Raw genomic sequence first — 112,759 nt, 5'->3', positions numbered from 1 at the left:
AAGACTGGTGCTGCCGGAAGTGTTTTGGATGTATTCTCTTCTAAACAAATTAATCATCAGACTACGGTCGAGGGTGGGGTTATGGGTGAAGAGTGTGGTCAACTGCTACGCAGCTTCTTTAAGGAGCGCAGATGAAATCCATTTATCTCATTGCCCCCTCGGGCGCTAATATCGACCCTAAAAGTCCTGAAGCAGGCATTGCCTATCTTCAAAGCCGAGGCATTGAGATTGCCAATGCTCAGTGTGTTCATCGCATTCAAGAGCGTTTTGCTGGCAGTGATGCTGAGCGTTTAAATGAATTAAATGGTTTAGCAAAAGTTGACCCAAAAAATCTAGTGATGGCGATGCGTGGTGGTTATGGCATTCATCGTTTATTGCCTGATATCGAGTGGGTCGCCATTGCTACAGCAGTGAAGAGTGGATTGCAAATTTGCGGACATAGTGACTTCACTGTTTTTGAGCTTGGTCTATTAGCAAAAACTGGTGCAGTTACGCTATCTGGCCCTATGCTCAATTATGACTTTGGTCGATTTGATGAGAATGGCAAGTTGATTGCGCCAGATTCATTTATGTGGAAGCATTTCGTATCAGCCGTACAAGACCGCAAGTTAGATTGTCAAATTCAGGCTCCACAATCATTCTTGGGTAATGCCGCCACATGTCAAATCTCGGGAATGCTTTGGGGCGGTAATTTGACTGTCATAGCCAGCCTTGTCGGAACGCCTTATTTGCCATCATCGGCACAAACGAAGAGCGGCATTTTGTTTTTAGAAGATGTTAATGAGCATCCTTACCGACTGGAAAGAATGTTAATGCAGCTTTTAGATGCCGGCATTCTACAAAATCAGTCTGCAATATTGTTGGGCGGTTTTTCTTCTTATCGTTTGTACGATAACGATAAGGGTTACAACCTTGAGCGCGCTATCGAAACCATTCGCAAGCGTTTGCCAGTACAAATTCCAATTCTGACGGACTTACCATTTGGGCATCAGGCTGATAAGCTCACTCTTCCGGTTGGGGCAAAAGCGACCCTAGAGTACAGTCCAGCCGGATTTAGTATTAAAGCTAGTTGGTAAGCGAGGCTCTTTAGGCCTCAAAACTCTTCAATATCAATTTTGCACCACCATCCAAGCCCAGTGCTTTAACTAGTACTGGCATTGCTTCGGCTAGATGCTTCTCTAGCGTCCAGGGTGGGTTAATAATGAACATGCCACTGGCTTGCAAACGACGTTCTCCCGGGGCATTTTCGACTCTTAACTCTGCGTGTAGCCAAGATCGTTTATTGGCATTTGCAATTCTCTTCATGCGCTCTGGAAGTTCTGCAGATTCTCTTCGAGAAATGGCGGGGTACCAAATTGCATAACAGCCAGTTGCAAAACGACGCAAAGCTTCTTCAATGGCGACCTCGAGATTTCGGTAATCTTGCTTATCTTCGTAAGATGGGTCAATGAGTACAAGACCGCGCCTACTAGGAGGAGGTAGCAGACCTTTTAGTCTGCTAAAACTATCTTCAGCATAGATGTCTATTTGCTTAGCTTGTTTCAGCTGGGCGACATTCTGACGCAGAATATCAATTTCTTTGGGGTGTAATTCAAATAACTTCAGACGATCTTGGGGTCGCAAGAAGCGCGCAAGAATAAATGGCGACCCTGGGTAGATCTTAATCTTGCCTGGAGCATTTTCTGCATAAACACACTCAAGGTATTGCTGAATACTTTCGGGGATGGTATTCCCGGATTCAATGAACTGCTGTAGACGAAAGATACCGCCCTCAGCCTCTTTACTAACGGTAGCAAAGCCATCTTCTAGGCTGTATATACCAGCACCAGCATGGGTATCAACAATCGTTAATGCGCTAGGCTTTTCTTGTAAATATTGAACTAGCTGAATGAGGGCGATGTGTTTCAGAATGTCAGCATGACTGCCTGCATGAAAAGCATGTCGGTAGCTAAACATCAGAATTACTCCGCTTTCTCTTGCGAGTTACCGGTCTGTGCCTTGATAAAAAATATTAGGGTGATCGACACTATCGCAATAGAAGCATATTGCAGGGGAAGATTCAATTCGAGGTCCATTACTTGGGTGTAATGGGCATAAATTGATACAAGCCCCCCAATTGCGATAAAGCGATTCCACATGGATTGGGGCTTGAGTTGTCCGTCAGGAATATAAGCGGCCAGATGGGCGCCAAGCATGCCACACCACATGCCTACCCCTGCACCTGCCAAAACATCTGTGAGCCAGTGAGCGCCAACGGCGTTGCGAGACAAACCCACAAGACTGGCGATTACAAAAAGCATCAGTAGGTGAGCGCGTTTATCTTTGGAACAAGAAAAATACAAAGCGCTTGCGATTGCAAAGGCAGTAAGGGTATGGCCTGACGGAAAGGCTTTATAGAGAAGGGGTTCGCCAATGCGGTGAAAGCTACCTTCCTCTAATAAGCCTGCTGGTCTTGGTAAGTCATAGATATTTTTAAGAATAGTGCTCGCAATTGCAGAAATGACGCCGCCCAAAATTCCAGCACTAAAGATCCGCGGCGCTAACAATAACAATGGGAATGACAGCGCAAATATTCCCCAGCCATTGCCTAAAAATGTGAGCCAAGCCCATGCAGTATCAGGTAAGGGTTGAGTAAAGCGATTGATGAATAAGAAACTGCTGCTTTGGAGTTCGCCAAAATAAATCGCCGAGGCAAGTGCAATTGGTAAAAGCGGGATAAACCAAGCTAGCGCAGGAATCGCTTTCTTGCTCATTTAGTTAGCGGCCTTTTGCCTGGTCTGCCGCTTGCAATTGAATGCTCACTTTTTCCAATACTTGAGCAACGCTAATCGCTTGCATGCAAACATTATCGTGACATGGTGTCTTGCGATGATTGGCTGCACTGACACAGGGAGAGCAAGCAAGGTTTGCGGTGATTGCAATCGAGTTGCCAACTGAACCATAGAGCGCAGGAGTTTCAGGTCCAAACAGCACTACAGTTCTGAGTGGCGTTACTGCAGAAAAGTGTCCTGGACCGGAATCATTGGTCACCATTACATCTGAGAGTGTATAGAGCGGAGGTAATTCGGCAAAGCTCACTTGGCCAGCAAAATTGAGAGCATTTTTTACATTGGCAACAAAGCGCACTTTATCAACATATACAAATTCAGCCGGTGAGCCAGTGATCAAAATCAGATCATCGGGATAGCGTTGATTGACGGCCTGAATAAGCTCAGAGAAGCGTTGTTGTGACCAGCGGCGTTGTGGCAAGAGGTCGCTAGCATTTGGATTAATCAAAATAATACGGTTTTTGCCGTAAGTAAAAGGAATGCCGGCTTCCGAAGCCTTCTTTTCAATACGAGACAGCACCTTCTTTAAAACATCAGGATTAATGACGGCTTGCTCAAGTTTTACTTCGTCGTCAGAAATATGAACCTTGCTAAAAGGAACTTCAATCTCTTTAGCAAATGCAGCATGAATAAGGGACAAAAAGTTTTTAGTAATGTGAATGTGCGGGTTGTAGTGCACTTTACGCGTCAACATAAAACCGCGCCATAAACCTTCACCATGAAAGATGTGATAGCCAACGCGTTTACGGGCACCACATAGACCTGTAAGAAGGGCGGTGAACCGTGAGAATAGCTCCAAATCGATGACGGTATCAATGCGGTGATAGCGAGCCAAAATCAAAAAGCGCAAAGTATCTTTGATGAGACCGCCGAGGCTAGAAGAGTCAATGGTGAAGATATTTTCTGGTTTGACTGTGTTGAGTAAGGTGAGACTCGCGCGATTGCTTTTAAAGATTAAGAAGAAGATCTCGGCGCCACGTGCTTGTGCATTCCGCATGGCCGGATCTACCAAAATCGCACTTCCCATTTCTGATAGCTCAATAAAGAGTAGTTTTTTAGGTGCATCAGACTCGCGACTAAAGATGCTTTTTACGCGGTCCATTAATGCCACCACAGGGCTCACAATTGCACATAGGGGTACTCCAACCCAATGATCAATTGCTCGCATAGTATTCACGCTAATAGCCATAGTTTTGCTTTAGATTATTTTCGTTTCAGTAAAAAGTATGCGCCTGGTAAAACAGATATCACAGTAAGTGCGCCATAACTCATTGAGGCGAGCACTGTGAGTGATGGACTAACTCCCCAAAGTGCCAAGACTGAAGATAGGGTTGCTTCACGCAGACCCCATCCAGAAATACTAATTGGTAGCATTAATAAAAGACTTAATGCAGGTAGCCCGATCATTAAGCTAGAGATTGGTGCTTCGGCACCATAAGCTCTTAAGCAAAAACCAAAGGCCAAAATAATAAATCCGTGAATTGCAATCGCGAAAATTGCTTGTGCAATATTCATTGGCCATGAGAAGGCGAGGCGTATGCCCGGCATAGCGTTGCCCATATTTAAACGAGTCAGTAACTTCTGTAATAGTTCGGTTGTGGGCTTCCAGGCTAAAACCAAGGCAATTATTAGTCCAGCCAGTATCATTACTGCTACTACGGCATAGCCAAGATTTTGTCCCCAGGCTGCAAGGGTGGCGCCGCCCAAAATAAGTCCAAGCCCACCTAATAAATTATTGCCTGCCAGTCCTAGTAGGCGATCCACGAGCACCATGGCAAAACTCAAACGCAATTTTGGAGTTGCATGCTCAAGGTCAACAGAATGATGTAACTCTTGGTCTAGCTCTTTTGTTTCACTAAGATTGCCAGCGCTATTAAGGTGTGTAGCAGTAATTGCGCGATAACTATCTCCGCCAAGAGTGCTTGGTAGACCTTGATTAATTAAGCCGCCCGCAAAGTACAGCGCAATGTATTTAAATAGGCTTCCCTGAAATCCCACACTGCGCATCAGAAAGCCCCAGCGTAAGCCGCCACAAATAAACGCGCAGCAAATCGCAAGCATTGCGGCAACTAGCCAGATAGGCTCCATCTTGATCTCTGAATCAAGGAGGGTGTGCCAATCAATTCCGCTGGTCGCTTTCCAAAGCAGGGCAACTGACAGCACGATTCGAATCGTTGGCCATGCACGTTTCAGAATAGATTTCCACCCAGCAGAGTCTTTAGGATTTGGGGTGGATGTAACTTGTGAACGCATAGGCGTAAGGATAATGCTTTGGGCGCCTAAGGTCTTGAATTTTGACGATTTACTTCGCTAACCCAGAGGCTTGCCAGTTGCTACAGAGGCTAAAGTCAAATTTAGACAAAATTTGCCCAAAACGCACAACCTCTAGACTGTCTAGGGGTTCACAACGCTCAAAAGAGTCTTGGGTTCCCACTGGAGCCGAAAAGGGCATCCCAGACCAGTTAATTAGCAGGATGTTTGCTCCTGGAGGTAGTTTGCCAAACCAAACATCAAATTGGTCTTGTCGTTGGTCCAATACAAAAACTGGGGTTGGCTTTGCATACCATGCGGCTCTGCTTCCCAATGTCCAGTTTTGTACGGCGATTCCTTGGGCTTTTGTTGCTTGTGTGAGTTGGGCCGCCTTTTGTCCTGCTAATTTCCAGCCATATAGATCTGCAACTGGGTTCGCTTTAATCGCACTTGAATTGATGCCGCCAGAAAGTACGTAGACAAACCCCATACAACAAAGCGCTACTTGAGAGATAAAAAGAATTTGTATGAGACGGCGATGTTGAGTTGTCCATGCCTTGGCTAAGCCAATGCCAGCAAAAGGAGCAAGACAAAACCATGCGGGTGATGTCCAATGTGGCAGACCGCCTCCTCCAGCGAGCGTCGCGAAGATGACAAATGGGATTGCAAAAAATCCCAGCAAAGCCCATATAGAAAGTTTGGCGCCATGAATGCAATGTTTAATAAATAAATATGCGCCAAGAAGTAATAGCGGACCGTAAACCAAGACCTGTACGCCAATATAAGCTAGCAATCTTCGCCATAGCCATGCACCGCCTGCACCATGAGCAATTTGATACTTAAATGAGATCCAGTCATTAGCCCAATTCCAATAAAGAATAGGGCTAATGAAGAAAAGGGCGATGATGGCAGCCAGCCAAAATCCCGCTGTATTGAGCCAAGATTTTCTGGGGCCGCTTAAGAATACAAACAGGAAGGCAAAAGCGCTAAAAATGGCCGTGTATTTGCTTAAGCCAGATAGACCTAATAGGATGCCAGTCAAAATCCAGTCGCGAGTACTAAAGCGATCTTTAGTGAGCCAGCGAATTGCCATCAACATTAATCCAAGACTTAGTGGCGCAAGTAAAGTATCGGGTAGTAAGCCGATTGCGAGAATGTGAGGAATGGGCGCGGCAATAATGGCAAGTACGGCCATTAATCCACAGGTATTTTGAGAAGGCAGAGCGCTGGTTAGGTAGCCGGCATTTCTACCTTGGATTAAATGGTGGATTTCTAATGTGACTTGGTAAACCAGATAACACGAAATTACCCAAAGGAGTTCTGGTACGAGTCGAATGATTCCTTCTGATGATGTAAGGACAACGAGTGGCCACTGTATCCAGCCAACTAATGGCGGATGATCAAAGTAGCTCCAAGCAAGATGTTGTGCATATAAGGCATAGTGAGCCTCATCTACTGAAAATTCAATTGCAAAGCCTAGGGCAAAGTGCATCAATGCCGCAATACAAATACTGATTGCAGCCCAGCTTGATGGTGAGTGTTGGCGCATATCGTAATTTTAGACTCAGTTGAGTAAAACTTTGGGACAATTCTGTTATGTACAAAATTGCCTTATCCATCATTTCACTCTTCATAATCGTTGCGCTATCAGGTTGCGCTGGATTTGGTGGCGGTTCGGTTCAGGATGAGTCTGGGCAAGCAATTCGTGTTGATCAGATTCCTGCTCAGGAAGACTTGCCAAAGTTCTCTGCAGAGGCGGCGCGTGAAGGTATGCCGCAGGGTTGGAGCTTTTATCGCATAGCCCCTTATAAAAAGAACACGGTCTATCGCCTAGAGAACTATCAGGGTAGAACCGTTTTAAGTGCAAGCTCCAAAACATCCGCATCGGGATTGGCTGTAAAGCTAAATCCAAAGAAAGCGACAAATTTGTGGTTGCAATGGGAGTGGAAGGCGCTGAGCGCTATGCCTGAGGCTGATAACAACGAAGGCTATCGCGATGATGCGCCTTTAAGGATCTTAGTTGCATTTGATGGCAACAAGTCCAAGCTGCCTTTAAAGGAAAAAATGAATTTTGAGATGGCGAATTTAATTAGCGGTCAAGAAATGCCTTATGCTACTCTGATGTATATCTGGTCTGGTAAATCCCCTGTTGATTCTGTCATCACCAATGCTCACACCTCGCGCATCAAAATGATTGTGGTGGATTCAGGTTGGGATAATTTGGGCCAATGGCACAAGCATCAGCGCGATTTATCGGCAGACTATAAACGTGCTTATGGTGAGACACCGGGTGATGTCATTGGGATTGCTTTGCTTACTGATACAGATAACACTAAATCAGAAACACGTGCGTTTTATGGCGATATCGAGTTAGTTCGCAAGCCCATCAAATAGCATTCTGCAATATAAAGCCTAACTAGAGATGCATGGGTCGCCAGCGTTTTAGTAAGAGGGCATTGCTTAGCACGCAGAAACTGGAGAGTGCCATGGCGCTACCTGCAAGCATGGGTGATAAATATCCGAGTGCCGCCAGAGGAATGCCTGTGGCGTTAAATGCAAAAGCCCAAAAAAGATTTTGTTGAATCTTCTGCCATGTTCTTTTAGAAATATCGATCGCATCCGCCACTAAGCTAGGGTCACCGCGCATGAGTGTGATGCCAGCCGCCTGCATTGCCACATCTGTACCCGTGGACATTGCCATGCCTACGTCTGCTGTTGCCAAAGCGGGCGCATCATTTACCCCATCGCCTACCATTGCAACATATTGCTTGGTTTGATTTTTTCCGGAAGTTTGCAATTGACGAATAATTTCTGCTTTGTTGCTTGGCAATACTTGCCCAAACACTTCATCAATACCAATAGATTGACCCACTCGTTTTGCAGCGGCTGCATTATCACCAGAGATCATCACAGTACGAATATGTAGCTGGTGCAAGGCAGAGATTGCTGCATTTGCAGAGCTCTTGAGTTCATCGCCAAAACCGATGATGGCTAAAGGTACTGATGGTGTTCCTGAATGCATCAGTACTGATACGGTTTGACCTTGATTGAGGCAATCTTGCGCCTTGGTCAAAATCTCTGAGTAGTGTGGGCTGCTCTCAAGTGAAGCAATGCTTTGAAGTAAGAGTTTTTGATTGGCCCAAGGTCCCGAGCTAGGGATACCGGCAATTCCAATGCCTGGTAAGGCTTCGCTTTGAGTTGGTGGGATAGGGATGGTACCGGCGGATTTAGCGGCGCCTATTAACGCTTTAGCTAATGGATGTTCGCTGCCCATTTGCAAGCCTGCGGCAGTTGCAAGAAGAGAGTTCTTATCGCTAGCGTTGCTGAGATCAATAAACTCCAGCACTTGTGGTTTACCAATGGTAAGGGTGCCTGTTTTATCAAAGGCAACGATATTGAGTCGATGCGCTAACTCTAAAACTTGGGGGTCTTTAATGAGGATGCCAAAGCGTGCTGCGACACCAGTGCCAGCCATGATTGCCGCGGGAGTGGCTAGGCCAAGCGCGCAAGGACAGGCGATTACGAGAACAGATACGGATCTTAAGATGGCAATAGATACAGAATCTAGATAGATCCAATTCGCTAATCCTGTAATCAAGGCAATGATGATGACGCTGGGAACAAAAATAGCGCTAACTCGGTCAACCAGTTTCTGAATAGGCGCTTTTTGTGTTTGCGCATCTTCAACCAAGGTGATGATTTTTGATAAGACGCTTTCCACACCAACTGCCGAAGCATCAATGATGAGAACGCCTTCACCATTTAGTGATCCGCCAATTACTTTTGCGCCAAGCGTCTTTTTCACGGGATCGCTTTCACCGGTCAGTAGAGATTCATCAATATGACTATTGCCTAAGAGAATCAGGCCATCTACCGGAATGCGTTCACCAGGCAATACTAGGACGCGATCGCCTGGAAACACTTGATCAAGTGGTAATTCTCGATATTGATCGAGGGCAACCCCATCTTTGATTTCAAGATTTGAGTTGAGTACTTTTGCATTTTCTGGCCACAACTTTTGAAGCGCACGAATCGCTTCGCTAGTTTGTCTTTTTGCTCTCGCCTCTAGCCATTTACCAAGTAAGACCATACAAATGATGACTGTGGAGCCTTCAAAGTAGAGTTCATGGTTAGCATGTGGTGAAGCAAGCATTTGATAAACGCTTAAGCCATATGCTGCACTTGTTCCAAGCGCGACTAGTAAATCCATATTGCCGGCACCAGCTAAAACAGATTTAAAGCCAGCCTTATAGAATCGCCAACCCAAAAAAAATTGCACAGGCGTTGCTAACAAAAATTGCCACTTTGAGCTAAGCGCCCAATGAATGCCAAATGGCATAAAAAACATGGGTAAGAAGAGTGGCGCAGATAAGGCGAAGCTCAGTAATACCCTTCCCAAACCATCTGAACCCCAAAACGCATGGGCGGGGTTTGGGGCAAGCTTGCCATGGGGCGAACTGATCTTGGCTCCATAACCTGTTTTTTGCACCAAATTGATGATTTCGTCTGCTGAGGTGGTGGAGCCTGGTTCTAGGCGGACTTTGGCTTGCTCCGTGGCCAGATTAACGCTGGCAGCCTCTACACCGGGGATGTGATCAAGCGCCTTTTCAACCCTTGCTACGCACGAGGCGCAGGTCATTCCATCAATATCTAGGGTAAAAATTGAGGGGTTTGTGTCTTTTTGCTGGCTCATATGGAAGATAATCTACCCCATAGAAGGCCAATTTACATAAAAAGGACGATATGTTGAGTCTAAAAGTGTCTGGAATGACCTGTGGAGGCTGTATTAATGCCGTGACTCGAGCCGTACAGGCTCAGGACCCCGCAGCTAAAGTGCAGGCCGATTTGGCAACCCAGATTGTGACCTTGGAAACAGCGCTTACTGCCGAAAAAGCGGCTCAGCTTATAACAGATGCTGGCTTTCCAGTTGTTCAATAAGCTTTTGTTTAGAATGACGCCAAACCTAACAAAACCCGTAGTTTTTGTTCCCAAAGGATCGTGATTTATGTTCTTCAGTAAGTTAATGCCTCACGATGGTAATTTCTTCGAATTGTTCAATGAGCATGCCGGGAATATCGTTGCAGCTTCAGAATCTTTCTTGAAGTTTGTTGAACATTACGGCGACGAAGGTTTACGCGCAAAATACACGCAAGATGTAGATAAGGCTGAGCATGCTTGTGATGATGTTGTGAAAGAAGTGCACCGCCGCCTACACAAAACATTTATCACCCCAATCGACCGCGATCAGATTTTTTCACTCATCAATACGATGGATGATGTTGCCGACTTATTGCAAAACGGCACAGAAGCAATGCACTTATATGATGTAAAGCAAATGACACCAGAGATGTTGCAAATGGCAGAGCTATGCAATCAGTGCTGCATCAGTATGCGAAATGCGGTGGGTACCCTCAAAGATATCTCTGACCCCGAGGTGGCTAAGGCAGCATTGAAGACTTGTGATGAAATCGATCACTTAGAGTCTGGCGCTGATCGCCTCCTATCCACTGCTATTACTAGATTATTCCGTGAAGATATCGAGGTACGTGAGCTCATTAAGTGCCAGCGTATCTATGAATTACTCGAGGAAGTTACAGACAAATGCGAAGACGTTGCCAATTTAGTTGAAGGCATTGTTCTTGAGAATTCTTAAGGCGAACTAAATTGCCAGCGATAGAAGTAGCTTTTTGGGTAGTAGCGCTATTGGTAGCGCTCGCATTGGTTTTCGATTTCATGAATGGTTTTCATGATGCGGCAAACTCCATTGCAACTGTAGTTTCTACTGGCGTTTTAAAACCACAGCAGGCAGTAGTTTTTGCAGCCTTCTTTAATTTCTTGGCAATCTTTATTTTTCATCTCAGTGTTGCCGCTACCGTAGGCAAAGGTATTGTTCATCCATCGGCAGTTGATTTGCATGTCATCTTCGGCGCTTTAGTTGGTGCAATCATATGGAACGTCGTGACATGGTTCTATGGCATTCCATCAAGCTCATCACATGCTTTGATCGGCGGTCTTCTTGGTGCGGCTTTACCAAAAGCGGGCATCTCCGGTTTAGTTTGGGCCGGGATCTTTAAGACAGTTGCCTTTATTTTTATCTCCCCTTTGGTGGGTTTCCTCTTAGGCTCTCTAACGATGTTGTTGGTGTCTTGGATTTGTCGTCATGCAACGCTATCCAAAACCGATCGTTGGTTCCGTCGTTTGCAATTAATCTCGGCGGGTGCATATAGCCTTGGACATGGCGGCAATGATTCACAAAAAACCATCGGCATCATTTGGCTGCTTTTAATTATTACCGGCTATACGGATGCTAGTGCAAGCATGCCGCCTCTATGGACTATTGTGTCTTGTTACGTTGCGATTGCGTTGGGTACGATGTTTGGTGGCTGGCGTATTGTGAAAACCATGGGGCAGAAGCTCACTAAGCTAAAACCTGTTGGTGGCTTTTGTGCTGAGACGGGTGGTGCGATTACCTTGTTTGCTGCAACAGCCTTGGGTGTGCCTGTCTCAACCACCCACACAATTACTGGGGCTATTGTTGGCGTCGGATCTACATTAAGAGCGAGCGCGGTTCGTTGGGGCGTGGCCGGAAACATCGTATGGGCTTGGATTTTCACGATTCCGGCAACTGCTTTGATGTCGATGCTGGTGTATTACCTCAGCTTAATCATCTTTTAATTTAGCTTCGCGAGATCACTCGCTCATATTTCAAGCAATTTTTTGCTGGTGCGGTTAATCTACCCCTTGTTGATTCAATATTATTTGCAACCCTGTGAGTTACTTCAGGAGTTGCTTGCTATGGGAGAAAGTTGTGTCAGTTACTGTTGAAGCGGTTCAAGGTGCGTTAAAAAGTGTGGTCGACCCCAATACAAACGTCGATTTCGTTACCGCTAAAAATATCAAGAATCTCAAAGTAGAGGACGGCGATGTTTCTCTGGATATCGTTTTGGGTTATCCAGCAAAAAGTCAGTTTGATGCTATTCGTAAAGCCGTAATTAATGCTTTACGTAACTTGCCGGGCGTTAAAAATGTCAGCGTGAATGTCGCTAGTCAAATCGTTGCGCATGCTGTGCAGCGGGGCGTCAAGTTATTGCCTGGCGTGAAAAATATTATTGCAGTAGCAAGCGGAAAAGGTGGTGTTGGTAAATCCACTACCGCTGTGAACTTAGCGCTCGCTTTAGCTGCGGAAGGCGCGCAAGTGGGCATATTGGATGCTGATATTTATGGACCAAGTCAGCCGATGATGTTGGGCATTACTGGTAGACCAGATTCTCTTGAGGAGAATACGATTGAACCAATGGAAGGCCATGGTTTGCAGGCCAGCTCGATTGGTTTCTTAATTGACGATGATGCCCCGATGGTTTGGCGTGGTCCGATGGTGACTTCAGCATTAGAACAATTACTGCGTCAAACGCGCTGGCGTGACTTGGATTATTTGGTGGTGGATATGCCACCAGGCACTGGCGATATTCAATTAACACTTTCTCAAAAAGTGCCCGTAACAGGCTCAGTGATTGTGACCACGCCACAAGACATTGCCTTGCTTGATGCCCGTAAGGGTCTCAAGATGTTTGAAAAGGTGGGCGTGCCAATTGTTGGCATTATTGAAAATATGAGCACTTATGTTTGCCCTAGCTGTGGACATGAGGAGCATGTATTTGGTACTGGTGGCGGCGAAAAAATGTGCAAAGACTATGGCGTTGAATTTTTAGGCGCCTTGCCACTCAATCTATCGATTCGTGAGCAAGCGGATGCGGGTAGACCTACCGTGGTGGCTGACCCGGATGGCGCTATTAGTGCCATTTACAAAAATATCGCTAGACGAGTTGCTATTAGAGTCGCTACGCTATCTAAAGATATGAGCAGTAAATTCCCCAACATCGTCGTTCAAAACACTTAAGAAGTTAAATCCTTATGCGCTTTGCTGTACTCATGCGTAAACAAAAAATGGATAACCCATGGGTTTCACATCGCTGGGTGCCTCAGGAGGTTTTGCCTGATTTTGAAAGTTTTGAAAATAATGCGCCTCTCGCCATTATTGGCAGACTTCATGAGCGTGATGCTGAAGGTGAAACATGGCTATTTTCTGGGTTTGAGTTAGATCTTTTTCAAGATGAGGCAGAAGGTTATTACCTCAATACTTCAGCTATCACACCTTGTTGGTTTGTGATGTGGCGCCTTGAGGAAGATATCGATCGGTATATTGATGCACAGTCTCTTCCGCTGGCTAGAGTTGATGCGACTATTGCCGTGCCTCATCGAATTTGCGTGAGCTATCACGAGGCAGCGCGCTTGCTTGATGGTGGTGAGTCAGTCGATACAGTGCCGATGAGTCAGGAACATACTGCATGGTTACAAGAGTATGTAGACGAACATTACCGACCTGAGCCCAAGAAACGACATAAGCCTGCATCCTTCAAAGGTGCAGAGCGGCCAGCGGAGTAGCGATGACAGAAGGTTTTTTCAGTCGCTGGTCGCGTCGCAAATCTGGTCAAGAAAAAGAGTTGGATTTGCCCGATGAGTTGGCTAAACAAGTTCCCGTTTCGCCTGCTTCTGATTCTAGTTCAGCGGTAAAAGTAGATGCAGTAGATCAAGCTGAACCTCCAGCAACATTTGAAGATGTGGAGAAAATTGATCGGTTTTCTCCAGACTTTTCTGCCTTCATGAAGCCCGGGGTGGATCCGGCCGTGCAGCAGGCCGCCTTAAAGAAGATGTTTACTGATCCGCACTTTAATGTGATGGATGGATTAGATATTTACATTGATGATTACTCGAAGCCAGATCCACTGATGCCAGGCATGTTAGAGCGCATGGTTCAAAGTGATATGTTGAACCTCTTTCGTAAGAAACCAGATGCAGCTACAGCAGAGGGGCACAAAGTTCAGTCGGCTGACTCACCATCTAACCCAGAAAATCAGGCTTTAGCGGCAGAATCTAAAACTGATTTAACATCCACACATATTCAGAGGTCTAACGAGTCGACAGACTCGAGCGACCCCTTATCAGAGTTAGAGCAGAAAAAAACCTAGAAGGTTGTTAATGGGTCAAAAATTCGTATGTAACTGCAATGGCACAATGCCCTTGGATGCTAAAGCTCTGGGCGTAACCATGCACCATTCTTTGTGCAGACAAGAGCTTAGCTCTTTCTTGAAGGGCTTAGACAGCCCTGAATCTATAGTGGTTGCCTGCACTCAAGAGGCTTCCTTATTTAGCGAGTTAGCAAGTCAATCTGAAAAACCGTTAGTTGCACCCTTAAAGTTCGTCAACATTCGAGAAGTTGCTGGATGGACTCAGGAAGCAAAAATATCCGGACCAAAGATCGCTGCATTATTGGCATTAAGTGAGATGCCAGAGGCGGAAGCCGTGCCCGTAGTTAATTATGAAAGCCAAGGTAGGTTATTAATTTTGGGCCCTGGTGCACAAGCGATCCCTTGGGCTGAAAAGCTTCAAACTTCTTTGGATGTATCTGTTCTTTGTACCGAGCCGAGCGAACTTCCATTGGCTCGCGATTACCCCATATACAGCGGTGTGATTACCAGCTTGGATGGATATCTTGGTCATTTCACAGTGACTTGGGAGGCGCAAAATCCTATTGATTTAGAAATGTGCACTCGTTGCGGAGCATGTCTAGAAGCCTGTCCAGAAAATGCAATTGATCTCTCGTTTCAAATTGATTTAAGTAAATGTAAAGCGCATCGTTCTTGTGTAACTGCTTGCGCAAGTATTGGGGCAATTTCATTTGATAGAGAGGAGCGTGAACGCAGCTCTGAATTTGATCTGATATTGGATTTGCGTCCAAGTCCCGCAATGCGCATGAGTCAAACGCCCCAAGGTTATTTTGCGCCAGGCAGCGATCCCCTTGAACAGGCCTTGATCATGAATCAATTGCTGGAGATGGTGGGGGAGTTTGAAAAGCCCAAATACTTCGTCTACAGCGACAAAGTTTGCGCGCATGGCCGCAATGGCAAAGTGGGCTGCAGTGCTTGCATTGATGTCTGTTCAACAGGAGCAATCAGTTCTCTTTTTAAGAATGGTCAAGGAACGGTAGAGGTTAATCCCAACCTTTGTATGGGTTGTGGTGCTTGCTCTACGGTTTGCCCATCTGGGGCGATGCGCTACAACTATCCAAGTGTGTCGCATCAAGGAAAAGAATTAAAGACGCTTGCTAGTGTGTTTGGCGCTGAAGCTACAAAACTTAATTTGGAGCTGACACCAAGTCTGTTATTGCATAACTACAAGGCAGGCTCACAATTAATTGATAGCCTGGGCCGTTCCGCCCATGTGTTGCCAAAACAATTCGAGGGGCTTCCTGCTTTTCTGGTGCCATACGGTATTGAGCATATTGCGTCAACAGGCCTAGAGTTATGGCTTAGTGCGCTTTCCTATGGATTCACTGAAGTTATTCTGCTTCTGAGTGGTGACGAAGATCCCGCCTATCGTGAGGCTTTGATTAACCAAGTCAAATTAGCCAATTCAATTTTGAATGCCTATGGTTTTGAGGATCGTGTTCATTTGTTAATGGTCGATTCGCAAGAAGACTTGCGTACAGTATCCAAAGCAATGGGGGATTTACGTCAACGCGGTTCATTGACACCCATTTGTTCACCAGCGAGTTTTGGCCTATCGAATCAAAAGAGGGAAACCCTAGAAGCGGTCTTAGAGCATCTGCAAAAACAAGCAAAGACTCGTTTGCCGGAGGTTGGCGCTCCTCTTCCAAAAAATTCTTTATTGGGCGGATTGGCAATCAATCGAGATGCGTGTACCTTATGCATGTCATGTGTCGGCAGTTGCCCAGAGGGTGCGCTTCTGGATAATGTTGATGAGCCCATACTGTCTTTTATTGAAAAGCAGTGCGTTCAATGCGGGATCTGTGTGCAAACTTGCCCAGAAAGTGCGCTGACCTTAAGCCCGCGCTTGCAAAGCGTTGAGCAACGTAAGCAAAAGCAAACGCTAAATGAGACTCAGGCTTTCCATTGCATCAGTTGTGGGAAGCCATTTGGGACTGCAAAAATGGTGGATCTCATGCTCGCTAAGTTGGGAGCGCATAGCGCATTCAGTGGCGCGGCGATGGATCGTTTAAAAATGTGTGGTGATTGCCGTGTCGTGGATATGGTGAAGAAAGAGATATGACAGATCAGAGTTCGCAAAAGATAAATAAATCCTCGGCTACTGAGGTTGGGGATGTAGGCTTGCCAGAAGATTTGGCACGAGCAGATCTCTATGGATTGATTGCACGCTTTTTTCATTTACCACCAGATCAAGAATTTCTAAATCAAATTGCCGCTACCGCTGATCAGCAGGGGGCCTCCGATGATGCGCCATTAGCTAAGGCATGGTTGGATGTAGTGGAGGTAGCAAAAAACAATCCTGCGAAGGCCTGGCACGATGAGTTTGATTTGAACTTTATTAGCGTTGGTAAGCCCAATATCGTTTTAAATGGCTCCTTTTATCTAGCTGGCCACCTCAATGAAAGACCCTTGGTCAATATTCGCAAAGCGCTTGAAGAGTTTGGTCTTGAAGCTGCCGAAGAGGTCACCGAAACCGAAGATCACATCTCCACACTGTGTGAAGTGATGCGCTACCTGATTGCTGGGGATGATGTGGAGATATCAAACCTTACAAATCAAAGAGTCTTTTTCAATGAACATATTCGCCCTTGGTATGGTGAATTATGTGATGCTATTCAAGACCTTCCGGAGATGCATCTTTACCATCCTATCGCCACGCTCACTAGAGAGTTTCTCGATATCGAAGGCCAAAGTTTTGACATGATTTAATGTTGCGCTGCAATATGGGGAATACCTTATCTCCTATTCGCCATATAGATATGTCAAAAGTGCAATAAGTGATTAAACTTGACTATAGTCAAGAAAAATTACAAAGGAGCATGCCGTGAGCACTAAAACTAAAGTAGCTTCAAGCAAAGAGACTAAGACTTCTCGTCGAATGTTCTTTATTGGTGCAAGCGCTGCAGTGGGTACTGTGGCCGTGGCCTCTAACACTTCAGTTGGCAAAGCAATCACTCAAGAAATTGCTGGTGTAACTAAGGATTCGGAGGAGACAAAATCCATGACTGAGCACATGCGTAAATATTACGCAAGCACCATGATTTAAGAGATTGATATTTTCAAGCTCGCTGTTCTTAAATAAATAAAAAAATTTCTTAGGGATAAAACATGAGTCTGACTCGTAAATCCACTACACCTCAAAGCAGTCGATCTACAACACGCTTGATTGGTAGCTTGTCTCGTGGCCTGAAGGCGGCAGTTCCAACAATGGACCGCCGAACCTTTTTGAAGCGCTCTGGAATCGGGGTTGGCGCAGGAATTGCTGCAAGCCAATTAAGCCTAGTGCAAAAGGCGGTTGCTGAGCCAAGCAAAGCCATGCTGGACGGCAAAGGCAAGATCGAGGTTAAGCGTTCTATTTGCACTCACTGCTCGGTGGGATGTGCGGTAGATGCAACCGTTGAGAATGGTGTTTGGGTTCGTCAGGATCCTGTATTTGATTCACCAATTAACATGGGTGCTCATTGCGCCAAAGGTGCAGCGTTACGTGAACATGGTCATGGCGACTATCGTTTACGTTATCCAATGAAGTTGGTGGATGGCAAGTATCAACGCATTTCTTGGGATCAAGCACTCACCGAAATTACCGCTCAGATGAAGAGCATTCGCGAGAAATATTCTCCAGATGCGATGTTCTTTATCGGATCTTCTAAGCACAACAATGAACAGGCCTACTTGCTGCGTAAGTGGGTCTCTTTCTTTGGAACAAACAATACAGACCACCAAGCTCGTATTTGTCACTCAACCACTGTTGCTGGTGTAGCGAATACATGGGGCTATGGCGCCATGACCAATAGCTACAACGACATGATGAATGCCAAAGCAGCTTTGTACATTGGTTCAAATGCGGCAGAAGCTCACCCAGTATCGATGTTGATGCTGCTGCATGCCAAAGAAAATGGCTGCAAAGTGATTGTGGTGGATCCACGCTATACCCGTACAGCAGCAAAGTCTGATCAGTATGTGCGTATTCGTTCAGGCACCGATATTCCTTTCTTGTTTGGCGTGCTGTATCACATCTTCAAAAATGGCTGGGAAGACAAAAAGTACATCAACGATCGTGTTTACGGAATGGAAGAAATTCGTAAAGAGGTCATGGAGAAATGGACGCCTGCAGCGGTCGAGGAGGCCTGCGGTGTTCCTGAGGCACAAATGTACAAAGTTGCCGAAACGATGGCAAAGAATCGTCCAAGTACCGTTGTGTGGTGCATGGGACAAACTCAACACACCATTGGTAACTCCATGGTGCGTGCTTCCTGCATTTTGCAGTTAGCTTTAGGTAACGTGGGTAAATCGGGCGGTGGTACCAACATCTTCCGTGGTCACGACAACGTTCAAGGCGCAACCGATGTAGGTCCTAACCCAGATTCCTTGCCTGGTTACTATGGCTTGGCAGCTGGCTCATGGAAGCACTTTGCAACTGTTTGGGGTGTTGATTACGACTGGATCAAAGGTCGTTATGCCCCAGACATGATGGAAAAATCAGGCACCACAGTCTCTCGTTGGGTCGATGCCGTTCTTGAGAAGAATGACATGATCGATCAACAGACTAACGTGAAGGGGCTCTTCTTCTGGGGTCATGCGCCTAACTCACAAACGCGTGGTTTGGATATGAAACGCGCGATGAATAAGTTGGATCTATTGGTAGTGGTTGACCCATATCCAAGCGCAACTGCAGCGATGGCAGCAATGCCTCCGGCAGAAGGTGATACGGTTAACAAGAATCGTAATGTTTATCTATTGCCAGCAGCAACTCAGTTTGAGACAGTAGGAACAGCAACTGCTTCAAATCGCTCTTTGCAGTGGCGCGAAAAAGTAATCGATCCATTATTCGAGTCCGTACCGGATCACGTGATCATGCAAGCTTTTGCTGATCGCTTAGGTTTTGGTGAGGAATTGTCTAAGAACTACAAGATTCTCAATTCTAAGTTCGCTGGCAAACAATGGAGAGAGCCACAGATCGAAGATATTCTGCGCGAGATTAACCGCTCTGTTTGGACTATCGGATATACCGGTCAGACACCAGAGCGTTTAAAAGCACATATGAGAATGGTTGCCACTTTCGATCCGAAGACTTTGAAGTCTCGTGGCGGTGTTGATCCAGTCACTGGATACGATACGACTGGCGATTACTATGGTTTGCCTTGGCCTTGTTATGGCACGGCGGCAATTAAACATCCGGGCTCACCAAACCTGTATGACACCAGTAAGAGTGTGATGGAGGGTGGTGGCAACTTCCGCGCTAACTTTGGTGTTGAGCGCGATGGTGTCAGCTTGCTGGCTGGTGATGGCTCTTGTTCTAAAGGTTCCGCAATTACTACTGGCTACCCAGAGTTTGACCACGTATTAGTGAAGAAACTAGGTTGGTGGGATCAGTTAACTGAAGATGAGAAGAAGTTGGCTGAAGGCAAGAATTGGAAGACTGACTTGTCTGGTGGTATCCAGCGTGTTGTGATGAAGAACGGTTGCCATCCGTTTGGGAATGCGAAAGCTCGCGCAGTGGTTTGGAATTTCCCAGACCCAGTCCCGATTCACCGTGAAGCGCTTTACAGTACCAATGCAGCAATGATGCGCAAGTATCCTACTTCTGCAGATAAGAAGAACTTCTGGCGTTTACCAACGTTGTATAAGACAGTTCAAGATCAAAACTTGAACAACAAGCTTTACGAGAAGTTCCCAATCATCCTGACTTCAGGTCGTTTGGTGGAGTACGAGGGTGGTGGTGATGAAACCCGATCTAATCCTTGGTTGGCTGAACTTCAACAAGAAAACTTTGTGGAGATCAATCCAAAGGCTGCGGCAGACCGCGGTATTAAAAACTGGGATTATGTTTGGGTTAAATCACCTACGGGCGCCAAGATCAAGGTGCGTGCATTAGTAACGGAGCGCGTTGATCAAGGAACCGCTTGGGTTCCATTCCACTTTGCCGGTTGGTGGCAAGGCGAGAACATTCGCAAGTACTACCCAGAAGGCGCCGCCCCAGTGGTTCAGGGCGAAGCTGTCAACACTGCTACAACATATGGTTATGACCAGGTCACGATGATGCAAGAGACCAAAACAACCATGTGCCAAATCGAAAAATTTGCCTAAGTAAAAAACAAAGAGATAAGGTCAGGAGAACACAATGGCAAGAATGAAATTTATCTGCGATACGGAGCGTTGCATTGAGTGCAATGGCTGTGTCACTGCTTGTAAGAATGACAACGAAGTGCCTTGGGGCGTCAATCGACGTCGTGTGGTCACAGTAAACGATGGCATTATTGGACAGGAAAAATCAGTATCTGTGGCTTGTATGCACTGTACCGATGCTCCTTGTATGGCGGTTTGTCCAGTAGATTGTTTTTACCGCACCGATGAAGGCGTCGTGCTTCATGACAAAGATATTTGTATCGGTTGCGGCTACTGTTCATTTGCCTGCCCATTTGGAGCCCCTCAGTTCTTGAGTAAAGGCGCCTTTGGTTCTCGTAGCAAGATGGATAAGTGCACATTCTGTAGCGGTGGACCAGAAGAGAATGGTAGCGTTGCAGAGTTTGAGAAGTATGGACGCAATCGCTTGGCAGAAGGTAAGTTGCCTTTGTGTGCTGAGATGTGTTCTACCAAGGCATTGATTGGTGGCGATAGTGATGTGATTACTGATATTTTCAACAATCGCGTTAAAACCCGCGAGAAAAATGGAAAGTATCCTGGCTCCAAGGCATTTGGTTGGACAACTGCTTATGGCGGTCCAGATACACCAGCACCAACGCCAACACCTGCTGCAAAAATTCCGGGGGCTAAATAATGAAAGTACTCTACAAGATCCTTGGTCTTAGCATTGTTGCTGGCTTGCTGACTGCTTGTTCTGAGCCTCCTGAGATTGCGGCAAAAGCAGCCAAACGGCCTGATGTCGCCCCTTATATGGGCGCTAATAATGGTTTTGTCACAAAAGTTTGGACGCCTGGCAATCAAGCCAGCTGGACTGAATCGATTGACAAGCGCAATCAAGGTCAAAACGAATACAGTCGTATTAAGTGATCATCTAAAAACAATAAATAAAACGATAACGTCGATAACGTTCAAGGACATTTTATGAAACGATCATTTTCTAAAGTACTAGGCACTTTGGTAGTGACTTTAGGCTTGTCACTCACGCTAGTCAGTGGCATGACTTTTGCAGAACGCGCGCCAATGGCGCCGCTACCCTCACCGAGTGGTGTAGATGTTCCACCATCATCAGTGCCTGCAAATCCAAATGCCTTGGCGAATGGAACGCAAGCGCAGTCACAGCCTGCAAACCCTTCCATTTTTACGACTCCTAATAGCGACCCACAAAACTATGTGAGCATTCCGGATAAGCAAGCGGGCGTATTGATCCAGCGCGCTGGTCAAGAATGGCGTGTGATTCGTAACGGGGTTATTACTGTTTATGGTGGCTGGTTGTTGGCAATTGCTTTCTTTGGTGTCATTGCGATGTACACCGTTAAGGGCTCTATAAAACTACATGAACCGCTGTCTGGGGTAAAGATCAAGCGCTTCAGTGGGCTTGATCGCTTCACGCACTGGATTATGGCATTTAGCTTTTTAGCTCTTGCCTTTACAGGATTGTTGATTCTGTATGGTAAGTATTTTGCAATGCCTTTGATGGGCGGAACGGCTTACGGTTCTTTCTTAATGGTCTGCAAAAATATTCATAACTTCACAGGCCCATTATTCACCCTCAGCATTGTGGTGTTCTTCCTCCTGTTTGTCGGTAAAAATACTCCTGAGAAGGGCGATCTTCAGTGGTTGCTCTCCTTTGGCGGAATATTTAGCGGTAAACATGTGCCATCAGGTTTCTTCAACATGGGTGAGAAATTCTGGTTCTGGTTCGGTATGACATTCTTGGGCTTAGTTATCTCGGGTTCTGGATTTGTGCTCGATATGATCGTTCCATTTATGGATATTCAGTATTTGCGTGGCACGATGCAAATTGCCAACATCATTCATAGCAGTGCCGCGATCTTGATGACCGCAATGGCGATGGGCCACATATATATTGGCACAATCGGTATGCAGGGTTCAATCGATGGTATGAAAACTGGCTATGTCGATGCTACATGGGCTAAAGAGCATCATGAGCTCTGGTACAACAAAGTTAATAAATAAGGACAAAGCCATGAAAAAAATCATCGCTTTCGTATTCGGTGTAGCAATTGGTGGAACTGTTCTAGCAGCATTGCCTCCGTTGAGTCCAGAAGCACAGGCAGCAGCAGATTTGGCTAAAGCTAAAGCGGCTTATGGCGATAAAGTAGCCGCATATCAGCTTTGTCAGGCGCAAAACAGGGTGGCTGATAAATATCGAGTATCTGGCACACCAGCTCCCGCAGCATGTGTTGCGCCACCGCCATTTGTTGCGCCTGTAGCTGCAGCTCCTGCTCCAGCACCAGCTGCAAAATAATTACTCAGAAATCAGTTCTTGATGTAAGTAGCGTTTCGCTGCTGCAGATTGTGGATTTAAAAAGAAGGGGCCTGCGGGTCCCTTTTCTTTTATCTCACCCTGATCAATAAAGACAATATGTTCGGCCAGTCTTTGTACTTGAGCGAGTTGGTGTGAAGAAAAAAGAAGGTCGGCGCCATTCTGATTGAATTGACGAATCATTTCTTCCACTTGCTCAGTAGTGTTGGGGTCAAGATTTGCGGTGGGTTCGTCCAATAAAACCAGATTGGGTTTTTGTAAGATTGCCCTAGCAAGGCAGAGTTTCTGACGCTCACCTGCCGAGAGTTTATGCGCAGGAGTCTGTGCTAATTCATTAAGACCTACTTGTTTAAGCGCAAGATCAATCTCTTGATTGCTAATAGAAGCATCTACCTCTCTCACCAAAGCCATATTGGTTCGCGCTGATGCCTTAATCATGGGGGTGTGGTGGAGTACTAAAGCAGTTTTGCTAGCAAATGAAAATTGAATGGTGCCCGTATCGGGTTGAATTAGTCCGGCCAGCAACTTGAGGAGTGTAGTTTTGCCTGCACCATTGGGTCCAATGCAGGCGGTAATCCGATCTGCTGGGATCAAAGCGTGAGGAATATTGAGAATCGTTCGATCATTTCTGATGACGGTAATATTGTTAAGTTCGATGAATCGTTCAAATTGCTCGTGTGTATTAGCCATAGCGACGCTCCACAATTTGTCGCATGGCAAAAGTAAATACATTTGCTAAGAGAACGATAGTTAACAAGATGATGCCTAGCGCTAGCGCTAAAGGTAAATCACCCTTGCTGGTTTCTAGGGCAATTGCTGTGGTCATCGTTCTAGTTGAGTGATCAATATTGCCGCCCACAATCATGACGGCGCCCACTTCGGAAATAGCCCTAGCAAGACCCGCCAAAATAGCAATCGTTAATGAAAAGCGGCAGTCCCAAATTAGCCATTTGTAGCGAGAGAATGGGGGCAGGCGCAGACTTAAAAAAGAGTCACGATGAATCTTCCAGGAATCCTCTAGGATTTGTCTGCTGAGGGCTGCAATCAAGGGGGTTGTTAGTAAAGTTTGGGCGAGCGTCATGCCCTTAGCGGTAAAAAGCCACCCCCAAGCCCCTAACGGTCCCGAGCGCGATAGCAATAAGTAGACAATAACCCCAATAATCACCGTGGGAACTCCCATTAAGGTGTTGAGCGCCACAATAATCGCCTTTTTCCCTTGAAATTCTTCGGTAGCCAGCAATGCCCCGATGGGAACCCCAAGGAGCGTCCCAAACAGGAGGGCGGTCAGGCTAACTTGTAGCGATACCAATACGATGCCCAGTACGCCACTATCTAGGTGAGCAAGTAGAGCAAAGGCATCATGAAAGGCGGTCAGCATGCGCTTGATTCTATCAAGGCAATGGCAAAATGACTGAAATGAGACCAATTTCCCTTGTTTTTGACTTATGGCCGAAATAGTTTGCCTCTGTAATGAGGTCCTTGATATTGATTTGCGTGAGTACCTAGATGCCCACCCAATCAGCTCTATAGATGAGTTGAGGGAGCAGGCATCAATTTGTAATAAATGCATGCAATGTCAAGATTTAGTTGAAAGTGAAATTTATATGGCGAGAATTCGACGCCAAAATACTGCGGGATAGTCTTAGTGACTCAAATGCAAACTACTCGCTTTACAGTAATGAGTATGAATGTGCACAAAGGGCTATCTCCTTTGCACCGTCATTCAACAATTTATCAATTGCGCCAAAAAATGCGTAGCCATCATCCAGACATTTTGTTCTTGCAAGAATTGCAGCAAGAACATCGTGGGCGTATTCGCCGTTTTGGGCAGTGGCCAATGACAGAGTTAACCGATTTTTTGTCTGAAGATTTTTGGCATGATTGGCATTACGGAAAAAATGTCGAGTACCCAGATGGTCATCATGGGAATGCGATTCTTTCAAAACGCCCTTTACTTAAGGGAAATAACTATGATATTTCTGCATATCGATTTGAAAAGCGCGGCTTGCTTCATAGCATGATTCAATTTGATGGGCTTGGGCCAGCTATCCATTGCTTTTGCGTTCACTTAGCCTTGTTCGAGCGCGGCAGAGAACGTCAAGTTGGGGAAATTATTCGCTATATCGAAGAATTGACCGATGGTGCACCTACGATTGTTGCTGGTGATTTCAATGATTGGCGTAATCGGGTAGGGGTGCCTATGCGTGATGCTGGTTTTAATGAGGTTTTTGAGCAACTCACGGGCGCTCCCGCGAGGACATTCCCAAGTGTGAGGCCGATTCTGCCCATGGATCGGATTTATGTGCGCGGGCTTAAAATTCATTCAGTGGAAATTTTGCATGAATGGCTCAAGCTATCGGATCATTTGGGTATTGCTGCTGAACTGGAATTGGAATGAACGTCATCTCTTATATCTTTGGATCTGTTTTTGGGTTTTCACTCATTTGGATCCCTGTCTTACATGCCAGCATCGTTCTTTTATTTGGTCTTTATCTCATATCGGCTAGAAGACCTGTGGGAGTGGCATTTGCTTGGTTCCTGATCGTCATTTTGGTGCCGCTAATTGGTATATCGCTTTATGTCTTAATTGGTGAACGCCCTGTGGGTCGTAAGCTCACTCGAAAAATTGTTCGCATGAATCATGAGTACGAAAAAGTCGCTCAAGAAATGCGTCAAGAATACATTGCAGACCGAAAAAAACTACCGCCGGAGGGTCAAGCGCTTAGCCTGCTTGCACAATCGCGCAATGGATCACCAGTTGTTGCCGGTAATAAGATTGACTTACATACAGAGTCATTGAAGATATTGCAGCTCTTTATTAAGGAGATTAATCAAGCTAAAAAGAGTTTGCATTTGGAGTTTTATATCTGGGCTTTGGGTGGAGATGCAGATAAAGTGGGCGAGGCTCTCATTGCTGCTGCCAAGCGTGGCGTTGCCTGCCGGGTGCTATTGGATTCGCTGGGTAGTAAAGATTGGTTTAAGTCGCAATGGCCAGCGCGTTTTCGTAGTGCTGGTATTCAAGTAACGGAAGCATTGCCAATTCAGTTTGGTCGCTTTCAGTTTCGGCGCGCAGATTTACGTTTGCATCGCAAGATATTTGTTATTGATGGCGCCGTTGTGTGGACTGGCAGCATGAATATGGTCGACCCACGCACGTTTAAGCAAGACTCCGGTGTTGGGGAATGGGTTGATGCCATGGTACGAATTGAAGGCCCCGTAGCAGCGCAATTTGAGCTCACCTTTGCTTTTGACTGGAGTGTTGATAATCCTAAAATCACGCATTTCAATGATCGCGAACCGCCTGCATCACCTCACGAGGGGGCAGCTTTAGCTCAAGAGTTCTCATCTGGTCCGGTGTATCGGGATGATATTTTGTATCAGGTGCTCCTTTCAGCAATCATGGATGCGCGCCAGGAGCTCACCATCACTACTCCCTATTTTGGTCCAGATGATGGCTTGATTCAGGCTTTAATGGCCGCTGCGGGTAGGGGGGTTAAGGTCACCTTGATTGTTCCAAAACTCAATGACTCCACATTGGTTGCGTGGAGCAGTAAGAGTTTTTATTCGGACCTCATGGGTGCTGGCGTTCAAATCGCGGAATTTCATGGGGGTTTATTGCATACCAAGAGTTTGCTAATCGACAAGCGTATTGCGATATTTGGATCGGTTAATTTTGATCAGCGTAGTTTGCGTTTAAATTTTGAGATTAGCCTCATTGTGTATAATGAAGCATTCTGCGCTAAGCTGGAGAAATTAATCGAAACCTATCTCCAGCAATCCGATTTTGTAGACCCTAAAGTATGGGCAAGACGTCCTCGTTGGCATCATTACTTTGAGAACGCGGCGCATCTTGCTTCACCCCTGCTTTAAATTGCTCCGCTAGCGCGCATTTGTGCAATATCTTCGGCGCTCATGCCGAGCTCTTTAAGAATGGATTCGGTGTGTTGGCCCACTGCAGGGATAGGATCCATCCGGAAGTCGTAGCTGTCGTTTAAGCCGGGTGGTAGAAGGGCGGCGATATTACCTGCTGGCGTACCAACTTCTGTCCAGCGTTGGCGTGCCTTTAATTGCTCATGCTTCCAGAGTCCTTCCATATCATTGAGTCTGGCATTTGCAATTTGAGCTTTATCTAATCTTACGATCACTTGTTCTGCAGTAAGCTTCGCAAAGCATGCATTAATTATTTCTAATAGTTCAGAGCGTTTTTCATTGCGCTTGTAGTTTTTGTCAAAGCGTTCATCTTTGGCTAGTGCGGAATTTTCTAAAACAATTTCACAAAATTGAACCCACTCTCGTTCGTTTTGTAGACCGAGCATGACTGTTTTGCCATCACCTGCTTTAAAAGGGCCGTATGGGTAGATGGTAGCGTGTGAAGCGCCATTTCTAGATGGAGGGTTAGCGCCCTTATAGGCGTAATACAAAGGAAAATTCATCCATTCACTTAATGCTTCCAACATCGAGATATCAATGACTGTGCCCTTGCCAGTTTTTCCTCTTTGCAAAAGGGCGGCCAAGATATTGGTATAGGCATACATGCCAGCAGCGATGTCCGCAATCGAATTTCCTGCCTTGCTTGGTGTATCTGGAGTGCCGGTAATGGATAGGAATCCTGCCTCACTCTGAATCAAAAGGTCGTATGCTTTTTTATCGCGATATGGGCCGTCATTGCCATAGCCAGAAATTGCGCACAGAATCAGACCAGGGTTATCTTTTTGTAGCGCTTCTGGGGTGAGCCCCATACGGGCTGCGGCACCCGGAGCTAGATTCTGAATAAATACGTCAGCTGTTTTGAGTAAATTCTTTAAAACATCTAAGGCAGCGTCTTGCTTGAGGTCGAGGGTAATACTTTCTTTTGACCGATTTACCCAAACAAAGTGAGAGGAGAGTCCTTCCACCTGAGTGTCATAACCTCTTGCAAAGTCACCATCACCAGGACGTTCAATCTTAATAATTCGGGCCCCAAGATCCGCTAGTTGCCTTGTGCAAAAAGGTGCGGCGATGACATGCTCTAAGGCAACAACAGTAATCCCGTCTAGTGGACGAACGCTCATAATTGATGCCTATTAGAAAGAACGTGGAAGGCCGAGAATATGCTCGGCAACGTAGGAGTAAATCAAGTTAGTAGAAATTGGAGCTACTTGATAAAGGCGAGTTTCCCTAAATTTGCGCTCTACATCATATTCATTAGCAAATCCAAAGCCGCCATGGGTCTGCAAGCAAACGTTGGCCGCCTCCCAGGAGGCTTTAGCTGCTAGGTACTTGGCCATATTGGCTTCAGCACCACAAGGCTCTTTCGCATCAAAGAGATTGCAGGCCTTAAAACGCATCAGGTTGGCCGCTTCAGTCTCAATATAAGAGTCCGAAATGGGGAACTGAATACCTTGATTCTTGCCGATAGGGCGGTCAAACACAACCCGTTCATTGGCATAGCGACGGGCCTTATCTACAAACCAGTAAGCATCACCAATACACTCTGCCGCAATCAGCGTGCGCTCAGCATTGAGACCATCGAGGATATATTTAAAACCTTTGCCTTCTTCGCCAATCAGGTTCTCAGCAGGAATTTCAAGATTGTCAAAGAACACTTCGTTGGTTTCATGATTGACCATATTGGCGATTGGCTGAATGTCCATACCCTTGCCAATCGCTTCTTTGAGATCAACGATAAATATCGACATGCCTTCGGATTTCTTGGTGACTTCTGCAAGTGGAGTAGTGCGTGCCAAGAGAATCATTAGATCGGAATGCTGAATACGTGAGATCCAAACCTTTTGGCCGTTCACCACATACTTGTCACCCTTTTTAATCGCTGTAGTTTTGAGTTTGGTTGTGTCAGTACCTGTGGTTGGCTCAGTAACCGCCATTGTTTGTAAGCGTAGTTCGCCAGTAGCAATCTTTGGGAGATATAGTTTCTTTTGAGTCTCAGACCCATGGCGCAATAAAGTGCCCATGTTGTACATCTGACCATGACATGAGCCTGCATTACCGCCAGAAAAATTAATCTCTTCCATGATGACGGAGGCTTCAGCTAAGCCTAGACCAGAGCCGCCATACCCCTCAGGAATCAAGGCTGCCAACCAACCCGCTTGGGCCATCGCATCCACAAATGCCTCTGGATAGTCGCGCTCATGGTCAATCTTTTGCCAATAAGCAGAGTCAAAGCTGCCACATAAATCTCGTAATGCTTCGCGCATGTCTTGGTATTGATCGGGCTTTGGAATGGGGTGGTTCATGATGGATTTCTATGGCTATTAGGTGCAAACCATTAGTTTAAGCAAGATTTGAAAATCGCGAGGAATGCTCAATCTTGCTTAAGCTTAAAATGAAGGGGTCTAATATGAAAGTAGTTCTATTTTGAAAAAATTCGGAGTTTTTGCTTGATAGAACAAGCACTTCAGCACTTTTTTGACTGGTTTGGCATGCCTTCGGTTGGTTTGCCTGCAGTTTTTATCAGTGCCTTCGTTTCGGCAACGCTATTACCCCTTGGATCTGAGCCAATCTTATTTGGTTATATCAGCCTAAATCAACAGTTATATTGGGTGGCTATTCTGGTGGCGACGGTTGGCAATACTTTGGGCGGTATGCTCGACTGGTGGCTTGGTTACCTTGCGCGTCAAGGAATGAAGTCTGTAGGCGAACCAAAAAACTCTCGACTGAAAGTTTGGCTTGAAGATTGGGGGCCGAAGATCCTATTGCTTTCCTGGCTTCCTGGTTTTGGTGATCCCCTATGCCTAGCGGCAGGGTGGCTCAAGCTGGCATGGCAGCCCTGCTTAATTTATATGTTTATTGGCAAGTTATTGCGCTACTTAACAATGACTTGGCTTCTTACTTTAGTGCCTGAAAGTTTCTGGCACCAGTTTGGTCATTGGCTGCATTTAATTTGAGATTAAACCGCGCAGTATTTCTGTTGTATCTCATCATTGTTGAGGAGATTCTGCGCAGTGTCATGAAAAACAATCTCACCTTGATCCAAAATATAAGCACGATCTGAAATTTTCAGCGCTTGTTGTACATTCTGCTCAACCAGCAAAATAGTCAGACCCTGTTGCTTGAGTTTGGCAAATAGTTCAAACATTTCATCTACGAGTACCGGCATGATGCCTTCGGAGGGCTCATCCAGCAGAATGACTTTGGGCTTCGCGATCATGGCACGGGCAATTGCCAGCATCTGTTGTTCTCCGCCTGACATGGACGTGCCATCTTGCTGGAGGCGTTCCTTAAGTCTTGGGAAGGTTTCAGCGATTTCATCGACGAGAGCGGCCATGTCCCCGCGATTTTTTTGAGCGATGACGCCCAACTCCAGATTTTCTTTCACGGTTAGACCTGGAACAATACGTCGATCTTCTGGAACATAAGCCAGTCCAAGATGAAAGCGTTCGTGCGCAGGTAAATCCAGAAAAGAGATGCCATCAATAGATGCTTTTCCTTGGCGCTTTGACAGTAGCCCCATGAGGGAACGTAGGGTAGTAGTTTTACCAGCGCCGTTGCGGCCCATTAGGGTAACGATTTCACCCTTATTCACTTGTAAAGAAATGCCTTGGAGTACATGACTGCGGTCATACCATGCATTTAAGTTTTCAATATGCAACATAGATAGCTTTCGAATTAACCTTGACCGAGATAAACGCGGCGCACTTCGGCATTGTTCTGAATTTCTTCGGGAGTGCCCTCAGCAAGAAACTCACCATGATGTAGGACGATGATGCGCTTGCATAAACCCATAATGAGTTTCATTTTGTGTTCAACCAAAATTACAGTACGTTCACTTGCAAGCGTACGAATAAGGTCCATCATCACGAGCGTTTCTTCTGGGGACATGCCGGCGGTGGGCTCATCCAGCAGTAGCAGGCTGGGATTGCAGGCTAGGGCCATAGCAATTTCTAAGGCGCGTTGCTGGCCATGGGCTAAATCTCCAGTCTTCTTGTTGCGAAGGTGCTCTAAATTAACCCGTTGCAATAATTGGTCGGCGATTTCAATGGGACTTGGGTAGGATTGTGCATTTCGTAGAAAGTTATAGCGAGCGGTTTCCATTTGAGCAGCAACTCGAACATTTTCATGAACACTCAATTGCTTGAACACATTAGTAATTTGAAAGCTCTTAGAAATACCAATCCGCGCAAATTCATGCTGCTGCATACCCGTAATGTCTTTGCCATTAAATAGGATCTGGCCGCTTGATGGGGGAAATGCGCCACTTAATACATTGAAGAAGGTGCTCTTTCCTGCGCCATTGGGACCAATAATGGCAGTCAGGGTGCCAGGCATGAAGCTGGTAGATACATTTTGTAATGCTTTGAATTTCCCAAAGCTCTTACTGATATTACGTGCCTCAAGGATAGGCGTTGTAGTTGTGCTGTTCATGATTTCGAATCCTGATTAATTTGTAGCTTGCTCAAAATAGTTCCCCAAATTCCTTTGGGGAAGAACAGTACAAAGAACATGAATACCAAACCAACTACTGCCATCCAATGTTTCGTAAAGGTGGTGACAACGTCCTCGAGATACAGCATGACTGCTGCGCCAACAAAAGGCCCAAAGAAGGTTCCCATGCCGCCTAAGATGCTCATCATGACTGCTTGCCCTGATTGCAAATAATGCAGGGAGTCAATTGGCACAATAGAGAGGTGAAGTCCGCGTAAAGAACCCGCTAAACCGCAAATTCCAGCAGAGAGAACAAATACCAAGAGCTTTGTCTTGGCTACATCAAAGCCGCAAGCTGCAGCTCGTTTTTCGTTCTCACGTATGGCTTCCATAACTGCCCCTAGTGGCGAGTTCAGAATGCGTGAAATCAGCCAGATGGCAATCACTACAAAAAATAAAATGATGTAATACTTCACCATAGGGTTGAGAAAATCTACGGGTACGCCAAGTACATTAAATGGATCTACGCGCACACCGCGCAAGCCATTCTCGCCACCAGTCAGACTTTCTGCTTTGTAGAAGATGTAATAAACGATTTGTCCTAGGGCTAGAGTCACCATCGAGAAATAGATACCTCGTGTCCGAATGGCTAAGAATCCCATGATGAGTCCGCCGATAGCAGCGCCAATGACGCCAGCAAGAATAGCGACACCCCAAGGTAAGCCATAGTGAACAATGCCGATGCCAGTGAGGTAGCTACCAATACCAAGAAATGCGGCATGACCAAATGAGAGGAGGCCCATATAACCAAACAAAAGGTTAAAGCCCATCGCAAACAATCCAAAGATGAGGATGTTAATTGCTAGCGCCTCATAAGGCATGATGAATGGAAAGATTGCCAAAAAAATCGTGCTTGCTAAAACACGGTGGCGAGCAATAAGTTGAAATAATGAATTCATAAATTGACGAGGCTCTTAGCCCATTGCCCCCGCTTTGCCAAACAGACCTTGTGGACGAATTAATAAAACTACGGCCATCAATACGAAAATAGAAAGCTCAGCAAGGTCTGGGAAAAATAGAGAGGTCATGCTGTATACAACACCGACTAACAAACCAGCAACAACCGCACCTACTGGTGAGCCCATTCCGCCGACGACAGTTACCACAAAAGATTCAGCCAAAATGGGAACACCCATTTCAGGATTGACTGAGCGAGTGGGTGAGGCAAGAATTCCTGAAAGTCCAGCAATCGCGCAACCTAAACCAAATACCAATAGCCAAACCTTGGCGATATCAACCCCAAGAACCTTGACGATCTCTTGGTCGGCGGCGCCTGCTTTGATAATGAGGCCGTAACGCGTTTTTTGAATAAGAAACCATACGCCCAAAATAATTAGTGCGGTTGCGCCAATTAAGAAGAGTCTATATTTCGGAAAGTATCCAATACCTACATTGATTGATCCGCCTAGCCCATCTGGAGTGATTGAAGGTAATCCTTCAATGCCAAAAGTAACCCGCATCACTTCAATCAATACATAAGAGAGACCAAATGTGAGCAGCAATGGATAGTCTAAACCTCGACCGTAGAGAGGTCTTACTAGAAAACGTTCGGTTAGTAAGCCAAGGCAACCAGTAAGAAGGGGTGTTAACACCAGGCTAAACCAGAAGTTTCCTGTAACGCCTAGAAAATAAACACCCAAAAATGCACCCACCATAAAGAAGGCGCCATGAGCAAAATTCACTACATTGAGCATGCCAAAGATGAGGCATAAGCCAAGCGCTAGAAGGGCATAGATACTACCTAGGGCAATACCTGTAAGTAGCTGCATGCATAAAAGTTCAAATGTCAGACCGGTCATAAATGTACTCAAAATTCTCCCCAATCAAAGCAAAGGAAAGGGGGCAGAGAAGGTCTCTCGACCTTCTCTGATTTAGGTATTAGGCTTTGTGGCCCAACTCTGCGCAGGTGCGCATGTTTTTCTCAGTAGTGGGTTCAATTGTCAGAATATTGAAGACATCATATTTGTCTTTCATATTCTTCGATTTAGACTCCACGATGATGACGGTCTGAACAGCCTGATGATCACACTTGCGATAGTACTCAGGACCTTTGTACCAGTCGTATTTGAGATTTTCCATCGCAGATACCACTTTCATGGTCTCAGTAGACTTTGCAATTTTGATTGAGGCAAGTACGCTCTTAATGCCGGCATATCCCAATGCGCCGTAGTCAGATGGAACAGAGCCGTTATACATTTTACGGAAGGCATCATTAAATGCTTTGGCCGTAGGAATGCGATCCTCTAAGCCCCAGTAGTATCCAGTTCCACCGAGGATGCCTTCAAATGCTTCAGGACCTCCTGCTAAACGGGCTGTGTACAACAACACTGGCGTCACAATCTTCATGCTGGACTTGAGACCAAAGTCAGTACACTGTTTGGCGGCATTCACCAAATCACGACCAAAGTTACAAAGCACCAAAATATCTGGGTTCAGCGCTTTAATGCGTGGCAAAAATGCAGAGTAGTCTGAGGCACCTAATGGATGGCGGATATCAGCGAGGGTAGTAGCACCTAATTCTTTGCCGGCGCGCTCAAATGCTCGCACCATTTCATGACCATAAGCATAGTCAGCCGTTAAGAAAACAATTTTTTTTCCATAGCGTGGAATAGAGTAACGTGCTACCGCGCCAGCTGTCATTGTTGGGTTTAAAGACTCATGGAATGTATACACGCTCCAGTCTTTTGCTTCGTTAATTGCATCGGATTGACTGATGGAGTTGAAAAGAACTTTGCGCTCTTTGCAGACTGCATTAATAGAGAGCTGAGTTGCAGCGGAGAGTGACCCCACTACATAATTCACCTTATCTTTTTCAATGAGCTCAAGAGTGCGAGTAGCTGCTTCGCCAGGGTTGAGTTTGTCATCGCGAACTAACAGTTCAGCCTTGCGGCCATTAAAGCCGCCAGCATCATTAAATTCTTTAATAGCTAATTCAGCGGCCTTCACCTGGTCTTGCGCTTCTGCTGAGAATGGACCTGTTAATGGTGTTGGAAAACCAATCTTGATAGTATCGGCTTGGGCGTTAGCAACATTGAGCCAAAGTGGCGTGCTTGCAGCAGCTGCGCCGCCAATTAACATCTTTCTTCTAGCTTGATTCGTTACTTTTTGTTTCATGGTTGTCTCCTCCAAAAACCGGTTTTAATAAACTACTTTTTTGTTATGCAAATCTTAACTGAATGCGCTCTTTTTAGTGAGCAGACTCAGGCACTGCCTTTCCTTGTGCTAATAAATCACTTATATCAATAGCCGTTTCTGCCATTACGGTGCTGGCATTTCGTTTTAGGTTGTCAGTGTCTCTTGTACCTTTGGTGCCTTGAGCTTGCATATAGCGGCCCAGATACTGCGCCCTAGCAACAACTTGTTGCCCTAGTTTGAGACGCTCATCGCTGTAGGCTTGTAATGCTTCTGGGCTCGCTCCTAATTTAGCAATATGTTTTCCGATCACCATGGCTTCATCACCAGCCTTGGTCACACCCATGCCCACATGAGGTCTGCCAACAAATGCGGCATCGCCCATCAGGGCAACCCTGCCAAACACAATTTGTTCAGAGCGCACATCGTAGATGGCTTGCAAAAATGGGGCGGCTGTTTTTTCAAGAATCTCGGCGTATTGAGGGGCCAATATTTCTCGGGCAGCTTGACGCATATGTGCAATATGCTTCCACGATACCTTGAGTGGCGGAATTCCTGTGGGGTAGTGGTGACCATCATCATCGGTGAGTAAGCTAACCAGCTCTTGATCTTCAGATGCAGGGCGATACCAGACAAAGTTATAGCGGCGCTTACCAGGGCGGGTGTCGTTTCCAGAGCCTGCCACAGGGTATCCCAGCATTTGTTCTCCGTCTGGAAGGCAAAAGCCAAAACGGTTAAATAAAGTATCTAAAGTGTGTTGCGATAAGCAGGCCTCATCGCAAACGCCACGCCACGCAATATAGCCTGCGTATTCCGGTTGGATCTGTGGCGCAACTTGAGCTCTTACTCCTGATCGGATTCCGTCTGAGGCAATCAAGAGTTCTGCTTCATATTGACTACCATCCTCACACTGAACTCGGACAGACTTCTCATCTTGAGTTAGTGCTTTAACAGCCTTGCCTTGCAGATAGCGTTCGGCTGGGAAGTTTTCCTTGAGCATGTGATAGAGCCTGCTCCAGGATGTCAATATTTGGGGTAACCCCATTTCGCCTAGATTCTTGCCGTCACCACCGAGAGTAACCCTCTGAGAGACGGGTACGCCAAGCGTATGGTCAACCGTAACACCAGCAGCCTTAAGTGCCTGCGCTAAAGCGTCATGGGTAACAATTCCTGCGCCACGGCCATCTAGTGATCCGGTCGCTTTTTCAAGCAAGGTGATGTCGTGACCTTGTCTAAGCAAGATATTTGCTACAAATAAACCCCCTAAGGAGCCACCGACGACGAGTATCTTTGCCATTGTTTGCTTAAGCAGTCTTTGCATCCAATGCGGCTTTTTCTGCCGCTGGGTAATTGAGTTCGATGACAACCCTATTAGGATCATCTAAAAAGATTTGATGCAGTTTTAATACGGGAACTGTCCGTTCGCGATAGGGAATGTGAAGTGACTTCAGTAAATCAATTTTTTCTTCTAAACCTTTTGCAAAAAAGGCAATGTGGTCTACGGCGCCAGATCCATGTAATGAACTAGGATCGCGATCGCCGAGATATTTCTTTAAACCATTAGGATCATTTTTATCAATTGCAATCAAATGCAGAACTGCGTTTGCCCAATCATTTTCATCGCCGTTGTATAACCAAACCCCCGGAAATGGAAATTCAGGTCGTGGCCCAACTGTTAAACCTAATACTTTGCTAAAGAACTCGGTAGTTTTATCGATCTCAAGACTGCGAATAGAGAAGTGGTTTAGGCTTAAATTGGACATGATTCCCTTATTGGTTAAGCAAAAATAGTTTTAGCTGACTGCAAATAGGATTGAACGCGATCGCGAATGATTTCTTCTTGGGTATCTGGGATATCGGCAGCATATATGGCCTGACCATAGATCCAGCGTCGCATGCCAATGTAGAAGATGCCGCCGTGTAGACCCATTAAAAACTCTAACTCTCGTTCACTTGGTTTCGAAGTCGAAGGACGTTTACAGAACTTTCGAGTTTCACGAATCAGTCTTGGCAGTAGACGTAAGCGAATTAACTCAAAGAAGCGGTCGCTAATTGAATGGTCACTTAAGCCAGAGAAAATTAAAATCCGTACAAAATCGTAAGTAAGAACCGTATTTGAGTAGTCGATGTAAAAGGCGATAAATTTTTCTTCTGGCGTCAGTTTTTCATCATCTAATAGTTGCTCCCACTCCGGCTTCCAACGGGATTCGAAAACTTCTTTATATACCTCTTGGATAAGCGCATCTTTTGTTGGGAAGTAGTGATAGAGGAGAGTGTGGGTTACGCCTAATTCTTTAGTGAGATTGCGGAGTTGCCCATCGATTCCGTAACGCGCAAAGAACTGAATTGCGCGATCTAGGATTTGGCGCTTGCGTTCAGCCGTGTTCATCCTGCGACGAGCTGGAGCCACCGATTCAGTGGAAATCTCCTCTGGATTTGGGCTAGAAACGCGATCTTCTGTAAAACGCATGGGCTCTCAGGGTTTATCCGAATTAAGACTTATTGACCAAAAGTTAAATAATGGTACATTGTTGAACAATTGGTAGATAAGACTCTATCCGTACAAACCCGAAGGAAGCTCAATGGAACTTAATGGCGAACAACTGATATCGGCCTCAATCCCTGATGTTTGGAGGGGTTTGAACGATATTGATGTTCTGGCCAAGTCCATTCCGGGTTGTGAGGAGATCAGCCGTGTCTCGCCTGAAGAGGTGCATGCGAAGGTCATGTTCAAGATTGGACCTGTCAGGGCGCGATTTTCAGGAAAGTTGCTCCTGAGTGATGTCATTCCGGATCAGTCTTGCTCAATGGCGTTTGAGGGCTCTGGTGGTGCAGCGGGTTTCGCAAAAGGGCGATCACGCGTTGAACTCAAGGCGACTGATGGGGGTACTTTGGTTTCGTATACGACTGAAGCTTCCATTGGTGGAAAGTTGGGGCAGATTGGCGGACGCTTAATCAGCGCTTCCGCAAAAAAGATTGCAGATGATTTTTTTCAGAAGTTTGCAAAAGAATTAGGCGGGGAGACAGTGGCACTAGATACAAGTGCTGGTAGTGAGTAGTAAAAAAATAAAAATAGTATTGAGTAGTAAGCATAAGAAAAAAGCCGCTAAGGCTTGCATTAACTGGTAGTGGAGGAGACAAAATGAAAGCAGCTGCATTTGATTATGTAAAGCCCAAGGCTTTGAGTGATGCCTTGTCTTTGCTGAAACAGGGTGGCGATGACGCTAGATTGATCGCTGGTGGTCAAACACTCTTGGCAACTTTAAACATGCGCCTATCAGAGCCAAGCGTCTTGATTGACATTACCGATGTTCAAGAGCTTAAGGGTATTTCTGTCATTGGCGACCAATTGCGAATTGGTGCTTTAGTTACCCATACTGAAATTGAAGATTCAGAATTAGTTGCGAAGCATGCGCCTCTTTTGAGGGCTGCTGCACCACACATTGCCCATAGAGCAATCCGAAATCTAGGCACTTGGGGCGGCTCCCTTGCGTATGGTGATCCTGCCGCTGAATGGCCGGCCTGTAGCCTTGCATTGCGGGCGACTATGGTTATTCATGGTCCTGCGGGAGAGCGCAAAGTTACGGCAAACGATTTTTTCGTTGATCTTTACACCACTGCATTAGAGCCTGATGAAATTTTGGTTGCTACAGAAATTCCATTAGCACCTAGTAATCAAGTTTTTTATTTTCATGAGCTTGCAAGACGACATGGAGATTACGCGGTTGCCGGATTAGCAGCAGTAGCACAAAAGGATGGGACTACTTTAAGTCATTGTGCATTTACTTTTTTCTCGGTGAGCTCCACCCCAGTGATGGCAACTGCCGCCCAAAATTTAGTGAATGGTAAGCCGCTAAATTCTGAATTGATTGCAGAAGCAGTCGATGTGGCTCGAGATGAAATCGATGCAATTGCCGATATCACCAATAGCGCTGAGGCAAAGAAGCATTTAATCGGTGTTTTGCTTGAGCGCGGACTCAAGCATTTGCTCGCATAGTTATCCAAATTAGTTGGAGAGTTGAAATGAGTTTGAAGAAAAAAATATCTATGACTGTCAATGGCACTTTGGTTAATGCTGAAGTTGAGCCACGTCGCCACCTAGTAGATTTCTTGCGGGAAGATTTGCATCTGAAGGGGCCACACTTAGGATGTGAGCAAGGCGCATGTGGGGCATGCACAGTTAAGGTTGATGGCCAAATTATTCGGGGGTGTTTATATCTCGCAGTGCAGGCCGATGGTTGCGTGGTTGAGACCGTAGAGGGTCTTACCAAAAGTGGTGTATTAGCGGATCTACAGGAATCATTTATGCGTCATAACGCAATGCAATGTGGCTTCTGTTCATCGGGCATGTTGCTGGCAGCTGCTGAGCTCGTCGAAAAGCAACCAAAGGCAAGCCGTGAAGAAGTCCGTGAGTGGATTTCTGGAAATTACTGCCGTTGCACGGGATATCACTCCATCGTTGATGCCATCGTGGATGTGCTGAATGCGCGTGCTAAGGGTCAAAAAATTAAACCAGTTACCGCTCACGCATAAGCAATCTAGGAAACGCATTATGAATAAGCCAGCAGATTTAAAAGGACTCGTTCTCGATCCTGTTACCAACGATCAACGCTATATCGGCAATAGGGAACCAAGGCATGGTGCTCGCCGTTTGCTAGAAGGTCAGGGAACTTACATTGACGACATTCAATTGCCGCGTATGGGCCATGTGGTTTTCTGGCGCTCTCCTGTTGCGCACATGAAAATCAACAAAATTCATACTGAACAAGCAAGCAAGATGCCGGGAGTTTTGGCGGTAGTCGATGGTGTGCAGATGGCAAAAATCTGCAAACCCTGGGTAGCTACCTTAGGTCATTTGGCTGGTATGAAGTCAGCCCCTCAACATGCATTGGCAGTCGATCGTGCATGTTGGCAGGGTGAGCCGGTAGTGGCAGTGGTTGCTGAAACAAGAGCGCAAGCCGAAGATGCTTTGCAGTTGGTTGATGTTGAGTGGGAAGAGCTGCCTGCCGTCATTTCGATGGAATCCGCTTTGGATCCAGAGACCCCATTAATTCATTCTGAGTTGGGCGATAACCTCTGTTTCACTCGTAGTTTGGATGTAGGTAATGTCGACGAGGTGTTTGCCTCAGCCGATGTTGTAGCAGAAGCAACCTTTGGCTTTGGCCGTCATACCGGGGTAACTTTAGAGCCTCGCTGTCAGATCGCTGATTACAACCCTGGTGAGCGCCGCTTAACGGTTTATCACTCGCAGCAGGCACCACACATGATGCAGGATCTGTATTGCCGTCAGTTTGGCCTTTCAGAATCCGATGTTCATGTGATTTGTAAAGATGTTGGCGGATCATTTGGTATCAAGGTGCATGCTTATCCCGATGACTTCGCAACAGTGGGCTTGGCAATGATGTTGGAACGCCCTGTGAAATTTGTGGCGGATCGACTTGAGTCTTTTACAAGCGATATACATGCTCGTGAACATCGCATTAAAGGACGTATTGCAGCAAATAAGGCTGGAGATATTTTGGCCTTTGAAATCGATGACTTAACTGGTATCGGTCCGTACTCGATGTTTCCAAGAACGAGTGCAATCGAGGGTAATCAAGTAGTGAATCTCGTTGGCGGTCCTTACAAGCACCAGAATTATCGTGCGCACTTGAATGTGGTGTTTCAAAATAAAGCCCCAACTTGCCAGTATCGTGGTGTAGGTCATCCAATTGCTTGTGCGGTTACGGAAGGTTTGGTCGATTTGGCTGCACAAAAACTGCAAATGGATCCGCTAGAGTTTCGTAAACGAAACGTTATTCCTGATGATGCTTATCCATGCTCCGGAATTTCCGGCATTAAATTAGAAGTGCTTTCTCATGAGCAGTGTTTGCGCACCATTGAAAAAATGATGGATTACTCAGCCTTGCGCAAAGAGCAGGCTGAGTTACGTAAGAAGGGAATTTACCGCGGTATTGGTTTTGCTACGCTGATTGAATTAACCAATCCAAGTCCGGCATTCTATGGTGTTGGTGGGGCGCGCATTGCCTCTCAAGATGGCGCCTCTGTTCGTCTCGATCCATCTGGAGTGGTCTCTGTGTTGGTGGGTGTTGGTGAGCAGGGCCAAGGTACCGAAGGTATCTATGCGCAAATTGCGGCTGATGCTGTTGGTGTATCCATCAATCAAGTGCGAATTGTGACCGGCGATACTGATGTGACTCCGTATGGTGGGGGCACTTGGGCTTCGCGTGGCGCGGGCGTCGGCGGTGAGGCGGTATTGCTTGCGTGCCAAGCCTTGCAGGAAAATATCTTGAAGTTAGCTGGCGCAATCTTGAATCGTCCTGTATCTGAATTGAGTGTGCATCGTAGCCATGTTTTAGATAAGGCAACAGGCGAGCAATTGTTGCCATTTAGCGAGATCGGGCGGATTGGATACTTCCGAACCGACACTTTACCTGCCGGCTTCTCAGCAGATTTGATGGTGACTCGCCACTATACACAGAAAGATTATCCATTCATCTTTACGAATGGTGTGCAGGCTTCTTATGTTGAGGTTGATCCTGATACTGGATTTGTAAAACTCCTAAAGCATTGGGCTGTAGAAGATTGCGGTCGTGTAATCAATCCAATGTTGGTAGACGAACAAGTGCGAGGTGCAATTGTTCAAGGGATTGGTGGAGCTCTCTTTGAAGAGTGCTTGTACGATGACAGTGGCTTGCTTCGCAATGGCAGCATGGCAGATTATTTGGTGCCGATGGCAAATGAAATGCCCGATATTGAAGTGGCTCACGTCGAAACGCCAACACAGTCTTCCAAGTTGGGAGCGAAAGGCGCAGGAGAGGCTGGAACTGCTGGTGCTCCTGGGGCGGTACAAAATGCGATCAACGATGCTCTAGCACCGTTTAATGCGAGCGTATTTGAACAGCCCATTACTTCTGAGAAGATCTTAAGAGCCCTTAAAAAGATCTAATTACTGGCGTTTCTCCTAGTCTTATGGTGCAAACCCCTCTAGCAGGGGTTTGCAGATCCTGTAACATCCAATTTTGACCACCTTTTATTAAAGGCCGGGTCTATTTTCAACTTCATACGGTAATGGATATGTCTTCTTTAAAAGGTAAAACAGCGCTAGTGACAGGTTCAACTAGTGGCATCGGTCTTGGTATGGCGATTGCATTAGCAAAGCAGGGCGCCAATATTATGGTGAATGGCTTTGGTGAAAAAGATGAGGCGATTGCTAAGATAAAAGCATGTGGTGTGGAGGTGGATTACCACGGTGCTGATATGAGCAAGCCAGCAGAAATTGAAGATCTTATTAAGCAAACAGAAAAACGCTTCGGCTCTCTAGATATTTTGGTAAATAACGCTGGCATTCAGCACACTGCGAGTATTGAGGAATTTCCGACAGATAAATGGGATGCCATTATCGCTATTAACTTAAGCTCAGCATTCCATACAACCCATCATGCTTTACCGGGCATGAAAAAACGTAACTGGGGCCGTATTATTAATATCGCTTCAGTGCATGGTCTGGTTGCTTCCACCCAGAAAGCTGCTTATGTTGCAGCTAAGCATGGCATTGTCGGCCTAACAAAGGTAACTGCGCTTGAAAATGCACGCACTGGTATTACCTGCAATGCTATTTGTCCTGGTTGGGTGTTAACGCCATTGGTGCAAAAGCAGGTAGATGCACGCGCTGAACGTGAGGGTATCTCAAATGAAGCGGCGAAGATAGCGCTGGTATCCGAGAAACAGCCGTCTGGTCAGTTCGTTACCCCAGAGCAGTTAGCTGCCCTGGCTGTATTCTTGTGTGGACCTGATGCATCAGAGGTACGAGGAGTGGCCTGGAATATGGATGGTGGCTGGACCGCTCAATAAAAGGTCCCCAATAAAAGGCAAAGCAATTTGGCCCTATCACCGCTGCGTGCTTACTCAGCGGTGATTTTTCTGTCAGCAATAATTTTTCCCCACATCGCAGACTGACTGGCAATATATTTTTGCAAGTCTTCTCTGCTGCCTGGATTGGGCGTTAAGCCATGTTCAGCTAGTTGTGCATTTGTAGTCTTGTCTTTTAGTGCGGCAACTAGGGCTTTATTCCATTTTTCTAAAATAATATCCGGTGTTTTTCCTGGTGCAACAAATGCATACCAGTTGCTAGCATCAAATCCAGGATAACCTGATTCTGCAATCGTAGGAACGTTTGGCAAAGTGGGCGCGCGTTTGAGTCCAGTTGTTGCAATTGGAATGAGTTTGCCATTTTTAATATATGGGTCAGCCGTTGCAAGCGCAGAGTAGTAAGAAGAAACTCGACCGCCTAAAAGATCTACCATAGCTGGACTGCCACCTTTATAAGGCACGTGAACAGTATCAATATCGGCGCGCACATTTAAAAGCTCTCCCTGCAGGTGAGAGGCAGAGCCACTCCCCGTTGAAGCGAAAGTGATTTTGCCGGGATTCTTTTTTGCTAAAGCAATATATTCTTTGAAATTCTTAACGCCAAGCTCTGGAATAACTACTAAGACATTCGGAAAGGTAACGCCCATTGTTAGGGGCGCAAGATCCTTTTGCGGATCATATGGCAGTTTCATCAGATGGGGTGCTATAGACAGTGGACCAATTGAGCCGAACAAAATAACAGATCCATCTGCTGGAGCAGTCGCAGTGTAAGCATGAGCAATGTTGCCGCCAGCACCTGGCCTATTGTCGACAATCACATTTTGTCCAAGATCTTCACTTAGCTTTTTAGCGATGACGCGTGCGGCACTATCGGCTGAGCCTCCAGCAGCAAAGCCAACCACAATCGTGATGGTCTTTTTTGGAGGAAATTCTTGAGCGTAGGCGCTGTGAGAAAGGCAGGTAAACCCAAGCAAGCTTAGGCTGCTCAGTAATCGCAAGAATCTAGATCGGGTCATAAGTCGTGTCTCATTGTTTTAATTAGCCAATTTTTAGAGATTTTGCCCTTGAATGAGGATCAAGTCACTATCCGGCTTGTTCTTTTGGGCTGGATTCTCAAAAATTTGCCCAATCAAACAAAATTAGGCAAATCGTTTATAGTTAGAACGCATTTTTATATATAGGAGATCCATTCATGGCTTCAATCTTGTCTTCATTGGGACGCACTGTATTTGCTGGTTTTGTGCTTCTCGTATTAATTATTCTCGCTTTGGGCGGTAACTTTAGCTCTGCTGAATTGCCATTTGTATTCCGTTGGTTGCACGTGATGTTTGGTGTAATGTGGATTGGTTTGCTTTGGTACTTCAACTTTGTGCAAATTCCATCTATGCCAAAGATTCCAGATGAGCAGAAACCAGCGATTGGTAAAGTGATTGCACCAGCTGCATTGTTTTGGTTCCGTTATGCAGCCTTGTTCACTGTGTTGACAGGTTTGATCGTAGCAACATTAGGTGGCTATGCTCACCAAGCATTTACATTGCAAGCGCCATTTCGTGCCATCGGTTTGGGCATGTGGATTGCATTAGTAATGGCATTCAATGTTTGGTTCATCATTTGGCCAAACCAGAAACGTGCCCTCGGCATCGTTACTGTTGATGCTGATACAAAAGCAAAGTCTGCTCGTGTAGCGATGTTGACTTCACGCTTGAACACATTGCTCTCGGTACCAATGTTGTTCTTGATGGTTGCTCAATCCCACAACACAACATGGTTTGTGATTGTTTCTTAATCAAGCAATTCATGATTAAAAAGGCCCGCATTGCGGGCCTTTTGCTTTTATGGAGCCCAGTCCATCAGGGTCGGGGTACTTAAGCCAGAATAGGGGGTAGCTCTTTGCTCAAGGCAGCGCGCTGAGCGGTTGCCGTACCCATCAACACGAATCCCAAGAGCTTTCCATCGTCGGATTCAAAACGTGCCGCTAGACCACCTTCAATATCTTGGCTTTTCCATTGGCCATTTGCACCTTTTGCGGGCGGAGAAACTACCGTGGCTAACGCTGGTGTTTTTACCATGACAGGCATTGCAGGATAGCTCAACGCAGTGCGTTGTCCAGTGAGCGTTTGTGCCAGCGCTCTAGCGGCTTGCATGATCGGCATTACATATGGAAGAACAAGGCCTTCTACTTCAGCGCAATCACCCAATGCATACACGTCAGGTAGATTAGTTTGCAATTCTCGATTCACCTGAATGCCGGCACCAGTATTAATGCCGCTAGCTTTAGCTAAATCCACTCTAGGTTTTAATCCAACCGCAGAGAGGAAAAAATCACAAGTGATGCTGGATCCATTGGCTAAAGCAACGCTCAACTCATTGCCGTTGCGATCTACGGATTGCACCGTAGTATTGAAGTGCCACTGAACTCCTGCTTCACTAAGTTTAGTTTGTAGCGCAGCCGCAGCCGGCTCTGGGATTAGGCGCCCTAAAGCCTGTGGAGCAAGATCAATCACATCAACCTCGTAGCCGCCCAGCGTTAAATCATTTGCAAACTCACATCCAATGAGGCCGGCACCAAGAATGGCGATTTTCTTTTTCTCGCTAATGGCTTCGCGAAATTGACCGTATTCCTCAAGATCATTCACTGTCATTACTTCATTAGCAGCATTACCTTGAAGCGGAATGCGTATTTGATCCGCGCCCAGTCCCAATACAAGTTTGCCAAAAGGGATTTCTCCCTTGTTGGTGACAATCACTTTTTTACTGCCATCAATTGCGCTCACCTCTGTTTGCGACAAGATAGTGATATCAAGTTGAGTAGCCATTCCCTCTGCGGGAGTTGAGATTAATTGTGCAGCCTCTTTCTTGCTAGCAAATGCTGTTGACAGCATAGGCTTGGAATAAAAGTAACCGGGCTCACGTGTAATGAGGGTAATTGGAGTCGCTTTATCTAGCTTTCGGATTTCGCGAATCAAGGTATACCCAGCCAGACCGCTACCAATAATGACGATAGCGGATGAAGATGGTGATGCGTATTGGTTCAAGGCTGGGCTCCCTATTAGTGCTGATGATGAGTAGATCAATATAAAACAGAATATGTTTTAGCTAATCTGAACCATTTCAAAGTCGGATTTGGCTACGCCACAATCAGGGCACTCCCATTCTTCTGGGATATCAGTCCAAGCTGTACCAGGCGCAATGCCTTCCTCTGGTAAGCCTTTTGCTTCATCATAGATAAAGCCACATACGATACATTGCCAAGATTTCATGTTGATTCCTTTAATAATAGAAGTAAGTTTAAATTCAGTTGATGATCTGCGCTTAATTTGCAGCAAATTCTTTTGCTTTTACTAAAGCCTGCTTATAGTGATTAGCATGGCGCTCTTCCACATTTGCTAAGGCAGCAAAGCGTTTAGCTGCTTTTGTCAATACAGCCTGAAATTGCTCAGCATGCTCTTTAGATTCTGCGATTTGCTCATCAATTTCTTTAATTGCTTCTGCATTGCCTTCTTCCACTGCTGTTTTTCGGAAAGAAGGGTACATTTCGGTGTACTCATAGGTCTCACCTTCAATCGCGATTTCTAATGCGCGAGCTGGGGTGATAGCGTTTGCGGGGTAGAGCAAATCCAAATGTCCGAAAGCGTGCATCACTTCCTGATCAGCAGTTGCTTCAAAGATCTTTGCAGTTTCTTCATCGCCAGCAGCTCGTGCTAATTTAGCGAAATAGCGATACTTAATATGAGCCATGGACTCACCTGCAAAAGCAGATTCTAAATTTTGGATGGTTTTAATTTCTGGGCGTGCCATTTTTTAATTCCTTTGCAATCATTGTTAAAAATTGTTGGGCTCGCACTGTTATTTATTGCTTGCTCAACCATGGAATGAATTCTGAGGCTTATTCGATAATCAGTCCAATAAATAATTATGGTAATATTTATCTAAATATTCGATAAGGAGGCAAGATGGCTTATTTACCGTCATTAAAGCAGTTAACCTACCTCGTTGCCTTGGCGAAAGAGCTCAATTTCACGCGAGCAGCTCAAGCTTGTTTCGTTGGTCAGTCCACCCTGAGCGCAGGCTTAAAAGAGCTGGAAGATGGGCTCGGTATTCAATTGGTGGAGCGTGATCGACAAAACGTTTCCATTACTCCTGCTGGCATGGAAGTGCTGGAAAGAGCAAAAATCATTTTGACTGCCTCTGAAGATTTAGTGGAATATGCGGGCGCCTCTGGTAAACCTATGACGGCAACGATACGTCTTGGCGTTATTCCCACCATCGCGCCATTTTTGCTCCCTACTGTATTGCCTGAAGTACGTAAGCGCTTCCCTAATCTAAAAATAACTTTGCGTGAAGATTTGACTGCTAACTTACTTTCTAGGATTGCTGATCATAAATTGGACTTCGCCTTAATTGCTTTGCCTTATGACGTGAATGGTCTGTTAGTTGAGGAATTATTTGATGATGGTTTTTGGTTGGTTGCAAAAGAAGGCGATCCTGCGCTCAAAGGAAAAGAGGTAACGCTTCCAGCCAAAATGGCAGAACGACTGTTGCTACTAGAGGAAGGGCACTGCTTGCGAGAGCACAGTTTGCAGGCCTGCAAGAAGGTAGATATTCGCAAAGATGAAAGCATGGAAGCTACAAGTCTGCTGACTTTATTGCAAATGGTTGAATCTGGTTTTGGTATTGCCTTGTTACCAGAGATGGCAGTCAAAAGCAGTCTTTTAAAAAATACAGATTTGCTGGCTAAAGAAATGAGTGCGCCAGCACCTAAAAGAGTGATTGCTCTAGTGGCAAGATCATCGACGGCTCATCTTGCTGAGTTTAGTGCTTTATCAAACTGTATTCGTGATCAGTTTGGTGCGGATTTGAAAAAAGCTAAGCAAGAAAAATAAAAATCTTCACCAACCCTAAAGGCCTATTATTTTTTATCTTCGGGATCTTTAAGTAGATCGTAGTGATTGGCAATCAGCAATAAGACTAGGGAGGCTAATCCCATGAAAAAAAATTGCCACTGATGCAGCATTGCTGTGCCGATGACAGTCATTAATACAGTCCAAGCTACAGCCATCTTGGCTTTTTTGGATAGCGGTTTCATTGCCTAATTTCCTATTCGGTTAATTGCTGACACGTTTCATTTTAGGCAGAATGCGGGTGAGAACATCATCTTTTCGGATGTAATGGTGCCATAGAGCAGCAAGCGCGTGAATTCCGATGAGGAAGTACAAACTGTTTCCGAGAAGCTCATGAAAATTCTCGACTGATTTTTTCATTGCAGGGTCGGGGGTAACCAACTGGGGCCATGTGAAGCCAAAGAAATGAATTTCTTTGCCTGCGTATTGGAAATACAGAATGCCAAAGATCGGCGCTATCAATAGTATTGCGTACAGCAGCCAATGCATTGCTTTGGAGAGAGTAGCTAATGCTTGGCTAGAGTTTTTGGGTTCTGGTGCCCCAAGTAGAACCCGCACAAACAAACGTAAAGCCATGATGACAAAGATAATTTGTCCAATGAAGCCATGAATCGTTTTGGTGAGTTCTCGCGCTTCACTTCCTTTTGGAAATTGCCCCTTGAGCTCAATCACTACAAACGCAGCAATCAGCAATACTACGACAAGCCAATGAAACAGGATCGAGATAGGGTGGTACTGGGTTTTTGTCATTTGCATTGCCATAAATCATGAAATACCACAAATGATAATCAATCTCATTAACACTATCAACATTAGGGAAAAATCCCTGATATCGAGCTCAGAGCCCTATTGAATATTACTAATTAAGAGAGGCACCCTTGGTTCTCAGACTGTTTTGGAGGGTGATAAGGTTTCGAGGTTCAATACGAATAACGCCGCCTCTTGGGCTGTCGATATCCGCAATTAAGAAGAAAGAAACTGATGTAACGAATGGGAAAATCATAAACAGCCCCACATTCTTTTTGAAATTTCGAGCGCCAAAGCCAACAAGCAAGTTGGCGCAAACAGCAATAGCAGCCATTAAGGACCATGCAGCATAAGGTATACGATTCCACCAGGCTGCCTGAACATACCCTTGGGAATTTAAAACGTCATTCATGCCGGAAATAATTAAGGCATTAGTAGGTGAAGTTTGGGTACGCGCGATTGGCATTACTTCTTTCCATAGGGCGTCTTGGAGCTCATCTGTTTTTTGACGAATCGCCTGAATCTTTTCCTTGTCCTGTTTTGAATAAAACAGGATGCGCTGTTCTAGATATTGTTGAAGTAGATCTTTCGTTCTTGCAGAGGCTTGTGGTGGCAATAGATCCGCTCTCAGATACTCGGTGCCAATAGCATTGGCTTCAGTCTCTTCTAGGGTTTCGCGAATATCATGGCGGTCGATCGCCATAGAGAAGGTGAAGCCGATAATCAGACCTAATAATGTCAGTGTTGCCGTCTGAATGACGCCCAGATCTTGTGATGTTTCAGTATCTTTGCTTCTAAAGCGGCTCAGTATTGCATTGCCAAACCAAACAGACAAAGAAAAGGTTAGAAGCGAAGCTCCAAAGACCAAGACGGGGTGGTTTAGTAAGTAAGAAATTTAGAAGGTTCCTGGATACAAAATATCTTTAGTGACATTCTGAATATCGCGATGACCTGTAAACGCCATGGTGATATCTAGTTCATTGTGAATGAGTTCAAGGCATTTTGTTACGCCTGCTTCGCCCATCGCACCTAAGCCATAAAGGAAGGGGCGACCAATCATAGTTCCGCGAGCACCAAGAGCCCAAGCTTTGAGTACATCTTGACCCGAACGAATGCCGCCATCCATCCATACTTCAATATCGTTGCCTACTGCATCCACAATTCCTGGAAGCGCCTGAATACTAGAAACGGCACCATCGAGTTGGCGACCGCCATGATTGGAAACAATCAATGCATCAGCGCCAGAGTTTGCGGCTAATCTTGCATCCTCTGCATCCAAGATGCCTTTGATAATCAGTTTTCCACCCCAGAGTTTTTTAATCCACTCCACGTCACCCCAATTGAGGCCTGGATCAAATTGCTCGGCAGTCCAGGAGGAGAGTGATGACATGTTGCCTACGCCAGTGGCATGGCCAACAATATTCCTGAAGGTTCTGCGAGGCGTCATCGCCATGCCTAAGCACCAGCGCGGCTTAGTGGCCATATTGATCATATTGGCGATAGTCAATTTTGGTGGCGCAGACAAACCATTTTTTAAATCCTTATGTCGTTGCCCGAGAATTTGCAGATCTAGCGTCAAAACAAGAGCGGAACATTTTGCGGCTTTAGCGCGTTCTATTAAGCGCTCAATAAAGCCACGGTCTTTCATGACATACAGTTGAAACCAAAAGGGTTTGCTTGTGCGTTCGGCAACATCTTCAATGGAGCAAATGCTCATGGTTGAAAGGCAAAATGGTACGCCAAACTTTTCAGCGGCTTTGGCCGCCAAAATTTCTCCATCGGCATGTTGCATGCCGGTGAGTCCAGTAGGTGCAAGCGCAACCGGCATTGCCACTTCTTGTCCCACCATTTTGGTTTTGGTGGTGCGGTTGGTCATGTCGACGGCTACACGCTGGCGTAATTTAATTTTCTGAAAATCAGATTCATTAGCGCGATAGGTGGACTCGGTCCAAGAACCAGAATCTGCGTAGTCGTAGAACATCTTGGGGGTGCGTTTTTTGTGAAGTACCCGCAAGTCTTCGATATTGGTAATTACTGGCACAATCAATCCTTCATCTGTATTTGTATGCGTCTAATTAAGCTCTATCTTAGCAATACCAGGCAATTGTTTCTACAATGCTAGGTAGCGCCTAATCCACTAAGCCTAAATACCTAAATGCCTAAGCTGACCCTTGCTACCGCCGCTTATTTGCTCATTGCCACAGCCCTCTGGGCGGGGAATGCGATTGCGGGGCGACTTTTGGTGGGAAGTGTTTCGCCAATCACACTCAGTGCGGTGCGTTGGGGATTGGCTGCTTTATTGTTATTACCGCTGGGTTGGCGCGTCTTTAAACCTCAAAGTGCTTTGTGGCAAAGCAAGCAACGTTTTATCTTGTTAGGGCTATTTGGGGTTGGCAGCTACAACGTATTGCTATATCTAGCTCTGCAGACTTCAACCGCAATTAATGTCACCCTGATTGGCGCCAGCATGCCAATTTGGATGCTCTTGATCGGTGCCATCTGGTATCAGGTGAAACCCAGTCTATTGCAGTTGTTTGGGGCAATCGTGTCACTGGTAGGCGTGGCAATAGTACTGACGAGAGGTGAGTTATCCGCATTACTTTCCATGCAAATGGTAGTGGGCGACTTGTTGATTATGTTGGCCACAATTTTGTGGGCTTTTTATAGTTGGATGCTGAGTCGTCCAGGCTCCAGCACTGAGCGACAGTGGCCATGGGCAGATTTCTTAATGGCGCAGGTATTGGTGGGCTTGCTATGGACCAGTATCTTTGATGGTTTTGAGATAGCTATGGGGCATGCCCATCTCGAGCTCAATGCATGGACTGGCTCTCTGATTTTGTTTGTGGCAGTAGGTCCCTCATTAATTGCCTATCGTTGCTGGGGGTTAGGGGTTAATGGCGCAGGCCCCACTGTTGCCGCATTCTTTGCAAACTTCATTCCTTTGTTTACTGCACTGTTATCGGCTGCTATGTTGGGTGAGCCCCCGCAGCTATTCCACGGCTTGGCATTTGCTCTGATCGTGCTGGGTATTTGGGTATCTTCAACCAAGAGCCGATCTGCTAATGCTTGATTTGGGTCTTGGTAAATAAATCAAAAAAACAGTAAAGTATTTTCTTTTCTTCTAAAAGCCTCATGGTTGATGTTCTAGTAATTGGTGGCGGCAATGCTGCTCTATGTGCTGCTCTGATGGCTAGAGAGGCAGGCGCTAGCGTGCTCCTTTTAGAGGCTGCACCAAAGGCGTGGCGTGGCGGCAATTCTTCTCATACGCGCAATATTCGCGCGATGCACAATCAACCCGAAGATGTGATGCTGGAATCCTATTCTGAAGAAGAGTATTGGCAGGACGTATTAAAAGTCACCAGTGGCCACACAGATGAAAAATTGGCACGTCATGTTATTCGATCTTCATCGCAATGTCGTCAGTGGATGCAACATCATGGCGTTCGTTTTCAGCCACCACTTTCTGGCACATTAAATCTTTCACGTACCAATGCGTTTTTTATGGGCGGCGGTAAAGCATTGGTGAATGCCTACTATCGCAGTGCAGAAAAGTTGGGGGTTCAGATTCGTTATGAGTCTCCTGTATCTTCTGTAGAAATTCAGGACGGTAAGTTTATTGCGGCATACGTTGGCAATGAGCGTATTGAAGCCAAGGCGTGTGTTATGGCTGCTGGTGGATTTGAGTCTAATCGCGAATGGCTTAAAGAAGCCTGGGGCATTAATGAGTTTGGTGAATCTCCCGCGGAAAATTTTCTGATTCGCGGCACACGCTATAACCAAGGTGTATTGATCAAGCAATTGATTGGCTTAGGGGCCGACTCAGTGAGCGACCCTACGCAGGCTCATATGGTTGCGATTGATGCTCGTGCACCCTTATATGACGGTGGCATCTGCACTCGCATTGATGCCGTCTCATTCGGAATCGTAGTGAATAAAAACGGCCAGCGCTTCTCTGATGAGGGCGAAGATTTTTGGCCAAAGCGCTATGCCTTCTGGGGAAGATTGGTGGCGCAACAGCCAGGGCAGATTGGCTATTCCATTATTGATTCAAAAGTTCTCGGACGTTTTATGCCCCCAGTATTTCCAGGTGAGAAAGCCGACACTCTAGAGGAGCTCGCAAACAAACTAGGTCTCGATCCTCAAGCCCTCTTAGAAACCGTAAAGACTTATAACGCAGCATGCAAAGTAGGTCGCTTTGATCACACCATTCTGGATGATTGCCATACAGAAGGTATTGAGCCTGCAAAAACACACTGGGCTTTGCCAATTGATCAAGGTCCTTTCTATGGATATGCAGTTCGTCCTGGCGTGACGTTTACTTACCTTGGTTTAAAGACTGATGAAACCGCTGCTGTTCGATTTAATGGAGTGCCTAGCTCAAATTTATTTGTTGCTGGCGAGATGATGGCGGGCAATGTTTTGGGTAAAGGTTATGCAGCTGGTATCGGCATGGCAATTGGCACCGTATTTGGGCGCGCCGCTGGAGTTCAGGCTGCGCAAGCCGCAAAAGTCGATGGAGTCTAAGTATGCAAGCGCTTAATACGTTGATCCAGGAGGCGAGAACTCTGGTCACAACTCCAGAGTCCGAGGCAGATCGCATGCTGCAGATCTGTAATGCTTGTCGTTATTGCGAGGGATTCTGTGCGGTATTTCCAGCAATGACAAGGCGCATTGAATTTACTCCGAGTGTCGTGAATTATTTAGCAAACCTTTGTCACAACTGCGGCGCCTGTCTACATGCTTGCCAATATGCTCCGCCACATGAATTTGGAGTCAATATTCCGCAAGTCATGGCGCAGGTTCGTAAAGAAACCTATATAGCTTATGCATGGCCAAAACCATTAGGAGGTTTATACAAAAAGAATGGCCTACTCTTGTCATTGGCAGTAGCCATCTCGATTACTTTTTTCCTATTATTGAGTGCTGCACTAAATGGTTCGCTTACATCCGCGCCTTTGAATGGAAATTTCTACGCAGTGTTTTCGCACAACACACTGGCCTTAATGTTCGGTGCAGTCTTTGGTTTCGCAGTATTAGCCTTGGCGATCGGCGTGGCCCGTTTTTGCCATGGCATTGACCCTGGAAGCATTTCGGGGGATGCGGTGACAGAGGCGACTCATGATGCATTGACCTTGAAATATCTCGGCGGTGGTCACGGAGACGGTTGCAATAACGAAGACGATGCTTTCTCTTTGTGGAGAAAACGTTTCCACCATTTGACTTTCTACGGCTTCTTGTTGTGCTTTGCTGCAACGAGTGTGGCGACGATTTATCACTACTTTTTCGATTTACATGCGCCTTATGATTTAACTAGTCTGCCGGTTGTGCTCGGCACATTGGGTGGTATAGGTCTAATCATTGGCCCAGCAGGTTTGTTGTATCTGAATGTACGCAGAAATGCTGCTCATGGTGATGCTACACAAAAGCCAATGGATAGGGCATTTATTGTGTTGCTATTTCTAATCAGCGCTTCTGGATTGGCGCTTCTAGCTTATCGAGATACTTCAGCAATGACTCTGCTATTAGCTGTTCATTTAGGTTTCGTAATGGCATTTTTCTTGACAATGCCCTACAGCAAGTTTGCTCATGGTTTCTATCGAATGGCTGCGTTGCTGAAGAATGCAATCGAGAAGCGCCAAAAGAACCATTTGCAGTTTGGCGCAGACTGATAGCCTATCCATTTTGTACAAGTAGCCAATAAGCATTTTCACAACATAAACACAAGAAGATCGCAATGAGACTAATTACTTTTATCCGGTCCGGATCCAGCCATCCTGAGATTGGTGCACGCCTACCCAATCCTGATGGAGATCAAATACTGCCATTTGCTGATGTAGCAAAGAAGTTGGGTACTCTTGATTTTCCGGGGGATATGAAATCCTTTCTACGCGCTGGCAATGTCGTGATGGACCAAGCCAAGTCTTGGGTTGCAGCATCTGGCGATCATAGCTCGCTATTGATTGACGCCAAAAATATTAGTTACTTGCCACCGATTACCGATGCCGAGAAGTTTCTTTGTGTTGGGAAAAATTACCGCACGCACTTGGAAGAGTTAAAGCGTACGAATTTGATTAAAGAAATCCCGCAAGAGCCGACCTCTTTCATCAAGTTGAATTCTTGCTTGTCGGGGCATGAGGCCAAAGTGGTGCGCCCCAAGGGGATTACTCGCTTAGATTACGAGCCAGAGTTGGTGTTTGTGATTGGTAAGCGTGCTTTGGGTGCCAAAAAATCTGAGGCAATGGATTATGTTGCGGGTGTCACCATCTTGAATGATTTAACTTGCCGCGACTTGCAGTTGCGTGAAGTGGCTTCAGGCTCGCGCTTTTGGACTGGAAAAAATATTCCCGGTTTTGGTCCGCTGGGTCCTGAGATCGTCACGATTGACGAGATTCCTGATGTTTATGATCTTTGGATGACATGCTCAGTCAATGGTCAAGAGCGTATGCGAGTGAATACTGTGGATCAGATTTGGAAGATCTCCGATATTTTGGAGCATTTTTCTCGCTTTATTCCCATTGAGGCTGGTGATATGTTCTCTACAGGAGCGCCAGGAGGTGTGGCGGTTGGCAAGGAAAATGCTGAGGACCTTTATTTAAAGCCTGGCGATGTTGTTGAATGCTCAATCGATGGCATTACTACTTTACGAACCACCATCATCGAGTAAAAACCATGAGGCACTTATTGCGTAGACTTGGCTTGTTGCTTTACTGCATGAGTATTGTTACCTGCGCTGTCAATGCTGCTGAGATTTATCCATCAAGGCCGATTAAAGTCATTGTGCCTTTTCCGCCTGGGGGTGGGGCCGATACCTTGATTCGGTTGATCTCCCCAACGCTGGGGGACTTATGGAAGCAGTCGATCATTATTGAAAACCGTCCAGGGGCTAGCGGTGCAATTGGAGCAGAGTTGGTTGCTCAGGCGCCTGCCGATGGCTACACCTTATTGATGGGTTCAACCGCTGCAGTGACTGAAAAAAATAGTGTGCAGTTTGCGCCGGTAGCTTTAGTGTCAGCCTCTCCATATGTAGTAACGGTTAGCCCTACATTAAATGTGAATTCAATTAAGTCCTTAATTGCTTACGCTAAGGCAAATCCAGGAAAGGTCCGGTATGGATCATCTGGGCCAGGCTCTGCATCCCATTTATCTGGTGAGCTTTTTGCTTCTATGGCTGGCATAGAATTACTGCATGTTCCTTATAAGGGCACAGGTCAAGCGTTAACAGATCTGCTGGCAGGGCATATTGATTTGATGTTTGCGCCTGCACAAACAGTGATGCCGCAAATTGAATCTGGAAAATTAATCGCTTTGGCGCAAACCGGCGCAAAACGTTCTGAAGCACTTCCCAATATTCCGACAGTGACTGAGGCAGGTTTGTCTGGATATAGCGCGGTAGGGTGGTTTGGGCTTTTTGCGCCAGCAAACACTCCAAAATCCGTTGTGCAAAAAATCAATCAAACGGTGATGTTTGTTCTTGCCCAAGAACGAATTCGTAAGGCGATGTTAGAGCGTGGAAGCGACCCCGCTAGCGGTAGCGCTGATGAATTTGCTGCTTTTTTGCGCCTAGATCAAGCTAAATGGGCCAAATTAATCAAAGAGAACAAGGTTGCGGTGCAATAACTGTGTAAATCAGTATCATTTAGGGCTATTCACAGATATTCCCAGGAAATCACTATGCCAGGCTTACTCCCAAATGTAGATCCAGATGGATTGCTAGAGTTCTCGGTGGTCTATACCGATCGCTCTTTGAATCACATGTCCGAAGAGTTCAAGCGTGTGATGGTCGACATCTCTAGCGTATTGAAAGATGCGTATAACGCGAGCTCGGCTGTCATCGTGCCGGGTAGCGGTACTTTTGGTATGGAAGCGGTTGCACGTCAGTTTGCCAACAATCAAAAGTGTTTGGTGTTGCGCAATGGATGGTTTAGTTATCGCTGGACTCAAATTTTTGAGTTAGACCACATCACCAATGACGTTTCCGTACTTAAGGGCCGTCAATTAGATAACTCAGCTCAAGGTGTATTTGCACCAGCTCCAATTGAAGAGGTTGTTGCTTTCATTAAGAAAGAAAAGCCAGCAGTAGTTTTTGCTCCTCATGTCGAAACCTCTGCAGGGATTATTCTGCCGGATGATTACATTAAGGCAGTTGGCGAAGCGGTGCGCTCTGTAAATGGATTGTTTGTACTAGATTGCATTGCTTCTGGCGCAATGTGGGTAGATATGAAAGCCTGCAATGTAGACATATTGATTACTGCGCCACAAAAAGGCTGGAGTAGCTCTCCTTGTTGCGCCTTAATTGCCCTGGGCGATCGGGCTCGTGAGCGTATTGATGCGACCCAAAGCAGCAGTTTCTCTATGGACTTGAAGAAGTGGCTACAAATCATGGAGGCTTATGAAAAGGGTGGTCACGTTTATCACACCACTATGCCTACCGATGCACTCAAGATTTTGCGTAATGTGATGAAAGAAACTCAATCACTTGGTTTTGCTAATCTAAAAGCAAAACAAGTTGAATTAGGTGAAAAAGTGCGCAAGCTCTTAGAGTCAAAAGGCTACCACTCAGTTTCAGCGAAGGGATTTCAGGCCCCAGGCGTAGTTGTTAGTTACACGACTGATCCTGATATTCAATCAGGCAAGAAGTTTATTGCGCTTGGTTTGCAGACTGCTGCAGGCGTGCCTTTGCAGTGTGATGAGCGTCCCGATTTCCGCACATTCCGACTTGGTCTATTTGGTCTAGAAAAATTAGGACATGTTGATCGCACGGTTGATCACCTTGCTGGTGCTCTAGAGAAAATTACGGAAGCTCAAGCACAGCCTGCATAAAGTATATGAAGCATCGTTGATGCAGGTGAATTCAAGGCCATCGATTGATGGCCTTTTTCTTTGCTTCTAAATAAGCCAGAATGATTTAACAAAAATATCAGATTTGGCATTTATCTGCAATTTTTGGGTATTATGGAAGCATCTACAAACCCTTTTGGAGAACCGCATGATTTCTCGTACCGCTCGTTTGACTTTGGCATCTTTGGTATCCGCTAGCCTTGCTTTGTCACCATTCTCTGTTTTGGCGGCAGATCCTGCTCCAGCGTCAGCCCCTGCGGTAACTCCAGCCCCAGCTCCTGCACCAGCTGCAGCCCCAACAGATAAAGCGGAGGCGAAGAAGGTAAAGAAACAAGCGAAGCAGCAAAAGAAAACAGAAAAGAAGGCGAAGAAGTCTAAGAAAAAAGCCAAGGCCGCTGAATCCGCAGCTCAGTAATCCTGCTTCTGTAATTGAGCTGCTTTAGTTCAGCGGCTCGACTTCATCTAGGTCGCCCGACTTCTGAGAGTTCGGCGACTTTTTTGTTGGTGGATCATTGCGTACCAATAGCCACATTGCAGCAATGACCAGAATCATGCCGCCGATTTGCATGCCTGTAATGGGCTCAGATAAAACAAAGTAGCCTAAAAAAATAGTTGATACTGGTCCAAGTATCCCGGCCTGGGCAACCAAGGGTGATCCAATACGATTAATCGCAATCATGATCAACAGCATGGGAATGACCGTGCAAAAGCTGGCATTCAGAAGGCTCAGCCAGTAAATCTCTGTAGCCTGTTCGAAGATTGCACTGGGGTTGTGAAGGGTGGATTGGATTACGCTAAACACCATCGATGCTGAACTGGCGTAGACCACTAAACGCACACTGCCAATGCGTTTGACCATTTCACCGGAACCAATCATGTATAGCGCATAGCTACAAGCACTACCAAAGACCAACAACATGCCCAACCATGCATGCAGTCCTGTAGAGCTGGCATCTTGAATGAAGACAACAAAGACGCCGAGATAACCAACAACCAATGCGTACCACTGCATGCGAGAAATGGGCTTACCCAAACCAAAATAAGAGATTAATAAAACGATAGTGGGTGTGAGATAGAGAACAATACGTTCTAGACCAACGGAGATATATTGAAGACCTAAAAAATCAACATAGCTCGAGAGAAAGTAACCCAGAAACCCAAGAAAAAATAACTTTCCACGGTCAAGCCAGGTAATGGGGTTCATGGGTTTTCTTCTGGCTTCCCACCAGAAGATGGCTAGAAACAGGGGTAGAGCCATGAGCATACGCAAGGCTAATAAAGTTTCCGCATATGCGCCATAGGTAAAAGCTAATTTCACTAATACCGCTTTGCCGGAGAACAGGATGGCACCAACAGAGGCCATCAAAATGCCATAGAGGTAACGTTGGTGATGATGTGCTGAGCTAGGCGATTGCATGCTGTTTTATAACAGGTTATTCAGTAGACTTCGCATTTCTAGAATAGTCTCAGATGGGGTAAGGCCAATGGGCCCGATTCCTCTTTGAACGAGTTTGTCTGCGGCAAGTGCATGCAATTGAGTGGCCACACAGCTAGCCTCCCAAAGACTGAGGTGATGGCGTAAACCTTGGGCCGCAATAGCACTAATGCTGCCAGTTAATGCATCCCCCATGCCACCAGTGCCCATGCCGGGATTGCCCTCCGCACATTGGAGCATATCTTTGCCTGGTGCGGAGATTAAGGTATGTTGCCCTTTCAGGATGACGATGGATTGGGTAATCGACACGAGTTTTTCAATAGCGCAAACTCGATCTGACTGAACGTCTGAAATTGTTTGGCCTAATAATCTTGCGGCTTCTCCGGGGTGCGGTGTTAAAACAGTTTGACCAGGATAACGTGCGTTACGATCTTGCAATGCGCTTAATAATTCTGGGGAGTTTGCGATGAGATTCAGGGCATCAGCATCAATGACCAACGGAATAGACTCGGAAGCAAGGCTAGCTTTAAGCCATTCAGTTGCAAGCTTAGAAGTTCCCAAGCCCGGACCAATTCCAAGTACATCAGCTTGATCCAGTCTTAATGACTCAGCCGGATTTGGATTTGCTAAACGAATCATGAGTTCTGGTTGCTCATGATCAGCATGCGCGGAAGCAGGATCAAGCATTTCCAGAATAGTCCAGCCCGCCCCAAGATGAAGGCACGCATTTCCGGCGAGCAAAAGAGCGCCAGCCATTCCTGCTGAGCCACCTACCAAAACAACTTTGCCTGCATGCCCTTTATGTTCTGCGGGATCGCGGCGTAGGTGCGAAATTAACCCCAATGCGTCGAGTGTATTTGGTTTGCTTGGCTTAGAGGTCATTTCAGCATTATGGTCTTGATTAAGTGCTTGAGCTAATTGTAAGAGAGAGTATTCTGAGAATATGAAGATTCAGTTTTTAGGCGCAGCAGGGGAAGTAACGGGCTCTCGGCATTTAGTTGAGGTTAATCTCGCTGGTAAAGCACATCATTTCATGGTGGACTACGGCATGTTTCAGGGTGGGCGCGAAGCAGGCAATAAGAACCTAGAGCCTATGCCCATATCACCTCGAGATCTCGACTTTGTTGTCCTCACACACGCACATATCGATCACAGTGGATTGTTGCCTCGCTTGTGCGCACAAGGATTTAAGGGTCCGATCTACTGCACTAAAGCAAGTTATGAATTGCTAAAGATACTGTTGCCTGATAGCGCACATTTGCAGTTGGCCGATTTGGAGCGCGCCGAACGAAAAATGAAGTTGGGTAAGTGGCGCGGAGAGCTACCAGTGACCCTATATTCTCGAGAAGAGGTTGACTTAGCTCTGACGCAATTTGAGGTTCTGGAATATGGCCAGGTTCGTGAATTGATTCCAGGGGTTCATCTGGAGTTTCAGAATGCGGGTCATATCTTAGGGTCTGCTATTGCCGTAATCGATATTCAAGAAGATAGCGCTCCAAAGAAACGATGCGTCTTTTCAGGTGATATTGGCATGAAAGGCAAAGTCCTCATGCCTGACCCAGACTTAATAGCAAAGGCTGATGTGGTGGTTGTTGAATCAACCTATGGTGATCGATTACACCGGGGCTTGAGTGAGACCGAGAAAGAATTGGTTGAAGTTATTCAATCAACCATGGCCAATCAAGGCAATGTCATTATTCCTGCATTTGCCGTAGGCAGAACGCAAGAAATATTATTTATCCTGATTGATTTGGTGAGAAGAGGGTTGTTGCCCCACCTCTCCATTTGGGTTGACTCGCCCATGGCAACGGCCGCAACACAGCTGACGGAACATTTCTTTTCGCAATTGGATTCACACTCACAGTCAACTTTGAGTTGGTATAAGAAAAATCCAAATGCAGTAGATCTTCGCTTCATTGCGGATGTCGAAGAGTCAAAAGCGCTGAATAAGATTAAGGGTGGTGCCATCATTATTTCTGCGAGCGGTATGTGCGATGCTGGACGAATAGTGCATCACTTGGCGAACAATTTACCCAGAGCGCAAAATGCGATTGTGATTACTGGCTTTCAAGCCTATGGAAGCTTGGGTAGGCGCTTGGTAGATAAGGCGCCTAAAGTCAAGTTGTTTGGTGAGGAGGTTGCAGTCAGAGCTTCAATACACACCATCGGAGGTCTCTCGGCGCATGCAGACCAAGCCGGTTTACTGGATTGGTTAAAAGGCTTTCAGTCACCACCTAAGACGGTCTTTGTAGTTCATGGCGAACCCGAATCTGCCTCGGTGCTAGCCCAATGTATTCGAGAGGAGTTGAACTGGAAGAACGTCATTATTCCAGAGCGACTCCACTCTTATGTTTGCTAGGTTCATTCAGCTACCTTAGCGCCTTCAATGTGGTGGTGTTGCATTGCCTGTGCTACAAACCCAGACTGCTTAAGCTGAGAAATAATTTCACTTAAGTAAACAGTAGTGCTCTCGTATTGAGGTCTTGCTTTCGGAATGCCAATCGCTTGATTGATCACCATAAAACGACCAGGAAGCATGCGCAATCCCGTGTACCGTTTTGCATCGCTCTCTAGTTGTTGCTTTACCCCTGCAGCAACATTGCCTTTGCCGGACATAAAGTCATCTACCACTGCTTGAGAGCTGGCCGCTCTTAAAAGACTCGCATGATTTATCTCGCGAGTAAGGTAAAGGTCATAAGCGCTTCCTTTGCCAACGACGATTTCATTGCCAGCAACATCGACCTGTTCATTAGCTTTCAGGGGGGAGTCCGATTTCACCATGTAAGCCCCTTCAATCTGGATATAGGGCGGGGTATAGCTAATATCAGCCCCCCGAATAGGATCAATTGCAACGAAGACAAGATCAATATTGCCTGTCTTAATCGCATCTACCGTATTGCCAGCCGTTTTGAATGGAGTTAACTCCACAGGCAAGCCAGTGCGTTTGCCAATTTCACGAGCAATGTCAATGGTGACACCTTGCAATTGATGGGTTGCAGGGTCTTCGCCCGCCAGAATTGGATTCCCAAGATTAATGCCTACACGCAAGGTGCCTGTTGGTGCAAATGAAGAAAGCATGGCTGCATTAGTTGTATTCATAGTCCGGGTACTTTGGCTGTAGCAAACAGAGAAAAAACAAAATAATAGAAAGGAAAAAAGAAATTTTTTCATACGATCAGGATAAAAAAACCGCGGCGAACCGCGGTTTTGGTGTGCCGATTAAATATTACTTCTTAGCATCAGCCGCAGGTGCTGCAGCTGGAGCTGCAGGAGCATCTGCTGGAGCGTCTTTTTTCGCTTCCTCAACATGAGTTGCTTCAGCGCCATGCTTTTCGCCGCTCATATCAACGTTGCCGTCGCCTTTCAAAAGCAGGTAGGCAGTGGCACCAATTAACACTAGTACCATAATGAGGATAGAACGATTACTCATGGGGATTTCCTTCGCTTTGGTTGAAATTGGGTCAATATTAACGCTAGTTCGCGACATGGTAAATCTTTGTAGGCTCCAGCCCAGAAATAACTTCGCTAAACTAGGTAGTAATACTGATTTTTGTGATTTAAATAGTAAGATGAGATCACGTTGATGACTTAAGGTTTCGCATATGAGCCCCAAGCTCCCAGTAAATAATGCTCAGACTATTACGGAGTTTCTCAATCTGCACAAAGCGCAGACAGCCGAGGAAGAGTCTGTCGATTCCTATAAATTTGCCTTTGATGATGAGGCATTTCTGTCTCGCAGGGAGACTATCGGTATTCGTTTCGAACTCGAGCTCTTAAAACCTGAAATTCTTCTAAAAGAACATGGGATTGAACACACCATCACCGTATTTGGCTCTACGCGCTTTATAAGTCGAGAATCAGCAGAAGCGCTCGTTCGGGATGCAAAGACTCCTGCTGAAATTGCGGAGGCAAAAAAAGCTTTACTTCATAGTCAATACTATGAATCTGCTAGAGAGTTTGGTTCGCTGGTTGCGGGCTATAACAAAATCCAAAAAGAGAACGCCAATAAGTTGCATATTTGTACTGGCGGCGGCCCTGGAATTATGGAGGCTGCTAATCGAGGCGCATATGAGTGTGGGGATGAGACGATTGGCTTCAATATTAGCTTGCCAAGAGAGCAGCATCCCAACCCCTATATCAGTCCAGGATTAAGTTTTCGCTTTCACTACTTTGCGCTGCGCAAGATGCATTTTATGTTGCGCGCGAGGGCAATCGTCGCTTACCCCGGAGGCTTTGGCTCTTTCGACGAGTTGTTTGAAGTGCTCACGCTGATTCAGACTAAAAAGGTGGTGAGCATTCCAGTGATATTGGTTGGTAAATCATTTTGGAATGAGATGGTGAACTTTAGGGAAATGGTGAACTTTGGTGTCATTGACGAAGATGATATGCAGATCATTCACTTTGTAGAAACCGCCCAAGAGGCATGGAAGTTAATTGAAGATTGGTATCAATTAGCTTGAAAGCCCTTGCGCTCAGTAAAATACCAAAAACACTCTTACCCTCAATATGAATTCTTCACACATCAGTCTCGCTACCGCAATGGATTTACCTGGATATATTGTGGGTGGAGCCATGCTATTGCTGGTGATGGTATTTCATGGGGCAATACTGTTACAGATTGCAAAGCGTTATGAAGTGAAAACATTTATTTACCTAGCCGAACATAAATACTCTGAGGTTGGAATTTGCTTTTACATCAGCGTACTGTATTTATTCTTGACGCATATCGCTGAGATATTGCTTTGGGGTTTTGCGCTCTACGGCTTAAAGTTATTGCCTGCTTTAGGACAGAGTATTCTCTTTGGTGGCAGCACCTATACGGCTATGGGTTTCATGGAAGACATCCTACCCGATGGTTGGAAAATGTTGGCTGTGATTATTGCTTTCTCTGGTATGTTTGCTTTTGCATGGACTGCATCTGTCATGATTTCGATGACGAAAAATTTTCGTCAGGCTTACACTAAGCTCCACATGAAAAAACTCAATGTGTCTCCCGAGATCATGGATCGTTTTGAGTAACGCTTATCGCAATGAGTAAAACATGGGATGCCATCATTATTGGTGGCGGGGCGGCAGGCTTATTTTGTGCAGGTGTGGCTGGACAGCTTGGGAAGAAGGTGCTGGTCATAGATCATGCATCTGTTCTCGGTGAAAAGATTCGGATTAGTGGTGGCGGTCGCTGTAATTTCACAAACTTACATAGCGGTCCAGCTAATTTCTTATCGCTTAACCCCCATTTCGTTAAAAGTGCCTTAGCAGGATATCCGACAGCAGAATTCATTAAGCTGATTCAATCTTATCGAATCGCTTATCACGAGAAACATCAAGGTCAACTGTTCTGTGATGACTCTGCTAAGCAGGTTGTTGAGATGCTGATGTCTGAGTGCTCACGCGGCAATGTCACGATTCGTCACCCGCTGGCTGTGGAGTCTATTTCCCAGGAGGGCAGCCAGTGGCTAGTGAAAACCCATAATGGGATTGAAAAATCCCATGCAGTGGTAATGGCAACGGGCGGTTTGCCTGTTCCCGCTATTGGAGCAACAGCCTATTCATTAGACATTGCCAAGCAATTTGGTTTGGATGTAGTTGAGCCTCGGCCTGCTTTAGTGCCGCTGTCATTTACTGCAGATACTTTTGGCAACCTAAGCGATCTTGCCGGATTAAGCGTGCCTATTGGAATTGCTTCAGGAGTAAAGGGTGCTCGATATGGCGCCTGCCGTTTTAATGAGGATGTGTTGATCACGCATAAAGGACTTTCGGGGCCTGCTATTTTGCAAGCGAGCAGTTATTGGATCGAGGGGGAACCAATACGAATTGATTGGCTTGCCAATGTCGGTCAATCTGGGTCAGCCCGTTGTGATGAGATATTTAATAATGATGAACATCGATTAAAACTCACTGAAACAGTATTGGCCTCTGTAATGCCACAGCGTTTAGCAAAAGCCTTCGCTGAACAAAGCAAGCTAAATGGGCGAAAGTGGGTTGAGGTATCCAAGAAAGATCGGCAAGCCTTAAAAGAACTTCTCACAAATTGGTCTGTTAAGCCGGCTGGGACTTTGGGTTGGAAAAAAGCAGAAGTGATGTTGGGCGGGGTAAGCACTAAAGACCTGGATGGTCAAACAATGATGTCGCGCAAGCACCCAGGATTGTATTTTATTGGTGAGTGTGTGGATGTCACTGGCCACTTAGGAGGGCACAATTTCCAGTGGGCATGGGCTAGCGGCTTTGCTTGTGCTAAATCTCTTTAGAAAAACTTCAATCTGTATTTCTATATTCAGGATTACGCTTTACCTTTTTTCTTTTCTCTCGAGCGAATATTTAATAGTTCAACCGCTAATGAAAAGCCCATGGCGACATACACATAGCCCTTAGGAATATGCATGCCCATACCTTCAGCGATTAGAACCACTCCAACTACTGTCAAAAATGACAAAGCCAGCACTTTAATGGAGGGATGACGATGTACAAAGTCGCCAATCGGTTTGGCGGCTATCAGCATAATTAAAATAGAGGCGATGACAGCAGCAATCATGATGCTAATTTGATCTACCATGCCTACAGCAGTAATAACGCTGTCTAGTGAGAAGATGATATCGAGTAGACCAATTTGCACAATAGATCCGATAAACAAACTGAACATGGATTTATTGACATGGTGTGCGTGCCCGCCAGAGACCTCATCATCATGCTCGCCTACCTCTACTTCAGCATAAATCTCCTTAGAGGCTTTCCAGATTAAGAAAAATCCTCCTAGCAACAAGATCAGATCTCTGCCGCTGATCGGATGGTCCGATACGGTAAGGAGCGGGGTAGTGAGGCTCATTACCCAAGAGAGGCTGAGTAGTAGCAGGATTCTGGTACCTAGCGCAAACAACAGGCCAAAACGGCGTACTTTTTCCCGTATTTCAATCGGCAGTCGATTGGCAATAACGCTGATAAAGATAATGTTGTCTATGCCAAGGATGATTTCGAGTGCGGAGAGTGTGAAAAATGCCACCCAGGCATTAGGGTCGCTTAATAAGAGTAGGGCGCTTTCCGTCATAGTCTCATTCATAAAAGTGGCATTAAGATAAAGTGTATCTAACTTAATTACATTTCATGATGATGCTTAAGCCCACACAAACTGTCAGGACATTATTTCTTGCGATTGCCCTTTTAATTCCCTGTTGCGGGGCTTGGGCTGTTTATCCAGAGAAGCCCATCAAAATTATTATTGGCTTTCCTGCGGGCGGTCCATTAGATGCCCACATTCGTTTGCTCAGCGATAAGTTGCAATCTATTTTGGGGCAACCAGTCATTGTGGATTACAAGGCGGGTGCGGGTGGTGCAGTTGGTGCGCAGTTTGTGATGCAGTCTCCAGCAGATGGTTATACGGTTTTGCTGGCTAATACGGGAACGATGGTGATCAACCCGGCGATCTATTCAAAATCTCCTTATGACACCCTAAGAGATTTTCAGCCTATTGCGAGAACTGCTCAACAACCTTTGGCGCTGATTGTGAACAAAGATGTCCCTGCAAATACTTTAAAAGAATTTGTTGCCTATGCGAAAGCCAACCCAGGAAAACTAAATTATGGCTCTGCTGGTAATGGCGGAATTTCTCATTTAGTTCCGGAGATGCTAAAAAATGAGACTGGTATTTTCATGGTGCACATTCCTTTTAAGGGAAGCGCGCCAGCATTTACGGATCTCATTGCGGGTCATGTGCAATTTATGGCGGAGTCTGTCCCGCAGGCTGCGAACTACGCCAAACAAGGCAAGGTAAAGGCTTTGGCTGTAACAAGTGCCAAACGGAATCCTGCCTTACCCAATACTCCAACAGTGATTGAGACCGGCGTTGCTAATCTGGAGGTTGTTGGCTTCTATGGAATTCTTGCGCCTAAAGGCACGCCACCAGAAGTTGCAAATCAACTAAGCCATGCATTTAAAGAAACTTTGGAATCCCCTGATATTCAGAAAAAGATGATTGATCAAGGTGCCGACCCAGCCTACTTAAATCCCGAGCAATTTACCAAGTATCTCAATACTGAAATGCCGAAATGGGCGAAGGCAGTAAAGCAAGCCGGAGCAAAACTAGATTAAGGCGCTTGATTGCGCATCCAATTAGCAGTGTTAAAGAAAGACTCTTCTAACTGTTTTGCAATATTGCCATCGATGCCGCAATCCTCTAAGGCGCGATACATACATCCTAGCCATTGATCGCGTTCACTAATGCCAATCTTGAATGGTAGATGTCTGGCGCGAAGCATGGGATGCCCGTACTTGGGTGAGTAAATATCGGGACCACCCATCCAGCCAGTCAGGAAAAACTTCAGCTTTTCTCTTGAAGTGGAAAGATCTTGCGGGTGCATCGATCGGATTCCCTGAAACTGGGGTTCTAGTGACATTAAATCGTAGAAACGGTCGACTAATTCATCGATTTTGTCGACACCCCCAATGGCCTCATAAATACTTTTTCTTGCAGTCATTCCGTCATTTTAATGCCTTAAATGAGTAGGATATTGGAGGCATTGGCAGTCGATTGATTTCGGTATAGAGTGGATAGAGAGACTTTTCATCAACCCCCCCTTAACGACAGGACGATAGGAGTTCAAAATGGATGCAAAAGATTTACAAAAATGGCAACGTGAAAAAGCTAAAGAGTTGTTTGATTATTCACATACTCTATTAGAGGCGGCAAAGAAGCTGAGCGATCACCACATGGCTGAAATTGAGTGGGGCATGAAAAATGCGCTGGATAGTGCCAAGTCTGCCGCAAAAAATGATTTAACAAAACTAAAGAGTTTGCAAGAGGAGGCTGCTAAAGAGGCTGCTAAGCGAGCAGGCGCTTATCAAAAGAAAGTAAAAGCGGTATTGAAGGAGTTGAGCGAGGGTGCTGCTGATGAAACTGAGAAGCATCTTGAAAAAGTTCGTAGCTCTCTAGTTAATTGGTTGGAGGATGCTGAAAGTAAGATTCCAACCCATGCTGATAAGTTATCCAAGGTAGTTAATGAGATGTCAGTAGCCGGCCAAAAGATGTTTAAAGAAGGGCGGCGCATTGTGAATGAAGTAGCAGAAGCTGCCGAGAAGAATATTGACGATGTGGTGAAGAAATCATCAGGCTCTAAGAAGAAAAGTAATGACTAGTTAGCCCATCCAATGAATACTAGCCGCCTCACTGCCTATGGTATTGATGCGGTTTTTTTATTTCCACCCCTGCAACCATTCTTCACTGTTCAATAGGTCGCGCCAGGCAATTTGACGAACCTTTTTGCTGTATACGGCTTCGATTTCCACGAACTCAATGATTGCCTCAGGGTCTTCAGGTGTAATAACTTTGCTGATCAAAAAATGTTTTTGTTTGGCGATCGGATGAACTGCGGTCCATTTGCTGAGCATTAACTTTTTGGGGTGGATTTTGTTGTTCGGCATCTTCATCAATAGCGGATGGTGAAGCTTATAGGGCTGCACATTGATACTCTTGACTCTGATGTATCAGTAAACCAGTTTTTGGAGAAAAGATAGTGCTGGATTTCTCGGTTTGATGTGTGCAGGTTTGATCAAGATAGCTTTGATTGCCTAGGCTACCGCAGTATTTTAGTGCCGACCCCTGAAATTCCATTTGCGCCTTTCTCAGCACCATCGGGATTTTGGCCTCAGTTCCTGATTGACAGTTCCAGCTTGTGTAGGCGTCGCGCTCACAGCCGAGGAGGGTAATTAACATAGCCGTACAACTTACGAAGCGGATCAGCGAAGGGATTTTTTCTTGGATCATGGTCTAAGAATAGCCAAGTTTTGCGTTTTATGCCCCAGGCTTGAATTTGGTATTAAGATTTACGGCAGATACTCTGTTTTATGGCAGATAGCATCTAGATAATTAAAAAGCAAAATAAAGGAGATCTTGTGGATACAAACCGTAGAGATGCACTGAAATTGAGTGCGACCGCTGCTTTAAGTGGCATGATTATGACAAATGCACTTGCAGCATCAGATGGTCAGCCACCTATTGTGGTTGAACCTTTGACAGGTAAAGCCGGTTTTCGGGTTGCCAACTATCTACCTCGAATGGGCGCTACTTCAAGATTGGGTTTGGTGACAAATGATGGCTTAGTAATCGACATTCCAGCAGAAGCGAAACGTCAAAAAGTGCAACTCTCTTTTGACCCAACGTCGATGATCTCATTGGCGGGCGCTGGCAATGCTGGCCTCTTAGAGCTTGCTGCGCTTTTCAAGAACCGCGGTTCAAATCTGCAGAATGTGAATCAAACCATCTTGCTGTCACCTATTCCAAAGCCACAAGCCAATATCTATTGCGTGGGGTGGAACTACCTTGATCATTTTGAAGAAGGCTTGAAGCATCGTGCCGATAGCGCGGTAAAAGAGTATCCAAAAGTGCCCGTATTCTTTTCAAAAGGCACTCAAACCATGAATGGTCCTTTTGACAATATTCCATACGATGCTGGTGTATCAACCATGATCGATTGGGAGGCTGAACTCGCTGTTGTGATTGGCAAGAAGGGTAAGAATATTTCTGAAGAGAACGCCATGGATTATGTTTTTGGTTATTCAGCCTATAACGATACGACTGCGCGTGATATTCAACAAAAGCGCCACTCTGGTCAGTGGTTCAAAGGAAAGAGTTTGGATGGACACGGGCCGATGGGGCCATGGGTGGTGACAGCAGGCGGCGTCAATTTAAATGATACGCGCGTCATTTGTCGTGTTAATGGCGTTGAAAAGCAGAATGCTAGCTATCAGCAAATGTATTTCAAAATTCCAACGATTATTGCCGAGCTATCACGTGGCCTAACGCTATTGCCGGGAGACATTATTGCTACTGGCACACCATCCGGTGTGGGTGCAGGCAGAACGCCTCAAGAGTTTATGAAGCCAGGTGACATTATGGAAACCAATATCACCGGCATTGGCATTTTGCGTAACAGGATTGGTTAATGCGCGACCGATAGAAGCGCATGCAAGGACTCAGAGAACCCAGAAGTGATGGGTTCCGTCCTTGCCCAGTTGTTCCACTAAGCCAAATTCCCAATCCAAGTAAGCCTGCATTGCTGCTGGATCTACGCTAGTGCCCTCATAAGGGCGCTTGTAACGATCAAGAGGAGGTGATGCAAGATGGCTGGGACCTTTCTCCAGTTCTAAGACAGCATTCATCCAAGCGGTATTACCACCATCCAGTACCAGCACTTCAGCATTGCTTAGTGCTTTCAATTCTTGGGCAACAAAAAGACTGAGTTCGCTCGGTGTACTCGTCAAAACATAGCGATCCACCTGAGGCAATTTATTCATGGCATCTTGCAACTGAGATCGTAGGGCATACCAACTGCCTGGAATATGTCCTTTGACATAATTAGCATGGGTGCTGAAATCCACCACAATCGTATTGCTATCCGATTTGAGCCAATTGGATAAAGTATTTGCATCTACTGTTGCGACTTTAGGTAGCTCTGGTAGGGGTGCTTTCCATAAGCCTTGTTCAGTAAGGTCAGATGTCTTGATATCGTCTAGTACATAAACTTCCCATGCCATTTGCGCCAACCATGAAGCAGGCATATTGGCACGAACACCTCCGCCACTGGGATCTACGAGTACGATACGTGCGCCTCTAACGGGTGCCACCATTTCGGTTTCTTGAACAAGTTGACCTCCTGGTACAGAGCGAAAGCCAGGAAGGTGGTTACGCTCATATTCTTCGGGGGTGCGGGTATCGAAAAAGTAAGTTGTCCTCTCCGATTGCTTCATCCACTCACGTGTATTGTCCAGACTCGCGCGCTTTACGCCGGCGCGATCAGCTACGCTGCGAGCACGTGTAGCCGCCTCATTAGTGGTGCTTTCGCTTACTTCCTTAAACTTGCGGCTCTGACCCTTGTCAAGCTCTTGACCTGCAAGCGTCCAGCCAATCGTGCCATTGCGTAGAGCATTAACTTCGTTTGGAATGCCGGCATTAATTAATGACTGAGTACCAATGATGCTGCGGGTTCTACCGGCGCAGTTGACGATTACTTTTGTCTTGGGATTGGGTGCCAATTCAGGTAAACGCAACACTAGTTCAGCACCAGGAACGCTGATGCCAGTCGGAATGCTCATGGTGTTGTATTCATCAAAGCGGCGTACATCAACGACAACCACATCTTCCTTATTGTCTATTAGCTGTTTTACTTCTTGGGCAGATAGTGAAGGGGTATGGCGCTTTGATTCCACAAGCTCACCAAAGGATTTGCTGGGCACATTGACGTCTTTAAATACTTCTCCACCTGCGGCTTTCCAGCCCTGAACACCGCCCTCAAATAGGGAGACGTCAGTAAAACCTAGATCAATCAGTCTCTTTGCGGCTAATTCAGCATAACCTTCGCCATCATCAAGCGTCACAATCGGTACATTCTTCTTAGGAAGTTTTCCGTAGGCGTCTATTTCGATACGAGAGAGTGGGAGATTGGCTGCGAATAGAGGGTGCTCGCGCGCATGTGGATCTTCCTCTCTGACGTCTAAGAAGGCAATTTCTTTTTTATTTAAAAGCTTGTTACGAACAAAGGAATAATTTTTGGTTGAAATGCTCATTGATGTCTTATGTCTCTAATTTTATTTAGTTGTTTTATTAAATGAATCTTCTTAATCTAGCTTGGCGCCAGATTTCTTAACCACATCATGCCAGCGAACGACTTCTTGATTGATAAAGGTATTCAACTCAGCACGCGTCATTTTAGGAACGGTTGCCCCCATGGCTGCCCACCGTTCTTTGATGTCTGGAGAGGCGAGGGCAGTTTGTACTTCAGCGCTCATTTTGTCGACGATCTCTTTGGGCGTGCCTTTGATGGCCCAAAGCGCATACCAGCTTGAGACAACAAAGTTGCTGATACCGAGCTCTTGTGCAGTTGGAACATTTGGAAAGGCTGGGCTACGCTGATTGCTGGCAACGGCGACTGCAACCAATTGACCGCTTTTAATAAAAGGCGCAGCGCCTGCAAGAGTGTCAAACATCATATCGACTTGCCCAGCGACAACATCTTGAAGTGCTGGTCCAGTGCCGCGATAGGGTATGTGTGTGATAAATAATTTATTTTGAATCTTAAAAAGCTCACCCGTCAGATGCTGTGAAGTGCCGTTACCAGTTGAAGCGTAGTTGTACTTACCAGGATGCTTCCGAATTTCTTCAATGATGGATTTCAAATCATTTTTTGGAAACTTCGTGGGGTTGACGACAATGACATGGGGAACGCTACCAATAATTGCAATCGGCTCAAAATCTTTTGTGATGTCATATGAAAGATTTTGATACATGCTTGGAGCGATGGAATGGTGAACTGCGCCTAGTAGCCAGGTATATCCATCTGCTGCCATTTTTGCTGCAGCTGCAGCTCCTACCGTACCGCCAGCACCGCCTCTGTTATCCACCACAATGGAGTCATTTAGTTGGACGGATAGTTGCTTAGCTAGAGGGCGCCCAAAAGCGTCTACCGCGCCACCAGGTGGAAAAGGGTTGATAAAGGTAATTGGACGATTGGGGGCGGGCCATGAGCTGCTTTGGGCGAATCCTAATTCAGAAAGAAGGCTGAGAGCGAGAAAAAGTAGGATATTTTTCATGATTTTTGAGGTTTTTTGATATTTCATCTAATTAAAGCATGTTGGTCAAAATGCTGCTTCTAAGAGTTATCCCTGATGAAAATGAGCATTTTTTACACTTTTTATGGGGATATACTGATTTCGCTGTAGGTATGACTAATTACTTGATTAATGGGAGACGAGATGTCACAACACGATACATTGTTAGCTGCTTTTGAAACTTATAAAGCTGAAAACGAGAAGTTCATTGAAAAAGGCATTAAGGCATCTGCTGCTCGCGCCCGTAAGGCCTTGCAAGAGATTGCAGGTGCTTGCAAAGAGCGTCGTAAAGAAATCACTGCTGCAAAAGAAGCAATGGAAGCTAAGAAATAATTCTTACCCCAATTGATCAAAAGGCCTAGCTCACAAAGCTGGGCTTTTTTATTCCTAGCTTTCCACCCCAAAGAGGGTAAGCTTCATGGCCTGACTGCGGGTTTTTAAAAGACTTTGGTATTCAGTACTATGTGCCCAAGCATGAGCATCTTCTTTGCTTGGAAAATGAAGCTCTACAAATGCACTAAAGGCATCGCAACCCAGTTCATTCCAAAAGGTCTCCGTGAGCATGCCACGATACTCGATGCTGCCTTTGTAATGCTCGACGGTCTTGCCAACTTGGCTGCGATATTGCTCAAAGGCGGAATGATCGGTAAGCTTAATTAAGCCGATAACTTTGACTGTCATAGTGATTCAAGCTCCCAAAGATAGTGGTTTCTGAAAAGAGTGTATATCCGCTATAGTTTCATTATGAATAAAGACCAATTTCTGCAACTTTTGTCGCAGTCTGGCTTTCCAGAGCCGGTTGAGGTGCTTCAGCCCCCAAATGGCCGCCTGGATAATCATACTCACCCGTTTGCAGTGCGAGCCCTTGTAGTTGATGGGTATATTGAAATTGAATCACAAAACGGATTAAACAAATATTGCGTAGGAGATGTATTTGAATTGGCATTTGAGCAACCCCATTCGGAAACCTATGGACCACTAGGGGTAAAGTATTTGGCATCACGCAAGCAGTGAGCGAGATAAGAAAAAGCACTTGAGATAACTGGAGCAATATGAAAATCGGATTTATTGGGTTAGGCAATATGGGTTTGCCAATGGCAATCAATTTATTGAAAGCAGGCCATGAAGTGAATGGCTTTGATTTGGTACAAGCACAGATTGATGCATTCGCAGCGGCAGGTGGCAATGTTACGAAGAGTGCCAATACCACTGCTGATGGTGCAGACATTGTGATTAGTATGTTGCCAGCTTCACGTCACGTGGAGGGCTTATACCTTGGTGAATCCGGATTATTAGCGCATGCCAATCCTAAAACCTTATTGATAGATTGCTCCACGATTTCACCAAAGGTTGCGCAAGCGGTTGCAGCGCAAGCAAAGGCCAAAGGTTTTGCCATGGTTGATGCGCCTGTCTCAGGTGGAACCGCAGGTGCTCAAGCGGGAACATTAACTTTCATGGTTGGTGGAGAAAATTCAGTAGTAGAGTGCATACGTCCAATCTTGGAAAAAATGGGCAAGAACATCTTCCATGCGGGTGGCAGTGGGGCTGGTCAGACAGTCAAAGTCTGCAACAACATGCTTTTAGGTATTCAGATGTTGGGAACGAGCGAGGCATTGCGCTTGGGAATTGCCAATGGCATGGACCCGAAAGTACTCTCGGACATTATGTCCAAGAGTTCTGGCCGCAATTGGGCGCTCGAGTTGTACAACCCTTGTCCCGGGGTAATGGAGAATGCGCCTTCATCTAAAGGCTACGCCGGTGGATTTGGTGTAGATCTGATGCTCAAAGATATGGGCTTGGCAATTGAGAATGCTCAAGACCTTGGTGCGAACGTTCCTCTAGGCGAGTTATCGCGACAGTTGTATGAGCTACACAGCAAAGCTGGTAATGGTCAGCTCGACTTCTCGAGCGTATTTAATCTAAAAGAATAATTAGCGCTTAACTTACGAAACAGCTAAGGGCTTGCCTTGCTGCTTACTCATTTGGCCAATGACGCGCGCGCCTAAGAAATGATGTTGATTAAAGATATCTAATACTTCTTTAACACTGTCAGGGCTACACGATACCAATAGGCCGCCGCTCGTTTGAGGATCAGTTAATAACGCGCGTTGTGCCACAGTGAAATCTGCGGGTATGCTCACTTCATCGCCATAGCTAAGCCAATTACGATCAGATGCTCCAGTAATGACACCCTCGTCGGCTAGATTCTGAACATTTGAGAGCAGAGGCACCTGACTCCAATCAATGTGGGCAGTGCAATTTGAAGCGCGTGCTAGTTCTAAGGTATGACCCGCTAGGCCAAAGCCAGTGACATCCGTTAACGCATGTACGCCAGCAACTTTTGCCAAGTCTGGCCCAGCAGAATTGAGTTTCGTAGTATTGTCAATCATTTCACGATAACCATCGGGGCCAAGTAAGTCTTTCTTGAGGGCCGCTGACAAAATACCGACACCCAATGGCTTGCCAAGAATTAATACATCTCCTGCTTGAGCGCTGGCGTTACTTTTGACATGCTTAGGATCAACGATGCCAATCGCAACTAATCCATAGATCGGTTCTACCGAATCAATTGTGTGACCGCCTGCAATCGGAATGCCTGCGCTACGGCAAGCTTCTGCGCCACCTTCTAAAATCCTAGCAATCGTTTTATTGGAAAGCACTTTAATAGGCATGCCAACTAATGCAAGAGCAAAGAGTGGGGTGCCGCCCATGGCATAGATGTCGCTAATTGCATTAGTGGCAGCAATTTTTCCAAAATCAAATGGATCATCCACGATCGGCATAAAGAAGTCGGTCGTAGCAACGATCGCCTGTGATTCATTGATTTGATATACAGCAGCATCATCTGAGGTTTCGATCCCAATCAAGAGCTCTTTAGGAAAGGGCAATTGCGGAACATTCTTCAGAATCTCAGAGAGAACTCCTGGAGCGATTTTGCAGCCACAGCCACCACCATGTGAGAGTGAGGTAAGGCGTGGTTCCATGGGTGTTGTTGCTGTAGTCATATTGCTAGAGTATCAGAAGATCCTAAATGTACTATTGGCGTAGTAAAGCTTCAATCTTGCCTTTTACTTCCGCGCTGTCTGCATTCTCGATTGCGCCAATCCATACCGCTTCTAGCTTGCCTGTTTTATTTACCAGGAAGGTGGTTGGTATTCCACGAGCTTTCCAGGATTTGTAGGCGGTACTATTGCGGTCGAGCAGTATTTCAATGCCATTCTCAGGAAGACCGTTCCCTTTAAGGAATTGGGTAATGCGAGGCTTCATCTCCGCAAGATTGACGGCTAATACGGTCAATCCTTTATTGCCATAGCTTTCTTGTAATTCAATCAACTCTTCAAATTCAGCGCGACAGGGTTCACACCAACTTGCCCAAAAGTTGACCAGCAGTACCTTGCCCTTGAAATGAGCGATGTCAACAGATTTGCCGGCTAGGTTATTGAGTTGAAGTGGAGGTGCCTGAGTTAGGCCAACCTTAGATGCCGGTTGCCATTGAGCGTTAGCACTTGTAGTAAGAAAGCTCAGAAAAACAAAAGCCAGTGCTAGAGCAATCTCTAGAACGGGCTTGGTGAGTCGCATGAAGTAGGATCTCTTCAGCAATTAAGAGATCTGACGACTGGTGATCTTGTATTTGAAATTATCTGGATCAAGAGAATCAAAGCGACCTTCTGTATTTTCTGCTTGGGGGTACATTAAGAATGGAATGTCACCCTTGCTACCTAATTTGGATCCAGGGAGTGCAATGTCATGACCATAGTTATATGCCATCCAATTCATTTCCCAGTTTCCAAAGAGATAGTCACGAATAGCGAGTACTTTAGGATCATTTGCAGGGAGACCACCGGTCTCTTCAAGAATGACTTTACGCACATCAGCGGGGTCAACAGGCATCCAGCCGTAGCCACTGGCATAGAACTCAGCTCGGCAATGTTGTGCTTTGGTGATATCGCCCGATTTACCCAAGCTCTTGTACCCACGAGCGGAGTCTGCAATACGAATACCGTAAACATCGCGGGCAGGTATACCAGCAGAGCGGGCAAGCGCTACGAATACTGCGTTGATATCGGCACACTTACCGCCGAGATTGTTGGTCTCAAGCATTAATTTCACGTCGCCTTGACCACAGCCGCGAGTCTTTGGATCGCGATGGGTGTTATCAACAACCCAGTTGTAGATTGCCTTAGCTTTCTCAACATCAGTTGCATTGGCTGGAACATTGGCGAGACATTCTTGTGCTTTAGTTTTCACGATGCCATCAGTCGGTAGATATTTTGTACCGCGAGTCCAGTAACTCTTCTCTGCTTTTGAAAGGGTTAATGCGGGATTGGCTGTGTTTAGTTCTAGGTTGCGATTGCACGCGCTTACCAGCATCGATACCTTGACGCTATGATTCGTCGCAGACTTATCCCATTTTGTCCAGAGCATGCGAGCTTGCTTATCTGCTGTTTCATAAATTTGGTTGATGGCTTTCGGATCGCTAGCCTCTGGTCTGATCGCTAGAGTACGGAAGTAATTTGTATCTAAAACCAGAGGCAATGGAATCCAGGTTTCCGCAGAGCCATTAGGCGATTCCAAATTAACTTCTGTAACGATTTCATAAGTTGACCAATTAGGGTTGGCTTGAGCAAATACAGAAGATATTGGAGTGAGTGTTGGTAGTGCAAATGCACCCGCAATAGTTTTAATGGCTGAGCGACGAGAAATAGACATAGTTTTCCGAGTGGTAAATAAAAAAGCGAGGGCATCAGATTGCATGCCACGATAACTTGTATATTTTAGCCAATCAGGCTACTGGTACTAAGGATTCCAAAGATTGGGAACTAGGGTGTTGGCATAGCCTGATACGAATGATTTCTCAGCACCAGAGATTGGATCAAAGACAGAGCGTTGAATTCTGCCGATATTGCCGCCGTAAACATGAATGCTGATCGAAGTCTGGTCTGAGAGATTGTTTTCTACTACATGAATATCATGTGTATTTGGCGAAACCGTATCAACATGGCCTGGTGGGCAGATGCAGGCTTGGCCCACTTTAAATCCACCATCTGCTTGGGGATAGTAGGGCGTACCTTTTTCCTCGCCGCGCAATTGCCCAACCATGCCCCAAACCGTATGGTTATGCACGGGCGTCTTTTGACCTGGACCCCATACAAAACTCACGATAGAGAATCGATCTAAAGGGTCGGCATACAAAAGGTATTGTTGGTAGTACTGGAGATGGGGCTTTGTAAATTCCATTGGAAGCCAGTCATCTTCTGCAATTAGATTCTCAAGCAGTTTTTTGCCTTTGGTGAAAATAATGTCTTCACCAGGATTTTGGTCAAGCAGTCGACTTAATTCTTTAACAAAAGTAAGAAGCTTGCCATCAGCCATCATTTTCTCCATCGTAGAATTAGCTCTAGCCTATTAGTCCTGAAACAGCCACTCAGGCCATGCCTTCGGTTTGAGGGTATTGGTATCAACGCAGACAATGTGGAGTGTAGCGCTGGCAATCACTTGCATTTCATCGCTATCTGGAAGCTTGCGTTGCGCAGTCTGCTTGACGCTAACTTGTGTACGGCCACGATGCTCAATCACTTGGTCAATATGCAAAAGATCATCGAGTCTGCCAGGTTTGTAGAAGTTCATAGTGAGCTCACGAACTGGCATCACAATATTGAACTCGTTCATGAGTTTTGTTGGGCTTTGACCACGTTGAGCCAGCCATTCTGCACGACTGCGCTCAAAGATTTCAAGATAGCGACCGTGATAAACAAAACCTGCCGCATCGGTATCGGAATAACAAACGCGATGAATATAGGTAAAGGCAGAAGAGTTTGGGTTGGTAGCGGCGGTCATAGAAGGCAAATCTAAGTTGGTAATACCATCATCATATTACGGTGGGGGATGCCCGCCTCTTCATAAGTTGGCCCCTCCACTTGAAAGCCTATCTTTTCATAGAAGGGGATTGCGCTCACCTGGGCATGCAGCACTAAGAAACTTAGTTCTTTTGATTGAGCTATTTTTAATAGCTTTTCCATGATTAGACGCCCCAATCCCTTCTTGCGAAATGGCGACAATATTGCCATGCGTCCAATTTGACCTGATCCATCACTATTGAGATGTAATCTAGCTGTACCTACGCAGACATTATTGGAGTAAGCGAGAGCATGCAGGGATTGTGGATCGAATTCGTCGATTTCCAGAGCTTCAGGTACGCCTTGTTCCAGGATAAATACTTCCCGCCTCACTTCAAAGGCCTCCTTTTGGGCTTCTTGCCATGGTTTGATCAGAATATCCACATCTATGCTTTTGGGTAAGAATCTGCTTAATTTATCAAAGAAATACCTGAAAGGATGGTTATTAATTATGGTTACAATAAAAATAGCGATTCGTTCTCGAATCCATAAACCCTTTATCCAATTAGGAGTTACTTTGAAGAAATCTTTGCTTGCTGGCTTATTCGCCGTTATTGGTGTTGCCTTTACCACTTCCGCTTTTGCTCAATTGCCTACAAAAATGTTGCCTTTAGCTGCTGATGTAGTTGTTCTTAGCGCAACTGTAGATTCAGTAGACGCAAAAAAGCGCATCGTCGTCTTGAAAGACGCGAGCGGAAATTTGGCGCAGATGAATGTTGCTAAGTCTGTAAATGATTTGGATAAGGTAAAGAAAGGCGATGTTTTCTTGGTTGAGCATGCTCAGGCGATTGCAGTTGGATTAACTGCTGCTGGTAAAGATGCTAAGCCAGGTGTTTCTGGCGTACGTTCAGTTGTAATCGCTGGTAAGGGTTCTGCAAAGCCATTTGAAGAAACAACAGATACGATTTATGCAACAGTAAAGATTGGCACAATCGATCAAAAGACTCGTATCGTAACCTTCACAATGCCAAATGGCGAGAAGCAAAAAGTGAAGGTTGATCCAGCCGTGCTAGGTCTTGAGAAATTCAAGGCTGGCGATGATGTGATGGTTGAGTTCGTGGACGATACCGCGATTGGCTTTGCAACACCTAAGAAGTAATTCTTAATATGTAATGCGCTGGATTAATCCAGTTAAAAGAAAAGCCCGCAAATGCGGGCTTTTTCTATGGATCAACCAAAATAACTATTTCTTGGCATTCGGAAAGAAGAGTTGCTCGCCACCAATTTGATAACTAGCAATGACGTCTTGACCGTTCTTGGAAACTAGCCAATCAATAAATGCTTGTCCTTCAGCTTTTTTGACGGAGGGAAATTTTGCAGGGTTCACTAACATCACGCCATATTGGTTAAAGAGCTTAGGGTCGCCTTGAACCAGAATGGTGAGGTCGCCACGATTCTTAAAGCTTAACCAGGTACCTCTATCGGCAAGGATGTAACCATTCATGGCGGAAGCAGTATTGAGGGCAGGGCCCATACCTGAGCCGGTTTCTTTGTACCAAGGCTGACTCGGCGAAACAGTAATCCCTGCACCTTTCCAGTAACGGAGCTCAGCAGCATGAGTGCCGCTTTTATCGCCACGAGAGATGAATGGTGCTTGGGCTGTTGCAATTTTCTGAAGAGCTGCCTGAATGTCTTTGCCGCCGCCTACTTTTGCAGGATCAGATTTGGGTCCAATCAAGATAAAATCGTTGTACATGACTTCATAGCGTTTTGTCGCATAGCCGTCTTGCACAAACTGCTCTTCAGCTGGCTTGTCATGCACAAAGACGACATCCGCATCACCACGACGACCAATATCTAATGCTTGACCAGTCCCAACTGCGACAACCTTGACGTCAATCCCCGATTTCATCTTAAAGATGGGAAGGATGTATCCAAATAAGCCGGACTGCTCAGTAGAGGTGGTGGAAGAGACGATGATGCTTTTTTCTTGTGCTTGAGCGTAGGGAGTCAAGCCCAAGGTCATAAGTGCAAAGCTCAATAAGAGTGAATTGAATAACTTTTTCATGTAATACCTCAAAGAATGCAATGGGGGTTGAGTAAATTTGTATGATCGCATACATTAATGCTTAATGAATATGCAAAAAATTACATATGCGAATAGAAGCTAGACCAACCCTCACTCTGAATGCCCAAGGCCATGAGAAAGATGCCATCGATCTTTGCTGGCTAGTAGGGTTATTAAAGGATATTCGTGGTGGGAGCTCTTTGGTATTGGCTAGTAAACATTCAGGAGTCTCGTACCGCGGAGTCTGGGGGAAGTTGAATCAGGTAGAGGCAAGTCTTGGTATACCCCTGATGATTCGTACCAAAGGTCACGGATCTAAGTTGACAGAGTTCGGTTCATTTCTATGTCAATTTATTGAAGAGATGCAGAGTGCATATGCACTGCATGGAGTTGACTACCAAGATACCTTACAAAAAGAAATCAAGAAGCATCAAAAACTAGAAAATGCTCGCTGGAACTTTTATTCCAGTAGCGATTCGATTATTCAAAGAGCCGCTGCTGAAGTGAAAGGATTTGGTTTAAAGATTGCAGGATCTGGAGAGTCTTTAGAGCAGCTATTGAGTAACAATGCCCACATTGCTGGGTACCACGTTTCCGATGAAAAAAGTTCTCAGGTAATTCATCAACGATTGCGCAAACACAATATTGAAATATTTCCAGTGATGAAGCGTACCCAAGGCTTCATTGTGAAGAAAGGTAATCCATTGCATATTCAAGCAATGGATGATTTGCTAAACCCTAAAATTCGTTTTATTAATCGCCAGATTAGTTCTGGTACGAGGCTATTGCTTGATACCTTGTTGTTGGAGCAGGGTATTGAGCCTGCAGACATTAATGGCTACCTTCATGAAGAATTTACCCATTCGGCAGTTGCCAATGCGATTTTGGCAGGCAAGGCTGACGTTGGCATTGGAGTTAAAAATGTCGCATTAGAAAATGGACTAGGTTTCGTGCCACTAAAAGATGAGATATTTTTTATCGCAATGCATAAAGAGATGCTCTCCCATCCTGAGTCGTCGAAACTGATTCGCAAGATTCGTAGTTATTCAGGGAATACCTCGGGCTATAAAGCGATTAGCCTGAACCGGCAAATTCAAAATTGGCTATAGAGCAGGCAATTGTCTAGAATGGCTTTGCCTATGTCTATTTTTCCTACTTCTCTGCTAGCCTCATTCTTGTTATGTGCAAACTTGGCATTTGCTCAAACTACAACGGTTGCTGTTGCCGCTAATATGAAAGATGCTTTTGCTGAGATTGCATTAGCATTTAAATCAACCGGCAAGCCGGATATGAGGGTGGTTTATGGCTCATCCGGAAATTTCACAGCTCAGATCATGAATGGCGCACCATTTAATTTGTTTATCGCTGCGGATGAGCATTTTCCAATCGAGTTATATAAGAACGGCAAGACGATTGATGAGGGTGCGGTTTATGCCATAGGTAAGTTGGCATTAATTGCGAAAAATAATTCAGGAATCGTTTTGGCTGATAACAAAGCGGAGCTGGCAAAAGCGATTGCCATGGCCAATAAGGTGGCAATCGCCAAGCCGGAGTTGGCGCCGTATGGAAAGGCGGCAGTTGAGTACCTAAAGGCTGAGGGGTTGTGGGATCCCGCCAAAGACAAGTTGGTCTATGGGGACAACATTGGAGTCACTACGACTTATGTTGTTGCCGGTGCGGCAGAGATTGGCTTTACTGCGCTTTCTTTGGCAAAGTCACCTGAGGTGGCTAAAGAGACAAACTTCATTTTGCTTAACCCAAAGCTCTACGCGCCTATTAGGCAAAGAATGGTTCTGATGAAGGGCGCGCCACCAGAGACCAAGGATTTATATCGATTTATGCAAGGCGCTCAGGCTAAAGCCATCTTGACCAAATATGGTTATGCAACACCTTAGTGATTGCCTTAGATTTTGAATGCCTTACGGCTTCATATATTTACGCATGGCCTGCAACATCTCTTGTGGGGATTGCTCTAGCTCTTCTACTACAGCGTCATAGTCTTGTGCGGGGCGATTTTGACTAAGCTTAAATTTGCCAACTAGACTTTGAACATCTATCTCAATGCCCACGATTGCCTTGAGCATGGTTTGTACATATTCTTCAGGGGCATCATCTAGCTTCCAGTTGGGTTGATAGGTGGGCTCATGGATATCAGTCATTTGAGCTACATGAGCTCTGAGCCATTGCGCATCCTCAATGAGTGTGATGTTGCCTTGAGCGTGCACAACAGCATAGTTCCAAGTGGGTACGACTTTGCCGGATTCTTTTTTAGATGGATACCATGCAGGCGTAACGTAAGCGTTAGGGCCATTAAAGATTGCTGTCACTGCTGTTTCTGAGCTTTGCGCAATCTTCATGAGCGGATTCATTCTGGCAATGTGACCATGCAATTTCTTTTTGTCAGCACTTAACATTAAGGGTAGGTGGTTTACTTCGAGTTGACCCTTAAGATTACCAACAAGAGTGGCGAGCGGATATTCTTGGATGAGTTGTGCTAGCAGGGCTTGATCATCTACAGCGAAGTGTTTTGGCAGGTACATGGCTTATCGTTCATAAAGAATTTTGTTCAGTATGCATTAGCGCCCATGCTTTTGTTTTGGATCAAGCCTCGATGACTAAAAATCCAGCATTATTGCCCTGAATTCCCAAGCTTTTACATGAATGATAGTCATTCTCATTTATCGCTATAATGAGCTATTAGTAAGCAAAATCCAGCAAAACCAAGCGTATTGAACACATTGCATGAATTTAGACCAAGTCAGTCTAGGCAGTCTTTATCGGGTGAGCGTAGTGAACGCACCCAAAGGTGCCCCTCAAATTAAGGGGCAGTTGGAAGATATTGGTTTTTTGCCGGGAGAACAGGTCACTCTATTGCGCAAGGGATTGTTAAAAAAGGGTCCTTATCTTGTGCGAGTGGGTGCCTCGACATTTGCCTTGCGTCACTCCGAAGCGCGCATGATTGAAGTGGAGTTGGTTAATGGCTGAGTCCACAGTTCATTTTTTCCCAAGTGAGCCCCTTGTTGCGCTATTGGGTAATCCCAATTGCGGGAAAACTGCGCTATTTAATTTATTAACTGGAAGTCGACAGAAGGTTGCCAATTATTCTGGCGTTACTGTTGAGCGTAAAGAGGGTCGCTTAACTTTAGCCTCCGGGAAAAACATTCGTATATTAGATTTGCCTGGTGCTTACAGTCTTTACCCTAGATCGCTCGATGAGCGCGTGACCTGTAATGTACTGATGGGTCGCGCAGAGGGTGAGAAGCGCCCTGATCTAGTGCTTTGTATTTTGAGTGCAATGAACTTACGCCGTAACCTACGCTTAGTGTTAGCAGCAAAGCGCCTAGGCTTACCTTGCGTGGTTGTGCTCAATATGCTTGATATTGCCCAGCGTCAAGGTGTGCAAATTGATACCGCAGCACTTTCAAAAGAATTGGGCTTACCAGTTGTCACTAGCGTGGGTATTCAGGCTAATGGCGCAGATGGGATTAAGTCATTCTTGGCGGAGTTAGATTGGCGTAATCTCAATACTCTACGTACAGGTACTACTGACGCTACCCTAGAAAACGTTGCCTCACATATTGCGCATGCTGAAGCAGACAACGTGCAAGTACAACGTATCCTGCAGAATTTAGGCTTGGATCAAATCATTCCTGATCGCTTGAGTGATCGTCTAGATTCCGTCTTGCTGCATCCCGTATTGGGCCCCATTATTTTGGTGGCCTTACTCTTCTTTATTTTTCAGGCTGTATTTAGTTGGGCTACGGTGCCGATGGAGATGATTAAATCTTCCGTTGAATACCTTGGCAGTCAAATCAGTGACATTCTTCCCGATAACTGGTTACGCAGCTTGCTCATCAACGGCGTTTTGGCAGGACTGGGTGGCGTGGTAATTTTCCTGCCCCAAATCTTGATTCTATTTTTCTTTATTTTGTTGCTCGAGGAGTCTGGCTATCTGCCAAGAGCGGCTTATCTCTTAGATAGGGTGATGGGTTCTGTAGGATTGTCTGGTCGCTCATTTATTCCTTTACTCTCCAGTTTTGCGTGTGCCATTCCAGGAATTATGGCGACGAGAAGTATTTCGAATGCGCGCGATCGTTTGGTAACCATTCTGATTGCGCCGATGATGACTTGTTCTGCGCGCCTGCCAGTGTATGCATTGTTGATATCAGCATTTATTCCTCAGAAAAAATTGTGGGCCAATATCGATCTGCAGGGCTTGGTGTTGTTCCTGCTTTACCTGGCTGGCATATTGGGAGCGATGGCAGTTGCTTGGGTCTTAAAGCGTTTTGCGAGTGAGCAGTTCCGTACCAATGTATTGATGATGGAGCTACCAAGCTATCACCTTCCCCGATTGGGTAATTTGGCTATCAGCCTGTGGCAACGTGCAGAAATATTCTTGCGTCGAGTAGGTGGCGTCATCTTGCTGATGACGATTGGTCTTTGGGTGCTCTCTAGTTTTCCATTGCCACCAGAGGGTGCAACGCTGCCACCGATTCAATACAGTTTTGCGGGCATGCTAGGAGAGGCACTTGCCCATGTCTTTTCACCTATTGGCTTTAATTGGCAAATCAGCATTGCTCTTGTTCCTGGAATGGCTGCGCGAGAAGTTGTTGTTAGCTCATTGGCCACGGTCTATGCTTTATCTAGCTCAAGCGCAGATGCGGCTGAAGCATTAATACCGCTCATTTCTGGTGACTGGTCATTGGCTACAGCACTTTCTTTATTGGCGTGGTTTGTGTTCGCTCCACAGTGCCTATCTACTATTGCTGCAGTTAAGCGCGAAACCGGCGGCTGGAAAATACCAGCTGTGATGTTGAGTTACTTGTTCGGACTAGCCTATATCGCCTCCTTCATTACCTATCGTGTTGCTATTCATTTTGGGTTGGGATGATTGGGATCAGCATGGATGCTTGATGCCTATTTAGTAAAACAAAAACCACCCTAGGGTGGTTTTCTTAATTAAGAAATCGAACTGCTTATTAAAAATTTATTCTGCAATAAACGTATTCTCAAGCTTACCAATGCCACCCATTTCAACCACAACAACATCACCATTAACCAAATATTTTGGCGGCTTAAATCCAATGCCAACACCAACCGGTGTACCAGTGGCAATTAAGTCACCAGGGTAGAGGGTGATACCCGCTGAAACAGTGGCGATCATATTCGGGATATCAAAGATAAAGTCTTTGGTATTCGAGTTCTGGCGCAACTCACCATTGACCCAGCATTTAACTGGGATATCATCATGTTTCACTTCATCAGCAGTAACTACCCATGGACCCATTGGGCAGAAGGTGTCAAAGCTTTTTCCTAAAAACCATTGTTTATGACGTTGTTGCCAATCACGCGCAGTAACATCATTAATCGCGGTGTAACCCCAGACGTGCTTCAATGCATCTGCCTCACTAATGCCTTTGCCGCCTTTGCCGATCACGATAGTTAATTCCGCTTCATAGTCGATGCAGGTTGATACGGCTGTCGGGATGATGACATTGGTGTTTGGACCTGTAACTGCTTCAGGTGGCTTGGTAAAGAAAATCGCATGAGATGGAATATCTTCACCTGGCTTAGCGCTTCCATCAAAACCACTATTCGAAAATTCTTTAGCATGCTCATGATAATTTTTGCCAACGCAGAAAATATTTCTACGTGGACGGGGTACGGGGGCTAGCAAGCGTATTTCACTCATTGCGTGTGTTGCTACAGGTTTAGGTGTTTTGCCTGCTAGGTCCGCTTTCAGAATAGCAACAATACCTTCTTCGCTGACATCTACCCCTAAATCTAATTCTTGAATGCTTTTCTCATCTTTGGAAACAATGCCAACGCGAGTTTTAGAAGGCTCTTTGGCTAAAGAAAATGCTGCGTATTTCATGATTGCTATCTCCAGTGGGGGTTATGTCTATGCCAACCCTTGATTATTGTGATCATTCTTGTAGTAGGATTAAGAGCATAAATAATAACTAAATTACGATTTAGAGACAAAAATGAGACAAATATTCCCACTTGGCCGTGCGCTAAGCTGCTTTGCGGCATCCATTATTTCTATCGCTGCATTTGCGCAAACACCTGAACCCTGGCCAACAAGACCCATCACCATGGTTGTTCCTTTTCCACCCGGTGGCGTTGCTGATGCCGTGGGTAGACCTGTGGCGGAAGCATTAAGCCGCATTCTGGGTCAACCAGTTGTTGTGGAAAACAAGGCGGGTGCTGGTGGCGGTATTGGTATGGCGGCAGTAGCTAAATCCAAGCCTGATGGCTACACCATTTTGATGGCTTTATCGTCGATCTCGATTATTCCTGAGGCTGACAAAGTAGTGGGGCGCGAACAATCCTTTCAGTTGAATCAACTTAAGCCAATCGCACGCTTTACTGCTGATCCAACAGTGTTAGTGGTCAGAGCAGATAGCCCATGGAAAGATTACAAATCGTTTGTAGCTGCGATGCGCGCTAATCCTGGCAAATATAACTTTGGCTCTTCAGGTAACTATGGAACGATGCATGTACCTATGGAGATGCTCAAGTCTTCTGAAAAGTTTTACATGGTGCATATTCCCTACACCGGTGCTGGCCCAGCAATTGTGGGGCTTCTGGGTGGGCAAGTAGATGCGATTGCGACGGGACCATCTTCGATTGTTCAGCAAATCAAAGCCGGCAAAGTGCGTGCTTTGGCGCACTGGGGTGATGGTAGGTTGGCGAGTATGCCTGAAGTGCCAAGTTTTAAAGAGATGGGCGTGAAGATTGAATTCTCACAATGGGCAGGTTTGTTTGTACCAAGCGCTACACCTGATTACATTACGAATAAGTTGCGCGAAGCTGCCAAGCAAGCGGCAAATGATGAGCGTGTACGTTCAGTGATTAATGGCGCAGGAAGTCCGATTCAGTATATGGATGCGCCAGAGTTTAAGGTCTACTGGGATAAAGAGTCCGCACAAATGGGCGAGGTCGTTCGGAAGATCGGAAAGGTTGAGTAATGAAAAAAATTCTACTTTCAGCCTTATTGTTTGGTGTGGCCAATGTATTTGCCGCTTCTGTGCAAGAGCAAATGGATCAAGATCCAAAAGTGAAGGCGACCATTGAAGAATTAGTAATTGCGAACCATATTTTGTATGACCAAAATGCTGTTGATGGCTATGGTCATATCAGTGTGCGTAACCCTGCTAATCCCAACACCTTCTTTTTAGCTAGAAGCGTTGCGCCATCTACCGTCAAAGTTGAAGACATTATTGAGTTTGACATGAATGGCAAGGCGCTTAATGGCGATACTAGAGTTGCTTATGGTGAGCGTTTTATTCATAGTGGCATTTTGAAGAATCGGCCAGACCTCAATTCTGTGATTCATGGCCATGCACCGCCGATCTTGCCTTATGGCTTAACTGGCACTACTCTGAAGCCGGTTTATCACATGAGCTCTTTCTTGGGCGAAGGCGCTCCCATTTTTGAGATTCGAAATTTTGCCAAACCCAATCCTGATACCGATATGTTTATTAGTAATGTCGATTTAGGAAATGCCTTATCGCAAACTATGGGCTTGCAATATTTTGTATTGATGCGGGGTCATGGATATGCAGCGGGTGGTGATTCCATTAAGAAAGCAGTATTTAGAGCGATCTACGCCATTCAAAATGCCAGTATTCAGTCGGAAGCTATGAAGATGGGGCAGGTGCAATACCTCACCCCCGGTGAGGCTTCGATTTCACAAGAGACCATTGAAAAGACAATTGGTAGGCCATGGCAGCTTTGGACTGAACGTGTTAAAAAATCACAACCTTAAATTGAAATTAAGTACATCATGAAATTGCACTATCCATTACAACTTATCGCGACAATATTTGCCTTGCTGTCTGTGTCTAGCTCAGCAAATGCACAGTCTGGCGAGAATACCTATAAACAAGTATGCGCAAATTGCCATGGTGCAGGCGTATTAAATGCGCCGAAGTTTGGCGACAAGGCAAAGTGGGCGCCTCTCATCGCAGAGGGTCAGGTGACTTTGACTGCCCATGCGTACTTTGGGGTACGAGGTATGCCACCTAAAGGGGGTAATCCCAATTTAAGTATTGAAGGATTCTCAGACGCGCTAGTCTATATGGTGAATAACTCAGGTGGAAACTGGAAGTCACCAGACGCTAAAACTATTGCAGCAATCAATAAAGAGATTGAGGCTCGTAAAGCGGGAATGAATAAGAAGTAATCGTTTTAACTACTCATTAACTACCGAGTTAGTTCATCAATATAAAAAAGACGGAGACAAGATGAATCAGCATGTATTTTGGCGTAAGAGGTGTGCAACTTTGGGTGCGGTGATATTTGCATCTGCATTAGCAGCCGCTTCGGCATTCGCGCAACCATTTCCAAATAAGCCGGTCAAAATTATTGTGACTGCAGCACCTGGTGGAACTACCGATATTGCCTCACGTGCTTTATCGGATGTATTGGGTAAAGAATTAGGTCAGCCTGTCATCGTAGAAAACAAGGCAGGTGGTGCCGGCATTATTGGTATTCAGGCTTTACTAGCAGCCCCAGCCGATGGCTACACCATGGCGATGGGCAATATTGGTCCAAATGCCATTAACTACAGCCTATATAAAAATCTTCCTTACAAAATGGAAGACATGGAGCCAGTCACGATTGTGATTGCCAATCCAAATGTACTTGTAGTGAATCCTGAGGTGCCTGCCAAGACCGTAGCCGAGTTAGTTGCTTTAGCTAAAGCAAATCCTGGTAAATATTCATTTGCATCTTCTGGTCGCGGTCAGTCGATTCACATGTCCGGTGAATTATTTAAGACTCAGGCTGGGATTGATATTATTCATGTGCCCTATAAGGGCGCTGGCCCAGCTTTAGCCGATCTATTGGCCGGCCAAACCAGCATGATGGTTGATAACCTACCAAGCTCCATGCAATACATTAAGTCTGGCAAATTGCGTGCTTTAGCAGTGACTAGTAAGAACCGCGTCGCTGAATTGCCAGATGTGCCAACGATGATTCAATCGGGTTATCCCAATTTTGACGTTACCGCCTGGTTCGGTTTATTTGTTCCAGCAGGAACACCGAAGCCGATTGTGGATAAGCTATATGTAGCTGTGAAGAAATCACTTGAAACGCCAGAAATCAAGCAGCGCTGGAAGGACCTTGGCGGCTGGGCAGTAGGTGATACACCAGCAAATACCAAGCTCTTTATTGCTGCAGAAAAGAAAAAGTGGGAGTTAGTGGCACAACAAGCAAAAATTGAAGCTGAGTAAATTTAAATCGAGTTCATACGAATACTTCAGCATAAAAATAAAGGGCCTCGATGAGGCCCTTTATTGCATCTATCACACTCAAAGTATTTGATGATTAGTCTGCTTTGATATTGGCATCCTTGATCACCTTAGCCCACATATTAAGCTCGCGGGTAATGCGTTTGCTAGATTCTGCAGGGGATAAATAGTTTACGTAGACGCCTGCAGCGAGCATACGCTCTTGAACGTCTGGACGTTGCAAGATAGTTTTAATTTCTGCGCTTAATTTATTGATGATGGTCTTCGGGGTTCCGGCTGGAGCCTCAATGCCAAACATGCTGACTACATCAAAGTTTGGCAAGCCAGTAGCTTCTGTAATGGTTGGCACATCAGGCAATTGGCTGATTCGTTTATTGGTGGTGACTGCTAGTGCTCTCAACTGACCTGCCTGAATAAACTGTAAAGAAGCTGGCACAGTTTCTGACATCGATAGAACTTGGCCACCAACCAGATCGGTCATGGCGGGGCCACTACCTTTATATGGCACATGCAATAAATCCAATCCCAATTGATAGCGGAACATTTCCATTGCGAGGCGTTGTGGCGCACCTGCGCCAGAGGATGCAAAAGTGAGCTTGCCAGGGTTAGCTTTAGCATAGGCAATGAATTCTTTCATGTTCTTTACAGGAACTGAGGGATTCACAACAAAGACCAGGGGCACCACTCCAACCACTGCTGCCGGTGTGAAATCCTTCTCTAAGTTGTACTTGATGCGATCTTTATCTAAATTGCTGTTAATGGAGTGCGAGGTAAGAGCGCCCATCAATAAGGTGTATCCATCAGGTGCAGACTTGGCCACCATATCGGCGCCAATATTGCCGCTATCTCCAGCGCGATTGTCGGGTACGACTTGCTGTCCAATGGTTTTGGAGAGTTCTTGCGCCATGATGCGACCGATCACATCGGTAGCGCCTCCTGGGGGAAAGGGAATGACGAGTCGGATTGGCTTATCCGGATAATTTTTGACTGCCAAATCACTTTGGGCGACTGCCGGTAGAGTAACAAAAGTAGCGCATAGGGCTGCGCCAAACCAACGGATTAATTGTTGTCTCATTTATCTTTTTAGTAATAGTTGAACTTCAGATGTCATTATCTACAAAAATAGCCTGAATGCGATAGATTCGTCAATTTACCTTGCCTGCCATCTCTAATTACAATCAAAACATGAGTCTTGAACCCCACCAAATTGACGTCATTGGCTATTGCGCTGCATTCTTGACTACTATTGCGTTTTTGCCTCAGGCCATTTGGTCATGGCGAACGCGTGACTTATCTGGAATATCGCTAGGGATGTATTCTCTATTTACGGCGGGGGTAGGTTTATGGCTGGTGTATGGTTTGATTATTGAGAAATGGCCATTGATTCTGGCTAATGCCATGACATTTGCATTGGCCTTAAGTATCTTGATGCTGAAATTGCGTCATACTGCTACAAAACAGAAGAAACAAAAATAATATTGAGAAAGGCTTTTATGAGTTCAGCATTTGTGATTGATCCTCCAGTACAGATTTCTTTGCCGGTGACAGGCGATACTCGTCGCTTCGCAGTGAACCGAATTTATTGTGTAGGTCGAAACTATGCCGATCATGCAAGAGAAATGGGCCATGATCCAGATCGCGAGCCACCATTCTTTTTCATGAAGCCAGCAAACTCCATCGTGACTGACGGTAAGAATATGTCTTATCCCAATCTATCAAACGATGTTCATCATGAAATTGAGATGGTGGTAGCAATTGGTAAAGGCGGTTCTAATATTTCTGCGGACAAAGCCTTAGATCATGTGTATGGCTACGGCGTAGGTCTTGATATGACAAGACGAGATCTACAGGGTGAAGCAAAGAAAATGGGACGCCCTTGGGATACCGGCAAAGCATTTGACCAATCTGCGCCTTGTGGCGAAATCACTCCCGTAACCCAATGTGGCCACCCAAGTAAAGGCGCTGTTCAGCTACTGGTAAATGGCGAAGTGCGTCAGTCTGGTGATTTGAATCAACTAATTTGGAATGTGCCTGACACGATTGCCTATCTTTCAACTTTATTTACGCTAGAGCCGGGTGATTTGATTTTCTCTGGCACGCCTGCAGGGGTTGGTCCCGTGATGAAGGGTGATGTGTTGGAAGGTAGTGTCGAGGGACTGAAAAGCCTCAAGACAACCATTGTGTAACCCTCTCCTAAAAACGGTATGAAACTAATTCACGTACTCGCTGTAGTTGCTATCTTGACAGGATTATTGGCTTCCTGCGCTAATCAATCGTCATCAAACGCAACTGCCAGCGCCCCAGCATCACTCTATGCTAATGCTGCCCCGCTTGATTTGCGTTTGAGTGCTTGGCCATATCCTTACCCAACTAAAGAATTCAAGACTAGCTTGCAGGGTACGCCAGCAAGTATGGTGTATATGGATGTTGCCGCCAAGGGAAAGCATAAGGGTGTGGTGTTACTGTTTCATGGAAAGAATTTTTCCAGTGACTACTGGGCGCCCACTATCGCTGGCTTGACGCAAGCAGGTTATCGCGTCATAGCACCTGACCAAATCGGCTTTGGTAAATCTTCAAAGCCAAACGTTCCATATCACTTTGATGACTTGGCGGCCAATACCAAAGCCTTGCTCAAATCTTTGGGGATTCATCAAGTCTCTGTGATTGCAAACTCCATGGGTGGCATGGTTGGTATTCGATTTGCACGCTTGTATCCACAAACAGTGCAAAAACTAGTGCTTGAAAATCCACTGGGTCTAGAGGATTACAGCAAAGACATACCACCACAGCAAAACGATAATCTCCTAAAGCTCGAAATGGCCCAAACAGAGACAAGTTATCGCCGTTTCTTGCAAAGCTATTTTCCAACTTGGCAACCTGCTTATGAAAAGTTTGTAGAGGTGTATGTTCGTGTACAGAAGGGGCCAGACTATCCTGCTTATGCAATGACATCAGTGTTAACTTATCAGATGATTGCCGAGAAACCGGTCGTGAATGATTTACCGGAACTCAAAATGCCGGTATTGCTGATCATTGGTCAAAAAGATCGCACAGTTTTTGGCAGACGCTTTGCCCCGCCTGAGGCAGTAAAGTCCTTGGGTAATTTTCCTGAGTTAGGTAAAAAGGCCCAAGCAACAATCCCTTATGCGAAGCTAGTGCCCATCGATAATGTTGGCCATGTACCGCACGTTGAAGTGCCTGACTTATTTGTTACTACGGTTGTGCAGTTCTTAAATCAAGCTAAGAACTAAAGCCAAGATTACTTGCCAGCCCACTTCGGTGGGCGGCCTTCTAAGAAAGCAGTAACACCTTCTTTAAAGTCCTGGCTGTTATAGGTCTCACGCATGAGGTCAGTGCATTCGGGAAGACTGCTTTGCAGTAAGCGCGCTAGAGTTAGCTTGCTTGCCTTTTGTGTAATGGGCGCTAGGGCGGCCAGTTTATTAGCAAGGGCATCAGCTGCTTGAGTAATCTGTTCCGCCTCTACTGTTTCATAGAGATAGCCAGATGCGAGCAACTCTGGCGCTTTAATCAATTCGCTAGTCAGCAACATTTTTTTGACCATGGGAACGCCCAAGTGCGCACTGATCCAGGAAAGATTGCTGGGGGATAAGCAGTTCCCTAAAGTCCGCGCTACAGGAATTCCAAAACGGGCGTCTGGGGTAGCAATTCGAAAATCACAAGCAGTCGCGATGAGTAAGCCGCTACCCACTGCCAAACCTTCAATCAGTGCAATAGTTGGCATTGGTAATTGTTGCAATGAATCGAAGATGTGATCTACGGCTACTTCATAAGCCTCATCTTTTTTAAGATCAACAAATTGCTGAATATCACTGCCCGATACAAATGCCTTATCACCAGCGCCTCTAAAAATTGCCACCCGAATCGATGGATTTATTGCCAAGGAATCACAGATAGTTTTGAGTTCTTCATACATAGGCCAAGTCATGGCATTACGTGCGGCTGGATTATTAAAAGTAATCCGAGCGATAGCTCCGTCTATTTGAAGATTCAGGCAAGGAGAAGGGGGTGCGGTATGGTTGTTGATGCTGTTATTCATGAAGTCATTCTAAACAATGACTCTTCTGAAAGACCATATTTAGGGTCTTGTTTTAGTGATTTACCCGACCACAAACTGTCCTGCGCTAGAATTCTCCTATGTATATGTTCCTGCCTTTTCTGACAGCATTTATTGGCCTCATCCTAGTTTGGTTTGAGAAGCGTCTTGCGGGTCTAACTGTTCTTGCAGTGACAGTCGCCATATTGATGGTGTGGTTCCGTTTTCATGCGAACAGCCACCTCAATATCAGCCTATAAGTCGGCATGAGTAAACATTCTTTTCCTTCGTTGGCAGCGCTTGGCAATCAACTGGCTTTATTGGCTATTGTTGGAACACTCTCCTATGCCTTTTTTGATCAGATCTATTTTGGTGAGTTGCCATGCCCTCTGTGCTTAATGCAGCGTATCGGATTTGTCATTATTGGATTTGCCTTGGTGCTCAATATACGTTGCGGTGCGCACTCAGCCCACTATGGCTGGGGCATCATTGGTGGCTTAGTGGGGATGACCGTATCTTTGCGCCAAGTGTTCCTTCATATCCTTCCTGGCGATAAAGGTTTCGGCAAGACATTTTTAGAGTTGCATTTTTATACCTGGGCTTTCGTTGCTTACCTAGGTTTATTGGCTGGAATAGCTATTCTATTAATGCTACCTAATAGAGATGTACGTTCGCGCTCTTGGTTTGCCAATGCTTTAATCATCGCTTTTATTTTGCTGGTCTTTGGCAATCTGGTTTCAACACTCCTGGAGTGTGGCATTGGATCATGCGCTGATGATCCAAGCAAGTATGAAGGTTGGCTCTGGTTACGTTCTCGATTCGGTTTTTAATGAAGTTTGCCTAGGGCAACCCTAGGTTTTGCAAGGATGCGATTTTCTCAAGTGGCTAAAGTAGCTAAACGCCCATTTTTCAAATATCTATTGATTTGCCTCGCTTTATTGTTAGGGGCAAATTCGTCCTGGGCGCAGTCCTCCCAGAAGACTGCTTGGCCAAAACAAGCCATCCGGATTGTGGTGAGCTTTACCCCAGGTGGTGCGCCTGATATTTTGGCTCGTGTTTTGGCAGAGAGCATGCAGCAAAATCTTGGCGTGCCAGTCTTGGTTGAGAATCGCCCAGGCTATGGCGGCAACATCGGCGCAGAAATTGTTGCGAAGAGTGATCCTGATGGCTATACCTTGTTGATTGGTACGGTGGGCATACATGCAATCAATGGCGCATTGTATGAAAAGATGTCATTTGATCCGATTAAGGATTTCACGCCCATTAGTTTTCTTGCAAGTACACCCAATGTATTGGTGGTCAATAAAAAACTGGGTGTCAATAATTTGCATGAGTTAATTGAGTTGGCAAAAGCCAAACCTAATCAACTTACATTTGGATCATCAGGTGTTGGAACCTCATTGCATATGTCGGGTGAGTTATTTAAAGAGATGGCAGGCATTCAAATTCGGCATATTCCCTATAAAGGTCGTGCGCAATCTTTGCCTGATTTAGTCAGTAGCCGCATCTCAATGTTGTTTGATAACTTATCATCTTCTTTACCTTTGATCAAAGCAGGTGAGGTGCAGGCTTTAGGAGTTACCACCTTAAAACGCTCGCATGCTACGCCAGAGATTCCCACATTTGCAGAGCAAGGTCTTCCTGGTTTTGAGGCGGTTTCTTGGTTCTCATTGATGGCACCTGCTAATTTACCGCCCTCTATTCAGAAGCGATTAAACCAATTAACGTATCGTGCCTTAAATGATCCAGAAGTGAAAAAACGCTTGCTAGCTGGTGGCTTAGATCCAGCCCCTAGTAGCGCTAAAGACCTATCTAAATTGATTGCCCAAGAGTCAGCCAAATGGAGCAGGATAGTGCAGCAATCAGGCGCGAAGTTGGATTAATAAGTTAGAGCAATAAGCTAGAACAATTCACCATCAGAAATAAGTGAATTTCCTGTCAGCTTAAATATTTATTGGGCGTTATTGATAGTAAGGCTAGTAAAAACTAGAATAAAGAAGTAGGCTGTACGAAGACCAAATAGATAAGGGGTCAACCATGAAACAAGTCAATAAATTCAGCATCTTAGGTCTTATTTTGGCTTCCGTCTTAGTGTGCGCAACAGCACAAGCGCAGGCCGGTAATGTCGCTTGGAATGTATCGGTTGGCGGTGGCTACGGCGGTTGGCGTCCTGCCGCATACGGTCCCGGTTGGGGTCATGGCTGGGGCCCAGGTTGGCGTGCTAACTGGGCTTATGCCGGTCCTTATTACGGCCCTTATGCTGGCTACTATGCTCCCCCAGTTGTGTATGCAGCGCCGCCGGTAGTGACTTACGCACCACCACCGCAGCCCATGGTTCTGGCTGCGCAACCACAACCTGCGGTTTGGTATTACTGCGCCGCAAGTGGCAAATATTATCCGTACGCACAAGAGTGCCCAAGCGGTTGGCAGACTCAAGCGGCAACACCGCCAACCAGTAGTGCGCCTCACGGCCGCCCGCAGTATTAATTGCGAGCAATAGCAATACATCAATACAAAAAATATTACCAATTTAGGATTTGCAAATGATAAGAATGACTCGCGTAGCTGTACTAGCTGCTGTTGCCACTAGTGCATTAAGTGCATGTGTATCTGCGCCAACAGGGCCAACAATTGCCATCATGCCGCGCGAAGGGAAGCCATTTGAAGTCTTCCAGCAAGAAGATCAAGTATGTCGTGAATTTGCAGCGAATGCCGTGAAAGATACTAGTAATGCCGCCTTAAAAGAGGGTGCTACTAGCGCTGCAATTGGCGCCGCTCTCGGAGCCGCCGCAGGTGCAGTGATTCAAGGGGGAAGTAGCCAAAATATTGGAACCGGTGCGGGCGTTGGTTTATTAGGCGGTGCCGCTATGGGCGCCATGAATTCTGCTGGTAAGCAAAATCAAGCGCAGACTCAGTACAACATTGCTTATCAACAGTGCATGTATTCCAAGGGCAATCAAGTGCCTAGTTACCCAGCGCCGATGTCAGGCCCTGGGTATCGCCAGTAAACACATTTAACTCAGACCTCAACAGGCGGATGTGTTTTTTCGTAACGCTCCGCCGTTTTTCTAAATAGGTATAGTAGTAAACAAGCAGCTAAACCTAGGCTGATACTGTTACCAGCCCAAAACCCATTTGCGCCTTGTAAAAACTCTGGTGTAAATCCTAAAACATTGAACCCCATGAGGTATCCGCCGCCAAGGCCAACACCCCATAGTGAGCCGGCATAAATCACCATTGGCCAAAATGCGATGCGATAAGCACGCAGGATAAATGCCGCAGTCACTTGCAATGCATCAAAGACTTGATAAAAAGCAATAAACAAAAAGAGTGGAATAGAAAATACTCTGACTGCTTCCGGCGGGTCATACAAATCTAGTAATTGGAGGCGGAAAAACCAAACGGCAACTCCAATCAAAATACACGCGCTAGTAGTAAAGAACACCGATGACCAGCCAATTTCTTCCGCACGTTCTGGTTTGTTAGCACCAATCGATTGGGAGACTAAAGTCATTGTCGCGATCGATAACGAGAGCGGAACCATATAAATCACCGTTCCCATATTGGCAACGATTTGATGTCCTGCTAATGCCGTAGTACCTAAGCGTGCAATAAACAGCGACATAAAGGTGAAGGAAGTGACTTCAATTAAGTAGCTAAATCCAATTGGAGTGCCCAGTTTTAGTAGAGTCCAAATACGGTGCCAGTCGGGCATGCTGAAACGTGCAAAGATATGGAAAGGGCGGTAGAAGCGATCAAAAAGAACAAACCCTAAAGTCATCAATAACCAAGTCCAGTTAATGATCACCGTTGCGACTGCGCACCCAGGTCCACCCATACCCTCGATACCCAAACCACCATAAATAAAGAGCAGGTTCAGTGGTAGCTTTAGCGCCAAGCCAATTAATTGCACCACCGTGATGACAGCTGGACGAGATACAGCATTGTGCAGGGCCATTAAGACACGCATGCCCATGCTGGCGGGTAAACCAATTGCCAAAATATTTAGATATAGCCTAGCTTTTGCTTCGATATCTGGTGCCACTCTGGAGATCGCCAATAAATGATCTGCGTTGAGCAAAATAAAACAACCTAATATGGTTAAACCGAAGGCAAGCCAAGTAGCTTGACGTACTTCCTCTCCAATTTCATCATGGCGCTTAGCGCCAAATAACTGCCCAGCAATTGGTGCAAGTGCGGAGACAACCCCTGTTAAGCCTACATAGATGCTGATAAAAATTGCCGAGGCCATAGCCAACGCTGCTAAATCATCAGCAGAGTAACGTGCAGTCATTGCCGTATCTAAAACACCAAAAGCAATGACGGCTAATTGACCGATGAGTAGTGGGCCAGCCAGTTTTAGTAAAGCGGGGATGTCCTCGCGAAGACGCGATACTTTAAAGTGCAACACCCATTACTCCGGAATAACTTCGTAAAGGCGTAGGCGCTCATCGCGGTCTGCTGCGCGACGGTCTTCCCAAATGAGTTGCAGTTTTTTATTGTTGAGCTGGGCGTATGCTTGTGCTTCAGATTGATTGTGGGTGAGCATCCATGGACAATTTGGATCATCACGCAAAGTGAGTTTGGTGAAGTAATCAAAAGAAGCAAGCTGTGCAGGACCAATGTTGCTGGTATTAATGCAGCTGCCACCGGGTGGTACAACTTGCGCTAGGCGTGCTGAAACAAAGCGATAAGTTTTTGCGTAATTAATCGTTGGTAACCATAAAGTCATCAATAAAACCCACATCAGCGTGGTGCCAGATGCGGAAATAATCAGGCAGCGCCAGATCTCTTTAGGTGCACGCGATGTTCTCCAGCGCACCACTGAGAGCCAAACCCCGGTAATAGCCAAGGCAACGATAAATGCGAGCCAATTAAATTGCCCCTCAAAGCCTGGAAGTAAGCGTGTAATGTTGGTAGCAGTAGTTTCTGGAAAACCCGTGACCTTTGCTAGCCAAATAATCCAAATAGCTAGGGCAATTAAGGTGAAACTAAACAATGCGAACCAGTCAATAAAGCTAATGACACTGCGTTTCAGAATTGGCAAGCTAAAGGCGGCGATGATCGATAGGCTAGGGATCATGATCATCAGATCATGTTCATTTGCCTCAAGACGAAACAGTACATAGATCAAGCTACCAATAAATAAGCTGAGTGGAATGCAGAGGTGCGGCGCGCGCCAAGCACCTGCTGCTTTGGTGCGACCCCAGTGCGCTAGGGAGATGGCCGCGAGAGGCCATACAGGCCACGCATACGCCCAGAAGTTCACGCTTAAGAAGCCTAGGGATTCAATGGAAGGTCTTGCACGCATTTCTGGAGCATTACGCCAACCTTCTTGCGCAATATGTCGCCACTCAGCAGGAAGATCGGCGAGATACCAAATGATCGGCCAAAGTGCAAAACCAATGAGGCCTAATATGGTGCTAGTCAGCGTCCAGCGAAAACGCAATTTAGCATTGCTGGCAATCACGGCGATGATAGTGGAAGTAACAACAATCAGACTTAAGGTGAGATTGCTGGAGAGTGCCACAATCGCAATGCCTAAACCGGTCCATAAACCGCCTTGCCATGGTTTATCAAGACCGCGTACTGTGCCATACAGCACAATACTGATGCCCATTAATTGCGCCATCATCGGCGTAGTTTCATGAGCGCGCTGTGCAAGTCCAACACAAGCCAAGAAGATCAGTAATGCGCCATCAGCTAGAGTCATGCCGTAGCTCTTCATGTCGGGTTGGCCGCCAACGGCTAAGGCCATCGGTTGCACTTCACGACGACGACCGAGCAAGTAAGTGGCGTACCAAATTGCGACAGCGGCTGCAAAAAAGCAAATTGCTGAATACAAGCGCGCCGCATTAGCAGCGCCAATAAATTGACTAAATAATTTGATGAGAGTGGCGCCCATCCAGTAGGGTAAAGGTGCGCCTAAGGCAACATCGCGACCCGCAAGATGCGGGACAATCCAATCGATGGAGTTGCCACGAAACAAAGTCCACATGCCACCAAAACCAATCGCATCTTCATTTTTCCAGGGATCGCGGAAAAATAGGCCAGCAAAACCATAGACCAATGTCAGCGCAAAAATAATAATGCGCGGAATTGATCTGGTAGCGGCAGCGGTTAGTTTGACCATGAACTCTAATTGGTTGAAACGGTATTAATAAAGCAAGCAACAGTAAAGCAAGAAACTTAAAAATAAAAAAGGCAGCAAACGCTGCCTTGATTATCTCGCAGAGAAGGGCATTGCCATACCCTGCGATAAGGAGGTGTATTAAGCCTTCTTCTTAGATGGCTTCTCAGCAGCTTTTGCTTCTGCAGCAGCAGCTTTTTTCTCTGCAGTTTTAGCGGCGCCATCACCAGAAGCTTTAGCAACTGCTTTGCTACCGAATTTCTGACGGAATTTCTCAACACGACCAGCGGTATCCATGATTTTTTGGGTGCCAGTGTAGAAAGGGTGTGATTCAGAAGAAGTCTCGATCTTGGCTAATGGATATTCATTGCCATCTTCCCACTTAATGGTCTCTTTGGTAGACATTGTGGAGCGAGTCTTAAAGCTGAAGTTATTGGAAACGTCCAAAAAGACGATTTCGCGATATTCGGGGTGGATGCCAGTTTTCATGTGAGGTCCTATCAGCGGGTAGCCGTTTAAGTTAACGTTTTAAGTGATTAACCTAAATACTTACCCAAGTTAAAAGCGGTTAAGGTGCAGCAAAAGCGAAATTATGCCATGAAATCAATAAGAAAGCGCTGTCTAGCCAAGTAAAAAGGGGCTAAAAAGCCCCTTTTTGCCTTAAAACCACCTTAGAGGGGGTCTAAATTAGCCTCCGCGACGCATTAGGTCGAAGAACTCACCATTGTTCTTGGTGGATTTGAGCTTATCAACAATAAAGTTCATTGCCTCGATATCGTCCATATCGGCGAGTAATTTGCGCAATACCCAGATCTTCTGGAGGTTTTCTGGTTTAACCAGTAATTCTTCACGACGAGTTCCAGACTTGTTGAGATTAATTGATGGGTAAACACGACGCTCAGCCAAGCGACGCTCAAGGTGAACTTCCATATTGCCGGTGCCTTTGAACTCTTCATAGATGAGGTCGTCCATACGGCTACCAGTTTCAATGAGAGCGGTAGCGATGATGGTTAAAGAGCCACCTTCTTCAATATTACGTGCGGCACCGAAGAAACGTTTAGGACGTTGCAATGCGTTTGCATCCACACCACCAGAGAGCACTTTCCCGGAAGAGGGAACTACAGTGTTGTATGCACGTGCAAGGCGCGTAATCGAGTCTAGCAAGATGATGACATCTTTGCCCATCTCTACTAAACGTTTTGCTTTTTCAATCACCATCTCGGCAACCTGCACGTGACGTACTGCAGGCTCATCAAAGGTAGAGGCAACGACTTCACCGCGAACGGAGCGCTGCATTTCAGTAACTTCTTCAGGACGCTCATCTACGAGCAATACGATCAAAATGGCATCGGGATTATTTGCAGAAATCGCATGTGCAATGTGCTGCATCATCACGGTCTTACCAGACTTTGGTGAAGCCACAATCAAACCACGTTGACCATAACCAATTGGAGAAATCATGTCGATAATGCGACCAGTCAAATTCTCTTCGGCCTTGATGTCACGCTCTAAACTAATAATGCGGTTAGGGTGGAGTGGTGTTAAGTTCTCGAACATGATGCGGTTCTTTAGGGCTTCAGGAGCCAAGCCGTTGATCTTGTCGACTTTTACCAATGCAAAGTAACGCTCACCGTCTTTTGGTGTTCTGACTTCACCTTCAACGCTGTCACCGGTGTGTAAGTTAAAGCGGCGAATCTGCGCTGGAGAAATATAAATATCATCAGGAGAAGCCATATAGGATGCTTCTGGAGAGCGCAAGAAACCAAAGCCATCTGGCAAAACTTCTAAGGTGCCATCACCATAAACAGTTTCACCGGCTTTAGCGCGTTTCTTCAGAATGGCAAACATCAATTCTTGTTTGCGCATCCGTTGTGTGTTTTCAATTTCCAATCCAGCAGCCATTTCAAGCAAAGCGGATACGTGGAGGCCTTTGAGTTCAGTTAATTGCATGTGGTTCTCGGGTGTTAAAAAAGGGAATTAAATAAATGGATTTTGAAATCATGCTGTGTCGATCGATATCGCACAGATGTGGAAAAACAGAATTGTGGTTTTGCTAAAAGAAGGGGGAATTAGGAGCGAATGGTAAAAAACAGATGGGGGAAAATTTTGGGGAAGCGGTGTGCTTTGAAAAAGGCGCTGAACTGCTATTACTGAAATACTACACTAAAACCACAGGCTCAGTTCCTGAACCTGTGGCATGGGACTATTTATAGATGACTATCGATAAATGCAGTCAATTGGGATTTGGCCAAAGCGCCTACTTTTTGAGCAGCCACTGTGCCATTTTTGAATAGGATCAAGGTCGGAATGCCGCGGATATTGAACTGGGCAGGCACGCCTTGGTTCTCATCAACGTTCATTTTGGCGATTTGCAACTTATCGCCGTACTCGCCAGAAAGCTCTTCCAGGATAGGGCCAATCATTTTGCAAGGACCGCACCATTCAGCCCAGAAGTCGAGCAGAACAGGTTTATCGGACTTGAGGACGTCTTGTTCGAAAGAGGCGTCAGTTACATATTTAATGCCGGCACTCATGAAAATTCCTTATTTGGGCGTATTTGTTTATGTGTTTAGTTATAGCGCTACAACGCTTATATTAGCAATAAGCGAAACATTCTGCTCAAAACCCAAAATTAGCCATAAAACTGAAACTCAAAATCCCGCTTAATGCCGCAGCCATTTCCATCAATTTCGAAGCAAAAACAAGTGCAAGCTTGGGCGATAACGCCTGATTCCACTGCGCTTGAGCAACTCGCCAAAGGGATTTGGGATTGTGCACTGCAAACTAAAGTACGCCCACTAGTAGTGCTCAGCACCGCGGGCCCATTGATTGGGATCAGAGCTGCGCTAGAGAAGCATCGACCCGAAGACCTGGATCCACAGATTGCCTTCTTGCCTCAGGTGATTAGCTTTGCCGATTGGCTAGAGTCAGCGCCGGGCGCGTGGAAGTTTCCTAAGAAGCAAACAGACTTAGAGCGTTGGTTATCGGTGTTCGTCAATTTGCGCAAACACAAAACATTACAAGCTTGGTTTAAGGCAGAGAGTGAAGCGGGGGCATGGGGTCTCGCGCAAGCAGTGATTCAGGCCTGTGATGCCTTGTCAGAATTAGTGGTTCCGCAACTGCAGGATGAGTTCAATGATTTGCTACAGACACATTCATTGGATACTCAGGCATGGCTTAAGAGGGTAGAGCAGGTTTTAGATCAAGCAATAGCCAAAGCCTATGTTGGCTTATCAAAAAATGTTGCCGATGAAGAGGCAGCAGTCTTGCTGGCTTTTTGGCGTTACCTTACTAACGCTGGTGATCCAGTTATTCGCAAGCATCTCGCCATGTCGGTTCACTTGCAATGCGCAAAAGAAATCGCAACAAATAACAGCAATGGTGTGCGCCCATTCATATGGGTTCAAACTGCAGATCCAAAGCCGATTGATCAGGAAGTTATCGATCATTACCTGGCGGAATATGCCCAGTGGGCGCCAGTGGTAGGCGTTTCTCTTGATTGGAAGAGCGTCGCTTTATGGTCTGAAGCTTTTGCCGGTCAGGATGCAAAAGGTGAGCTCATCAAGTTAGATGCAGAGCAAGAGCGGCAGATTCAACATAATGTTGACTCAAGCGTGCACGAAGGATGGCGTTTAATTTCTGCAAAGCGCTTTGAAGAGCTTGCATGGGCTGCTACAAAATCCGTTGAGTCTTATCTGATTGCGGGTAAGAAAAATATTGCTTTAGTGGCACAAGATCGTTTGGTGGCGCGTCGTGCAAGAGCATTATTGAGTCGTCTTGGCAATGCCTTGCGCATTCGTGATGAAACGGGATGGAAGTTGTCGACCACTAGAGCCGCTGCTGCATTGGATAGTCTTTTGGAGTTGATGCGTGCGCCTAAAGAGGGGCCTAGCGCTACTATCTTGCTCGAGTTTTTGCAAAACCCGTATTTAGATCTTGCACACAGTCTTGAGAAGACCCCTGAATCTTGCCTGGGCTTGCTTGCGCAGTTAGAAGATATTTTGGTTGCCAGTCAGGCGAAATCTGGCTGGGAAACTTTTATGGCTGCGATTGAAAAAGCCAATAGCTATGCAACAAGTCATGGTGGCTCACCCAATCAACAGCTCATCGAGTTAATTCGATTGGCAAATGGATTGCATGGAAAGTGGCAGACCGCTTCATTTACCTGTGCAGACGCTTACCAGAAGCTACAGATCCAGCTTGAGGCAACGGGCATGGCTGGCCGACTGGAAAAAGATGCTGCTGGTAAGCAATTATTAGAAGCCTTAAAGTGCTTTGATCTTGGCTCAGGACCCTATGGTGACCTAAAGATGCGTTTGCCTGAGTGGCTGAGCCTTCTAAAAACTGTCATTGAAGAAGCTTCATACGAAGAAGCAGGGAAAGATTCGCAAGCGACATTGAGCATCTTGCCGCTCAGCTCAACAAGGCTGCGTGAGTTTGACGCTGTAGTGATTGTGGGGTGTGATGAGCAACAGTTGCCTGCGTTTGCACAACCACCATTATTCTTTTCTGATGCGCTTAATCGTTATCTCAAGTCTTCAACGATTACTGCGCAATATGTTCAGCAAGCAAGAGATCTTTCTCAGCTTTTGGTTTCTTGTCCGAACGTAGACTTATTGTGGCAGAGCAAAAGTAAAAGTGGCGAACCCTTAAGGCCTTCGGCATGGATTGCACGTTTGCAAATAGCGCTCAATCAAAATGCGTTACAGGTATCTGATCCAAACTTGAAGCTATATGAAGGACAGTCTCAACCCATTCAGATGGCAATCGGTAAGCCAGATCCAGATTTGGCCATTCCGACGACTATTTCACCTAGTGCCTATAAGGCTTTGCGGGACTGCCCTTATCGCTACTATGTCAGTAGCTTATTGGGTCTGCGTAAGGCAAAAGAATTTGAAGAGGGCTTTGATGCCTCGTTAGCAGGGCAGACGCTGCATGCACTACTCAAAAACTTTTTCCAAGCACTCAAAACTGAAGAGAAGAAACCCCATTCACCCACTCATGATGGTGATGATGTAAGACGTCAATGGATGATTGAGCATCTCATGCGTTTCTCTGAAAAAGAATTTGAAAGATTAATTGCTGGCGATGCAAGAGTCCTTGGGACATTGCGAGACTGGCAAAAACAAATTCCGAGTTTTATCGATTGGCAAATCAAGCGTGAAAACGAAGGATGGCGTTATCACGATGCTGAATTGCCAGTAGGCTTTACAGTCACCTTAAAGGATTCTGACGGGGTGCAAAGGCAGATGCGCATTGCAGGGCGCGCTGATCGCTTCGATATTCATGAATCGGATAAATCCATTGCTGCTGTCATTGACTATAAAAATCAAAACATGAAGAAGATTTCCAGCCGCGCTGAAAACGTGCTGGATGATCCGCAATTATTAATTTACGCACGCGGGGCAAACGAGGATCCTGTTGGCGCACACCTTCCGGGCCGTACTGTAGAACAGGCTGAATGGATCAGCCTTAAAGCCAAAGTCAGCGACGATGAGGAAAAGCAGGTGCGGGCTCATTCAGTTCAAGATATGCCCGAACTAATGCAGCAATTTTCTGAGCAAATTGTTCAAGACTTAAATGATTTGTGGGCGCGTAAATCCATGCAAGCATTTGCGCCGGATAGCGTATGCCAATACTGCGATGCTCGCGGTATTTGTAGGAAGGGGATGTGGTGAGCGATCAGTTTGATAACGCGATTGCCTGCGACCCTACAAAATCGGTGATTGTTTCTGCCTGTGCAGGTAGCGGCAAAACATGGCTATTAGTTTCTCGTATGATTCGTTTGCTTTTGGCGGGGGCTAAGCCACAGGAAATTCTTGCGCTGACATTTACTCGCAAGGCCGCCCAAGAAATGCGCGATCGCTTGTACCAATTGCTAGAAGAGTTTTCAACTGCGGATGACGCTGCTTTGACTGAGCAGCTAGTTGATAGGGGTGTAGCTCGTGGCCAAGTCATAGATTTGTTGCCGCAAGCTCGGGCTCTGTACCTCAATATTTTGGCAAGCCCTCAGGCGGTAGTAATCGATACTTTTCATGGTTGGTTTGGACGACTCTTGGACGCTGCTCCTGTATCTGCTGAGGTTCAGCCAGGCTTTCGCTTGCGAGAAGATGCCAAGCGTTTACAAGAAGAGTGCATGTCGGATTGGTGGGGTAATTTGCCAAAAGACCTGCAAGCGCACTATGACGTTTTGCTAGAAGAGTTCGGTGCGTTTGAAACGCAAAAATTCTTGATGGGTATCTACAGTTTATTTAAGCAAAGAGGCGCCTGGTCATTTTTTCAAGACACCTGCAATGCTCAAGGTGTTAAGCCAATTGCATGTTTAGAAAAAATCCTGCCATGCTTGGGCGGCTTAAATCCATTAGAAGTGTTTTGGAGTCAGCCACAAACTAAAGCCAATTTAGAAATCATGTACAGGTGCTTTAGTAATGGCACCAATACTCAAAAAGACAAAGCTCCATTTATTCTGGATGTGATCGCACATCATGCGGCTGGTGGTGCTGTGATGGAGATTACCGGTAAATGGGAAAGTTATTTCTTTACTCAAAAACGAACTCCCTTAAAAGACATTGAGGATGTTAGCGCCCCAATGAAGAAGTATCTTGAAGGTTTGGGTCAAGATCCTGCCGAGATTACTGCTATTCGCACTGATTGGTTAAAAGCCTACGAAGCCCTATTTGTATGGCAGAGCGAGCATTTAATACATCAATTAAATGATGCCTGGTTTGCTATGAGCGAGGCTATGCTCGCGCATATGGAAAGAAGCAAAGAGGCCATGCGTGTGCGCGATTTTGATGATTTAGAGATTGGCGTAAGTCAATTGATGGCGAGCTCAGATAACGCCGCCTATTTACAAGCCAGGCTAGATGCCAAATACAAACATATTCTGATCGATGAATTTCAGGATACCAATCCATTGCAGTGGCAGATATTGCGTTCATGGCTCGCTGGGTATAGCGATGATGGATTGATGCCAAGCGTGTTTATTGTGGGCGATCCTAAGCAGTCTATTTATCGTTTCCGCCGTGCTGACCCTAGATTATTTGATAGCGCCCGTGATTTCTTAGAAGAGAAGCTTGGAGCGATCTCTCTATATCAAAATACGACGCGTCGTAATGCGCCAGAAATTAATGATGCAGTTAATCAGATTTTTCTAGCCGGATCATTGCCTGAAAGTTATCGCTACGCAAAGCAGGCTACAGCCTGGAAGCCTTTGCTAGAAAGGCTTCCTGAGCAAGATTATGCCGCTAAGGGTGAGGCCTATTTATTGCCACTAATTCCACGCGAAGAGCCTGTTGTCGCCTCACGTGTTGGCACTGCACTGGAAGGTCCGATAGAAGATGCTGGGCAAACTACACCAGTTCAGCAACGCTATGAAGAGGGCAAAGTTATTAGTCGCTTAATTCATCATTTATTGGCTACTCGTCAAGTGATGGATAAAAAAGATGGCAAATCCATTTGGCGTCCTGCAAGAGGCAGTGATTTTATTTTGCTAGTGAAGCGCCGCGAATTTTTGCCCCAATATGAAAAAGCACTGCGTGAAGCGGGTCTGGCTTATGACAGCTCTCGTTTAGGGGGCTTGCTCAACACCCTTGAGATTGATGATTTGATTGCCTTGCTAACGGTATTGGTTTCACCAAGACATGATTTGCCTTTAGCGCAAGTATTACGTAGTCCTATATTTGGTTTTTCTGAAGGGCAGATGCAAGAACTTGCCAAGAGCGTGGGCGATGGGCTCACTAGCTGGTGGGACGCATTGCAACTGAGTCAAAGCCCTCGCATTCAGAAGGCGGCTCACTATTTGGAGCGCTGGCGCAGTCTGGGTGAGGTATTGCCGGTTCATGACTTATTGGATCTGATTTATCACGAGAGTGATTTACGTATTCGCTATGCGGTTTCTGCACAAAACTTAGCGCGTGCGCAAGTGCTGGCAAACCTAGATGCTTTCTTAGAGCTGGCTTTAAATCAAGATGGTGGTCGATACCCAAGCTTAAGTCGCTTTATTGATGAGATCAACGCAATGCGTCGCGGTGACGATGATGAGACGCCCGATGAGGGTGATGTTGAGCTGGAAGCGGAAACGGATGTTGATGGCAATATTGCCGAAGCTGACGTTGATAGTGAAATGTCTGAAGAGGATCAGCATCGACGCGTACGATTGATGACGATCCATGGAGCAAAAGGTTTAGAGGCTCCATTTGTCTTTATGCTCGATGCGAATAATACAGAGTGGAAGGCACCTCATCGTGGCGTGCTGTTGGATTGGTCTCCTGAAAAAACCAGCCCAAGCCATTTATCTTTGTATACCGCCAAGACCTTAACGGGCGAGCGTAGCGCAATCTTTCAAAAAGAAGCTGAAGTAAGTCAAAAAGAAAACTGGAACCTGCTATACGTAGCGATGACTAGGGCGAAGCAGGGTTTATGGATCAGCGGCGTTGCAGCCAAATCCAAAACGGGCATTAAAGAGCGTTCTTGGTATGGCAGAGCCTTGGCGGCTGGGGTAGCAACCCTAGATGTGGACGCTCTCAATCTTCCGGAGGTGGCGACGCAAGCAAGCAATGCCCAAGCGCAGCTCGGTAGCATGCCATTTCAGATGGATCACTTCGCGATTGAATGGGAGCATGCTCAAAAAGATTACCAAGAGCTAATCTCTAAGATTGAGAGTGGTGAGTTTGCAAAAGAGCTTGCAGAAAAATCCAAAGAGCAGGCACAGGAGCAACCGGACCCTGAAATTTTGGAAGAGGGTACGAACTTTCATAAATTGCTGGAGTTCTTAACTCCAGATTCAAGCGGCCCTATCAAGCCGCCTATGCCAACTGAACAAGAGGTAATGAATTGGTTGGGCGTGGATCAAGATCATGCCAAGAGAGTGATTGAGCGGGCAACTAAAGTATTAGCAGCGACAGAGCTCAAACCTTATCTCACCTCAGGCCAATGGATTGCCGCATGGAACGAACTTGATATTGCCAGTAAAGAAGGTAGGAGCTACCGCATGGATCGCTTAGTAGAATTTGATGACCATATCGCCATCTTGGACTACAAGCTAACTATTCCGGAGGTCGGTAGCAAGAAGTACGAGCAATATCGGGAACAGTTACAGAACTACCGCAATGAATTAGCTCGAATCCGCAAAGACAAGCCTAGTAAGGCTTATTTAATTTCCTCATCGGGTGAGATCAAAGAGATTTCTTGATGCGCTGGGGTGTTTAGGCGACTGCCTTTAACTTGTTGGACATTAAGGCGCTTTTATTAAGCCTTTTCTCAATGGTGGAGATGGTTTTAGATTCTCTCTTTACTTCACCCAATATTTGATTGATGAAAGTTTGCCAGCCTTCACCTTTAGATTTGTAGAAATCTAATGTGTCTTTATCAATTCTTAGGGTGATCTGCTCTTTGGTGCCGCTACCAAGAGGTCTACCCCGGCCTCGAATAGCTCTGTGTTTAATTTCATCCCATTCTTTGTCCGTGAGCGGGAGTGAGTCTGGATCAGACAAGGCGGCTTTCGTAATTGCAATGTCTTCTTTAGCGCTAGGCTTAATAATTTTCTTCTTCATATTTATCGATCTCGCGAATGTTTGCTTTTCTCAGACTAATAATTCTGATTGTTGCTTTTGACTCTACATAAACCACGCAATATGAGCGTTGACTCATTGGTACTAAAGCGACGAACCTTTCTTCCCCATACTCTTTTCTGCGGTCAACCCGCTTCAGTGCTGTATCCCAATCTAATGACTGAGCAGCCGAAAAAAAAGGGGGGGCATGCTTTTTTAAATTTGAATTATTTTTTGCCAAATCATAGATAAATTTTATCCAAATAATTGTAGTTACATAAAATCATAACATCAATGAATTAATATAGCTACAAAAAATAAGGTTACTCCATTTGAGAGGCTCTATTCTTAGGCTTGAATTTCACCAAAAAGCCCTCATATAGCCAAGGAATAGCAAAAATACCCAAACTAGCGATAATGAAATTCGTAGTAAATATCCTACAAGGAGCTTTAATGAAAATGCGTAATGTAATAAAGATGTTTATGACCGTGTTTGCAAGCGCACTCTTGCTAACGAGCTCGCTGGCTTTTGCCGAGGCAACGTTGCCAGAGGTTTCTCAAGTCATTCAATCAGGTCAATTGGCTAAAGCCGATGCCATGATGAAAGAGGTATTGCAAAATCATCCTAATAGCGCCAAGGCGCATTACATTGCATCTGAACTCTATTTGCGTGAAGGCAAAATCGATGCCGCGCGTCAAGCTTTTGTTCAGGCAGAAAATCTAGCGCCTGGATTGCCATTCGCTCAGCCCGAATCCGTTCAACGCTTACAAGCGGAGTTGCGTGCTGGCACAGCGCCTACTCACACAAATGCAAATGCAAATGCAGGCGCAGGCTCTATCTTCACTAGCCCGATGTTCTGGATTCTGATTGCGATCTTGATTGCAGGAATCATGTTCTTCATGAGAAAGCGTCAACAACCTGTAGAGGTATACAACGCACCGACAGCAAATGGCCCTTATCCTGGTGCCCCAGGCGCTCCCGGTGCTTATCCCCCTGGCTATCCTGGCGCGCCTAGCGCAGGTAGTGGCTTGATGGGTAGCTTGGCAACGGGCGCCGCTTTAGGTGCCGGCATGGTTGCAGGTGAAGCATTGGCGAGTCATTTAATGGGTGGCGGCCAACACGCTAATCCCGGAAATGTAAACAACGGCTTTAATCAAGTCGGCGGAATTGCGCCAGATGCTCCGAACTTTGGTGTGAACGATGCGAGTTCGTGGGATGACACTGGTGCCAGCTCTTGGGATGATAGTGGTGGTGGTGATTTTATGAGTGACGTTTAAATCAGAGGGTGAAAATCAATATGCCAATGTCAATGTATCAAGCATCGATTCCACAATTTGTGAAGATGCTGACAAACCTTTCTAATATCCTCAAAAAGGGTGAAGCCTTCGCCAAGGAAAAGAATATTGATGGCGCAGTGCTGGTCAATGATCGCCTTGCGCCAGATATGTTCCCCTTATCAAGGCAAATCCAAATTGCGTGTGACCAAGTTAAAAATGGCATGGCTCGTTTAGCTGGTGTTGAGGCGCCTAAGTTTGATGATCATGAAAGTACCTTTGAGCAGTTGCAAGAGCGCATTGCGCAAACCATTGCTTTTGCTAAGACCATTACCCCAGCCCAACTGGAAGGTAGCGAGACTAAAGAAATTAAGTTTTCGATTAAAGAGTGGAACTTTGAGTTTGTAGGCGATCAATACCTACTGACCTGGATCATTCCTAACTTCTATTTTCATATTACGACCACCTACAACATCTTGCGTCATAACGGCGTAGAGGTGGGTAAGTCTGACTATCTTGGGGGCTAGGCTATTACAATAGCCCCATGGAACTGCTTTCAGAAATCATTGAGACCGTAAGCCCTTGGCTTTTTAGAGCTAGCATGCATCTATCTGATATGTTTTTAGATGACCCAGCCATTTTGGCATTCATGTTTTGCTAGTCCTATTTGCACAAATAATGTGCGACAGTTCACGTATTGAATCTATTTTTTTAGTATTTTATCGATTAAACATTTTGGAAGTATTTGCTGGCTGGGCTAAATAGCCCGCCTGTTGAGATCAGCAAAGGTATTGGGGATGACTGAGGGGATATTAATTGGGGGCTTAGTAGTGCTAGGTGGCTTGGTTGCTAGCTATATGAAAACACATCCTTTTTATAGCCATAAAACTCAAAAATACAAAGAGCGCTATCAAAACAAATTACAGGATGTGCTCTTGAGTGACTATGATGCAACCGATGCTTATTGGTTGTCGCGCGCCATTGCCGATAATATCTTTGATTTTGGCACGAGAACATACCACGATTACCATGTTGAGCGTTATGAGAAAAAAGCAAAATCAGAGCGACCGCATCTTTATGGACTTCATATCGAAAGACCGGTTACCCTTTGCGAGCAACTGACGGAACGGGCGGTTGAGCTAAAGGTTCCGGTGAGCGCGTATAGCCTACACATGCGCCAGCTTTGGCAAGAATATTTAGTCCCTGTTGGGCGTCTTGCTCCGAAGTCAATTGAGCGTCTGCCCGGTTCCAGTCTTTATTACACCGATCTTATTAGTCTGCCTGTTTCGCAGGAGGACATCCAAATTTTTATGCATAAAACCGGTCAGGAATAAAGCTTGTACTGATTACGCTTGATTACTTCAGCATGCCAGCGCTCTTAGCATCTTCCATGGATTGCGCGGTTTTCTCTTTCATAAACGCAGGCATCTTCGCTAGCGGTATGTCAACCAATACAAACCCAGACTCTTCTAATTTTTTCTTAGTCTCGGGATCGGCATTGAGTTTGGCAAAGTAATCCGACATCTTTTGTTGTAGTACTAGTGGGGTAGATTTTGGTACGGCTACACCGCGATAAGCGCCGTCTATCCAGTTCAGACCCAACTCTTTAAAGGTGGGTACATCCGGTAGGGCGGGATTGCGTTTTTCGGTAGCGATAGCAAGGGTGCGCACTTTTCCTTTTTGCTGAATCGCTAGCGGTAGATAACCCATCGCGCCATCAACGTGCATACCAATAAGAGCGGTAATTAAATCACCTGTGCCTTTAAATGGCACGTAATTAATTTTGACGCCCGCCAATTTATTTAAGCGCTCTACAGCCATATGGTTAGCAGAGTATTGGGCCGAGCCAGCCAAGGACATCTTGCCAGGTTCCTTCTTAGCTGCCGCAATAAATTCTTGATAGGTTTTATACGGGCTATCAGCAGAGACCATCAAGGCATCTGGGGTGAAGTGATAGTAGTAGATCGCATTGATGTCGTCAGTTTTGTACTGAATACCTTCTTGTAGTGGTTGCAAGATGGTGTGCGGAATATTGACGCCCACTACAGTTGCGCCATCAGCAGGGTAGGTATTGAGCGTGCTCCAAACAAGAGCGCCACCAGCGCCAGCGCGATTCATTACCACCATGGGTTGCCCAAACTTTTTCGCGGAGATATCAGCTTGATAGCGAGCCACTAAATCCGATTCGCCAGCAGGCGGAAAAGGAATAATGTACTGGATGGTTCTATCAGGGAAGGGTGCTGCGGATTGTGCAAACGCTGCTGTACACAGGCTCAAGAAAAAATAAAACCCAGCAACGATATAAGTTGCCTTCTGATACACCTTCATTTGTCTCCCCCACCGGTATCGGTTGTTTTGGAATGAAAATTCATCGAAAACTCATAGCCCATTATGGGTTAAATCTTTGTTTAGGAGATTGGGGTTTATGACTAGAAAAACCGCTTCAAAGACCTGAAAACAACAAAAACAGCCTCATTTTTAAGGTTTTTATATATACTGTATAAACATACAGTATATTCATCACTATGAAGTCGCAGTTAACCCCTCTTAAAACGACCTTAAGTCAGGCGCCACAAGCCTTGGCAGGTTATTTTGCCGCTTATGAGCTTAAGCTCTTAAGCCACCGTATTTCAGCTGGATTCCCCAGTCCAGCGGCTGATTACGCTGAGGATGGCCTGGATTTAAATCAGTACCTCGTTGAGAACAAGCCCGCCACCTTTATGTTCACCGTGAAGGGTGACTCGATGTTGGGCGCGGGAATTTGTGACGGCGATAAGGTGGTGGTGGATAAAGCATTAAAGCCAAAACACAAAGATATTGTGGTGGCAGTCGTTGATGGTGAATACACCATTAAGCGTTTATATCAATCACGTGGCCGCGTTGAGTTGCAACCTGAGAACTCAAGTTATGAACCCATCACATTTGGTGAGGGCAATGAGTTGCAGATTTGGGGTGTAGTAGTTGGTGTGGTGCGCAAGTACAGCACTGCGAGCACTCGTTACAACAAGAGTATTAAGCCATGAGCACCCCAAAAAAATTATCTGCTGTGCAGACACCATTATTTGCTCTAG

123 protein-coding genes (2 of these 123 running past the window's edge) are annotated in these 112,759 nt (G+C 45.8%); 68 read left to right on the top strand and 55 right to left on the bottom strand.

What is annotated here, in order from left to right; genetic code table 11:
• Positions 1-135, top strand: the final stretch of a protein-coding gene (tadA, locus tag IC571_RS07485; RefSeq protein ID WP_215315700.1) for a tRNA adenosine(34) deaminase TadA. It extends 324 nt beyond the left edge of the window; 135 of the gene's 459 nt are visible here — the last part of the coding sequence; its start codon lies off the left edge, out of view; it ends in the stop codon at positions 133-135.
• Positions 132-1,076 carry an LD-carboxypeptidase gene (locus IC571_RS07480; protein WP_215315699.1) on the top strand — a complete coding sequence of 315 codons (945 nt, stop codon included), beginning with the start codon at positions 132-134 and terminating at the stop codon, positions 1,074-1,076. The genes tadA and IC571_RS07480 overlap by 4 nt, the downstream gene beginning before the upstream one ends.
• 10 nt (positions 1,077-1,086) lie before the next feature.
• Here the strand turns inward: IC571_RS07480 and IC571_RS07475 are convergent, their stop codons facing one another.
• From IC571_RS07475 to IC571_RS07455, 5 genes are read right to left on the bottom strand one after another with little or no spacing between them, the layout of a single operon-like run.
• Positions 1,087-1,956, bottom strand: a complete 870-nt coding sequence (locus tag IC571_RS07475; protein ID WP_215315697.1) for a 23S rRNA (adenine(2030)-N(6))-methyltransferase RlmJ — start codon at positions 1,954-1,956, stop codon at positions 1,087-1,089.
• Between the two features lie 5 nt (positions 1,957-1,961).
• Positions 1,962-2,753 (bottom strand): phosphatase PAP2 family protein, encoded by a 792-nt coding sequence (locus IC571_RS07470; RefSeq protein WP_215315696.1) that lies wholly within the window; start codon positions 2,751-2,753, stop codon positions 1,962-1,964.
• A gap of 4 nt (positions 2,754-2,757) precedes the next feature.
• Entirely contained in the window at positions 2,758-4,017 is a 1,260-nt protein-coding gene (locus IC571_RS07465) for a glycosyltransferase family 9 protein (protein ID WP_215315695.1), read from the bottom strand.
• Positions 4,018-4,031: 14 nt separating this feature from the next.
• Positions 4,032-5,081, bottom strand: coding sequence for a lysylphosphatidylglycerol synthase transmembrane domain-containing protein (locus IC571_RS07460; RefSeq protein ID WP_215315694.1), 1,050 nt, complete (start codon positions 5,079-5,081; stop codon positions 4,032-4,034).
• Positions 5,082-5,130: 49 nt separating this feature from the next.
• Complete coding sequence (locus IC571_RS07455; protein ID WP_215315693.1) at positions 5,131-6,627, bottom strand: glycosyltransferase family 39 protein; 1,497 nt, start codon at positions 6,625-6,627, stop codon at positions 5,131-5,133.
• A gap of 47 nt (positions 6,628-6,674) precedes the next feature.
• On the opposite strand from IC571_RS07455, the gene IC571_RS07450 reads away from it, so the two are divergent.
• The gene (locus IC571_RS07450; RefSeq protein ID WP_215315691.1) at positions 6,675-7,472 is read left to right on the top strand and encodes a DUF3047 domain-containing protein; all 798 of its coding nucleotides are present in this window, start codon (positions 6,675-6,677) and stop codon (positions 7,470-7,472) included.
• A 22-nt stretch (positions 7,473-7,494) separates the two neighbouring features.
• Here the strand turns inward: IC571_RS07450 and IC571_RS07445 are convergent, their stop codons facing one another.
• Positions 7,495-9,771: a cation-translocating P-type ATPase gene (locus tag IC571_RS07445; protein ID WP_215315690.1), complete on the bottom strand. Its 2,277-nt coding sequence runs from the start codon at positions 9,769-9,771 to the stop codon at positions 7,495-7,497.
• Between the two features lie 50 nt (positions 9,772-9,821).
• On the opposite strand from IC571_RS07445, the gene IC571_RS07440 reads away from it, so the two are divergent.
• The 14 genes from IC571_RS07440 to IC571_RS07375 all read left to right on the top strand — a co-directional run bounded on the left by IC571_RS07440 (position 9,822) and on the right by IC571_RS07375 (position 22,556).
• Positions 9,822-10,016 carry a heavy-metal-associated domain-containing protein gene (locus tag IC571_RS07440; RefSeq protein ID WP_215315688.1) on the top strand — a complete coding sequence of 65 codons (195 nt, stop codon included), beginning with the start codon at positions 9,822-9,824 and terminating at the stop codon, positions 10,014-10,016.
• A gap of 67 nt (positions 10,017-10,083) precedes the next feature.
• Positions 10,084-10,731: a DUF47 domain-containing protein gene (locus tag IC571_RS07435; RefSeq protein WP_215315687.1), complete on the top strand. Its 648-nt coding sequence runs from the start codon at positions 10,084-10,086 to the stop codon at positions 10,729-10,731.
• Between the two features lie 80 nt (positions 10,732-10,811).
• Positions 10,812-11,753 carry an anion permease gene (locus tag IC571_RS07430; RefSeq protein WP_371742912.1) on the top strand — a complete coding sequence of 314 codons (942 nt, stop codon included), beginning with the start codon at positions 10,812-10,814 and terminating at the stop codon, positions 11,751-11,753.
• 133 nt (positions 11,754-11,886) lie between these two features.
• Entirely contained in the window at positions 11,887-12,975 is a 1,089-nt protein-coding gene (gene apbC / locus IC571_RS07425; protein WP_215315684.1) for an iron-sulfur cluster carrier protein ApbC, read from the top strand.
• A gap of 32 nt (positions 12,976-13,007) precedes the next feature.
• The gene (locus tag IC571_RS07420; protein WP_251373306.1) at positions 13,008-13,520 is read left to right on the top strand and encodes a DUF3305 domain-containing protein; all 513 of its coding nucleotides are present in this window, start codon (positions 13,008-13,010) and stop codon (positions 13,518-13,520) included.
• A 2-nt stretch (positions 13,521-13,522) separates the two neighbouring features.
• Positions 13,523-14,104: a DUF3306 domain-containing protein gene (locus tag IC571_RS07415; protein ID WP_215315682.1), complete on the top strand. Its 582-nt coding sequence runs from the start codon at positions 13,523-13,525 to the stop codon at positions 14,102-14,104.
• Positions 14,105-14,114: 10 nt separating this feature from the next.
• The gene (locus IC571_RS07410) at positions 14,115-16,205 is read left to right on the top strand and encodes a 4Fe-4S binding protein (protein ID WP_215315681.1); all 2,091 of its coding nucleotides are present in this window, start codon (positions 14,115-14,117) and stop codon (positions 16,203-16,205) included.
• Positions 16,202-16,852 carry a molecular chaperone gene (locus IC571_RS07405; protein WP_215315680.1) on the top strand — a complete coding sequence of 217 codons (651 nt, stop codon included), beginning with the start codon at positions 16,202-16,204 and terminating at the stop codon, positions 16,850-16,852. Before IC571_RS07410 ends, IC571_RS07405 begins: the two co-directional genes overlap by 4 nt.
• 115 nt (positions 16,853-16,967) lie before the next feature.
• Complete coding sequence (locus IC571_RS07400; protein ID WP_215315679.1) at positions 16,968-17,189, top strand: hypothetical protein; 222 nt, start codon at positions 16,968-16,970, stop codon at positions 17,187-17,189.
• A gap of 62 nt (positions 17,190-17,251) precedes the next feature.
• Positions 17,252-20,230 carry a formate dehydrogenase subunit alpha gene (locus tag IC571_RS07395; RefSeq protein WP_215315678.1) on the top strand — a complete coding sequence of 993 codons (2,979 nt, stop codon included), beginning with the start codon at positions 17,252-17,254 and terminating at the stop codon, positions 20,228-20,230.
• A 34-nt stretch (positions 20,231-20,264) separates the two neighbouring features.
• Positions 20,265-20,921, top strand: a complete 657-nt coding sequence (gene fdh3B, locus IC571_RS07390) for a formate dehydrogenase FDH3 subunit beta (RefSeq protein WP_215315677.1) — start codon at positions 20,265-20,267, stop codon at positions 20,919-20,921.
• A complete protein-coding gene (locus tag IC571_RS07385; protein ID WP_215315676.1) occupies positions 20,921-21,154 on the top strand; it encodes a hypothetical protein in 234 nt (77 codons plus the stop codon). The genes fdh3B and IC571_RS07385 overlap by 1 nt, the downstream gene beginning before the upstream one ends.
• A 54-nt stretch (positions 21,155-21,208) precedes the next feature.
• Positions 21,209-22,264 carry a formate dehydrogenase subunit gamma gene (locus IC571_RS07380; protein WP_215315675.1) on the top strand — a complete coding sequence of 352 codons (1,056 nt, stop codon included), beginning with the start codon at positions 21,209-21,211 and terminating at the stop codon, positions 22,262-22,264.
• Positions 22,265-22,274: 10 nt separating this feature from the next.
• Positions 22,275-22,556: a hypothetical protein gene (locus IC571_RS07375; RefSeq protein WP_215315674.1), complete on the top strand. Its 282-nt coding sequence runs from the start codon at positions 22,275-22,277 to the stop codon at positions 22,554-22,556.
• Here the strand turns inward: IC571_RS07375 and IC571_RS07370 are convergent, their stop codons facing one another.
• Entirely contained in the window at positions 22,557-23,264 is a 708-nt protein-coding gene (locus tag IC571_RS07370; protein WP_215315673.1) for an ATP-binding cassette domain-containing protein, read from the bottom strand. It lies immediately after the preceding gene.
• Complete coding sequence (locus IC571_RS07365) at positions 23,257-23,952, bottom strand: ABC transporter permease (protein ID WP_215315672.1); 696 nt, start codon at positions 23,950-23,952, stop codon at positions 23,257-23,259. Before IC571_RS07365 ends, IC571_RS07370 begins: the two co-directional genes overlap by 8 nt.
• Positions 23,953-24,228: 276 nt before the next feature.
• Here IC571_RS07365 and IC571_RS07355 point away from each other — a divergent pair, with 276 nt between their 5' ends.
• Positions 24,229-24,972 (top strand): endonuclease/exonuclease/phosphatase family protein, encoded by a 744-nt coding sequence (locus IC571_RS07355; RefSeq protein WP_251373565.1) that lies wholly within the window; start codon positions 24,229-24,231, stop codon positions 24,970-24,972.
• Complete coding sequence (gene cls, locus IC571_RS07350; RefSeq protein WP_215315669.1) at positions 24,969-26,444, top strand: cardiolipin synthase; 1,476 nt, start codon at positions 24,969-24,971, stop codon at positions 26,442-26,444. The genes IC571_RS07355 and cls overlap by 4 nt, the downstream gene beginning before the upstream one ends.
• Here the strand turns inward: cls and IC571_RS07345 are convergent.
• Complete coding sequence (locus tag IC571_RS07345; protein WP_215315668.1) at positions 26,441-27,625, bottom strand: CaiB/BaiF CoA-transferase family protein; 1,185 nt, start codon at positions 27,623-27,625, stop codon at positions 26,441-26,443. The genes cls and IC571_RS07345 overlap by 4 nt on opposite strands.
• Before the next feature lie 12 nt (positions 27,626-27,637).
• On the bottom strand, positions 27,638-28,807 hold the full coding sequence (locus IC571_RS07340) for an acyl-CoA dehydrogenase family protein (protein ID WP_215315667.1): 1,170 nt from the start codon (positions 28,805-28,807) through the stop codon (positions 27,638-27,640).
• 144 nt (positions 28,808-28,951) lie between these two features.
• Between IC571_RS07340 and IC571_RS07335 the strand changes: the two genes are divergently transcribed.
• Positions 28,952-29,458 carry a YqaA family protein gene (locus tag IC571_RS07335; protein WP_371742887.1) on the top strand — a complete coding sequence of 169 codons (507 nt, stop codon included), beginning with the start codon at positions 28,952-28,954 and terminating at the stop codon, positions 29,456-29,458.
• A 2-nt stretch (positions 29,459-29,460) separates the two neighbouring features.
• Here IC571_RS07335 and IC571_RS07330 read toward each other — a convergent pair whose 3' ends face one another.
• The 8 genes from IC571_RS07330 to IC571_RS07295 form a co-directional block, all read right to left on the bottom strand.
• Positions 29,461-30,165: an ABC transporter ATP-binding protein gene (locus tag IC571_RS07330; protein ID WP_215315666.1), complete on the bottom strand. Its 705-nt coding sequence runs from the start codon at positions 30,163-30,165 to the stop codon at positions 29,461-29,463.
• A gap of 14 nt (positions 30,166-30,179) precedes the next feature.
• A complete protein-coding gene (locus IC571_RS07325; RefSeq protein ID WP_215315665.1) occupies positions 30,180-30,935 on the bottom strand; it encodes an ABC transporter ATP-binding protein in 756 nt (251 codons plus the stop codon).
• Positions 30,932-31,894, bottom strand: coding sequence for a branched-chain amino acid ABC transporter permease (locus IC571_RS07320; protein WP_215315664.1), 963 nt, complete (start codon positions 31,892-31,894; stop codon positions 30,932-30,934). The genes IC571_RS07325 and IC571_RS07320 overlap by 4 nt, the downstream gene beginning before the upstream one ends.
• Before the next feature lie 15 nt (positions 31,895-31,909).
• Positions 31,910-32,794, bottom strand: coding sequence for a branched-chain amino acid ABC transporter permease (locus tag IC571_RS07315; protein ID WP_251373304.1), 885 nt, complete (start codon positions 32,792-32,794; stop codon positions 31,910-31,912).
• 79 nt (positions 32,795-32,873) lie between these two features.
• A complete protein-coding gene (locus IC571_RS07310; RefSeq protein ID WP_251373302.1) occupies positions 32,874-34,109 on the bottom strand; it encodes an ABC transporter substrate-binding protein in 1,236 nt (411 codons plus the stop codon).
• 73 nt (positions 34,110-34,182) lie between these two features.
• On the bottom strand, positions 34,183-35,424 hold the full coding sequence (locus IC571_RS07305; protein WP_215315663.1) for an FAD binding domain-containing protein: 1,242 nt from the start codon (positions 35,422-35,424) through the stop codon (positions 34,183-34,185).
• 7 nt (positions 35,425-35,431) lie between these two features.
• Entirely contained in the window at positions 35,432-35,890 is a 459-nt protein-coding gene (locus IC571_RS07300) for a glyoxalase (protein WP_215315662.1), read from the bottom strand.
• Between the two features lie 14 nt (positions 35,891-35,904).
• On the bottom strand, positions 35,905-36,597 hold the full coding sequence (locus tag IC571_RS07295; protein ID WP_215315661.1) for a TetR/AcrR family transcriptional regulator: 693 nt from the start codon (positions 36,595-36,597) through the stop codon (positions 35,905-35,907).
• Between the two features lie 112 nt (positions 36,598-36,709).
• Here IC571_RS07295 and IC571_RS07290 point away from each other — a divergent pair, with 112 nt between their 5' ends.
• The 5 genes from IC571_RS07290 (at position 36,710) to IC571_RS07270 (ending at position 41,981) form a co-directional block, all read left to right on the top strand.
• Entirely contained in the window at positions 36,710-37,186 is a 477-nt protein-coding gene (locus IC571_RS07290) for a CoxG family protein (protein WP_215315660.1), read from the top strand.
• An 83-nt stretch (positions 37,187-37,269) separates the two neighbouring features.
• Positions 37,270-38,124 (top strand): xanthine dehydrogenase family protein subunit M, encoded by an 855-nt coding sequence (locus tag IC571_RS07285; RefSeq protein WP_215315659.1) that lies wholly within the window; start codon positions 37,270-37,272, stop codon positions 38,122-38,124.
• Positions 38,125-38,150: 26 nt separating this feature from the next.
• Positions 38,151-38,660, top strand: a complete 510-nt coding sequence (locus IC571_RS07280) for a (2Fe-2S)-binding protein (protein WP_215315658.1) — start codon at positions 38,151-38,153, stop codon at positions 38,658-38,660.
• A gap of 19 nt (positions 38,661-38,679) precedes the next feature.
• On the top strand, positions 38,680-41,076 hold the full coding sequence (locus tag IC571_RS07275; protein WP_215315657.1) for a xanthine dehydrogenase family protein molybdopterin-binding subunit: 2,397 nt from the start codon (positions 38,680-38,682) through the stop codon (positions 41,074-41,076).
• 128 nt (positions 41,077-41,204) lie between these two features.
• Complete coding sequence (locus tag IC571_RS07270; protein WP_215315656.1) at positions 41,205-41,981, top strand: 3-hydroxybutyrate dehydrogenase; 777 nt, start codon at positions 41,205-41,207, stop codon at positions 41,979-41,981.
• A gap of 50 nt (positions 41,982-42,031) precedes the next feature.
• Here IC571_RS07270 and IC571_RS07265 read toward each other — a convergent pair whose 3' ends face one another.
• Complete coding sequence (locus tag IC571_RS07265; RefSeq protein WP_215315655.1) at positions 42,032-43,015, bottom strand: tripartite tricarboxylate transporter substrate binding protein; 984 nt, start codon at positions 43,013-43,015, stop codon at positions 42,032-42,034.
• 176 nt (positions 43,016-43,191) lie between these two features.
• Here IC571_RS07265 and IC571_RS07260 point away from each other — a divergent pair, with 176 nt between their 5' ends.
• Entirely contained in the window at positions 43,192-43,785 is a 594-nt protein-coding gene (locus tag IC571_RS07260) for a urate hydroxylase PuuD (protein ID WP_215315654.1), read from the top strand.
• A gap of 79 nt (positions 43,786-43,864) precedes the next feature.
• Here the strand turns inward: IC571_RS07260 and IC571_RS07255 are convergent, their stop codons facing one another.
• The 3 genes from IC571_RS07255 to IC571_RS07245 are packed head-to-tail and all read right to left on the bottom strand — an operon-like array spanning position 43,865 to position 45,797.
• Positions 43,865-45,034 carry an NAD(P)/FAD-dependent oxidoreductase gene (locus IC571_RS07255; RefSeq protein WP_215315653.1) on the bottom strand — a complete coding sequence of 390 codons (1,170 nt, stop codon included), beginning with the start codon at positions 45,032-45,034 and terminating at the stop codon, positions 43,865-43,867.
• A 57-nt stretch (positions 45,035-45,091) separates the two neighbouring features.
• A complete protein-coding gene (locus tag IC571_RS07250; protein ID WP_251373299.1) occupies positions 45,092-45,259 on the bottom strand; it encodes a rubredoxin in 168 nt (55 codons plus the stop codon).
• A 52-nt stretch (positions 45,260-45,311) separates the two neighbouring features.
• Positions 45,312-45,797, bottom strand: coding sequence for a rubrerythrin family protein (locus tag IC571_RS07245; RefSeq protein ID WP_215315652.1), 486 nt, complete (start codon positions 45,795-45,797; stop codon positions 45,312-45,314).
• Positions 45,798-45,952: 155 nt separating this feature from the next.
• On the opposite strand from IC571_RS07245, the gene IC571_RS07240 reads away from it, so the two are divergent.
• A complete protein-coding gene (locus IC571_RS07240; protein ID WP_215315651.1) occupies positions 45,953-46,882 on the top strand; it encodes a hydrogen peroxide-inducible genes activator in 930 nt (309 codons plus the stop codon).
• Positions 46,883-46,908: 26 nt separating this feature from the next.
• Here the strand turns inward: IC571_RS07240 and IC571_RS07235 are convergent, their stop codons facing one another.
• From IC571_RS07235 to IC571_RS07220, 4 genes are all read right to left on the bottom strand, one after another.
• Positions 46,909-47,085, bottom strand: a complete 177-nt coding sequence (locus IC571_RS07235; RefSeq protein ID WP_215315650.1) for a hypothetical protein — start codon at positions 47,083-47,085, stop codon at positions 46,909-46,911.
• A 19-nt stretch (positions 47,086-47,104) separates the two neighbouring features.
• Positions 47,105-47,650, bottom strand: coding sequence for a cytochrome b (locus tag IC571_RS07230; RefSeq protein ID WP_215315649.1), 546 nt, complete (start codon positions 47,648-47,650; stop codon positions 47,105-47,107).
• Positions 47,651-47,759: 109 nt separating this feature from the next.
• Positions 47,760-48,482 carry a hypothetical protein gene (locus tag IC571_RS07225; RefSeq protein ID WP_251373297.1) on the bottom strand — a complete coding sequence of 241 codons (723 nt, stop codon included), beginning with the start codon at positions 48,480-48,482 and terminating at the stop codon, positions 47,760-47,762.
• A 60-nt stretch (positions 48,483-48,542) separates the two neighbouring features.
• A complete protein-coding gene (locus tag IC571_RS07220; protein WP_215315648.1) occupies positions 48,543-49,688 on the bottom strand; it encodes an alpha-hydroxy acid oxidase in 1,146 nt (381 codons plus the stop codon).
• Between the two features lie 114 nt (positions 49,689-49,802).
• Here IC571_RS07220 and IC571_RS07215 point away from each other — a divergent pair, with 114 nt between their 5' ends.
• From IC571_RS07215 to IC571_RS07185, 7 genes are all read left to right on the top strand, one after another.
• A complete protein-coding gene (locus tag IC571_RS07215; protein ID WP_215315647.1) occupies positions 49,803-50,717 on the top strand; it encodes a DMT family transporter in 915 nt (304 codons plus the stop codon).
• 62 nt (positions 50,718-50,779) lie between these two features.
• Complete coding sequence (gene tcuA / locus IC571_RS07210) at positions 50,780-52,171, top strand: FAD-dependent tricarballylate dehydrogenase TcuA (protein WP_215315646.1); 1,392 nt, start codon at positions 50,780-50,782, stop codon at positions 52,169-52,171.
• A gap of 2 nt (positions 52,172-52,173) precedes the next feature.
• Entirely contained in the window at positions 52,174-53,316 is a 1,143-nt protein-coding gene (gene tcuB, locus IC571_RS07205; protein ID WP_215315645.1) for a tricarballylate utilization 4Fe-4S protein TcuB, read from the top strand.
• A gap of 65 nt (positions 53,317-53,381) precedes the next feature.
• A complete protein-coding gene (locus IC571_RS07200; protein WP_215315644.1) occupies positions 53,382-54,311 on the top strand; it encodes a fumarylacetoacetate hydrolase family protein in 930 nt (309 codons plus the stop codon).
• Positions 54,312-54,316: 5 nt separating this feature from the next.
• Entirely contained in the window at positions 54,317-55,264 is a 948-nt protein-coding gene (locus tag IC571_RS07195) for a tripartite tricarboxylate transporter substrate binding protein (RefSeq protein WP_215315643.1), read from the top strand.
• Between the two features lie 54 nt (positions 55,265-55,318).
• The gene (locus tag IC571_RS07190; protein WP_215315642.1) at positions 55,319-56,467 is read left to right on the top strand and encodes an aminotransferase class V-fold PLP-dependent enzyme; all 1,149 of its coding nucleotides are present in this window, start codon (positions 55,319-55,321) and stop codon (positions 56,465-56,467) included.
• Between the two features lie 166 nt (positions 56,468-56,633).
• Positions 56,634-56,900, top strand: a complete 267-nt coding sequence (locus tag IC571_RS07185; protein ID WP_215315641.1) for a protein tyrosine phosphatase — start codon at positions 56,634-56,636, stop codon at positions 56,898-56,900.
• A 24-nt stretch (positions 56,901-56,924) separates the two neighbouring features.
• On the opposite strand, the gene IC571_RS07180 is transcribed toward IC571_RS07185, so the two are convergent.
• Both IC571_RS07180 and IC571_RS07175 read right to left on the bottom strand, forming a co-directional pair.
• The gene (locus IC571_RS07180) at positions 56,925-57,902 is read right to left on the bottom strand and encodes a DMT family transporter (protein ID WP_215315640.1); all 978 of its coding nucleotides are present in this window, start codon (positions 57,900-57,902) and stop codon (positions 56,925-56,927) included.
• Positions 57,903-57,908: 6 nt separating this feature from the next.
• A complete protein-coding gene (locus IC571_RS07175) occupies positions 57,909-58,802 on the bottom strand; it encodes an NAD(P)H-hydrate dehydratase (protein ID WP_215315639.1) in 894 nt (297 codons plus the stop codon).
• A gap of 61 nt (positions 58,803-58,863) precedes the next feature.
• Here IC571_RS07175 and IC571_RS07170 point away from each other — a divergent pair, with 61 nt between their 5' ends.
• Complete coding sequence (locus tag IC571_RS07170; protein WP_215315638.1) at positions 58,864-60,279, top strand: MBL fold metallo-hydrolase RNA specificity domain-containing protein; 1,416 nt, start codon at positions 58,864-58,866, stop codon at positions 60,277-60,279.
• Positions 60,280-60,281: 2 nt separating this feature from the next.
• Here IC571_RS07170 and IC571_RS07165 read toward each other — a convergent pair whose 3' ends face one another.
• Together IC571_RS07165 and IC571_RS07160 are read right to left on the bottom strand one after the other, a co-directional pair.
• Positions 60,282-61,019, bottom strand: coding sequence for an ABC transporter substrate-binding protein (locus tag IC571_RS07165; protein WP_215315637.1), 738 nt, complete (start codon positions 61,017-61,019; stop codon positions 60,282-60,284).
• 127 nt (positions 61,020-61,146) lie between these two features.
• Positions 61,147-61,350 carry a hypothetical protein gene (locus IC571_RS07160; protein WP_215315636.1) on the bottom strand — a complete coding sequence of 68 codons (204 nt, stop codon included), beginning with the start codon at positions 61,348-61,350 and terminating at the stop codon, positions 61,147-61,149.
• 172 nt (positions 61,351-61,522) lie between these two features.
• Here IC571_RS07160 and IC571_RS07155 point away from each other — a divergent pair, with 172 nt between their 5' ends.
• From IC571_RS07155 to IC571_RS07145, 3 genes are read left to right on the top strand one after another with little or no spacing between them, the layout of a single operon-like run.
• Entirely contained in the window at positions 61,523-62,380 is an 858-nt protein-coding gene (locus tag IC571_RS07155; protein WP_215315635.1) for a TIGR00730 family Rossman fold protein, read from the top strand.
• A 46-nt stretch (positions 62,381-62,426) separates the two neighbouring features.
• The gene (locus IC571_RS07150) at positions 62,427-62,939 is read left to right on the top strand and encodes a hypothetical protein (protein WP_215315634.1); all 513 of its coding nucleotides are present in this window, start codon (positions 62,427-62,429) and stop codon (positions 62,937-62,939) included.
• A gap of 11 nt (positions 62,940-62,950) precedes the next feature.
• The gene (locus IC571_RS07145; RefSeq protein ID WP_215315633.1) at positions 62,951-64,168 is read left to right on the top strand and encodes an aminoacetone oxidase family FAD-binding enzyme; all 1,218 of its coding nucleotides are present in this window, start codon (positions 62,951-62,953) and stop codon (positions 64,166-64,168) included.
• 32 nt (positions 64,169-64,200) lie between these two features.
• Here IC571_RS07145 and IC571_RS07140 read toward each other — a convergent pair whose 3' ends face one another.
• Positions 64,201-64,962: a TerC family protein gene (locus tag IC571_RS07140; protein ID WP_215315632.1), complete on the bottom strand. Its 762-nt coding sequence runs from the start codon at positions 64,960-64,962 to the stop codon at positions 64,201-64,203.
• A 62-nt stretch (positions 64,963-65,024) separates the two neighbouring features.
• Here IC571_RS07140 and IC571_RS07135 point away from each other — a divergent pair, with 62 nt between their 5' ends.
• Positions 65,025-66,002 (top strand): tripartite tricarboxylate transporter substrate binding protein, encoded by a 978-nt coding sequence (locus tag IC571_RS07135; RefSeq protein WP_215317861.1) that lies wholly within the window; start codon positions 65,025-65,027, stop codon positions 66,000-66,002.
• On the opposite strand, the gene IC571_RS07130 is transcribed toward IC571_RS07135, so the two are convergent.
• Positions 65,999-66,388, bottom strand: a complete 390-nt coding sequence (locus tag IC571_RS07130) for a group II truncated hemoglobin (RefSeq protein WP_215315631.1) — start codon at positions 66,386-66,388, stop codon at positions 65,999-66,001. The genes IC571_RS07135 and IC571_RS07130 overlap by 4 nt on opposite strands.
• Positions 66,389-66,515: 127 nt before the next feature.
• On the opposite strand from IC571_RS07130, the gene IC571_RS07125 reads away from it, so the two are divergent.
• Positions 66,516-67,046, top strand: a complete 531-nt coding sequence (locus tag IC571_RS07125) for a phasin family protein (protein WP_215315630.1) — start codon at positions 66,516-66,518, stop codon at positions 67,044-67,046.
• 57 nt (positions 67,047-67,103) lie between these two features.
• Here IC571_RS07125 and IC571_RS07120 read toward each other — a convergent pair whose 3' ends face one another.
• A complete protein-coding gene (locus IC571_RS07120; protein WP_371742886.1) occupies positions 67,104-67,370 on the bottom strand; it encodes a TIGR02450 family Trp-rich protein in 267 nt (88 codons plus the stop codon).
• A 432-nt stretch (positions 67,371-67,802) separates the two neighbouring features.
• Here IC571_RS07120 and IC571_RS07115 point away from each other — a divergent pair, with 432 nt between their 5' ends.
• Positions 67,803-68,852, top strand: coding sequence for a fumarylacetoacetate hydrolase family protein (locus tag IC571_RS07115; RefSeq protein ID WP_215315629.1), 1,050 nt, complete (start codon positions 67,803-67,805; stop codon positions 68,850-68,852).
• Between the two features lie 30 nt (positions 68,853-68,882).
• Here the strand turns inward: IC571_RS07115 and IC571_RS07110 are convergent, their stop codons facing one another.
• Together IC571_RS07110 and IC571_RS07105 are read right to left on the bottom strand one after the other, a co-directional pair.
• Complete coding sequence (locus IC571_RS07110; RefSeq protein ID WP_215315628.1) at positions 68,883-70,472, bottom strand: rhodanese homology domain-containing protein; 1,590 nt, start codon at positions 70,470-70,472, stop codon at positions 68,883-68,885.
• A 51-nt stretch (positions 70,473-70,523) separates the two neighbouring features.
• A complete protein-coding gene (locus IC571_RS07105) occupies positions 70,524-71,495 on the bottom strand; it encodes a tripartite tricarboxylate transporter substrate binding protein (RefSeq protein ID WP_251373295.1) in 972 nt (323 codons plus the stop codon).
• A gap of 162 nt (positions 71,496-71,657) precedes the next feature.
• Between IC571_RS07105 and IC571_RS07100 the strand changes: the two genes are divergently transcribed.
• On the top strand, positions 71,658-71,846 hold the full coding sequence (locus IC571_RS07100) for a hypothetical protein (RefSeq protein WP_028819023.1): 189 nt from the start codon (positions 71,658-71,660) through the stop codon (positions 71,844-71,846).
• 54 nt (positions 71,847-71,900) lie between these two features.
• Here the strand turns inward: IC571_RS07100 and IC571_RS07095 are convergent, their stop codons facing one another.
• Entirely contained in the window at positions 71,901-72,194 is a 294-nt protein-coding gene (locus tag IC571_RS07095) for a DUF1330 domain-containing protein (RefSeq protein WP_215315627.1), read from the bottom strand.
• Positions 72,195-72,257: 63 nt separating this feature from the next.
• Between IC571_RS07095 and IC571_RS07090 the strand changes: the two genes are divergently transcribed.
• Positions 72,258-72,527 (top strand): cupin, encoded by a 270-nt coding sequence (locus IC571_RS07090; protein ID WP_215315626.1) that lies wholly within the window; start codon positions 72,258-72,260, stop codon positions 72,525-72,527.
• A gap of 38 nt (positions 72,528-72,565) precedes the next feature.
• Positions 72,566-73,444, top strand: a complete 879-nt coding sequence (gene mmsB / locus IC571_RS07085) for a 3-hydroxyisobutyrate dehydrogenase (RefSeq protein WP_215315625.1) — start codon at positions 72,566-72,568, stop codon at positions 73,442-73,444.
• Between the two features lie 12 nt (positions 73,445-73,456).
• Here mmsB and selD read toward each other — a convergent pair whose 3' ends face one another.
• The 6 genes from selD to IC571_RS07055 all read right to left on the bottom strand — a co-directional run bounded on the left by selD (position 73,457) and on the right by IC571_RS07055 (position 77,794).
• Positions 73,457-74,518, bottom strand: a complete 1,062-nt coding sequence (gene selD / locus IC571_RS07080) for a selenide, water dikinase SelD (protein ID WP_215315624.1) — start codon at positions 74,516-74,518, stop codon at positions 73,457-73,459.
• A 31-nt stretch (positions 74,519-74,549) separates the two neighbouring features.
• Positions 74,550-75,092, bottom strand: coding sequence for a TlpA disulfide reductase family protein (locus IC571_RS07075; RefSeq protein WP_215315623.1), 543 nt, complete (start codon positions 75,090-75,092; stop codon positions 74,550-74,552).
• A 21-nt stretch (positions 75,093-75,113) separates the two neighbouring features.
• Complete coding sequence (locus IC571_RS07070; protein ID WP_215315622.1) at positions 75,114-76,223, bottom strand: transglutaminase family protein; 1,110 nt, start codon at positions 76,221-76,223, stop codon at positions 75,114-75,116.
• Positions 76,224-76,310: 87 nt separating this feature from the next.
• Positions 76,311-76,898 (bottom strand): hypothetical protein, encoded by a 588-nt coding sequence (locus tag IC571_RS07065; RefSeq protein ID WP_251373293.1) that lies wholly within the window; start codon positions 76,896-76,898, stop codon positions 76,311-76,313.
• 21 nt (positions 76,899-76,919) lie between these two features.
• Complete coding sequence (locus IC571_RS07060) at positions 76,920-77,351, bottom strand: YbgC/FadM family acyl-CoA thioesterase (RefSeq protein WP_215315621.1); 432 nt, start codon at positions 77,349-77,351, stop codon at positions 76,920-76,922.
• 11 nt (positions 77,352-77,362) lie between these two features.
• Positions 77,363-77,794, bottom strand: a complete 432-nt coding sequence (locus tag IC571_RS07055) for a GNAT family N-acetyltransferase (RefSeq protein ID WP_251373292.1) — start codon at positions 77,792-77,794, stop codon at positions 77,363-77,365.
• A gap of 133 nt (positions 77,795-77,927) precedes the next feature.
• Here IC571_RS07055 and IC571_RS07050 point away from each other — a divergent pair, with 133 nt between their 5' ends.
• On the top strand, positions 77,928-78,509 hold the full coding sequence (locus tag IC571_RS07050; protein WP_251373290.1) for a hypothetical protein: 582 nt from the start codon (positions 77,928-77,930) through the stop codon (positions 78,507-78,509).
• Positions 78,510-78,593: 84 nt separating this feature from the next.
• Here the strand turns inward: IC571_RS07050 and IC571_RS07045 are convergent, their stop codons facing one another.
• Positions 78,594-79,376: a substrate-binding domain-containing protein gene (locus IC571_RS07045; RefSeq protein WP_251373562.1), complete on the bottom strand. Its 783-nt coding sequence runs from the start codon at positions 79,374-79,376 to the stop codon at positions 78,594-78,596.
• Between the two features lie 128 nt (positions 79,377-79,504).
• Here IC571_RS07045 and IC571_RS07040 point away from each other — a divergent pair, with 128 nt between their 5' ends.
• Complete coding sequence (locus tag IC571_RS07040) at positions 79,505-80,527, top strand: substrate-binding domain-containing protein (RefSeq protein ID WP_215315619.1); 1,023 nt, start codon at positions 79,505-79,507, stop codon at positions 80,525-80,527.
• 30 nt (positions 80,528-80,557) lie between these two features.
• Entirely contained in the window at positions 80,558-81,313 is a 756-nt protein-coding gene (modA, locus tag IC571_RS07035; RefSeq protein WP_215315618.1) for a molybdate ABC transporter substrate-binding protein, read from the top strand.
• Between the two features lie 24 nt (positions 81,314-81,337).
• On the opposite strand, the gene IC571_RS07030 is transcribed toward modA, so the two are convergent.
• Complete coding sequence (locus tag IC571_RS07030) at positions 81,338-81,958, bottom strand: FMN-binding negative transcriptional regulator (protein ID WP_215315617.1); 621 nt, start codon at positions 81,956-81,958, stop codon at positions 81,338-81,340.
• Between the two features lie 202 nt (positions 81,959-82,160).
• Here IC571_RS07030 and IC571_RS07025 point away from each other — a divergent pair, with 202 nt between their 5' ends.
• The gene (locus IC571_RS07025) at positions 82,161-82,403 is read left to right on the top strand and encodes a FeoA family protein (protein ID WP_215315616.1); all 243 of its coding nucleotides are present in this window, start codon (positions 82,161-82,163) and stop codon (positions 82,401-82,403) included.
• Positions 82,396-84,309, top strand: a complete 1,914-nt coding sequence (locus tag IC571_RS07020; RefSeq protein WP_215315615.1) for a ferrous iron transporter B — start codon at positions 82,396-82,398, stop codon at positions 84,307-84,309. The genes IC571_RS07025 and IC571_RS07020 overlap by 8 nt, the downstream gene beginning before the upstream one ends.
• Positions 84,310-84,405: 96 nt before the next feature.
• Here IC571_RS07020 and IC571_RS07015 read toward each other — a convergent pair whose 3' ends face one another.
• The gene (locus IC571_RS07015; protein WP_215315614.1) at positions 84,406-85,293 is read right to left on the bottom strand and encodes a fumarylacetoacetate hydrolase family protein; all 888 of its coding nucleotides are present in this window, start codon (positions 85,291-85,293) and stop codon (positions 84,406-84,408) included.
• Positions 85,294-85,405: 112 nt separating this feature from the next.
• Here IC571_RS07015 and IC571_RS07010 point away from each other — a divergent pair, with 112 nt between their 5' ends.
• From IC571_RS07010 to IC571_RS06995, 4 genes are all read left to right on the top strand, one after another.
• On the top strand, positions 85,406-86,392 hold the full coding sequence (locus IC571_RS07010) for a tripartite tricarboxylate transporter substrate binding protein (protein ID WP_215315613.1): 987 nt from the start codon (positions 85,406-85,408) through the stop codon (positions 86,390-86,392).
• Entirely contained in the window at positions 86,392-87,192 is an 801-nt protein-coding gene (locus tag IC571_RS07005) for a class II aldolase/adducin family protein (RefSeq protein ID WP_215315612.1), read from the top strand. Before IC571_RS07010 ends, IC571_RS07005 begins: the two co-directional genes overlap by 1 nt.
• Before the next feature lie 18 nt (positions 87,193-87,210).
• Entirely contained in the window at positions 87,211-87,609 is a 399-nt protein-coding gene (locus tag IC571_RS07000) for a cytochrome c5 family protein (RefSeq protein WP_215315611.1), read from the top strand.
• A gap of 61 nt (positions 87,610-87,670) precedes the next feature.
• Entirely contained in the window at positions 87,671-88,660 is a 990-nt protein-coding gene (locus tag IC571_RS06995; RefSeq protein WP_215315610.1) for a tripartite tricarboxylate transporter substrate binding protein, read from the top strand.
• A gap of 94 nt (positions 88,661-88,754) precedes the next feature.
• Here IC571_RS06995 and IC571_RS06990 read toward each other — a convergent pair whose 3' ends face one another.
• Entirely contained in the window at positions 88,755-89,753 is a 999-nt protein-coding gene (locus IC571_RS06990; protein ID WP_215315609.1) for a tripartite tricarboxylate transporter substrate binding protein, read from the bottom strand.
• Positions 89,754-89,863: 110 nt separating this feature from the next.
• Between IC571_RS06990 and IC571_RS06985 the strand changes: the two genes are divergently transcribed.
• The 3 genes from IC571_RS06985 to IC571_RS06975 are packed head-to-tail and all read left to right on the top strand — an operon-like array spanning position 89,864 to position 91,929.
• Entirely contained in the window at positions 89,864-90,154 is a 291-nt protein-coding gene (locus IC571_RS06985) for a SemiSWEET transporter (RefSeq protein ID WP_215315608.1), read from the top strand.
• 17 nt (positions 90,155-90,171) lie between these two features.
• On the top strand, positions 90,172-90,864 hold the full coding sequence (locus IC571_RS06980; protein ID WP_215315607.1) for a fumarylacetoacetate hydrolase family protein: 693 nt from the start codon (positions 90,172-90,174) through the stop codon (positions 90,862-90,864).
• A gap of 18 nt (positions 90,865-90,882) precedes the next feature.
• Complete coding sequence (locus IC571_RS06975) at positions 90,883-91,929, top strand: alpha/beta fold hydrolase (RefSeq protein WP_215315606.1); 1,047 nt, start codon at positions 90,883-90,885, stop codon at positions 91,927-91,929.
• Between the two features lie 8 nt (positions 91,930-91,937).
• On the opposite strand, the gene IC571_RS06970 is transcribed toward IC571_RS06975, so the two are convergent.
• Positions 91,938-92,735, bottom strand: coding sequence for an enoyl-CoA hydratase/isomerase family protein (locus tag IC571_RS06970; protein ID WP_215315605.1), 798 nt, complete (start codon positions 92,733-92,735; stop codon positions 91,938-91,940).
• Between the two features lie 98 nt (positions 92,736-92,833).
• Here IC571_RS06970 and IC571_RS06965 point away from each other — a divergent pair, with 98 nt between their 5' ends.
• The 5 genes from IC571_RS06965 to IC571_RS06945 all read left to right on the top strand — a co-directional run bounded on the left by IC571_RS06965 (position 92,834) and on the right by IC571_RS06945 (position 95,740).
• Positions 92,834-92,992: a DUF5993 family protein gene (locus tag IC571_RS06965; protein ID WP_215315604.1), complete on the top strand. Its 159-nt coding sequence runs from the start codon at positions 92,834-92,836 to the stop codon at positions 92,990-92,992.
• Positions 92,993-92,998: 6 nt separating this feature from the next.
• Entirely contained in the window at positions 92,999-93,562 is a 564-nt protein-coding gene (locus IC571_RS06960) for a disulfide bond formation protein B (RefSeq protein ID WP_215315603.1), read from the top strand.
• 36 nt (positions 93,563-93,598) lie between these two features.
• Positions 93,599-94,615, top strand: a complete 1,017-nt coding sequence (locus IC571_RS06955) for a tripartite tricarboxylate transporter substrate binding protein (protein WP_215315602.1) — start codon at positions 93,599-93,601, stop codon at positions 94,613-94,615.
• A gap of 154 nt (positions 94,616-94,769) precedes the next feature.
• On the top strand, positions 94,770-95,219 hold the full coding sequence (locus IC571_RS06950) for a hypothetical protein (protein ID WP_215315601.1): 450 nt from the start codon (positions 94,770-94,772) through the stop codon (positions 95,217-95,219).
• A gap of 56 nt (positions 95,220-95,275) precedes the next feature.
• Positions 95,276-95,740 carry a glycine zipper family protein gene (locus IC571_RS06945; protein ID WP_251373286.1) on the top strand — a complete coding sequence of 155 codons (465 nt, stop codon included), beginning with the start codon at positions 95,276-95,278 and terminating at the stop codon, positions 95,738-95,740.
• A gap of 11 nt (positions 95,741-95,751) precedes the next feature.
• On the opposite strand, the gene IC571_RS06940 is transcribed toward IC571_RS06945, so the two are convergent.
• From IC571_RS06940 to trxA, 5 genes are all read right to left on the bottom strand, one after another.
• Positions 95,752-97,143, bottom strand: coding sequence for an MATE family efflux transporter (locus IC571_RS06940; RefSeq protein ID WP_215315600.1), 1,392 nt, complete (start codon positions 97,141-97,143; stop codon positions 95,752-95,754).
• Between the two features lie 3 nt (positions 97,144-97,146).
• A complete protein-coding gene (locus tag IC571_RS06935; RefSeq protein WP_215315599.1) occupies positions 97,147-98,865 on the bottom strand; it encodes a glycosyltransferase family 39 protein in 1,719 nt (572 codons plus the stop codon).
• 138 nt (positions 98,866-99,003) lie between these two features.
• A complete protein-coding gene (locus IC571_RS06930) occupies positions 99,004-99,351 on the bottom strand; it encodes a type B 50S ribosomal protein L31 (protein ID WP_215315598.1) in 348 nt (115 codons plus the stop codon).
• A 198-nt stretch (positions 99,352-99,549) separates the two neighbouring features.
• Positions 99,550-100,812 carry a transcription termination factor Rho gene (gene rho / locus IC571_RS06925; RefSeq protein WP_215315597.1) on the bottom strand — a complete coding sequence of 421 codons (1,263 nt, stop codon included), beginning with the start codon at positions 100,810-100,812 and terminating at the stop codon, positions 99,550-99,552.
• A 257-nt stretch (positions 100,813-101,069) separates the two neighbouring features.
• On the bottom strand, positions 101,070-101,396 hold the full coding sequence (gene trxA / locus IC571_RS06920) for a thioredoxin TrxA (RefSeq protein ID WP_068948270.1): 327 nt from the start codon (positions 101,394-101,396) through the stop codon (positions 101,070-101,072).
• A gap of 132 nt (positions 101,397-101,528) precedes the next feature.
• On the opposite strand from trxA, the gene IC571_RS06915 reads away from it, so the two are divergent.
• Both IC571_RS06915 and IC571_RS06910 read left to right on the top strand, forming a co-directional pair.
• On the top strand, positions 101,529-104,540 hold the full coding sequence (locus IC571_RS06915; RefSeq protein WP_215315596.1) for a PD-(D/E)XK nuclease family protein: 3,012 nt from the start codon (positions 101,529-101,531) through the stop codon (positions 104,538-104,540).
• A complete protein-coding gene (locus IC571_RS06910) occupies positions 104,537-108,055 on the top strand; it encodes an exodeoxyribonuclease V subunit beta (RefSeq protein WP_251373283.1) in 3,519 nt (1,172 codons plus the stop codon). The genes IC571_RS06915 and IC571_RS06910 overlap by 4 nt, the downstream gene beginning before the upstream one ends.
• A gap of 13 nt (positions 108,056-108,068) precedes the next feature.
• Here IC571_RS06910 and IC571_RS06905 read toward each other — a convergent pair whose 3' ends face one another.
• Both IC571_RS06905 and IC571_RS06900 read right to left on the bottom strand, forming a co-directional pair.
• Complete coding sequence (locus tag IC571_RS06905; protein ID WP_215315594.1) at positions 108,069-108,416, bottom strand: BrnA antitoxin family protein; 348 nt, start codon at positions 108,414-108,416, stop codon at positions 108,069-108,071.
• Complete coding sequence (locus IC571_RS06900) at positions 108,397-108,654, bottom strand: BrnT family toxin (RefSeq protein ID WP_215315593.1); 258 nt, start codon at positions 108,652-108,654, stop codon at positions 108,397-108,399. Before IC571_RS06900 ends, IC571_RS06905 begins: the two co-directional genes overlap by 20 nt.
• Before the next feature lie 212 nt (positions 108,655-108,866).
• Here IC571_RS06900 and IC571_RS06895 point away from each other — a divergent pair, with 212 nt between their 5' ends.
• From IC571_RS06895 to IC571_RS06885, 3 genes are all read left to right on the top strand, one after another.
• Positions 108,867-109,691, top strand: a complete 825-nt coding sequence (locus IC571_RS06895) for a tetratricopeptide repeat protein (protein WP_215315592.1) — start codon at positions 108,867-108,869, stop codon at positions 109,689-109,691.
• Between the two features lie 20 nt (positions 109,692-109,711).
• On the top strand, positions 109,712-110,215 hold the full coding sequence (locus tag IC571_RS06890; RefSeq protein WP_215315591.1) for a DUF1993 family protein: 504 nt from the start codon (positions 109,712-109,714) through the stop codon (positions 110,213-110,215).
• A gap of 330 nt (positions 110,216-110,545) precedes the next feature.
• Positions 110,546-111,022: a hypothetical protein gene (locus IC571_RS06885; RefSeq protein WP_215315590.1), complete on the top strand. Its 477-nt coding sequence runs from the start codon at positions 110,546-110,548 to the stop codon at positions 111,020-111,022.
• A gap of 22 nt (positions 111,023-111,044) precedes the next feature.
• Here the strand turns inward: IC571_RS06885 and IC571_RS06880 are convergent, their stop codons facing one another.
• Positions 111,045-112,016: a tripartite tricarboxylate transporter substrate binding protein gene (locus IC571_RS06880; protein WP_215315589.1), complete on the bottom strand. Its 972-nt coding sequence runs from the start codon at positions 112,014-112,016 to the stop codon at positions 111,045-111,047.
• A 197-nt stretch (positions 112,017-112,213) separates the two neighbouring features.
• On the opposite strand from IC571_RS06880, the gene IC571_RS06875 reads away from it, so the two are divergent.
• Together IC571_RS06875 and IC571_RS06870 are read left to right on the top strand one after the other, a co-directional pair.
• The gene (locus IC571_RS06875; protein WP_215315588.1) at positions 112,214-112,711 is read left to right on the top strand and encodes a LexA family transcriptional regulator; all 498 of its coding nucleotides are present in this window, start codon (positions 112,214-112,216) and stop codon (positions 112,709-112,711) included.
• A protein-coding gene (locus IC571_RS06870) for a Y-family DNA polymerase (protein WP_215315587.1) crosses the window boundary here: on the top strand, positions 112,708-112,759 show its 5' portion. Its footprint extends 1,271 nt past the window's final position; the window shows 52 of its 1,323 coding nt (coding positions 1-52); the start codon lies at positions 112,708-112,710; its stop codon lies beyond the right edge, outside the window. The genes IC571_RS06875 and IC571_RS06870 overlap by 4 nt, the downstream gene beginning before the upstream one ends.

Source organism: Polynucleobacter sp. MWH-UH2A, from assembly GCF_018687195.1.
GTDB lineage: Bacteria > Pseudomonadota > Gammaproteobacteria > Burkholderiales > Burkholderiaceae > Polynucleobacter.
The sequence above is the reverse complement of the archived record's forward strand: the minus strand, read 5'-3'. Positions and strand labels throughout refer to the sequence as shown.

Coding starts and splice junctions, on each gene's coding strand:
- IC571_RS07440 (WP_215315688.1), top strand. CDS start 9,822: ATGTTGAGTCTAAAAGTGTCTGGAATGACCTGTGGAGGCTGTATTAAT.
- IC571_RS07180 (WP_215315640.1), bottom strand. CDS start 57,902: ATGCAATCGCCTAGCTCAGCACATCATCACCAACGTTACCTCTATGGC.
- IC571_RS06945 (WP_251373286.1), top strand. CDS start 95,276: ATGATAAGAATGACTCGCGTAGCTGTACTAGCTGCTGTTGCCACTAGT.
- IC571_RS07455 (WP_215315693.1), bottom strand. CDS start 6,627: ATGCGCCAACACTCACCATCAAGCTGGGCTGCAATCAGTATTTGTATT.
- IC571_RS07480 (WP_215315699.1), top strand. CDS start 132: ATGAAATCCATTTATCTCATTGCCCCCTCGGGCGCTAATATCGACCCT.
- IC571_RS07130 (WP_215315631.1), bottom strand. CDS start 66,388: ATGACTGCAAGAAAAAGTATTTATGAGGCCATTGGGGGTGTCGACAAA.
- IC571_RS07290 (WP_215315660.1), top strand. CDS start 36,710: ATGGAACTTAATGGCGAACAACTGATATCGGCCTCAATCCCTGATGTT.
- IC571_RS07385 (WP_215315676.1), top strand. CDS start 20,921: ATGAAAGTACTCTACAAGATCCTTGGTCTTAGCATTGTTGCTGGCTTG.
- IC571_RS07300 (WP_215315662.1), bottom strand. CDS start 35,890: ATGTCCAATTTAAGCCTAAACCACTTCTCTATTCGCAGTCTTGAGATC.
- IC571_RS07160 (WP_215315636.1), bottom strand. CDS start 61,350: ATGAGTAATCGTTCTATCCTCATTATGGTACTAGTGTTAATTGGTGCC.
- IC571_RS07070 (WP_215315622.1), bottom strand. CDS start 76,223: ATGTCTATTTCTCGTCGCTCAGCCATTAAAACTATTGCGGGTGCATTT.
- cls (WP_215315669.1), top strand. CDS start 24,969: ATGAACGTCATCTCTTATATCTTTGGATCTGTTTTTGGGTTTTCACTC.
- IC571_RS07270 (WP_215315656.1), top strand. CDS start 41,205: ATGTCTTCTTTAAAAGGTAAAACAGCGCTAGTGACAGGTTCAACTAGT.
- IC571_RS07250 (WP_251373299.1), bottom strand. CDS start 45,259: ATGAAATCTTGGCAATGTATCGTATGTGGCTTTATCTATGATGAAGCA.
- IC571_RS07005 (WP_215315612.1), top strand. CDS start 86,392: ATGAAAAAAATTCTACTTTCAGCCTTATTGTTTGGTGTGGCCAATGTA.
- IC571_RS07475 (WP_215315697.1), bottom strand. CDS start 1,956: ATGTTTAGCTACCGACATGCTTTTCATGCAGGCAGTCATGCTGACATT.
- IC571_RS07100 (WP_028819023.1), top strand. CDS start 71,658: ATGTCACAACACGATACATTGTTAGCTGCTTTTGAAACTTATAAAGCT.
- IC571_RS06880 (WP_215315589.1), bottom strand. CDS start 112,016: ATGAAGGTGTATCAGAAGGCAACTTATATCGTTGCTGGGTTTTATTTT.
- IC571_RS07155 (WP_215315635.1), top strand. CDS start 61,523: ATGAGCCCCAAGCTCCCAGTAAATAATGCTCAGACTATTACGGAGTTT.
- IC571_RS07410 (WP_215315681.1), top strand. CDS start 14,115: ATGGGTCAAAAATTCGTATGTAACTGCAATGGCACAATGCCCTTGGAT.
- IC571_RS07090 (WP_215315626.1), top strand. CDS start 72,258: ATGAATAAAGACCAATTTCTGCAACTTTTGTCGCAGTCTGGCTTTCCA.
- IC571_RS06955 (WP_215315602.1), top strand. CDS start 93,599: ATGCGATTTTCTCAAGTGGCTAAAGTAGCTAAACGCCCATTTTTCAAA.
- IC571_RS06965 (WP_215315604.1), top strand. CDS start 92,834: ATGTATATGTTCCTGCCTTTTCTGACAGCATTTATTGGCCTCATCCTA.
- IC571_RS07065 (WP_251373293.1), bottom strand. CDS start 76,898: ATGGAGAAAATGATGGCTGATGGCAAGCTTCTTACTTTTGTTAAAGAA.
- IC571_RS07370 (WP_215315673.1), bottom strand. CDS start 23,264: ATGGCTAATACACACGAGCAATTTGAACGATTCATCGAACTTAACAAT.
- IC571_RS07150 (WP_215315634.1), top strand. CDS start 62,427: ATGAATTCTTCACACATCAGTCTCGCTACCGCAATGGATTTACCTGGA.
- IC571_RS07170 (WP_215315638.1), top strand. CDS start 58,864: ATGAAGATTCAGTTTTTAGGCGCAGCAGGGGAAGTAACGGGCTCTCGG.
- IC571_RS07030 (WP_215315617.1), bottom strand. CDS start 81,958: ATGTACCTGCCAAAACACTTCGCTGTAGATGATCAAGCCCTGCTAGCA.
- tcuA (WP_215315646.1), top strand. CDS start 50,780: ATGGTTGATGTTCTAGTAATTGGTGGCGGCAATGCTGCTCTATGTGCT.
- IC571_RS07395 (WP_215315678.1), top strand. CDS start 17,252: ATGAGTCTGACTCGTAAATCCACTACACCTCAAAGCAGTCGATCTACA.
- IC571_RS07135 (WP_215317861.1), top strand. CDS start 65,025: ATGCTTAAGCCCACACAAACTGTCAGGACATTATTTCTTGCGATTGCC.
- IC571_RS07010 (WP_215315613.1), top strand. CDS start 85,406: ATGAGACAAATATTCCCACTTGGCCGTGCGCTAAGCTGCTTTGCGGCA.
- modA (WP_215315618.1), top strand. CDS start 80,558: ATGTCTATTTTTCCTACTTCTCTGCTAGCCTCATTCTTGTTATGTGCA.
- IC571_RS07125 (WP_215315630.1), top strand. CDS start 66,516: ATGGATGCAAAAGATTTACAAAAATGGCAACGTGAAAAAGCTAAAGAG.
- IC571_RS07015 (WP_215315614.1), bottom strand. CDS start 85,293: ATGAAATACGCAGCATTTTCTTTAGCCAAAGAGCCTTCTAAAACTCGC.
- IC571_RS07380 (WP_215315675.1), top strand. CDS start 21,209: ATGAAACGATCATTTTCTAAAGTACTAGGCACTTTGGTAGTGACTTTA.
- IC571_RS07415 (WP_215315682.1), top strand. CDS start 13,523: ATGACAGAAGGTTTTTTCAGTCGCTGGTCGCGTCGCAAATCTGGTCAA.
- IC571_RS07280 (WP_215315658.1), top strand. CDS start 38,151: ATGAGTTTGAAGAAAAAAATATCTATGACTGTCAATGGCACTTTGGTT.
- IC571_RS07445 (WP_215315690.1), bottom strand. CDS start 9,771: ATGAGCCAGCAAAAAGACACAAACCCCTCAATTTTTACCCTAGATATT.
- IC571_RS06930 (WP_215315598.1), bottom strand. CDS start 99,351: ATGAAAACTGGCATCCACCCCGAATATCGCGAAATCGTCTTTTTGGAC.
- IC571_RS07355 (WP_251373565.1), top strand. CDS start 24,229: ATGCAAACTACTCGCTTTACAGTAATGAGTATGAATGTGCACAAAGGG.
- IC571_RS07285 (WP_215315659.1), top strand. CDS start 37,270: ATGAAAGCAGCTGCATTTGATTATGTAAAGCCCAAGGCTTTGAGTGAT.
- tcuB (WP_215315645.1), top strand. CDS start 52,174: ATGCAAGCGCTTAATACGTTGATCCAGGAGGCGAGAACTCTGGTCACA.
- IC571_RS07240 (WP_215315651.1), top strand. CDS start 45,953: ATGGCTTATTTACCGTCATTAAAGCAGTTAACCTACCTCGTTGCCTTG.
- rho (WP_215315597.1), bottom strand. CDS start 100,812: ATGCAATTAACTGAACTCAAAGGCCTCCACGTATCCGCTTTGCTTGAA.
- IC571_RS07025 (WP_215315616.1), top strand. CDS start 82,161: ATGAATTTAGACCAAGTCAGTCTAGGCAGTCTTTATCGGGTGAGCGTA.
- IC571_RS07145 (WP_215315633.1), top strand. CDS start 62,951: ATGAGTAAAACATGGGATGCCATCATTATTGGTGGCGGGGCGGCAGGC.
- IC571_RS07465 (WP_215315695.1), bottom strand. CDS start 4,017: ATGGCTATTAGCGTGAATACTATGCGAGCAATTGATCATTGGGTTGGA.
- IC571_RS07435 (WP_215315687.1), top strand. CDS start 10,084: ATGTTCTTCAGTAAGTTAATGCCTCACGATGGTAATTTCTTCGAATTG.
- IC571_RS07345 (WP_215315668.1), bottom strand. CDS start 27,625: ATGAGCGTTCGTCCACTAGACGGGATTACTGTTGTTGCCTTAGAGCAT.
- IC571_RS07420 (WP_251373306.1), top strand. CDS start 13,008: ATGCGTAAACAAAAAATGGATAACCCATGGGTTTCACATCGCTGGGTG.
- IC571_RS07470 (WP_215315696.1), bottom strand. CDS start 2,753: ATGAGCAAGAAAGCGATTCCTGCGCTAGCTTGGTTTATCCCGCTTTTA.
- IC571_RS07000 (WP_215315611.1), top strand. CDS start 87,211: ATGAAATTGCACTATCCATTACAACTTATCGCGACAATATTTGCCTTG.
- IC571_RS07110 (WP_215315628.1), bottom strand. CDS start 70,472: ATGAGCATTTCAACCAAAAATTATTCCTTTGTTCGTAACAAGCTTTTA.
- selD (WP_215315624.1), bottom strand. CDS start 74,518: ATGACTACAGCAACAACACCCATGGAACCACGCCTTACCTCACTCTCA.
- IC571_RS07310 (WP_251373302.1), bottom strand. CDS start 34,109: ATGAAACAAAAAGTAACGAATCAAGCTAGAAGAAAGATGTTAATTGGC.
- IC571_RS07365 (WP_215315672.1), bottom strand. CDS start 23,952: ATGCTGACCGCCTTTCATGATGCCTTTGCTCTACTTGCTCACCTAGAT.
- IC571_RS07185 (WP_215315641.1), top strand. CDS start 56,634: ATGATTTCTCGTACCGCTCGTTTGACTTTGGCATCTTTGGTATCCGCT.
- IC571_RS07340 (WP_215315667.1), bottom strand. CDS start 28,807: ATGAACCACCCCATTCCAAAGCCCGATCAATACCAAGACATGCGCGAA.
- IC571_RS07075 (WP_215315623.1), bottom strand. CDS start 75,092: ATGCGACTCACCAAGCCCGTTCTAGAGATTGCTCTAGCACTGGCTTTT.
- IC571_RS07245 (WP_215315652.1), bottom strand. CDS start 45,797: ATGGCACGCCCAGAAATTAAAACCATCCAAAATTTAGAATCTGCTTTT.
- IC571_RS06885 (WP_215315590.1), top strand. CDS start 110,546: ATGAAAACACATCCTTTTTATAGCCATAAAACTCAAAAATACAAAGAG.
- IC571_RS07320 (WP_215315664.1), bottom strand. CDS start 31,894: ATGAATTCATTATTTCAACTTATTGCTCGCCACCGTGTTTTAGCAAGC.
- IC571_RS07195 (WP_215315643.1), top strand. CDS start 54,317: ATGAGGCACTTATTGCGTAGACTTGGCTTGTTGCTTTACTGCATGAGT.
- IC571_RS07230 (WP_215315649.1), bottom strand. CDS start 47,650: ATGACAAAAACCCAGTACCACCCTATCTCGATCCTGTTTCATTGGCTT.
- IC571_RS06990 (WP_215315609.1), bottom strand. CDS start 89,753: ATGAGACAACAATTAATCCGTTGGTTTGGCGCAGCCCTATGCGCTACT.
- IC571_RS07215 (WP_215315647.1), top strand. CDS start 49,803: ATGCCTAAGCTGACCCTTGCTACCGCCGCTTATTTGCTCATTGCCACA.
- IC571_RS06985 (WP_215315608.1), top strand. CDS start 89,864: ATGAGTCTTGAACCCCACCAAATTGACGTCATTGGCTATTGCGCTGCA.
- IC571_RS06980 (WP_215315607.1), top strand. CDS start 90,172: ATGAGTTCAGCATTTGTGATTGATCCTCCAGTACAGATTTCTTTGCCG.
- IC571_RS07315 (WP_251373304.1), bottom strand. CDS start 32,794: ATGACCGGTCTGACATTTGAACTTTTATGCATGCAGCTACTTACAGGT.
- IC571_RS07325 (WP_215315665.1), bottom strand. CDS start 30,935: ATGAACAGCACAACTACAACGCCTATCCTTGAGGCACGTAATATCAGT.
- IC571_RS07405 (WP_215315680.1), top strand. CDS start 16,202: ATGACAGATCAGAGTTCGCAAAAGATAAATAAATCCTCGGCTACTGAG.
- IC571_RS06960 (WP_215315603.1), top strand. CDS start 92,999: ATGAGTAAACATTCTTTTCCTTCGTTGGCAGCGCTTGGCAATCAACTG.
- IC571_RS07060 (WP_215315621.1), bottom strand. CDS start 77,351: ATGACCGCCGCTACCAACCCAAACTCTTCTGCCTTTACCTATATTCAT.
- IC571_RS06915 (WP_215315596.1), top strand. CDS start 101,529: ATGCCGCAGCCATTTCCATCAATTTCGAAGCAAAAACAAGTGCAAGCT.
- trxA (WP_068948270.1), bottom strand. CDS start 101,396: ATGAGTGCCGGCATTAAATATGTAACTGACGCCTCTTTCGAACAAGAC.
- IC571_RS07305 (WP_215315663.1), bottom strand. CDS start 35,424: ATGGCAAAGATACTCGTCGTCGGTGGCTCCTTAGGGGGTTTATTTGTA.
- IC571_RS06875 (WP_215315588.1), top strand. CDS start 112,214: ATGAAGTCGCAGTTAACCCCTCTTAAAACGACCTTAAGTCAGGCGCCA.
- IC571_RS07295 (WP_215315661.1), bottom strand. CDS start 36,597: ATGCGTTTTACAGAAGATCGCGTTTCTAGCCCAAATCCAGAGGAGATT.
- mmsB (WP_215315625.1), top strand. CDS start 72,566: ATGAAAATCGGATTTATTGGGTTAGGCAATATGGGTTTGCCAATGGCA.
- IC571_RS07460 (WP_215315694.1), bottom strand. CDS start 5,081: ATGCGTTCACAAGTTACATCCACCCCAAATCCTAAAGACTCTGCTGGG.
- IC571_RS07265 (WP_215315655.1), bottom strand. CDS start 43,015: ATGACCCGATCTAGATTCTTGCGATTACTGAGCAGCCTAAGCTTGCTT.
- IC571_RS07190 (WP_215315642.1), top strand. CDS start 55,319: ATGCCAGGCTTACTCCCAAATGTAGATCCAGATGGATTGCTAGAGTTC.
- IC571_RS06890 (WP_215315591.1), top strand. CDS start 109,712: ATGCCAATGTCAATGTATCAAGCATCGATTCCACAATTTGTGAAGATG.
- IC571_RS07330 (WP_215315666.1), bottom strand. CDS start 30,165: ATGTTGCATATTGAAAACTTAAATGCATGGTATGACCGCAGTCATGTA.
- IC571_RS07140 (WP_215315632.1), bottom strand. CDS start 64,962: ATGACGGAAAGCGCCCTACTCTTATTAAGCGACCCTAATGCCTGGGTG.
- IC571_RS07375 (WP_215315674.1), top strand. CDS start 22,275: ATGAAAAAAATCATCGCTTTCGTATTCGGTGTAGCAATTGGTGGAACT.
- IC571_RS07235 (WP_215315650.1), bottom strand. CDS start 47,085: ATGAAACCGCTATCCAAAAAAGCCAAGATGGCTGTAGCTTGGACTGTA.
- IC571_RS06950 (WP_215315601.1), top strand. CDS start 94,770: ATGAAACAAGTCAATAAATTCAGCATCTTAGGTCTTATTTTGGCTTCC.
- IC571_RS06895 (WP_215315592.1), top strand. CDS start 108,867: ATGAAAATGCGTAATGTAATAAAGATGTTTATGACCGTGTTTGCAAGC.
- IC571_RS07040 (WP_215315619.1), top strand. CDS start 79,505: ATGCGAATAGAAGCTAGACCAACCCTCACTCTGAATGCCCAAGGCCAT.
- IC571_RS07430 (WP_371742912.1), top strand. CDS start 10,812: ATGAATGGTTTTCATGATGCGGCAAACTCCATTGCAACTGTAGTTTCT.
- IC571_RS06975 (WP_215315606.1), top strand. CDS start 90,883: ATGAAACTAATTCACGTACTCGCTGTAGTTGCTATCTTGACAGGATTA.
- IC571_RS07045 (WP_251373562.1), bottom strand. CDS start 79,376: ATGACCTTGGGCTTGACTCCCTACGCTCAAGCACAAGAAAAAAGCATC.
- IC571_RS07105 (WP_251373295.1), bottom strand. CDS start 71,495: ATGAAAAATATCCTACTTTTTCTCGCTCTCAGCCTTCTTTCTGAATTA.
- IC571_RS07175 (WP_215315639.1), bottom strand. CDS start 58,802: ATGACCTCTAAGCCAAGCAAACCAAATACACTCGACGCATTGGGGTTA.
- IC571_RS06970 (WP_215315605.1), bottom strand. CDS start 92,735: ATGAATAACAGCATCAACAACCATACCGCACCCCCTTCTCCTTGCCTG.
- IC571_RS07020 (WP_215315615.1), top strand. CDS start 82,396: ATGGCTGAGTCCACAGTTCATTTTTTCCCAAGTGAGCCCCTTGTTGCG.
- IC571_RS07450 (WP_215315691.1), top strand. CDS start 6,675: ATGTACAAAATTGCCTTATCCATCATTTCACTCTTCATAATCGTTGCG.
- IC571_RS07200 (WP_215315644.1), top strand. CDS start 53,382: ATGAGACTAATTACTTTTATCCGGTCCGGATCCAGCCATCCTGAGATT.
- IC571_RS06905 (WP_215315594.1), bottom strand. CDS start 108,416: ATGAAGAAGAAAATTATTAAGCCTAGCGCTAAAGAAGACATTGCAATT.
- IC571_RS07095 (WP_215315627.1), bottom strand. CDS start 72,194: ATGACAGTCAAAGTTATCGGCTTAATTAAGCTTACCGATCATTCCGCC.
- IC571_RS06995 (WP_215315610.1), top strand. CDS start 87,671: ATGAATCAGCATGTATTTTGGCGTAAGAGGTGTGCAACTTTGGGTGCG.
- fdh3B (WP_215315677.1), top strand. CDS start 20,265: ATGGCAAGAATGAAATTTATCTGCGATACGGAGCGTTGCATTGAGTGC.
- IC571_RS07260 (WP_215315654.1), top strand. CDS start 43,192: ATGGCTTCAATCTTGTCTTCATTGGGACGCACTGTATTTGCTGGTTTT.
- IC571_RS06935 (WP_215315599.1), bottom strand. CDS start 98,865: ATGGTCAAACTAACCGCTGCCGCTACCAGATCAATTCCGCGCATTATT.
- IC571_RS07165 (WP_215315637.1), bottom strand. CDS start 61,019: ATGAATACAACTAATGCAGCCATGCTTTCTTCATTTGCACCAACAGGC.
- IC571_RS07275 (WP_215315657.1), top strand. CDS start 38,680: ATGAATAAGCCAGCAGATTTAAAAGGACTCGTTCTCGATCCTGTTACC.